The organism is Terrimonas ferruginea DSM 30193, from assembly GCF_000425585.1.
In the GTDB taxonomy this organism is placed as follows: domain Bacteria; phylum Bacteroidota; class Bacteroidia; order Chitinophagales; family Chitinophagaceae; genus Terrimonas; species Terrimonas ferruginea.
In genome coordinates, this window is record NZ_AUDS01000009.1 from 27,708 (window position 1) to 143,050 (window position 115,343).

Consider the following 115,343-nt stretch of genomic DNA (forward strand, 5'->3'; position numbering starts at 1 on the left):
AGTAGTAAGTAGTAAGTAGTAAGTAGTAAGTAATAAGTAATAAGTATCTGGTGATAACTGCCTTATTGACTATTGACTATTGACCATTCACTATTGACCATTCACTATTGACCATTCACCATTGACCATTGACGATTGACCATTCACCCCTACCTTTGTACGAAATTCTTGTTATGCCATCTTTCGATATTGTCAGCAAAGTAGATGCCCAGGCGCTGGATAACGCCGTTAACGTGGTAACCAAGGAAATCGGTAACCGCTTTGACTTTAAGGGGTCACACGTGGTGATCGACCTGGATAAGAAAACATACGTGATCAAACTGGAAACAGATGACGACATGAAAATGCGTCAACTGCTGGACGTGCTTGTAAGCCGTTCCCACAAGCAGGGAATTGCACCCGAAGCTTTCGATCTGTCGAAAGAAGGCGGCGTAAGCGGCAAGGTTTGGAAAAAAGAAGTAACCGTGCGCAACGGCCTGAAACAGGAAGATGCCAAAAAAGTAGTAAAACTGATCAAGGACAGCGGCCTGAAAGTGCAGGCATCCATCAATGATGATTTGGTACGTGTTACCGGCAAAAAAATCGACGACCTGCAGGAAGTGATCCAGGCCTCCAAAGGGTGGGACCTCGGGGTGCCGCTGCAATACGAGAATATGCGTTCATAACATGTGCGAAACCCCCTGTTTTCGGGCCTTTCCGGTGGATAACGAGGTGCAGAACAGGTGCAAAACGGGAGGGGTGAAAATTTGGAAAACGCAAATAGAACAACGTATCTTAGAAGTAATATTTGCAGAGATAATGATAAGGAAAAATGAGATCTTCGGCTGATACGGAAACGGGTAAGCAGAAATCTCAGGAAAAACCATCAGAATGCTGCAAGCAGGAGAACCGCTCAGGCGGTAATCCAAAAAGCATCGGGTTAAATGTCTACGGAGACTTATGTCAACGAAAACAATAACTTGGTGCTTTTTTGTTTATAATCCAGTGTGTTATAAAAGGTTTAATGGAAAACAGACCAATAAACGCCACTTCTTCCCTATATTTTCCTACCTTTGCCCTCCAAATTAAATCATCAATACGGCAAAATCCGTATTGCCTTAAAAATCATAGAATTATGAAAAAAGGACTCCACCCGGAACAATACCGGTTAGTTATTTTCAAAGACATGAGTAACAACACCGCGTTCCTGAGCCGGTCTACTGCTTACTCCAAAGAAACCCAGAAGTGGGAAGATGGTAACGAATACCCGGTTATTAAACTGGAGATTTCCAACACGTCTCACCCTTTCTTCACTGGTAAGAACGTATTGGTTGACACCGCAGGACGTATCGACAAGTACAAGAAGAAATACGCCAAAAAAGCATAATATTACTGATGGATTCAGCTTTTTGCTTAGGCAAAGAGTTTGTTTTTCATGGCTATACTTTAACCCCGGAGATTCCTCTTCGGGGTTTTTCTTTTCCTGCATTCTTACACCGAACATCCGTTCCGTGATCATTTGTTATCTTCCGCTCTCAATTAGTTCCCATGGACAAAATACTGTTTACGGAAGAATTTTGCCGGCCGGAGAATCTCTATCCCTTTACACTCACGCGCCAATTACAGGATATCCGCGTCGGGATATTGACGATCCGTGAAAAATGGGAAAAGGCTTTGGGATTGCCATCCTTCGATAAAAAAGAAGACGATTACAAAGACCTTGTATTGGCCCGCGATCTGGCAGAAGCTACCGCCGACGGTCCCTGTTACCTGGTCCACGGCAACATCTTGCCAACACCTGCACTCATCGCCGCCGTTAAGGTGTTACAGGAAGGCGAATGCCTCATGAGCCGCGAAAATGAATCACTCGTATTCCGCATTTCCGCCGGACAAATAACCGGCACACACAAAGTGCAGGTTGATAAAGTGACCTATTTCAAAGAAGCCCTGCTCGTTATCCGTTATCCCTGGGATATTTTTCAATTGAACGATCAGGCCATCCGCCTCGATATCGATACACTTACCGGCGAGCGGACTTCACAGCCCTTACCCGATAATTGCCGGCATAGCGGAAATGAAAAATTATTCATTGAAAAAGGCGCGCGCATCAGTCATGCTATTTTCAATACAGCCACAGGGCCCATCTATATCGGCGAAGATGCCGAGATCATGGAAGGTGCCATTATCCGCGGACCCTTTGCCGCAGGTAAATCTTCCTGCGTAAAGATGGGTGCAAAAATTTACGGCGCCACCAGCATCGGTCCCTATTGTATTGCCGCGGGTGAGATCAAGAACAGTGTGCTCATGGGTTATTCCAACAAAGCGCATGACGGTTACCTCGGTGATTCGGTGATCGGGGAGTGGTGCAATTTAGGCGCCGGTACCACCAACAGTAATCTCAAGAATACCGCCGGTATCGTAAAAGTATGGACACTGGCCGGGCTTGCGGCAGCAGGACGCAAATGCGGCGTGCTGATGGGCGACTATTCACGCACGGCCATCAACACCAGTATCAATACCGGTACGGTGATCGGTACCGCGTGCAATGTATTTGGCGCGGGACTCACACCGCGTTATGTACCTTCCTTCTCGTGGGGAAGCGACGGAGTGGAACGCTGTGATTTTGAAAAAGCTCTCTTGGCCATCGACAACTGGAAACAACTGAAAGGCGCATCGCTGCAGGACACCGAACAGGTGGTGTTGCAGTATGTGTACAATCATTTATATTAACCCGTCCCGCCGTAGTGGCGGAGACTTAATGTTATCTGAAAAATGAGAAAGCAAATTGCCGCTGCTAACTGGAAGATGAACCTCAGCTATGCGGAAGGAGAAAAACTGATCGATGAATTATTGGCCGCCGGTATCAGCCTGGCTGATCATCAGCAGGTAGTGCTGGCCGTTCCATTTCCCTACCTCACCATGGCCCGCGACCGCGTAGCCGGACAAAAAAATTACAGCGTTGCTGCGCAAAACTGTTCACAACATGAGTCAGGTGCTTATACCGGTGATACTTCAGCCGCCATGCTGGCTTCTATCCGGGTGCCATACTGCGTGATCGGTCATAGCGAACGCCGCGAATATTTTCATGAATCAAATGAAGAACTTGCCCGTAAAACAGACCGCAGCTTTGCCCACAGCATCACGCCAATCTTCTGTTGCGGCGAACCGCTTGAGATCCGTGAAGCCGGCACACAGAATGATTATGTAGCGCAACAGCTCAGTGAATCGCTGTTTCATTTGTCGGCCGAACAACTGACGCAACTGGTGATCGCTTACGAACCTATCTGGGCAATCGGTACCGGCAAAACCGCTTCCACGGAGCAGGCACAGGAGATGCATGCGCACCTGCGTGCTGTACTGGCAAAGCAATACGGTGCGGCGATCGCTGATCAGGTGCCCATCCTGTATGGCGGAAGTGTAAAAGCCGGCAATGCAGCCGAACTCTTCGCTTCGCCCGATGTGGATGGCGGACTGGTAGGTGGTGCTTCGCTGGTAGCGGCAGACTTTGCAGCTATCATCCGTGCGTTGAAATAATCATCACGCCCAATTAACATATGCGTGGAACAGGAACCGTATTATATCGTGATCACGCGCAAGAACCAGGTGCTGCTCAGCTTCCTGAAGATTCGCGTGGTGATCGATAAAAAACAGATCTGGCCACTGGCCGACTGTAACCCGGTGGTCATCACGCTGGCAGAGAATGACCTGCAATTATCGGCTACCGACGGATTTCATTTTTCACGGCCGCTTACCTTACACTATCCAAAGGAGGGAACTTATTTCCGGTTGAAAATCGTTTGCGCGATCGATGACCGCTCTTTACTGACCGGCGCATCGATATTGGTAGTAAGTTACCTCCTTGGCTTTTATACGGGCTTTCTTTTACTGAAGATCATCAGCTTCCTGCCGCTTATTTATTTCCTGCTTTACTACTACGTAAACCGCCGTGATTTTATCCAGGTAAAACAAGACCGGCCGAGAGCCGGGTTATTGAAAAAGTGAGGGAACGCGCGCGCGGATGTTTTCAATCGTATAGTATTGTGCGCCGGCTAATGCAGCGGCATTGTGTTGTGCCAGATCTGCCGTTGATAATTTTTCCAATAAATCCTGCGGACTGCGGTAACGGATGGCAGCTTGTTCCAGCGCCCGGTCCACATGGATGTTGGCGGGTAACAAAAATGGTTTTGCATGCCGGATCACGTCGCCGATATTACCGGAACAAATCGTTTCCCCGTAAGTTTCCTGTACGCCATCATGGATGATGGTGTCGTGTTGCAATGGCAGCCACAACAGATGTGATTGCTGCAGGTATTTATCAAAAAGCGGCTGATCGATCAGGGACTCGCCAAAATAACGTAACCGGCCATTGTCCGGGTAGGCTTCACACCACGCTTTCACCTGCCGCCCATGTTCCGGATGAAATCTTCCCAGCAACATGACCGCAATATCAACTTTCTGGTCATCCGCCAGGCGAAGCAATTCAAACACCTGCCGGTAGTCGCGGCGTCTTTCATCTACCGAACCGGGCACAACTATTCTTATCGATTCGTTTGCGGGTAAAGGAAGTGGCTGATAATTTTCTTTTTCGAAAAATCCTCCCGGTACATGATATACTTCCTTTGATCCGGATAATTTGCTGCGAAGATTTTCAGCCAGTCGTTCGCCCAGTACAATGAACGAATCTGCCTGCCTGATCAACGAATGTTTGCCAAGATACCGTACCATGCGACGCAGGCTGGGCGCAGGTTTCCAGGTGAAATAGCTGTTGAGGTCATGCACGATCATCGTCGTTTTTGTATTCAGTTTTTTAATGCCATTGGCATAAAGAATGAAATTGTCGTTGATGGTACTGAAGCAAACGAGATCGAATGGTTGAGATTGGAGATGATCAAAAATGCGGGAGATGAATGCACGGTTACTCTCTGTTTCCGGACGCACAACCCAGGTAAGTTGGTTGGTCTTTTCCCCGGCTAAAAATTGCAATTGCCGTAAAGAAGACGCGTCGATAAAAACAGTGAGGTGGTGATGCCCGTTGTCGAACAGCCGCAGCAGCGTATAAGTGACCTCAAAGTGCCCTGATTCGATGATCGCGATTCGCTTCATTAGTTAAAAAGTCAAAAGGTGAGTGGTCAATAGTCAATAAGGCAATCAGTCACCACATACTTACCGCCGGCAGCGGCGGGTTTTCACGCAAAGCTGCATAAGTAGCAAAGGTGCCAAGCTTTTACCGGCTGTTTTAACCTTACACCTTCCGCCTTTTTCCGGTAATATTGAAACCAAAGATATTACTTGTGGTAACGCGGGTGTGGTAAAAGTTTTGCTGGTCAAACCAGCTCATTGCTTCTTCGTGCGTGTGTTCCCAGCGGAATTCGGGTGTGAACTGGTCGAGAATATCAATCATCAGTTCGCGTGCCGGTTGCTTATTGCCTTTGATACGTTTGACTACAAAAGCAAAAGGGAACAAGATCCACCTGCAGATCCAATACAAGAGCGGAAGCGGTAGCCTGGTTAATATTTTTCTCAACAACAAAATGAAACGATGGCCGGCGTTATTACGCGGATGGTAGAGCCAAACGCTGAGTTTCCCGTCTTCTTTTACACAGGGTACGAGACAATTGAATGAATGTTTTGTGTTGTTGGTATGAATGAGCACACCGCTGCAATGAACGATATCGAAGGCTTCGGATGCCACGGGTGGAAACTGTACGTCACCCTGTATGAACAAAGCATTTGCTTCGGTATTTTCGTTAAAAGCCTGCTCCACGCTGCGGCTGAAATCCATTCCCAATACCGTAGCGCCATTTGCCGCGATCAGTTGGTTCAATTGTCCGTTTCCACAGCCGGCATCGAAGATCAGCTTGCCGTTGATTGATGTAGCCGTTTCATCCGTTTCGGTCAGGAACCGTTCGAACATCTGCGGCTTATCGGCTTCCCAGGTCCGGTCCTGCTGGTAGTCGAACTGTTTCCATTCGTAGGCAAAACTCTTTTTGGTGCGGTCGTTCTTCTGCTGAACGGACGCCAGTAACAAGCTATTTTTGGTTACCAGTACATCGCGTCGTTGCGAAAAATCGGGGAGATGGGTTGACAAAAAATCATTGTAATCGATCACTGCTTCCACGATGAGCCGCGGTATACCGTCGATAACCGGATAGAACCATTCCGAATCGCTGAAGAGAATACCATCTTTGATGATGGTTGTTTCCGCACCGTTATAAACTTTTTTCCCATACCGGATAACCTCCAGCCGCAAGGGACTGCGGCTTACCGGACAACGCAACAAAGGGATCAGCAATTCGGTCATCGGACGAATATAGGGTTGTTTTGATCAAATATAGTAAGTTTGTAAAGCCCGCTAACTCACTATTTTGTAAGCCTTTGGCAACGATCAAACGAAATCTTCTTTACAACTTCCTGCTTTCCGTCAGCCAGGTATTATTCCCGCTGCTGTCGATCCCGTATGTGGCAAGGGTATTGGATCCCGAAGGTGTGGGGCGTGTGGCCTTCATCGATTCGTTCAGTTATTATTTTGTAGTGATGGCCGAACTCGGCATTACCGTATACGGCATCCGTGAAGTAGTGAAGCTGCGCGACGAACCCGAACGGCTTAAACGATTGGTAAAAGAGTTGATGGGACTACGGGTAATCTCTTCCTCCCTGGTGATGCTATTGTATGCAATCATGATGTGGTTGCTATGGGATCGTATTGCCGACTGGCGGCTGCTCGGATTTTCAGTGACTTTTTTGCTGATCAACTTCCTGGCCTGCGACTGGTATTTTATGGGAATGGAGCGGTTCGGGTTCATTACCATTCGTTCGATATCGGTGCGGATACTCGGTTTGATCGCTTTGTTTGTGTTGGTAAAAAATACGGATGATTTTGCTACGTATTATGCTGTGATGGTTTTATCTGCGGTGGCGATCGGTATATGGAACTATGGCGTGATGGTCAGAGAGCAGGGTGGAGGATTTCTGTTTACGGGATTAAAAGCACACCTGAAAAAGCTCTGGGTCATTTACCTGATCGGCTTATTGTATAGTATCCCCTTGATGCTGGACAATGTATTGCTGCGGCTGGCCAGTGTGGCGGCAGCTGTGGGATTTTATACTTTTCCTGCACGGCTCGTGCGCATCAGCAGCAATTTGCTGACGGATTCCTTCCTGGTGTTTCTGCCGCGCGTAACTTATCACGATCACCGGCAGGAAGCGGTAGCAGTGCAGGAACGGTTGTTGCAGAACAGCCGCCTGGTGGTATTGCTTTCGGTACCGATGGGCGCGGGCATTTATTTGTTGTCGGATCAACTGGCCGCTGCGTATCTCGGTGATAAATTTCTTCCTGTTGCCGCTAATCTTCGCTGGCTGGCCGTATTTCCTTTTCTCAAAGGCATGGCCTTGTTTCTCAGTAATCCTGTATTGATGGCACGCCACCAGGAAAAATCCTACCTGCGCAACCTGGCGGTGAGCAGCACCTGTTATATTCCGCTGGCGTTGTTGTTGTCGGTTTATTATGCTGATGCCGGCGCCTGTATGGCTTTGGTAGCTGCTGAATTGATCTTGCTGTTACTAAACCTGCTATCCGTACGCAGGCTTTTCCCGGGGCTGCGGATTTTCGACTGGCGTTTGTTTGCCGAAGCGTTGTTCCTTTCGGCTTTGTTTATTTTAATCGTTTTTGGGATTAAGAATATAGTCCATGATGCTATACCGGTATTATTGACAACGATACCGGTATGCATAGCCGTTTATTTTTTATTATTTATCTATGTATTGAAAAATCCATTTGCACAGCAGTTGTGGGCTGGCATAAACGGATTATTGAAACGCCGCAGGCATACCAATGAAGCATAAGCAGGCCTATTATATCCGTCAGTACAGTTTCGAAGACTACCGTCATGGTGGAGTAGGCTATGCCGATGCCGAAACGATCCTCTCGCAGGAAGGTTATCGACCGCTGGAGCTGCCGGGTCGTACATCGGGTGGCTTTTTTTCTTTTTTCAAAAGATTAATATATATCATCATGGCGGCGTTGCGCGTCAGACGCGATGAGAAAGTAGTGTTTATGTTTCCCGTATACGCCAGGATGAATCAATGGCTGATTGCGTTGCTGCGTATGCGTGGAGCAAAACTGATCTGCTATATTGGCGATATCGATGGGCTGAAAGACAACGATAAAAATGTATTGGAAAAAGAGATTGCTTTTTTTCGCAAGTTTCACTATTTCATTGTGCACAATGCTGCGATGGCTGAATGGTTCAGACAGCAGGTCGGGGAGCGGACGATTAGCAAAATTGATTTTTTCGATTTTCTCGTTCCGCCGGTTTTCACGCCACGAAAGCCTGCGCGGGAAGTGGTTTTTGCGGGCAATCTTGCTATCCGAAAATTTTATTGGCAACTGGGAAAAGTGAACGATGTTGTTTTTCATGTGATGGGTGCGGAAGAGCAGGGCAAAATAAAAGTGCCCGGCGTGCAGTGGCATCCGCTGGTGTTTCCGCAGGAGTTGCCGGCGCGGCTGCCTGGTTCATTCGGTCTGTTGTGGGACGGCGATGCGGTGGAGGAATTAAAAGGCCCGCTGGGTAATTACTTCCGGTATATCACTTCGCATAAATTATCGCTTTATATACTTGCGGGTATGCCGGTGATTGTGGCAGAAGAGGCCGCCACAGCGGCATTGGTAAAAGAATATAATATCGGCATTGCAGTGCCGGGTCTTGTTGATCTTGCCGCACACATCGATGCCATAACGCCCGAGCAGTATCAGATGATGCAGGAAAATTTAAAACCCCTTGCGGAACGGATCAGCAAGGGGTGGTGTTTGAAAGATGCGTTGGGGCAGGTGTGAATCGTCAATCGTCAATGGTGAATGGAACAGTCAAACGAGTAGCACCGGATTTTCACGCGAAGCTGCATAAGGAGCAAAGGCGCAAAGCTTTTATCGGACCGTTTAACTTACTACTCATGTCCGAAGTACCGGGCGTATTACGGCTGCTTCACTTAATACTTATAACTTAATACTTTTCATATACTCCGCATTTGCAGCTACTGCCTTCAATGGCGTAGTGCCTTCATATTTTTCCTGCTCCACGATAAAATACTCCATGCCGTGTTCTTTGGCTTTTTTCAGCAAGGACGGATAGTCGATGCTGCCCTGCCCGAGTATGCACGATGCATTACCACCAGAGGCATTTTTTTCGCGGTCTTTGATATGACAGAGACGGAAACGGTTGTTATATTTTTTAAACCAGGCTGAGGCATCTTCACCAGCCGTCACTACCCAATAAATATCCATTTCAAAGTCCACCAGCTTCGGATCTGTTTCTTCCATCATCACATCTTGTGGTAAGCGACCTTCGAGCAGTTTGAATGAGTAATCATGATTGTGATAAGCGAAGCGAATGCCGTTTTTACGGCAGATTTCACCTTTCACATTGAAGTCTGCAGCAAATCGCTTGAAGTCGCTGAGTGATTTTTGTGGTCCCTTCCAGGGGCAGATCAGATATTTCATGCCGATGGAAGCAGCGTCGGCGGCTTTGCGTTCGAAGTCTTTGTCGATCTCGCAATGACTGGCCACCAATGTTGTGCCGATATCGTCGAGGTATTTTTTCATACCGGCGGCGCCCATTCCCCAAAACATGCCGAGTTCTTTCGGTTCGTAGCTCTCGAGTTGTTTATAACCCATGGCCGCTACTTGTTTCAGCACACCCCGCGGATCGCGCGGCATGTCTTCGCGGAGCGTATAGAGTTGCAACCCGAAGGTTGGAATGGAAGCGGTTTGTGCAGAGGCCGGTGTTTTACAGGCCCATGAGCCAAGTGTTACGGCGGCTAATGAACCTCCGGTCAGTTTTAAAAAGTTTCGACGCGATTGTTGCATGATCGTTTGGTTTTAAAGGATCAGCCCCAGGCACGATCCCCTTTTTTGTAATCAAGACAGCCATCATATTTTCCGGGTACCGCTACGTGCCGCAATACCTGTGTAGCACCGGGTTCCGATGTAAAGAAGCCAAGTATGGTAAGCTGTTTCATCATCGTAAAATAATGTGCCGGCATTTTCTTGTCTTTCGACTCTTTGTCGGCTTTCGACTTTTTCTCGTTATATTCTGTGGCTTCTTTATTCAGTTTGTTCAACAGCTCATGCCGTTGCTCCGGCGTGATATCGAGGAACGCTTTTTTGTATTGTTCCTTCGACGCGTCGTTGAGTTTACCGATGCCTTCGTGGAAGATCTTTTGATCATCCTTTGTGTACGTATCGTTCACCATTACCGTCATAAACTGACCAACGGCAGCGTCTTTTGCGCCGGGCGTTTTTGTTTTGGGTAAAATGGTTTCCGCCACTTCATCGAGGAAGCGGATATCGTCGGTGCTGAAAGTAGTGCCACCAATGGTTGGTGATTGACCACAACCCGAGAGCAGCAGGTCGCCTCCGATCATGGCGGTGCCTGTGAGCACAGCGATCATTTTCAGTAGTTCTCTTCTTTCCATATCAGAGGTTTCCTTTTTTAAGTTCATTAAATGCGAAGTCTGCTGCGCGTGCAGTCATCGCCATATAGGTGAGTGAGGGATTCACGCAGGAGGCGGACGTCATGGCGGCGCCGTCTGTTACGAATACATTCGGGGCATCCCATACCTGGTTGTGCCCGTTGAGCACGGATGTTTTGGGATCGCGGCCCATGCGCGCGGTACCCATTTCATGAATACCCATGCCTACTTCGTACGGATTATCCCAGGTGCGCACATCTTTCACGCCGGCTGCTTCGAGCATTTCTTTGGCATCATTGATCATGTCCTGCCGCATTTTCTTTTCATTGTCTTTGATCTCGGCGTCCATGTCGAGGACGGGTAATCCCCATTTATCTTTTTTATTCTTGTTGAGTGTGATTTTGTTTTCGTGGTAGGGGAGCATTTCACCAAAACCCGTAATACCGATGGTCCAGGCACCGGGCTCTGCCAAAGCTTCTTTCAGATCGGCACCGATGCCGAGTTCTGCCACATCTCTTTTCCAGTTGCCGCGGCTGGCTGATCCCTGGTAGCCGAATCCCCGCAGGTAATCGCGTTTGTCGCCATGAATATTGCGGAAGCGTGGGATATAAATACCGGTGGGGCGGCGGCCATAAAAATATTTGTCTTCGTAGCCTTCGACGGTACCCGATGCGCCGCAACGGAAATGGTGGTCCATCAGGTTGTGGCCGAGTTCGCCGCTGCTGCTGCCCAATCCGTCAGGCCAGATATCGGTAGCAGAATTCATGAGCACCCAGGTGGAATTGAGTGCCGACGCATTCAGGAAAATCACTTTTGCTTTATAAACATGCGTCTTGTTTGTTTCGGCATCGAGTATTTCCACACCTGTGGCGCGTTTGGTGTCTTTATCGTAAAGAATGCGTGTAACGATAGAGAAGGGGCGAAGCGTGAGGTTTCCCGTTGCCATGGCTGCAGGAAGTGTGGCGGATTGTGTACTGAAGTAAGCGCCAAAGGGACAACCTCTCCAGCAACGGTCGCGGTACTGGCAGTTGGTGCGTTTTTGTTCGGGTCTTACTTCGGTGATGTTGGCACTTCGTCCGATGATCATATGACGGGAGCCTTTGTAAATGTCCTGGAGACGTTTGGCCACATCTTTCTCCACGCAGTTCATCTCCATGGCTTTTACATAATCGCCGTCAGGCAATACATCCAGTCCGTCGCGGTTGCCTTGTATGCCGGCAAATTTTTCTGCGTAGCTGTACCACGGCGCCATGTCTTCATACCGGATAGGCCAGTCTACGGCAATGTTTTCTTTTCCATTGGCTTCAAAGTCCCATTTGTTGAAGCGGTAACTCTGGCGTCCCCAGGTGAGTGAACGACCACCAACGTGATAACCTCTGAACCAGGAGAAGGGCTTGGTTTCGGTATAAGGGCACTCTTTATCTTTTACCCAAAAGTCCAGCACGGTTTCATTAAGCGGGTAGTCGCGTTTAAGCACCGGATAATCTTCAATCATTTGTTGGGTACGGCCGCCGCGGTGCGGGAACTCCCAGCTTTCTTTGTTGGCATTCACGTAATCCTTTACATGCACAACGTCTCTCCCGCGTTCGAGCATGATGGTCTTCAGGCCTTTTTCGCAAAGTTCCTTTGCGGCCCAGCCACCGCTGATACCGGATCCTACGACAATGGCGTCAAATTCGTTTTCTGGCATAGTATATACAATTTGTCCGGAAGGCTCTGCACGAGACCTCAGGAGTTGAAAATGTGGATCACAGGTTTGAAGGTTTATACATCACATATTTGTATGGCCTTTTTCAAGGCGGCTATTTTTTCTTCAGGCGTTTTACCGGTGGGGCGGAATTCCTGCGCTACATATCCTTTGAATCCCGTTTCGGCAATGGCTTTCATCACGGCAGGATAAAAAATTTCCTGGCTTTCATCGATCTCGTTTCGTCCCGGCACACCTGCTGTGTGATAGTGGCCGAAGTATTCATGGTTATCGCGGATCGTATGAATGATATCGCCTTCATTGATTTGCATGTGATAAATATCGTACAGCAATTTGAAGTTAGGCGAACCGAGTCTTTTACACAACTCCACGCCCCATGCACTTTTATCGGCCATATAATCTTTGTGATCGACTTTGCTGTTGAACAGTTCCATCTGGATCACTACTTCTTTCTTCTCCGCGAGCGCCATGATTCTTTTTAATCCCTTCACACAATTATTCAACCCTGTTTCGTCATCCATGCCATTCCTGTTGCCGCTGAAGCAAATGAGATTGGCATAACCGGCAGCCGCTACCAGGTCGATATGTTTTGTATAATTATCGACGAGTGTATTGTGGTATTGCGGATCGTTCCAGCCTTTTACCAGACTGATTTCTGCGCCATTGCACATGGAAGAGTCGACGCCGTTTTTTTTCAAGATGTGCCAATCTTTTGGACCAACAAGATCGATAGCGGCAAAGCCGATGTCTTTCACTACATGGCAGAGTTCATCGAGCGAAAGAAAATTATAGGTCCATGAACATACAGAGTGAAGGATATTCCCTTTCAAAGCGGGTGTGTTTGTGCTGCCGGAAAAAGCACTCAGCGTAGTGCCGGCGCCCGCGGCCAGCGCGGCAGTGGTAACGGATTGCAGCCATGATCTGCGCGATTGTGTTCCTGCCATAAAAATATTATAAAGCGATTTTCTTCGTTTCTTTTTTAAATAACAAAGCAAACAACAGGAATACCACAGCTGCGATACCTGCGGGAATTAACCAGATCATTTTGTAATCGAAACTGCCTTCGCCGGTTTTGTAATGATCGGTGATCAAACCTGCTATTTTGAATCCGATAAGCATACCTACACCATAAGTAGCCAGTGTGATCAAGCCTTGTGCAGCGCTTTTGTATTGTTCGCCCGCGCGTGCATCGGTATAGATTTGTCCGGATACAAAAAAGAAATCGTAACACACACCGTGCAGTACGATGCCGAGTATTAGCATAAAGAAAAGATCGTCTGCATTACCGTAGGCAAATAGCAGGTAACGTACGACCCAGGCCAGCATGCCTACGAGTATTGTTTTCTTGAAACCATAACGTGTAAAGAATACAGGCAGTAACAACATGAATAAAACTTCAGATACCTGCCCGAGTGACATCAGGCCTGTTGCGTTTTCCACACCTGAATGCACCAGGAATGTATTGGTTACCTGGTAGTAGAACGCAAGCGGAATACAAATGGCGACCGACGCGAGAAAGAAGACGGCAAAATTGCGATCCTTTAATAGTTTCAATGCATCTACTCCCAGTATTTTACCAATGGAAATTTTTTCACCTTTGGCACGCGGAGGCGTGGCGGGCAGGGTAAAGCTGAAAAGTCCGAGGAGTAAAGAACTGCCACCCGCCAGCAGGAAAGTGTTTTTCAATTGACCGGCTGCTGAGGCTTCTGAATTATCCCAACGGAATGCATAACTGATCAGCAGTCCCGCAACGATCCAGCCAATAGTGCCGAATACACGGATGGAAGAAAATTGTTTTTCCGGGTTACTCATTTGATTGAACGATACAGAAGCAACCAATGCCAGGGTAGGCATAAACAAGATCATATAACCAAGCACATAAGGATAAAATTCACCGACTGTTTCTGCATTGTACATCTGGTACATCAATACTGCACCAACAAGATGTAAGAAACCAAGGATGCGTTCAGCCCGGATGAAGCGATCGGCGATGAGGCCGATAATAAACGGAGCAATGATGGCTCCCCATGACTGCGTGGAGAACACGTCTCCTGTTTGCGCTCCATCAGCTTTAAGGTTGATGGAAAGAAATGTTCCAAGGGAAACAAACCATGCTCCCCATGTGAAAAATTCAAGAAACATCATGGCCGATAAACGGACACGGATCATTGGATTCATACGCAGCTCATTAAATTTATTTGTCAATAAAAACTGATTAAATGTACTATTTTTAGCCATACAATTTTTTATTCTTCAACCTCTTTTTAAGAAAGCAAAAACGATTGAGCATGGCCAAACGCAAACTCAAAATGGGAATGGCAGGCGGCGGACCCGGATCATTCATAGGCGCTGTACACCGCATGGCTGCTGCATTAGACGGCGAGATCGAAATCGTTTGCGGAGCGTTCAGCGCGGATCCTGAGAAGTCGGCACAGACCGGCGCCGCACTTGGATTACCGGTTGAAAGAGTGTACGGATCGTATCGCGAAATGTTCCGCGCAGAGGCTGAGTTGCCACCCCATGAACGCATGGAATTTGTTTCAATAGTTACCCCCAACCACGTGCATGCCGAGCCCGCAATGCTGGCTTTGGAGCACGGATTCCATGTGGTGCTCGATAAACCGATGACCCTGAACCTGGCCGAAGCCATCGAATTGCAACAGGCAGTCGAACGTTCAGGATTGCTGTTTTGCCTTACCCATACTTACACCGGTTATCCGATGATCAAGGAAGCAAGACAATTGGTGGCCTCGGGAAAATTCGGCACTATACGAAAAGTATATGTAGAATATCCGCAGGGATGGCTCAGCACTTACGCCGAAGGTGGTGACAATAAACAAGCTGCCTGGCGTACCGATCCCGCGCGCAGCGGCATTGCCGGTGCAATGGGAGACATCGGAACACATGCCTTCAACCTGGCAGAATATGTAAGCGGGCTCGAAGTGGAATCCCTGTGTGCCGATATACAAACCGTTGTACCCGGAAGAAAACTCGATGATGATGGTTCGGTGTTGCTGCGTTTTCAAAACGGTGCCAGTGGTGTATTGATAGCCACACAGGTGGCAGCCGGTGAAGAAAACAATGTGCGCATAAGAGTATATGGTGAGAAAGGCGGATTGGAGTGGCAACAGCAGGACGCTAACACTTTATTGGTGAAATGGTCTGACCGGCCGGCTGAAGTATGGCGCACAGGCGGAAGTTATGTTTCGGAATATGCGGCACATAACACGCGCGTGCCGGCAGGGCATCCCGAAGGATATCTCGAAGCCTTTGCCAATCTTTACCGGAACTTCGCGCTGACTTTACGTGCACGTCTCGATGGTACGGAAGCCACGGCGGTAATGCTCGATTTTCCGGGAATCCGCGAGGGCGTGAGAGGAATGATGTTTATCGATCGTGTAATAGCGAGCGGACAGGCCACACAGAAATGGACAGCGCTGAATGCAGGCGCATGATTGTTTATCTTATTTTCACCTGATATGAAAACAGTAAAAGGACCCGGTATATTTCTCGCGCAGTTTCTGGGCGACAAAGCGCCGTTTAATAATCTGCGCTCCCTTTGTTTGTGGGCGGAGTCGCTTGGTTTCAAAGGCGTGCAGATTCCTACATGGGATAGCCGCTGCATCGACTTGCAGCAGGCAGCAGAAAGCAAGACCTATGCGGATGAAGTAAGGGGCATCGTGGAAGAATGCGGATTGGTGATAACGGAATTGTCTACCCATCTGCAAGGCCAGTTGGTGGCAGTGCATCCGGCTTACAATGAATTGTTTGATGGCTTTGCACCCGAAGCATTACGCGGTAATCCCGCGGCGCGCACCGAATGGGCTGTGCAGCAATTGAAATATGGCGCGCAGGCGTCGCGCAACCTCGGGCTTACCGCCCATCCGACTTTCAGTGGCGCATTGATCTGGCATACCTTCCATCCCTGGCCGCAGCGCCCTGCGGGATTGGTAGACGAAGCGTTCACCGAGCTGGCAAAACGCTGGCGCCCGATCCTCGATTATTTCGATGAACACGGTGTGGATCTGTGTTATGAAATTCATCCGGGTGAAGACCTGTTCGATGGTATCACCTATGAAATGTTCCTGGAAAAAGTAAACAATCATCCGCGTGCCTGCCTGTTGTATGACCCGTCGCATTTTGTATTGCAGCAACTGGACTATGTACAATACATCGATTTTTATCATGAACGTATCAAAGCGTTTCATGTAAAAGATGCGGAGTTCAATGCCACGGGCAAACAAGGTACATTTGGTGGTTACCAGAGCTGGCTCAACCGTGCGGGCCGTTATCGTTCGCCGGGAGACGGACAAGTAGATTTTAAAAGAATTTTCAGCAAACTGGCCGAGTATGATTTCGATGGATGGGCGGTGATGGAGTGGGAGTGTTGCATCAAACATCCGGAGGATGGAGCCAGGGAAGGAGCAAAGTTCATCCAGGATCATATCATCCGTGTGACGGATAAGGCCTTTGATGATTTTGCCGGAGTGGAAACGGATAAAGGACTGTTGAGAAGGATTATTGGTTTGGATAAGTGAATGGTGAATGGTGAATGGTCAATGGTGAATAGTCACTGGTGAATAGTCAATAGTCAATGGTGAATAGGTCATGAGGGTTATCTCACTTAACACTTATTACTTAACACTTATTACTTAACACTTATTACTTAACACTTATTACTTAACACTTATTACTTAACACTTATTACTTAACACTTATTACTTAATACTTATTACTCAATACTTATTACTTAGAACTTATAACTTTGATACAAAACAAGAAATCGACATGAAGAAAATTATGGTGGCGGCTCTGGCAATAGTCGCTTTGGCAGCCTGTAACAATGAGTCAGGGGAAAAGAAACCGGAAGCTGGCGGCACAGACCTTTCGTCTAACCCGGTGTACAAAGAAGGACTGGCACTGGTGGGAAAAAACAATTGCATCAGTTGTCACAAAGTGGATGCAGCCGTAACCGGGCCGAGTTATCGTGACGTGGCGGAAAAATATGCCGGCGCAGGCCCGGAAACGGTGACGGCACTGGCTAAAAAAGTAATTGAAGGCGGCGCCGGTGTATGGGGCAGTGTTCCGATGACGCCCAACTCCTGGGTATCGCAGGAAGATGCTGAAAAAATGGTACGTTATATCTTACTCTTAAAAAAATAAGTATGATCCGGAAAACATCGGCAGCTCTTTTGCTGGGATTATCCCTGATGGCTTGTAATAATCAAAACAACAAGAAAAGCGCACCGGCTTCTGAAACTTCTTCCGTTGCCAAAGGCGAATGGCAATCCCTGTTTGATGGCAAAACCACCAAAGGATGGCATCGCTATGGTGCGGGTGCTATCGATTCTGTATGGCAGGCAAAAGATGGCCTGTTGTATCTCGATGTGGCCAAAAAGAAAGCGGCTGGCATCCGTGGTGACTGGGATATTGTCACCGACCAGGAGTACGAAGATTTTGAGCTCGAACTCGAATGGAAGATCAGCAAGAACGGGAACAGCGGCATCATCTTTTATATTCACGAAGACAAGAAGTACAGATGGCCCTGGGAAACCGGTATGGAAATGCAGGTGCTCGATGATGCCGGTCACCCCGATGGCAAAATCATCAAACACCGCGCAGGTGATCTTTACGACCTGATCTCCGCATCCAAAGAAGCGGCCAAGCCTGTTGGTGAATGGAATAAAGTGCGTGTCCGCAGCGAGAAAGCCCAACTCGATATGTACCTCAACGACGTAAAAGTTGTAAGCACTACACTTTGGGATGATCAATGGAAGGCACTCGTAGCCGGCAGCAAATTCAAAAACATGCCCGACTTCGGTACAAACCGCCGCGGCCGCATCGGTCTGCAGGATCACGGTAACGATGTATGGTACAGGAATATCCGTATTAAATCGCTTTGAGCGATTTAATACGGAATGTGTAAATGTGTAAATGTGAAAATGTTTTCAATACAAATAAGGAAAAAGCGGCAACCTAACGGTGAGCCGCTTTTTTTTAAACAATCATTTTCACATTTACACATCACCCTTACGAAGTAAGGGCACATTTACACATTATTCCACCTTGGTAATCTTCAACACGTTCGTCGGCAGGTGCAGGTGAACAGGCGTGCTGCCGGTGCTCACTACGATGTTGCCTGTTTTTACAAAACCTCTTTCTTTTAATATTTCGATCTGGTCGGCGAAGATGTCGTCGAGGCTGTCTTCTTCGTCATAATAGAAGGCTCTCACGCCCCAGCTAAGGCAAAGCTGGTTAACCAGTGAGCGTTCTTTGGTGAAAATATATAAAGGTGATTTAGGACGATAGCTGCTCAGCATGAAACCGGTGTAACCGCTTTGCGTCATACCCACCAGCGCTTCTGCGTTACTGTCATTGGCAAGACTACACGCGTTATAGCAAATAGCGTCGCTGAGGAAAGAAGGGGAGTGGGCCTGCGGTTGCAGTACTTCCTCCAGGTTATAACGGTAATCGGTTTTCTCTACTTCCATGATGATCTTGCGCATGGTCTGCACCACCAATGTAGGATGTTTGCCGGTAGCCGTTTCGCCACTCAGCATTACGGCATCGGCGCCTTCGAGTACGGCGTTAGCCACGTCGGTAATTTCACTGCGATTGGGTTTGATGCGATCGATCATGCTCTCCATCATTTGCGTTGCCACGATCACGGGCTTGGCACGGTGAAGACATTTGCGGATAAGATCTTTCTGGATCAGCGGTACTTTCTCTACCGGCAATTCCACGCCGAGGTCACCACGTGCTACCATTACACCATCTGATTCCACAATGATGTCGCGGATATTGGTGAGGGCTTCGGGCATTTCGATCTTGGCAATAATCTTCGATTTGCTTTGATGATCATTCAGGATCTGACGGAGTCCGCGGATGTCTTCCACGCGGCGAACAAACGAAAGCGCTACCCAATCGAGTTGTTGCTCGATGATGAATTGCAGGTCGATCAGATCTTTCTCTGTCAATGCCGGAAGGGAAATACGCGTATCGGGAAGGTTCACACCTTTCTTGGAGGAAATTACACCACCCATGGTTACTTCCACCTGCACATCGTTGTTGGGCAGGATGGCCGTTACCACCACTTCGAGTTTGCCATCATCGATCATGATCTTGTTGCCCACCTGCACATCTGAGTGAAGATTGGGATAAGATACATAAATGCGCTCCTTGTTGCCTACCAGTTTTTCATTGGTAAACGTAAGAATGTCGCCCGCTACTACGGGGAGGGCATTGTTCTCTATTTCTCCAACACGCAGTTTAGGTCCCTGCAGGTCGCCAAGGATTGCAATATTGTAGGGCTCGTTTTTAATGATTTCACGGATATGACCGATGATGCGGGCTTTATCCTCATGGCTACCGTGAGAGAAATTGAGGCGGAAGACATTGACACCAGCTTTTACAAGGTCGAGAAGCTGTTCGTAAGTGTCGCAGGCCGGACCAACTGTTGCTACGATCTTTGTACGATGGTAGCTGTGGTCGATACCCGCGTTTATGTCCATTTGTTTGTAGTAATACTTTTCCGCATGTCTGGTCATAGAAGTATCAGCATTTCTGGTTGCAGGCTGCTGGCTGCTTGAACCGGTGATAAAAATTCTGTAAGCCGCTCACCGGATCAGCCAGCGACCCGGTTTCAGCTGATTAGTTTATTAGCTGGCCAGGATCTTAACAATCTTCATCCATTCCTGACCGATCTTGTGTTTTTCTTTGACTGCTTTATCCAACGGTGTGTAATGGATTTTGTTATTGATCACACCTACCATTACATTTTTGCGTCCGAGCAGCAGGCTTTCCACGGCATAATACCCCATGTGACTTGCTACCAGGCGATCTTCGCAACTGGGCGTACCGCCGCGCTGGATGTGGCCCAATACCGTTACACGCACATCGGCATTCGGCATTCTTTCACGAATCACTTTCGCTACTTCGTTGGCACCTCCAAATTCTTCACCTTCGGCCACCACGATCAGGTTTACCAGCTTCTTGCGCTTTTCTTTTTCGGTCAAACTTTCGATGATGGCTTCGATATCCGTCTTTGTTTCGGGGATCAGGATGTTTTCTGCACCTGTAGCAATGCCGCTGTGCAGTGCGATGTAACCGGCATCACGTCCCATTACCTCCACGATGAATACACGGTCGTGTGCATCCATGGTATCGCGGATTTTATCGATGGCTTGTACGGCTGTGTTCACGGCAGTATCAAAACCTATCGTTACTTCGGTACCTGCCATATCGCGGTCGATGGTACCGGGTACGCCCACGCAGGGGATATCGTATTCGTTACTGAATTTCTGTGCACCGCGGAAGCTGCCATCCCCACCGATGATCACCAACCCGTCGATGCCTCTTTTCCGCAGGTTCTCGTATGCTTTTCTGCGTCCTTCGGGTTCAAAGAATTCTTTGCACCGCGCAGTTTTTAAAATAGTTCCGCCACGCTGAATGATGTTAGCCACCGAGCGCGACTCCATTCTGAAAATATCATCTTCCACCATGCCCTGGTACCCGCGCATGATACCGAAAACCTCCAGTTCATGATACAGCCCCGTTCGCACTACCGCGCGAATGGCAGCATTCATGCCTGGTGAATCTCCTCCTGATGTTAAAACGCCGATCCTGGTGACTTTCTTACTCATATTATCGTAGTAAACAATGTAAAAAAACGCGGAATTTCGAAGCTCCAAAAGTAAGGCATTGTCATGATTATGTAGTGCGTACACATGAATATAATATGAACTTGTACTAATGAGTGTTAGTGCAAAAGAAGTGCATGATCAGATTAGAAGAAGATGAGAATCACAGGCTTGTCTCAACAGGGGTTTCGAAAAATTTCGTCTTGATTGCGTTTCCTTATCTTTAAGCCCGGTAAAAGTTAACCAAGATGAAAAAAATATTTTTTATACTGTTTATGACAAGTGCCATTTCCGCAACAGCACAATGGAAATATCCTGTGAGCAGGAAGGAAAATGTGACCGATGACTATCACGGAACCAAAGTGGAAGACCCTTATCGCTGGCTGGAAGACGACAATAGCAGCGAAACCAAAAAATGGGTAGTAGATCAAAACGTTGTGACGGCTGATTATCTCGCTAAAATTCCCTTTCGCAAACAAGTATACAACCGTCTGGAGAAATTGTGGAACTATCCCAAGTATTCTTCTCCCTTCAAAAAAGGCGATTATTATTATTTCTTCAAGAATGATGGTTTGCAGAACCAGGCGGTGCTTTATCGCCAGAAAGGCCTTGATGGGGAAGCAGAAGAATTCCTCAACCCCAATACGCTTAACAAAGATGGTATTGCCGCACTCGGTGGCATCTATTTCAGCAAATCAGGAAAATATCTCGCCTACAGCCTGGCCGTTGCCGGCAGCGACTGGCAGGAAATTTTTGTGATGGAAACGGCTACGCGTAAACGTATAGCTGACAAGATCGAATGGGTGAAGTTCAGCGCAGCAAGCTGGAACGGCGATGAGGGGTTCTATTACTCAGGTTATGATAAACCTGATTCAGCTTCCCGGCTCAGCAAGAAAAATGAATATCATAAAGTATTCTATCATCAAATAGGTCATACGCAGAGTAAAGATCAACTGGTGTATGAAGACCGCAAAAATCCATTGCGTTACCATAGCGCAGGTCTTACGGAAGACAAGCGTTTCCTGATCCTGAACGTATCGCAGGGAACAAGCGGTGGTGAGATCTGGTATCGCGACCTGAAAGACCCGCAACAAAAAGCATTCAAACTGCTGATTGCGGGTTTCAATACCGATCCGGATGTGATCGATAATGCCGGAGATAAATTACTCGTACGTACCAATGATGGCGCGCTCAACTATCGCATCGTACTCATCGATCCGAAGAATCCCAGGAAAGAAAATTGGAAAGTGATCGTAGCCGAAAAGCCCGAAGTATTGCAAAGTGCAGGTACCGGCGGCGGCTCGCTTTTCCTTACCTATCTTAAAGATGCGGCAACCAAAGTGTACCAATATACTTATGATGGCAAGCAGATCAGGGAGATCGTGCTTCCGGGTGTGGGCTCCGCGAGTGGGTTCAGTGGTGAGAAAACAGATAAAGAATTTTTCTATAACTATTCATCTTTTGCCACGCCTCCCACCATTTATCGTTACAATATCGCTACCGGTAAGTCAGACCGTTTCCGTTCCGCTGAAGTGAATTTTAATCCGGATATGTTTGTAACAGAACAGGTGTTTTTTACCAGTAAGGACGGCACACGTGTACCGATGTTCCTGACCTATCGCAAAGGCATGGTGAGAAACGGAAACAATCCCGTATTGATCTATGGTTACGGCGGGTTTAATGTGCCGATGACACCGGGTTTCAGCGTAAGTAATGCCTTCTTCATTGAGCAGGGTGGTATCTATGCAGTGGTGAACCTGCGTGGAGGGAGCGAGTATGGTGAGAAATGGCATAAGGACGGCATGCTGGATAAAAAACAAAATGTATTCGACGACTGCATAGCCGCCGCTAATTATCTTATCAAGAACAACTACACCAACAATCAGAAGCTGGCTTTGCGTGGTGGCAGCAATGGCGGACTGCTGGTAGGTGCTGTCATTACACAGGAACCGGAACTCTTCAAAGTGGCGCTGCCCGCGGTTGGTGTACTGGATATGCTGCGTTATCACAAATTTACCGTAGGGTGGGGCTGGGCCGTGGAATATGGCAGTGCCGACTCTGCGCAGCAGTTTGGTTACCTGTATAAATATTCTCCTTATCACAACCTGAAAAAAGGCGTAAACTATCCGGCTACACTGATCACTACAGCGGATCATGATGACCGCGTGGTGCCGGCGCATTCATTCAAATTTGCTGCACGTATGCAGGAATACTATACAGGACCTAATCCCGCATTGATCCGCATAGAAACCAACGCTGGGCATGGTGCCGGTAAGCCAACGGGCAAGATGATCGAAGAAGCGACCGATATCTGGAGCTTTGTGATGTATAACCTGGGCATGGAGTTCGACAACAATCCTGCTGAATCGGCACGTAAATCTGCACAATTGCTGAATGTTGACGGAAGCATGCCAACGCCTGAAGAATTGAAAAAACGGGAAGAAAAGCAACGTATCGAAGCAGCCTCCGGCCGCGGATATGTTGATCCGAAAACACAGGAAGGCGTGAAATCAAACCAGCCTGCCAAACTCGCGGAAGCAACGCCGGCAGCACCACCGCCCAGTAAGAAAACACCGGAGAAGAAATAATAGGTAATATACAGGTGCGTAAATGTGCCAATGGACAATGAGTGAACCGTCCATAAACAGCCATGGTTTGTATATACACGAACCATGGCTGTTTAACTTATCACTTACTACTTACAACTTATAACTTTTCGACCTGTCAAACATGAAAGTACTCGTAACCGGCGCAACAGGCTCCGTTGGTCACTACCTGATTCCTGCACTAGCGAACGATGGGTTTGACGTTGTGGCGACAGGACGAGCTGACTTCGGAAGCCTCAACCAACGACATCCATGGACATCTTTGCCCAATGTAGTATACAAACGTCTCGACTTCACCGATCCTTATGCAGTGGATTCAATGGTAGAAGAGGGAAAGCCGGACGTTATCATTCATGCGGGAGCAATGAGCAAACCCGATGAGTGCGAGCAACATCAATGGGAAGCCTACTTCACTAACGTGGAAGCCACCATGCAACTGGCCATGAACGCCGAAGAGAACGGAAGTTTCTTCATTTTTCTTTCCACCGATTTTGTATTCGACGGCAAGAAAGGATTGTATACCGAAACGGATGAGCCTTCACCTATCAATTTCTATGGTCGGACGAAACTTGAAGCGGAACAGGCAGTTTCCGAATTCGCGGGCGATTGGGCAATCGTGCGCACGGTTGCTGTATTTGGAGAACCGGTAGAAGGTAAGCAGCAATTTCTGTCGCAGGTAAAAGATCACCTCGAACGCGGCGAGGTTTATCATGCTGTAACAGATCAGGTCCGTACGCCGACTTATGCCGGTGATCTGGCAAAGGCGTTGGCCATTATTGCCCGTAACAAATACCAGGGGATTATTCATGTAGCCGGAGGGGAAGTGGCCACGCCATTTGAACTCGCCACCAAACTGGCGGCACACCTGGAGCTCGATAGCACATTGCTGAAACCGCTATCAAACGAACAGTTGCCATCTGCGGCACAACGTCCGCTGCGTACAGGACTTGACATTACCAAAGCCCGCGCGCTTTTTAATTATCAACCGTTGACGATCGATGAAGCGCTAGCGATCAGTTACCCGAAGCAATAGGTTTGGAAAACTTCTTTTCACCGGCTGTAATGGCCATTGGAATAAAATTTTCCGAAGGAGGAATAGGACAGTTGAAACGTCCTTCAATATAAGCGCAATAAGGATTATAGGCTTTGTTGAAATCGAGTACGACTTCACCGTTATGAATATCGGTAAAACGCAGATCGATATACCGGCCTATTTCATACGAACCTTCGCCATTGGTGTGATCGGTAAAAGGAAGAAACAGGTAGTCGCGGTATTCGTCCAATTCCATCAGCCGCTGCGACTGGTAGACATTTAATTTCACCAATGTATCGTGTAAGCGGAAAGTTAATTTGCCATAAGTGCGGTAAATCTGTTTTTGCATTCCGGAAGTTTCCATGGTGAACCATTGCGGTTGCCGGATATATTCGAAGCGGGCATGTACGCGGAAATTGCTGTCGATCGGGTAAAATTGCAACCACTGATGGTCTTCGTCTTTTACCACTTCATGGTCGTCGACATATTGCTCACGGTATTGGTTGAGGGAGTCTGTGTAGTCCAGCGATTGGGAAAAGACGGACAGGCCGGACAGTAATAAGATTAGCAGGAAAAAGTTCTTCATTTCAGGGTGTATCATTCAGGATTCGCGGTAAATATATAAGTTCCGGTGCAATAACAAAGCGAAAAAAAAGCAGGAACGTTTTTTTTGCGAAAAATTGATCTGAAACAAGGCAGGAGTGAATCGTCAATCGTCAATCGTGAATGGTGAATAGTGAATAGTGAATGGTGAATGGTGAATGGTCAATCGTGAATAGAGGCCGTTGCGCCCGAAGCCATTCTTTGCGTCTCAATTCCTTTGCGCCTCTGCGTGAAAAAATGCAGCGGTCTCACGCAAAGCTGCATAAGGAGCCCCCAAGAAGCCTACAACTTAAAACTTACTACTTACAACTTATTACCTAACACCTTATCCCTTCCCTGGCAAATGAATCTCTGCCATCATACAACGCGCGCTGCCACCGCCATTTTTCTCAATCACATCCAGGGGCGCATGTACAATGGGGTTGAAGGAGGAGAGTTCTGTTATCTGTCCCGGCGTAAGCGAACTGAAGGCTTGTGTAGACATTACCAGTAATTTTCTTCCGCGCAGGCTTTGCACCTGTAACATATTTCCGGCAAAATGATTCATCTGATCAAGCGTGATCGCGATGACCGTTTTGCGCGACCCTTTCAATTTTTCTTCAACATACTTGCGCTCCTCTTTGGAAGGAATGGCGTCGAGGCAGATCACCGCATAGTCATCACCGATACACATCAATACGTTGGTGTGATAGATGGCCACGCCCTGCGCATCGGCTGCATGGAATTCAACCGTTTCATAGCCGGTGGCATCGGCAAAGGCCTTCAATACTTCAGGATGCGTGCGCGGTGAAAGACAGGCATAAGCCACTTTATGTGTTCTGTCCAGCACCATGCTGCCGGTGCCTTCCAGATAAAGATTTTTTGCTTCAAAATCAGATAGGTCCGTGGTGCGCCCGATGCGGAATTGCTCCGCTATTTTTCCGATGATATGTGGTTTGCGTTCCAGTCGCCGGTTTTCGGCAAACATCGGATAGAGTATCACACTGCCGTCATGATGAAAGGATATCCAGTTGTTGGGAAAAATAGAATCGGGTGTATGTGGTTGCGGTGTATCATCGATCACGGTTACGTCCACGCCATGTCCGCGCAGCAGGGCCACGAACCGGTCAAATTCCTGTTGCGCTTTTTCCTGCACCCCGGTTTCATTGTTCACCTGTTGAAAGGCATTGTTCACCGCAGTTTGTGCATTGAAGCCAAACTGTACCGGACGAATCATCAATATATGCGATGTGGTCTGCATAAGTATCGTTTAAATGTCTTCCCGCCAGAGCGGCATGCTCATGCAATGGAATCCGCCGCGTGCTCTCGATAGTTCGGCAGAAGGCATGGTGATGAGCGTATCTTCCAATGTTTCTGTTGTCCATTCTCCTGATTCGAGTTTGTCGATCATTTCGCGTGCGGGCACTATCTTGAATCCTGCCGCTTCAAAGGCTTCGAGCGTTTTATCGTTGCGGTCGTAACCCAATACCACACCCTCTTTCAAGGCAAGCAGGTTGCAGGAATCGGTCCATTGTTCACGTGCATCGAAGGGGAACTGGTTGTTGCCGGAGTAGATGAATTTTACTTTCTCTTCGCATTTCAGGTCGTGTTTGCTGATGTCGGCCAGCAGCTCTTCGAGGTTGTCGAAGTGAACAGGATTTTCCTGGTCTTTCTTCCGGAACTGAATAATGCGAATCTTGTCTTCTTTTTTCCGTTCGTCCAATACGCGTTCGATGGGGTCGGCGTCTTCCATTTTTATGGTCTTTTTGGAGAAGGCTCCCAGCATGACCCACATGTTTTTCTTCACCTGCGTAAAAACGGTGTCGATATGCATGTAGTCGCGCTTCTTCGGAATTTTTACCACCGTTATTTTCTTGACCACATTTTTTTCAAAAAGAATGCGGATGGCCTGGTGTGCTGCTTCCATCGTGGTGCGTTCGCTGATGCCGATCAGCAAATGCTCTTTGGTCACTACCATGATGTCGCCGCCTTCGAGGGTTACTTTTTTATCGTCACCGTCGCGGGGCAGCAGGAAATGGTGTGAAGTGTCGGGCAACTCGATGATGTTCTCGCGGCAATGCGCAAACAACGGATGGTTATAGAAAATATATTTTATCAATAATGCTTCACGCGTGCGTGCTTTTTTCGCGGGTTTGTTGAGCAGGATATGATCGTTGATTACAATGCCGATGTCGCGCGTAAAAATAAAGTTAGGCACGGGAGGAAAAAGCATTTCCTTTTCATTATTGGTACCGCTGATAAAGAGTTTGGCGAGTTGCGCCGGTGTCAGGTTTACCAATGATTCCTGCATTTCATAACTGCAATTCTCGAGTGCGCAAACGGAAGCGATCAGTTTCAGTTTGATCTCCCGGTCTTCCAATACATCGGCCAGCAGCCATTGCAGTTCCACCACGTTTTCTGAGCGGTAGAAATCGGCGTGATCAGGTTTATAAAAATTGAAACGGTTAGCGGGATCGTCGATCTCGTGAAGGCGTCCACGGATCTTGCCCGGATCGAGAAAGTATAAAAGGATTTTGGTGTAATAGTCGTACTCTTTGCGACGGATGGTTTCGAGGTGCACGATGTCTTCAAAAAGCCAGTCCTGCGCTTTGGAGGGGACCACTTTTCCCAAACCACTGTCGGGGCTGTGGACCAATAATCGTTTAAGCGTGCCTATTTCTGAACTTACATGGACTTTAGCCAGGTCATTTTTTGCCATCTTTCTCAGGTTTGGTAAAAGAAAAGGCAGGGAATCCCTGCGGAGCGATTGCGCTAGTCCGGAATGGCCGGCAACTGGCCGGAAGCTGGTTCCGGTAATATGGTCAGAAATGAATAACGCATAGAGGCAATCGCGGCACAAAAATACGGTTAAGTTGGAGTATTAAGTAATAAGTTTTAAGGTTAAAACAGCCGTTATAAGTAATAAGTTGTAAGTTTTAAGTAAACAGCCATTCACGATTGACCATTCACCATTCACTATTCACGATTGACCATTCACGATTGACGATTCACCATTCACTCCGCACTTTTGAATTTTGACTTTTGCCCTTTGAATTTCTATCTTGCGTGCCGAAATGAAAAAAGCCTTCCTTCAATTGCATATAGCGGTTTTCCTTGCCGGATTTACCGGGTTACTGGGCAAACTCATTACCCTGAATGAAGGTTTGCTGGTCTGGTATCGCCTGCTGATCACAGCCGTAACCATGTGGATACTCTGGGGCTATCAACGCAAGATCGTTCCGTTGCCGGCAAAGGATAAGCTGCGCATCACCGGAATCGGTTTTATTGCCGCCCTGCACTGGGTCAGCTTTTACGGAGCCATCAAATACGGCAACATCTCCATTGCATTGGTATGCCTCTCTGCCATGAGTTTTTTCAGCGCTATTTTAGAACCGCTGCTTACCCGGCAGCCGTTCAAGCTGATGGAACTACTATTGGGATTGATGGCCATTGCCGGCATCTATATCATTTTTCATTTCGATGCGCGTTTCAAAACAGGCATTATCATCGGGCTTGTTTCTGCCTTCCTCGCGGCTTTGTTCCCGATCTTTTTACGCAAAGAAGTACAGCGTATCAATGTGGAAACCGTACTTACCTGGCAGATGACCGGCGGCTGGCTCACCTTGTCACTGGTGATGCCGTTTTACCTGTATTATTTTCCCACCGATCAGTTATTCCCCGACCTGTCTAATTGGTTCTGGTTATTGGTACTCGCGTGGTTGTGTACCGTGCTGGCGATGCGGCTATCCACCAATGCGCTGCGGAAATTATCGGCCTTCACAGTTAACCTTTCGTACAACCTGGAACCGGTTTACGGCGTAACGCTGGCTTTTTTGGTAGCGGGAGAAAACGAACAGGTCAGTCAATGGTTTTACCTGGGTTTTGCCGTCATCATTTTTGCGGTGGTGGTGCATACCTCGCTGTTGCGTGTGGCCTCGCGTCGTCAGTTGGCCGGGCGGGAAACGAACTGATCAGGCAGCGTCGGAAATAAATTTCACCAGGCTTCTTTTTACCACCGGCAACAAGGTTTCCTCTACCGGGAATTTCAACTCCGTTTCTATGGCATATACGGCGGGGTTGGGCAGTTCCTGTTTGCTGCGGATCAGTTCCGCTTTTATTTGCTCGTAGGTAGTGCTGATGCCGCGGTAACGCATGTCCACATACGAGGTACGCATACTGCGATAACGCGCGTCGCGTTTTTCAAAAATAGATAAACGATAGTGGTAAATGCGTGTACGCCGCGCGTTGCCATTGCTCAGGAAAAAATACCCTTCCTGTGTATCGAGTGGCATGAGGCCAATAGGGGAAATGTTCAGTTTTTCTTCTACAAATTCATAGATTTCCGTACCGCTGTGGATGGTTGAGCGCATGCGTTCTGCGGCGTAATGGATAATCTGTTCGAGTTCCGTCATCACTTCATCATCTGCCATCATTTGCTCATATAACAGTTGCAGTTTTTCCAGTTGAATGCCTGTCAGTTTTTTGGGAAATTGTTCCTGCAGGTATTTTTTGTTTTCGCGGAAAGCGATGATGTTATTGTAATGGAAAATAAGATCGGCCAGTTGCGGATAGAGTTTGTTTTGGGTGAAATGGCCATTGATCTGCTGCAGGTAGGCGAGCAGGGTGTATTTCTTTAATTCAAAGTCGATATAGCCTTCGGCAAACCATGTTTCGGATAACTGTTTCATATGCCCGGTTTTTCGTGAACTGTTATCCTAATTTAAAGTAAAAATTAAAAAGTCAAAAGTTAAAAATGGAATAGGTAGGGGGAATAGCTGTGTTAAATGCCTTATTGGTCTTCATAGTAATATGGAAGTGATGTGCGAACTCAATCATCAAATTTTCAAATTATCAAATCATCAAATTAATCAACGTTCCCCGGAATCCGTTCATTCGGATTCTTGTCGCCGTCGATGTCGATCATGAGGGTGAGCTGGAAGAAATGTTTGCCGGCACCGACTTCATTGCGATAGTCGTATTGATACACATAACCGGGCTGTACACTGAAGTAGGAGGAAATTTGGTAACCGATCCCCGCAAAGAAACGGTTGCGTTCAAAATAAGGCGCTTTGTTGGTCAGAAAGACTTCGTTGAATGCGCCGAGGTAAAATGTTTTAGGCTCTATTTTCTTTTTGGCAATCGGCATGGCCGCATTCAGCCTGTAACGGAAGCGGTTGCGGTAGCCGGTTTTGAACCAGCGTTGTTCCACGCGGTAACGATGTTCAAATTTGAGTAAATCGAGATAGTTGTTCATCGTCAGCTGCTGCCAGAAACGTGTTTCGTTGGCGGTAACAGGTTTGGTGAAGTTGCCCGGATCAGAGTAGGTGGTGTATTTGCCTACGCCCATCAGCAGTGAGAAGTTTTTATTGAGGAAATACGACACGCCGCCTTTTACCTCATGATAAAAATGGTCATTGTAAAATGACTGCGAACGGAGTTGCAGCTCATTGAAAGCTTCCCACTTCGGAGCGAGTGTTATACGTGTATTGATCACGTTCCAGGAACCGAAATTCTTCTTCTGGCCGTGCGACAAGACAGCGACAGACAGCAAGAGCAGCAAAAAGCCTGTTCTCATTTTGAGTGTTTAATTGATCATCCGGGATCAGATCTCGCGATCGGGGCTGAAGTTCTCCAGCTCTTTTGCTACGGCTGTGAGGAAGGTAGCGCCGAGGCTTCCATCCACAATGCGGTGGTCATAGCTCATGCTGAGATACATCATGTGACGTATGGCAATGCTATCGCCCATGGGTGTTTCCACTACCACAGGTCTTTTCTTGATGGCACCAACTGCCAGTATGGCCACCTGCGGCTGGTTGATAATGGGCGTGCCCATCAGGCTGCCGAATGTGCCTACGTTGGTGAGGGTAAAAGTGCCGCCCTGAGTATCGTCAGCTTTCAGTTTGCCATTGCGGGCACTGTCGGCCAGGCCGTTTACTTGTTTGGCAAGACCTACCAGGTTGAGCTGGTCGGCATTTTTGATCACCGGCACGATCAGGTTGCCGCTGGGAAGCGCCGTTGCCATGCCGATATTGATATCTTTTTTAATAATGATCTTGTCACCGTCGAGTGAACAGTTGATCAGGGGGAATTTTTTGATGCATTTTACAATCGCTTCTACAAACAGCGGCGTGAAAGTGATCTTGGTTCCCTCGCGGCGTTCGAATTCTTTTTTCGCTTTGTCGCGCCACATTACCAGGTTGGTAACGTCGGCTTCGGTGAAGCTGGTTACGTGCGGGCTGGTATGTTTGCTGCGTACCATGTGATCGGCTATCAGTTTCCGCATGCGGTCCATTTCGATGATCTCCACGTTACCGGAGTAAGTGGTCATCGCCCGGGTTTCGCGGGGAGCGATGGTCGCCGGGGCAGACTGCTGCTGTGGCTGTGCCTGTACTGCAGGTTGCTGCGCCGCCGGAACCTGTCCGGATTTGCGCTGGCTGAGGTATTGCAGGATATCTTTTTTGGTCACGCGGCCTTCGTTGCCGGTGCCGGGAATTTGTTCCAGTTCGCTCATGCTGATGCCTTCGCTGGCGGCGATGTTCAGCACCAAAGGAGAGTAGAAACGTGCGCCACCGGCAGATGCCGCTGGTGCAGCCGCCTGCGTCGATACAACAGCGGCCTGTATGGCAGGAGCAGCGGGTTGTTCGGGCGCGGATACTGTTTGCGCCGGCGCGGAGGCAGTCGCTTCGCCACCCTGGCGGATGCGGGCGATGACCGTACCGATAGGTACTACATCGTTGACCTTGAAGAGAATTTCTTCGATGACGCCTTCTGCTGTGCTGGGCACTTCGCTGTCCACTTTATCGGTTGCGATTTCGAGTACAGTTTCGTCCATTTTTACGGAATCACCCGGTTGCTTGAACCATTTCAGGATGGTGGCTTCCATAATACTTTCTCCGAGCTTAGGCATTATCAGGTCTACTGTCGCCATATTATTGATTGAGCGGTTAATATTTAAAAATTCCGGCAACGGGATTACTACCTGGCGGTTAACAGGGCAATGAATACCAGGTTGTACTCACTGGCAACAGGCAAGCAATTCCATCGTCGCCGCAAAAATAACGATTTGGAAGTAAACACGATTATTCGTGAGCAAGAATGAATTTTCGTAAAAAGTTGAGCGCCTGCGCCGCCGTTTGGGCAATATTTCGCATACGATCAAACCGCAGGTTGAGCAGGAGTGTGGCCGTATGTTCTGCACCAGCTACGGCAATCCACACGGTTCCCACCGGTTTTTCTTCACTGCCGCCGTCCGGACCCATAATACCGGAAGTGGCCAGCGCGTAGTCGGTTCCCAGCAATTTACGGGCATTCTGCGCCATGGCGATCACGGTTTCTTCGCTCACGGCTCCGTGTGCCAGCAACGTTTCGTGCGGCACATCCAGTACTTTTTCCTTTATCTGGTTGGCATAGCTGATTACACTGCCCTGGTAATAAGCCGAAGAGCCCGGAATGCTCGTGATCAGGTGGGCGATATAACCGCCGGTGCAGCTTTCGGCGGTGGCCACCGTTTTTCCTTTTCCTTTCAGTATGCTGCCGACGACAATTTCCAATCCTTCATCGGTATCGGTAACCAGCACATCCTGGATGAATGTCTTGAGCTGATCAAAGAAGGGCAGGAGCTCGTTTTCCACGGTTTCGCGGTCCGGCCCCTGCGAGGTCAGCCGCAGCCGCACCATGCCGTAACTTGGCAGGTAAGCGAGTTTAATATGAGGAGGCAACGAAGCTTCAAAGTCTACCAACCGCTCGGCAATCATCGATTCTCCCATACCGGCCGTAAAAGCCGTGCGGTGAACGATGGCCGGCAGCGGAAACCTGGTCAGCAGCCGGGGAATCACCTGGTCTTGTATCAGCCCTTTCATTTCATGCGGCACGCCGGGCAGGGAAATAAAAACGCGGTTATCTTCTGCCTCAAACCACATGCCTGGTGCGGAGCCTCTGGCATTGTGCAATACCGTACATACGTCCGGCACATCGGCCTGACGGAGATTGCGCTCGAGTATGGGGCCGGGACGGCGATAGATTTTTTCAAACAAATATTTTACATGTTCCAATACACCGGGATCGGTCACCATTTTTCCACCAAAATAGTTACACAGCAGCGGCTTGGTGATATCGTCGGCAGTAGGGCCGAGGCCACCGGTGATAATGATCAGTGAAGATTGTTTGCGCTCTTCGTCGAGTGCTTCCCAGATGTCTTTGTATACATCACCGACAGCCACACGGCGGCGTACCCAGATGCCGATGCGGTTCAACTCCTGCGCAATGAAAGCGCTGTTGGTGTCGATGGTCTGGCCGATCAGCAGTTCGTCGCCGATGGTAATGATGGAAGCGTTGAGCATGTGTGCGTATTTATCTGCAAATATCCGTAACACGCACGTGCCAAATAAGTTTGGCTGCGTAAAAACTTTTGCAGCGCCTGGCGTATCTTTCCCGTCCTGTTTTTTATAAATAACATTTCATGAAACGAATCGCCGGATTTATAACTCTTTTGTTGCTGTCGGGACTACTGCATGCGCAGGACATTTCGAAAAAACTCAGTGAGGCTTTTGCCGTTTTTGAGGCGGATAGCCAGTTGAAACATGCCATCAGTTCGTTGTATGTAACCGATGCGGCATCCGGCAAAGTAATATTTGCAAAAAATGAAGAAACAGGATTGGCGCCGGCTTCCACGCAAAAGATCATCACGAGTGTGACAGCCTTTGAAGTGCTGGGAGCAGATTACCGGTTTACCACGACAGTTCGTGTGGTCAACAACGAATTGGTAATTACTGCCAGCGGTGATCCGGCTTTAGGCAGTTGGAGATGGACATCGACAAAACCGGACGAATTCATCAATAGCATCGTGACATCCCTGAAGACAAATAAAATAACATCAGTAGCAAGTATCCGTATCGAAGCACCTGGTTTCACGCGCTCCGCCATTCCGGGCGGATGGATATGGCAGGACATTGGCAATTATTACGGAGCCGGCGCACACGCCCTAAACTGGAAAGAAAACCAATTTGATCTTCTCTTAAAATCGGGTGATAAGATTGGAGATAAAGTAGACATACTGGATGAAGGATATGCCGCGCTTTATAACAACGATTTGAAAACAGCCGCACGCGGTACAGGCGATAATGCTTACATCTATTATGATAACCTGGTCGACGGCACCATTCCTGCCGGAGAAAAGTCATTTCGTATTTCCGGTGCGGAAAAAGATCCGGGCGGACAGTTTATTGCCGAATTGACCAGCGCGCTTCGCAAAGCAGGTATTTCCATAGCCGGCAAATCCGGCAATGGCGACGCTGTTGCGTTGGTAGACTATACCTCCCCATCGCTGGACTCGCTGGTCTACTGGTTCAATAAAAAAAGTATCAACCTTTATGGCGAAGCGTTAATAAAGGCCATGGGTAAGGAAAAAGGAAAAGAAGCCGGTACCGATGCAGGCATCGATGTTCTCAAGGATTTCTGGAAAGAGAAAGGCCTGGACGTAACGGCGCTGAACATGAGTGATGGTTCAGGATTATCGCCGCAAAACCGGGTGACCACTCATGCGCAGGCAGATATACTGCGTTATGCACGCCAGCGTCCGTGGTTCGCGAAATTCTATGATGCCCTGCCCGATTATAACAATATGCGGATGAAAAGCGGCACCATCAACCGTGTAAAAGGTTTCTGCGGCTACCACACATCCGGCGGCAGGACCTATGTATTTTCTTTTTTGGTAAATAACTATAGTGGTGCAGCTTCTTCGCTGGTGCAGAAAATGTATAAAGTGCTTGATGTATTGAAATAAGATCAGCGGAAACGTTCGAAGAAGCGAAGGTCCAGTTCAAGCAGCCACGGTGCGGCGAAAGCGCCGATCCAGATCAGGAGCAATAGTATTTTTCCGGGAAGAGAAACATCCTGTATCAGGTTGCGTTGCAGGGAGCCTTGTACCTGCAACATCATTTTGTCTTCGCGGTCGCTGTAGGAATAGGGAGGTCCCGGTTGCAGATCGCGGAAGGCAGGTTGTGTTTCGATGAGTACGTCGCGTATTTTCCAATAATCCTCATCCGGCATCTCCTCGTAGGAGGTATCGAGGTTGATGCCCGCTGCTTCCAGCTTTTTTTCGACTGCCGTGTACCGCGCATCGGTGCGTAAACGCAGCAGCAGCATTACGGGGAAAGCAATCAATGCGAGGTAAAAAGCATTCCCGGAGCGGCTGTACATATGCCAGGCAAACCACGCCATTGCCGCCACAGAAACGAAAATAAAAATGCGGCTCACCAGGCTTTCTTCGTCTAAAAAAACACGGTTCAGCAATTGTCCACCATCGAGGGGATAGATCGGCAGCAGGTTGAGGAGGTTCAGTAATATCAGCAACAGGCTGGTCGTGTACAGGGATATATCGCCCCAATATATGCCACCGAGGTGCCGGTCGAGGAAATACAAGCCGATGCCGAGGAATACGCCAGGCAAGGGACCCGCCAATAGAATAATAGCTGATTGCCGTTGCGATACTTCGCGTTTGGTCCCCGACACATAAGCCCCCAATAAGGGAATGAAAAAAATGCCGAGATCATTGTACCGGAAATATTTCATGGCCAGAAAATGTCCCAGTTCATGAAACATCACGATACCCGTGATCAGCAGCAGCATTTCATAACTCGGAAAAATATAATAACCCAGCAGGAGATAGAGGGCAAGACTCGTGAGAGAGCGGAGCCATACGTTGTCAGAAGCCGGCGCAGTCTGGTATTTCGGTGGATAGTCAATGGTTTGAGCACCGGATTCTTCTGGCCGCTCATCCGGTACCTGGATATCTTGCATGCGTCTAAGTTACGTTGTAAGTGTTAAGTTTTAAGTATTAAGTAATAAGTATTGAGATCTTTGAGCAAATTCAATCATTCACGATTGACGATTCACGATTGACGATTCACGATTGACGATTCACGATTGACGATTCACCATTCACCATTCACCACTCACGAAAAATGCGGTTCCAGTTTCGCGTGAAGCTCCGGCGGCATCACCGTTCTGCGCATCGTACTTTTTTCCATAAAATACAACGTTACCATACCGGTTGCCAGCAGCTCGCCTTGTTCATTGGCAATTTCCTGTTCAAACACGATGCGGTGCCCGGCAGGTAATTCGCGGAGGATCACTCTTACCGTCAGCAGATCATCATACAAGGCCGGGCGCAGATAACGGCACTGCACTTCTATCACGGGCATGATCACGCCTATTTTTTCCATATCGGCATACGTAAAACCGAGATGACGGATGGATTCGGCGCGTGCAACTTCGAAATATTGAAAGTAATGCCCATGATAAACGACACCCATCTGGTCTGTTTCTGCATAGCGTACGCGAAGGGTAGTTTCTGTGATATACATAATTGAACGGCTAAAAAAAAGCTGCAGCCCGCAAGCTGCAGCTTCCTGTTTGATAAAACAATTTCCTTATTTGCCGAGCAGACGGTCGACACTGATTTTGCCGGGGCCCACAAACAACAACACGACAAAGATCGTCAGGTAAAGGCCTGCCAGTTCGCCTTCACCGATGCGGGCGTGGTGCATCATGAAAAAGGCTACAGACATGGCAATGATCAGCGGAATGGTAGCCAGTCGCGTCAATAATCCGACCGCAATAAAGATGGCGCAGAAAAATTCCGCAAAGATGGTCAGTGAAAGCGACATGGATTGACCTATTCCGAATGGATCGGCAAAACCCTTGGCGAGGATTTGCTTGAATCCGGTAAGCTTGCCATATCCGTGGTTAACTGCCATCGAAATACCGGCAAATAAACGAAGCAGGAGGATGGCAAAATTGAATGCATTATCCGAATAACGGGTGCTGAACAGTTTCTTCATTGGTCTTGATTTTGTATGCAATATTAATAAATATCGTTTTCTGTAACACCTGCGGACGCAAAATGTTAAACAATCCATATATCTGGACTTATCCACACCTGTTTGGAACGTTCTTTGGTCATGGCTGAAATAATTTGAATATTCGCGACGTTATCCTACACGGTTTAAACGGACACTCCGCATGAAGCAACAACTTTTATTGGTACTCGCCACTGGTGGCAGTATCGCTGGAATGGCGCAACAAACGCGCTATTATAATGACCCGCAGGAAAAATTCAAAGAAGCGAAGGAGTATTTTCAGAAAGAACAATACAGTCTGGCTTATCCGCTGCTGAAGGAACTGCACGCCGGTTCACGGGAAACCGACCGCGTTAATTATCCCGTAACAACCCAGGAACTCAATTATTACACCATCGTGTGTGGGCTCAAACAGAACGAAGAGGTGGCCGAAACCAAGGCCATCGACTACATCGATCTGGAGCGCAATAACGCACGGGTGCAGATGATGAGCTATCATCTCGGAGAATACTATTTCCGGGTTCGCAAATACCCTGAATCCGTCCGCTACTACGAACAGGCCAATATTGCCAACCTCAGCAATGCCGAAATAGCCCGGATGAAATTCAACCAGGGTTACGCTTATTTCACCCTTCAGCAATTTGCCAAGGCCAAGCCGCTCTTCAATACTGTGCGCAGTATGAAGGATAATGAGCATTACCTTGATGCCAATTACTATTACGGCGTGCTCGCCTTCCGCGACGCACAATACGAAGAAGCGCTCGGCAGCTTCCGTATCGTGGAAAATGAAAAAGAATATGCGACCGTAGTGCCTTATTACATCGCACAGATCTATTATATCCAGGGAAAAAAGGACGAAGCCCTCGCATACGCCGAAAACAAACTCAAAACAGGTTCTTCCCAGTATTATGACCTGGAGTTGAAACAAATGATCGGCCATGCCTACTTCGAGCGGAAAGAATACGCCAAAGCGCTTCCCTTCCTCGAAGATTATGTGGCCCGCTCCGAGAAAGTAAAACGCGAAGACCTGTATGAGTTGTCGTATTGCTATTACCAGACCGGCAACCTCAACAAGGCAATCGAAGGCTTCAAACAACTCAGCGGCAAAGAAGATGCCCTCAGCCAGCACGCCATGTACCTCCTCGGCGATGCCTACCTCAAAACCGGACAAAAGACCAATGCGCGTAACGCCTTTCTTTTTTGCGCCTCCAACAGCAGCAATGCCGAGCAGAAAGAAATTTCCCGTTACCAGTATGCCAAGCTTTCTTATGAGCTCGGCTACCAGGACGAAGCACTGAACGGCCTCCGTTCCTTCCTCACCGACTATCCCAATTCAACTTATACCGCCGAAGCACGCGAACTGCTGGTAGCCGTTTTGGCCAATACCAACAACTACCGTGACGCACTTACTTTACTCGAAGGTGTAAAAAATCCTTCGGAAAATGCCAAACGTCTTTATCCGCGCATTCTTTACGGGCGTTCGACAGAACTGATCAACGACGGCCGCCTGGCAGAAGCAAACACGTTGCTGGATCGGGCTTTGAAAGATCCGAATGCAGGCGGTGTATTGCCGCTCGTGAATTTCTGGAAAGGCGAACTGGCTTATCGTACCAACAAAGTGGATGATGCCATTAAGTTTTACCACGCCTACCTCGATGGCGGCGCTCCTGCAAGCGGAGAAGCCAGCGCGGTCAATGCGCGTTATAACCTTGGTTACTGTTATCTCCGCAAAGAGAACTATCCCGTAGCGCTTACGTTTTTTGAACCTATCGGTAAAAATGCTTCGCTGAAATCAGACGAACTCACGCAGGACGCGTATCTCCGCACCGCAGACTGTTATTTCATGGAAAAAAATTATGCACGCGCCAAAAGCATGTATGATAATGTAGTGAAATACTCCTGGCCGTCGGAAGATTATGCCACTTTCCAGAACGCGATGATTGCGGGTATCAAGAGTCCGAAAGATAAGATCTCGCTGATGTCGACCATGACGCGTAAATTCCCGCAGTCTTCACTGGTGACAGATGCCAATATGGAGATCGCCAATTCTTATATCAGTGATGAACGTTTCAACGAAGCGATCCCTTTCCTGAAAAATGTGATCGGCGGTTCGGGCAATGCGAGCCTGAAACCGCAGGCCTACCTGAAACTCGGTCTGGCTTATTATAATATGAATAATAACACGGAGGCGTTGAAGCAATACCAGACGCTGGTGTCGCAATATCCCAATTCTCCGGAAGCAGAAGATGCGCTGAATAATATCCGCACTGTTTATCTCGACGATAACAAAACCGATGAATACGCCGCCTACATGCGTCAGGCGGGCAAACCCCTTAGCGTAAGCGCGGAAGATTCATTGAGCTATTCCGTTGCGGAAAGCCATTACCAGGCTAACAATATCAACGCTGCGCTAACAGCTTATAACAATTACCTGCAGAAATTCCCTACCGGTGTGTATGCCGTCGACGCGCAATTCAATCGTGCAGAGATCTACAACGACAAAAAGGATTGGAACAATGCGCTGAAAAGTTATGAGTTTGTGGCAGGCAAAGCACCCAACGTATATGCCGAGCGCGCTATACTGGAAGCGGCGCGTATCAATTTCTTTGAGAAAAAAGATTATGCAAAAGCAGAACTGTATTATGGTCAGCTGAACCAGGAAGCCTCCAGCCAGGAAAATAAACTGGAAGCCATGCGCGGTTTGCTGAGAAGCCAGTACCAACAGGAGAAATGGACTGAAGCTGTCGGGAATGCAAAAGAACTGGCGATTGCGAAAGGCAGCAGCTCAGATGACAAGGCACTTGCCAACATGGCCATTGCCAAATCTTACGAAGTAGAGCGCAAATATGACCTGGCTATTGGTACTTTCCGCACCGTGGTGAGCCAGAACAAAGCGGCCCTCGCAGCGGAAGCACGTTATGAAATAGCAAACTGTCTGCTGGCACAGGGCAAACTGGCCGAAGCAGAGAAAGCTGCTTTCGAAACCGTCAATAAATCCGGTTCTTACGATTTCTGGGTTGTGAAATCCTACATCCTGCTTGGTGATATTTATTTCCGTCAGAAAGATTATTTCAATGCCAAGGCCACTTTCCAGAGCATCGTAGACAATGCCGCCAATCCTGATCTGAAGAGCGAAGCGCAAGCCAAACTCGACCTGGTAACCGAGGAGGAAAAAAAGGATAGCAAAATCGGTAAATAATAATTTCCTCTTCGCCTAATAATAAACTCGAAAGATGAAAAGAATAGTTTGTCTCGTGGTAATCGGCACGCTGCTCGCCTTCACCGCCTCTGCGCAGGATACCACCCGCAAAAGATCTGTTGATATTACGTCTTCCTTTAAACCGATCTTACGCGATGCGGCCAAGATCAATTTCAATGCAAGTCCGCCCGCCGCTGATACCAGCAAGCCACGGCTGCAATACAGCGTGCCCAATCAACACCTGTTATTTCCCTATCAACCCGGATCATTAAAGCCGCTGGCTTTGCAAACGGATACCGTAGGTAAATGGGACAACAGCAACTATGTGAAAGCCGGTTTCGGTAGCCTGAAAACGCCGTTTGTGCAGGCTGGTTTTTCGTTTGGTGACGGACAGACCGCGGGTGTTGATATCTATGCCAAACACGTATCCTCACAAGGCAAACGCGAGTACCAGGATTTTTCCAACACACAAGCCAGCATCAAAGGTTTTTATAAAACGGCAGGGGGACTGGAATGGAATGCAGGTCTTGGTATGAAAGCGGAACGTACTTACAAATACGGTTACGAACCCGAAACATTATCATTCGACAAAGATTCGATCCGTCAGCGCTTTCAGACCATATCCGGACGTTTTGCCATGCGCAACATCCGCAAAACCGAATACGAATTGAGTTATGCTCCGGAGTTGCGGATCGATGTGTTTGGCGATCACCTGAAAAACAACGAGAGCAATACTGTATTGACATTGCCGTTGGAAAAAGCTATTGGCAAAGATTTTACTGCCGGTATTAAAGTGGGATTTGATCTGACACGACTTTCTCCCGATGAAAAAAATGCGGTCAACAACACCGTATGGTATGTAGCACCGGGTGTGCAATACAAAAGTGCGCAATTCAATATCCAGGCGGGCATTCGTCCGAGCTGGGACAACGGCGAGTTCAAAATGTTTCCGAATGTGCTGGCCGAAGCCGGTACACGCGATCAGCGTCTCGTAGTGCAGGCCGGCTGGACGGGTTATGTGCGCAAAACCACCTATCAATACCTTGCTTCGCAAAATCCCTGGCTGTGGGCGCCTGAACGTTTGAACAACACCTGGGTACAGGAAATCTATGGTGGTATTAAAGGGGCGCTCGGCGATCACTTCACCTACAATGCACGATTTGGTGTAACGGCACTCAACAACCAGCCATTGTTCATCAATGACACCAGCGCTGCGGGCGATGGCAAATCGTTTGCCGTGGTATATGAAGATAAAATGAGCATCATCACCATGGGTGGTGAAGTTGGCTACAATGTGCAGGAAAAATTCTCCGTAACAGCGGGTATCAAACTGAATCAATTCAGCGGCCTGCGCGAATCAAATGCGAAGGCATGGGGTCTGCTGCCGATGGAATTCAATGCGGCCCTGCGATTGCTGATCATGAAAGACCTCTGGTTCAAAACGGATATTTTTGCCTGGGATGGTCCGCATTACTTGAAGAAGGATGCAACGGTAGGCAAGCTTAGCGGCGCATTCGACCTCAATGCAGGACTTGAATTCAAGATCACGCGTAATCTTAATCTGTGGGCACAATTCAATAATATCACCAACAAAGAATACCAGCGCTGGAACCAGTATCCGGTATATGGCTTCAACTTTGTGGGCGGTATCGTATATTCGTTCGCACAAAAGAACTGATATGTACAAGGCATTGTATGCGTATCTCGTCCGTTATGGACGCCTGACGATTCCGGGAGTAGGGATATTAGTGGTAGAGCGGCAGGCTGCTGTCATGGACTTTACGACGCGTACAGCCGAACCGGCGTCTTACCGTATTGCTTTGCAGCATAGCGGTGAAACCGGCTCCGAAACCGCCAGCCATCGCTTATTCGGCTGGTTGGCCGGCGCGCTGAATATTCACCAGCGCGAAGCGGTTATCCGTTTCAACGATTTTGTATTTGACCTGAAAAAGAAACTGCGCGACGGCGCGAAAATCCGCTGGGCCGACGTGGGCACTTTGAGCACGGGACTGGCCGGCGAAATACGTTTTGAATCTGCGGTGCGCGCATTCCAACCTGAAACGGCCGTACCGGCCGAACGCATCATCCGCGAACAATCCGAACATACCGTGCGCGTGGGAGAGGAGGAGAAAACTTCCACCGAAATGAAGGAGCTGCTGGCGCCCGCGATCGTACAACGCAGTCCCTGGCTGCTGATCGCAGGTATTCTGCTGCTGCTTACCTTATTGTTTACCGGCTGGCATTTGTCGCAACACGGACTAACCCCCTCTGCGGTGGGAGACCAATCTGCGGCGCCATTAAAAATAACTCCCGTTACTTACGAGGCAATTCCTGCTCGGTAATAGCCACGATCAGTTTTTTCTCACCCACGATCCATACCACATCACCTTCTTCGAAGATGGTCGTGGATTCGGGATTGAGGATACGTTTGCCATTGCGTTCGATACCTACTACCAGGCCGTTGGCTGTACCGCGGATACCCGAATCGCGGACAGACAGGTTAAGGAAAGGTGAGTCGTGTTCGATGGTGAATTTATCCAGTTCCACTTCGGTATCTTTCTGGCTTTCCATCAGTTTTTTATCAGGGCGGAGAATGGCATTCATTTTCTTCTCCTGCGCATCGGTACAGATGATGTACAGTTTATCGCAGGGAAAAATGCGGTCATGCTTTTGAGGTGTGGCGATTGTAATCTGTCCGCGCCGTATCATGGCAATGTTCACACCGATGTATTCGCGCCATTGCAATTCTTCCAGCGTTTTACCGATGATCGACGGACTTACTTCGGGTTCCACGTCGAAGGTGGTCATGTGTGCGTCCCAGGGCGCGAGATCTACATTGCGGCGGCTGGCCTGTTGTTCTACCAGCCGTATTTCCTCCTGCAGATCGCGGTCGTTGAGGTTGCGGATAAAGCGGTTTTCGATGCGGTCATACAGCGCCTGTATCTTTTTGCGGAACACCACAAAGAAGATGATCATGATTACCGCACTGTACAAGGCAATATTGATCGAGAAGAAACGGTTCAGCAGGAAAATGATGGAGAACAAGGCCAGCACCAGCTTGATGGCGCGCATCAGCAGGATAGGACCTCTATAGCGTTGTTGCGCGTAAATGATCACGAAGGATTCATTCCGTTCATTTCTTACCACCAATGCCCAGATAAACGGAGCCATGATGGCCAGTGTAATCACTGCGGCGGTTATGCCACCGAATGCATAATCGGTATGGGTGGCTACCCACGGCAATACATACGTAGATGACAGGTACACAATGGCACCAATGATCACCGAAAAGATGATCACGTTCATCATGAATGATTTTAATACCTGCTGGAAATCGCTGGCAGCCGTGATGGTGGTAGCTTCCGAACTATAACGGTTAAGGGATTTGCGCCATTTCTCGGGGAGACGTTTGTCTATCCATTCGTAAAAAGGTGTGCTGGCGCGGATCAGGTAAGGCGTGGTGAAGGTGGTAACGCCCGATACCGCAACAATAATAGGGTACAGCGAATCGCTGGTGGCTTTGAGGCTGGTGCCCAACGCGGCGATGATGAAAGAAAATTCACCTATCTGCGCAAGGCTCATACCTGTCTGCATCGATACTTTCAGTGAGTTGCCGGACAAATAAGCTCCCAAACCGGTGGTGATCACTTTACCAACAATACAGGCAATGGTAATGACAATGATCGGTATGGCAAATTCCCCCATCATTTTCAAATCGATGAGCATACCGACGGATACAAAGAAGATGGCGCCAAACAAGTCTTTTACCGGTTTCACCAGATGTTCGATACGTTCGGCCTTGGTCGTTTCGGCGAGCAGAGAACCCATGATGAAGGCGCCCAATGCATAGGAGAATCCTGCCTGTGCTGCGAGGAATACCATCATCAGACACATGGCAATGGATACTACCAGCAGTGTCTCGTCGTTCATCAGGTGCTTTGCCTTCTTCAAAATGGAAGGGATGAAGAAGATGCCGGTGATAAACCAGAGTATCAGGAAGAAGATCAATTTAAGAATAGAGAGCACCATTTCGGTACCCATGAACTGCTGGCTGACCGAGATGGTGGTAAGCAATACGAGGATGGCGATGGTGATCAGGTCTTCTACGATGAGAATGCCGAATACCAGGGTAGCGAATTTCTTTTTCTTTAATCCGAGTTCTTCCACCGCTTTGATGATGATGGTGGTGGAAGAAACAGCGAGCGCTGCGCCCAGGTAAATGCTGTCCATCGTGGACCAGCCTAATAGTTTGCCAATGCCGTATCCGAGGGCGGACATACCCGCAGCTTCCACAAAAGCGGAAACGGAGGCCGAGCCGCCGACGGTTGCCAGTTTGCGGAAGCTGAATTCGAGACCAAGGCTAAAGAGAAGAAAAACAATACCGATTTCGGCCCATACTTCCACGTTCTCTTTTTCCTGGATGTTAGGAAACCAGGAAAAGTGGGAGCTGATAAGGATGCCGGCAATGATATAACCCAATACAAGTGGCTGTTTCAGCCATTTAAATAGAAGGGTCATCAGCGCGGCGGCGCCAAGTATCAATGCCAAATCGGTGATCAAATGTGGTAGATGATGCATGCAAGCGGCGTTTCAAGCTAATAATTCTGTTCCAGTCTGTGTTTTGCGTAAAATCGCCGGTCCGCCGTAGACAGACCGGATAAAGAGTATGACCAGGCAGGGCGTGCCCTGCAAAAGATACCGGTCGGCACATCACCAACACCGAAGGAGCTGGTTTGTTCAAATATAACGGATTTAGGGCAAAAAGAGCGCCGTCGGCGCAATGTGCACAAAGGCGTAAGGTATAAGGTGTGAGGTGTAGGGGGAGTTTTTAAATTATTGGTAACAGCGGTTTTCACAAAAGCGAACAGGGTCCCAACAATTCGTTTCATTTCCACATCCCCGGGGGGCGAAGCCCGGACACATTTTCACATTAAAAAAGCCCCGCGCTGGCGGGGCTTTTTATTATATCAGGCTTTTTTAAACCGTTTTGTTTTTCTCAGCGGCTTCTTTCTTCTTCCGTTTGCCGGCACCCAGGTCCACCAGGATCGGAGCGGCTACAAAGATAGAAGAGTAGATACCGGTTATTACACCGATCAGCATCGCGAAAGCGAAACCTTTGGTTACCTCACCACCAAACAGGAACAAGATGAGGATGGTCAGGAACACCGTGAGTGATGTCATGATCGTACGGCTCAGCGTTTCGTTGATCGCTGTATTGATCACCTGCTTCAGCTCCATGTTCGGATACTTCTTCCGGTCTTCACGGATGCGGTCGAATACGATTACCGTATCGTTCATCGAGAAGCCGATCACCGTCAGAATCGCTGCAATGAAGTGCTGGTCGATCTCCAGCGGGAAGGGTACGATCTCACGGGCAAACGAGAACACGATCAGCGTTACGAGTACGTCGTGAAGGAGAGAGACAATCGTACCGAGTGAGAATCTCCAGTCGCGGAAACGGATGAAGATGTACAGGAAGATCACGAAGATCGCGAAGAGGGTTGCTTTTACAGCGCCTCTCTTCAGGTCGTCGGAGATCGTCGGCAGTACTTTCTTAAAACCGAGTTTATAGCTGGCGTCGAATTGCTCGTATGTAGGCGTTTTGTCGTAATGCTTCTTCAGCCCTTCGTAGAGTTTGTGTTCTACCACTGAGTCGGCATAATCGGCACGTGGTTCTTTGATCAGGTAAGCCGTGGTGATGTCAAGCGTTTTTTCGTCACCTACGGTTTTGATCACCGGGTTGTCGCCTTCAAAAACAGCTTTCAACTCATCACGTACCTGTTCAACATTTACTTTTTTATCGAATCCGATTTTGTAGCTACGGCCACCATCGAACTCCACACCGTAATCGAATCCGTTGAAGAACGAAGCGATACCCAGACCCAGCACCACGAAGGAGATAATATAGGCAGTCTTACGGAATTCAATGAATTTATAAGCGGCATGTTTGAAGATGCGGCGGCTTACACCGGTGAAATATTCGAGGTGTTTGTTGCGGTTGGTAAACCAGTCGGTCACCCAGCGGCTAACAAGAATACCGCAGAAGAGAGACAGCAACAGACCGAGGATCTGTGTGGTAGCGAAACCTTTTACCGGACCAAGCCCGAAGTAGAACAGGATCACCGCTGTGAGCAACGTGGTTACGTGCCCGTCGAGTACCGGCGGCAGCGAACGCTTATAACCTTCGTTGATTGCGGGGATATACCCTTTACCGCGGTTAAGTTCCTCCTTGATACGTTCGTAGATGATTACGTTCGTATCCACGGCCATACCGATGGTCAGTACCAGACCGGCAATACCGGGAGCGGTGAGTGTGGCACCCAGACCGGCCAGTACACCTACGGTGAACAGCAGGTTGAGAATAAGCGCGATGTTGGCTACCCAGCCTGCGGTGTTATAGTACACCAGCATGAGTACGAAGATCACGAGGAAGGAAATACCGAATGACATCAGACCGCCTCTCACGGCTTCTTCACCGAGGGTTGGGCCTACAGTTTGTTCCTGTACGATCTTGGCGGGAGCCACGAGTTTACCGGAACGCAGGATGTTGGCCAGGTCTTTTGCCTCCTGTACGGAGAAGTTACCTGTGATCTGTGAATTACCATATAATTCGCCGCTGGCGATGGGGGCAGAGTAAACGATGCCGTCCATTACGATAGCGATAGGAATTTGTCCTTTTGCACTTTCACCGGTCAGTACGCTCCACTTCTTGGCGCCTGCGTCATTCATTTCCATGGAAACGATAGGACGGCTGCCGCCTTGTTGTTCGAAGTCCTGCTTGGCGTCCTTGATCGCGTCACCTTCTACCGGCGCTTTTTCGCTGCCATAGGTTTTCAGGGCGTAGAGTGGGAATTTGCCTGCAAGAGGTCCGGCGTTTTTACCACTTTTGATTTCAGTACCGAAAGCAAATACGGCATCGCGGGGGAAATATCTGCGGAGAGCTTCAGAAGTCAGGTAGGAACGTACAGCTACGGTGTCGCTTACATAACCGAGAATACCACCGTCTTCCTGGTTGAACATGATGAACTCCTGCAGTGAGCGCTTGTTGTTTTCAGCGCCGGCAGTTTGTTGTTGACCTTTGCTGCCGGTATCATTACCGAGGTCAGCGAAAATATTGGTGTCTTTCTTGACAGCCGTGTCAGGTTTAACAGCCGCTTGTCCGGTGGTGTCCGGCGTAGCAGTTGTAACGGCCGTATCGGGAGCAGGAGCCTGACCTTTCATGAAAGCATCGAAAGCGGCATCTGCCTGCTGAATAGCGGGAGCCAGTTCGCTGAGTTTGTAGGTCTTCCAGAACTGCAGGTTGGCAGAAGCCTGGAGGAAACGGCGTACGCGCTCTTTATCTTTCACGCCCGGCAGTTCCACGGTGATAATACCTCTGGAAGGGTCGGGGCTGATATTCGGCTGCGCAACACCAAACTGGTCGATACGGTTGGTGAGCACCTTGAACGTGCTTTCGAATGCTTCTTTCGCCTGGCCTTCGAGGATGCTTACAACTTTGTCATCCGAGTCGTTAACCTGGATCAGTCCTTTGTTGGCAGAGGCAAAGATGGAAGCGAGACGACCACCGGGAACCAGTTTCTTGTATTCCTGCGCAAACAGACGTACGAAGTTGGCATCACTGTTGGCGCGGAGTTTATCTGCGTTTTCCAGTGCTTTCAGAAAGTTAGGATCGCGGGGATTGTTGGACAAACCTTTCAGCAGACCGTTCATTTCCACTTCCAGCGTAACGTTCATACCACCTTTCAGGTCGAGACCGAGACTCAGTTCCTGTTCTTTCGCCTTCTGGTAGCTGATAGCACCAGTGATACCGTAGGTAACGGTCACATTTTTGGTGCTGTCTTCCAGGCGGGTGATTCTGGCTTCAATGAGTTTGTCCAGTTGTTCCCGGTATACTACCTGGGAGTCGGTGTTATTGGGGAATTTTACTTCGGGTGCCGGATACTGTGCGCCAATTTCTCTCTTCGCCTGCGCTTCCAGTTTATCCTCATGATTACGCACTACCCAGGTAAAGGAAAGCTGGTAAAGCGAGTAAATAATAAGCAGGATCGTAAAAAATCGAACCAAACCTTTCAGTTGCATACGTTGTTACAGTTTACGTTTTAGTGGCCTTTCCTTTTTGCAGTCGCATCCGGGCAAGACTTGTCGGAATTTTTAAAGAGGTGCAAAGATAATGTTTTACCATATAAGTTAGAATGGGTGTTATTATCTATTTAATTTATTGATTATTAATAAATTAAATCGTTTGTCCAGCGCCAATCAGGCGATTGCGCCGTTTTCGTTTTTCAACCCCGTTGTTTCTGATTATTTTCCCCAAATGAAATACCTGCTGCCAGTTTGCGGAATTGTCCTGCTCTTTTACGCCTGTTCCGCACCCAAACCTACCGGGCAATCTGCACCTTACACGGAAACATCAAAGATTCCTGCCACCGATACGTTTCTGCACAACATCATGGCGGCGCATCCGCAACTGTTCGATTCCGTGCTTCAACGGGCCGATACACTCGACGTGCAGGTGATCTATACACAGATCGACCGCGATGAAAAAGGTGGCGCACATTTCACCAATCATTTTTTTCATGTGCGCGAAGACCGTTATTTCTATCCGGCATCAACGGTAAAATTACCTATAGCTGCGCTGGCATTGCAACGCCTGCACGAACTCAACATCGATCCTGAAACGGCCATGATCACCGAAGCGGCCGGCGAAGGACAGACCGCCGTTTACAACGATCCTTCCACCCCCGACGGAAGACCGACTGTTGCGCATTATATCCGGAAGATATTACTGGTGAGCGACAACGATGCCTATAACCGCTTGTATGAATTTTTAGGACCGGATTATATCAATGCTCAACTGCATGCGAGAGGTTATTCTTTCGCCCGTATACTGCATCGCCTTGAATCTTCCATACGGCAGGATTATACGAATCCCGTTGCCTTTGCCGATACCGGCGGAAGGTTGTTATACCAGCAACCCGCACGTTATGCGGCACACTGGCAGGCCGGTCCTTCCATTTACCGGGGAAATGGTTTTATCAAAGAGGGGAAGCTCGTATCATCACCATTTGATTTCGGTGCGAAGAACAGGATCACACTTCCGGAGTTGCACGACATCATGCGGAGTATTATGTTCCCGGAAGATGTGCCCGCGAAGCAACGTTTCAATCTCCGGCAGGAAGACTACACATTTCTGCGTAATTACATGTCCATGGCGCCGCGTCAGGCGGGTTATCCGCCCTACAACAACAGTGTTTATACAGATACCTATGTGAAGAACTGGTTGTATGGCACCGAAGGCAACCCCTTTCCCGGTGTACGCGTGTTTAACAAAACCGGAGGAGCCTACGGTTATCTGCTTGATATCGCCTATATCAAAGAGGAAGAAACGAGTGTGGAGTTTATGCTGAGCGGTGTTATTTATTGCAACAGCGACGGTATTCTCAACGACAATAAATACGATTACAAAACGGTGGGTTATCCGTTTTTCCGCGAGCTGGGCAAACTCATTTATGCGTATGAAAAACAACGCAGGCACAAACGATGATGTAGTGCATGAGCTGTTGAAACGTTGATGAATAAAGCATTCAAACGTTAGTTACGAATCGTAAAAAGTATTCGGAAAACGACACAACATCGCCGCAACACGTTGTGCAAATCGTTACATTTGTAACCGCTTGCTCATTCATAACCCCTTAAAATTTTCAACCTATCTCCATCATGCAGTTATCTTCTCTTTTGCAGCGCTTCAATGAGCCGGAAACTTTGAAAATGGCCAAACTCGGCCGCGAACTGAGAGCCCAGGGTATCGATGTTATTGATCTGAGCCTGGGTGAACCTGACTTTGATACACCGCAGCACATCAAAGATGCTGCTGTAAAAGCCATCCAGGACAACTGGAGCCATTACACGCCGGTGCCTGGTTTTCTCGATCTGCGCGAAGCCATCTGTACCAAGCTTAAACGCGATAACAATCTTGACTATAAACCGGAAAACATTGTGGTATCAACAGGTGCGAAACAAAGCCTGGCTAATGTGATCCTGTCGCTGGTAGATGAAAATGATGAGGTGATCATTCCCACTCCTTACTGGGTTACGTACAGCGAACTCGTGAAGATCGCACGTGGCCGTGTGGTGGAGATCAAAACTTCTGCAAAGGAAGGTTTCAAGATCACACCTGCGCAACTCGAAGCATCGATCACGCCGCATTCCAACGTATTCCTGTTTTCTTCACCCTGTAACCCCAGCGGCGCCGTTTATACACGCGCAGAACTGGAAGGGCTGGTGAATGTGTTCCGTAAATACCCCAATATCACCATCATCTCCGACGAGATATACGAATACATCAACTTCGTAGGCGCACATGAAAGCATCGCGCAATTCGAGGACATCAAAGACCGCGTGGTGATCGTGAACGGCTTGAGTAAGGGATTTGCCATGACGGGCTGGCGCCTCGGCTATACAGCATCGAGCGTAGAGATCGCCAAAGCATGTGAAAAGATCCAGGGACAGTTTACAAGTGGTACCAACTCCATCACACAGAAAGCTGCAGTGACCGCCTTGACAACCGATCTCAAGCCAACCATGGAAATGGTGGAGGAGTTCACACGCCGCAAAAAAAGAGTATTGGAGCTGGTAAAAGAAGTGCCGGGTATCGAATGCCCCGAGCCGGATGGCGCCTTCTATATTTTCCCGGATGTAAGTTCTTACTATGGAAAATCAGATGGTAATACAACAATCCATACATCCGGTGATTTCTGTATGTACCTGTTGAATACGGCACACGTGTCATCGGTAATGGGCGAAGCATTCGGTGACCCTGAGTGCGTACGTTTCTCTTTTGCCAACAGCCTTGAGAAAATTGAAGAAGCCTGGGCGCGTATCAAGAAAGCGCTGGCCAACCTGAAATAAAATAACAGTGTTGAAATTATTTCAAACGTCTTCCTTAACGGAGGACGTTTGTTTTTTCAGGATGATGCGATAGCGGCTGCTTTCTCCAGGAGCTGCTGGTGCAATTGCAGCACTTGTGGAATGAGCAATGTTTGTTCATCATTGTGCAACACGGCATGGCAGCGTTTCATTTTTTCTTCCTCCGGCATCTGCCGTTGCATACGGTGGCGCACCTGTTCGGCTGATACGCCGTCTCTTTTCATTACTCTTTCAATGCGGACATTTTCCGGTGCGGTAACACCGATGAGGAAGTCGAGGTATTGATCGGCGCCTGCTTCGACGAGCAGCGCTGCTTCTTTGATAGCGTAGGGCGTGGATTGACGATGCATCCATTTGTCGCTGTCGGCGATGGTTACGGGATGGGTGATGGCATTGAGCCGCGCCAGTTTCTGCGGATCAGGAAATACCAGCGAAGCAAGATGTGCCCGGTTGAGCAGCCCTTGCGCTGTGTAAACATCGTTCCCGAATTCTTCGGTGAGTAGCCGCCGTATCTCCGGATCGGTGTTCATCAATTGTTTTGCGGCATCGTCGGAGTAGTACACAGGAATGCCCAGCATTTCAAAAATGTGTGCAACGGTCGTTTTGCCGCTGCCAATGCCGCCTGTAAGTCCTACGCGTAGCAAGTTATAAGTAGTAAGTATTAAGTATTAAGTTATAAGTAAGCTTAATCATTCACCATTCACTATTGACTATTCACAAAAGCACAAAAAAATCCGAAATCTGCCGGAGCGAATTTCGGATTTTCAATGCGGAAAATATGATTATTTTTTATCAGCGGGAGCAGTGCCGGCAGCTTTGTTTACCTGTGCAGTCCAGTCCATGCTGATAGCAGATTTTTCGATGCGGATGTAAGAACCGGGGCTGGTTTCGATATTCAGCGTGGTGTCTTCATTTACTTTTGCAATCGTGCCATGAATACCTGCGATGGTAACGATACGGTCACCTTTCTGCAGGTCGGAAATGAATTTCTTCTGGTTTTTTGCACGCTTGGCTTGCGGGCGGATGAAAAACAACCAGAAAACAACGATCATAAGTCCCATTACGACAAGCATCTCGTTACCACCCAGGGGACCAGAGGGTTTGGCTTGCAAAAAGAAAATGTTCATTCTTTATTGTGTTTTAGCGTTAAAACGATTTATTCAGTTACTTCTACCTGGAAGTCCAGGTCTTGTGAGTTCTCCGGCAATGTGTTGGCTTTTACCGTTACATGTTTGCGGTGAGGGCCGACTGTCTGGTTCTTGCTGTCGAAGTTGGCTTTGATCACACCTTCCTGGCCCGGGGCAAATGGTTCTTTCGGTGTATCGGCCACCGTGCAGCCACAACCGGGTGTTACCGATTCGATCACCAGGTTTTTGGTGCCGCTGTTGCGGAAACGGAAGGCTACTTCCACTACCTGTCCCTGTTTCACCTTGCCCATATCTACAAATGTAGAATCGAGCCATTGAATGGAGGTAAAGTTGGCGCTGTCTTTCAGCATCTGCTCTTTTTGCTCCAGGGAGGTTTTCTTATCGGTTTCGCCGCAAGCGATCAAAAGGGTAGCGGCAAATCCCGCCAGTAGTAATTTCTTCATATTCCTTTTTCAATTGTGCGTTGCAAAGTTAGGGGTATCGCGGAAATAGGTCAGGATATCTTGCGGTGGTCAACCTTCCGCATTTTTCCCTGTGCCACCAGGTCTTTGTGAATATTATCCAGGATGCCGTTCACAAATTGTCCGCTTTGTTGCGTGCTGTATTCTTTTGCCAGATCGATGTATTCGTTGATCGTCACTTTCGGAGGAATAGTTTCGAAGTAGAGAAATTCGCTCACGCCCATTTCCATCAGGATCATGTCGAGCAGTGCGATCCGTTCGGGATCCCAGTTTTTGAGTTTGGGAACGATGAGTTCCTGCAGGTATTCCCTTTTATCGATCACGGTCTGCAGCAGGCTCTTGGCAAACTGTTCTTTATCGGGGCTCAGCATCTGGTTGAACAGCAACTGACCGGGTTTCTGAAGATAACCAACGAGCAATTGGATCACCATTTCTCCATCATCATCCCAATTGGAGAAGAGTTCTTCGATATGGCTGGTGAAGTTTTCCGAACCGAGCAGGAGATCATTGAAAATAAATTCAAGAATTTTTCGCTCGTCGCCTTTCTCACGTGTGGCATCTGCGATATAAGCGCGGTATTCAGGTGTGTCTTTGAGTTGCAGGTATACTTTGCGGATCAGTTCGAGGTCTGTGCGTTGTACGGGTTTGTCTTTGCCCACCTGTGCAATGAACTGTGGATCTTCGAGGATTTTCCAGAGCAGTTCGTTGCCCGCCAGCTTGGTGTTGACATTGAGATCTTCCGCAGAGGGCAAATGTTTGCTTGCACGCTGATGAGCATCTTTTTCCGCGTAGCGGGCTACTTCTGTCAGGAACCAGATCAGGTAAACAAACAGGGAACGGGTCTGATCAAAATGTTGTTGTAAGATTTTCCGGGGCTCGCCGGGTTTCGCTTCGGTCTCCAGGGTCGATACAGTATAGAGTGATTGCATCACTTTTACCCGTATGTTTCTTCTACTGATCATGTAAGAACTTTTGAAGCCGCAAATATAGGGCAAACAAGCCGTTTACCGAAGGGTCACGCAATAATAAAGGGTATCTTTTCAGATACCCTTTAAATCGAAGGTTGGTTTGGGTTTACGCAGGTGTTACCTGCCTGGTTTACTTTCTTCTATATTATAATTTGGTGATCTTAAGTGTAAGTACTTCACTTCCATCGCGCAGTTGTACATAGTATACACCTGCTGCGAGTCCTTTGAGGCTGATATTTTCCACATTCACACCCCGCTGCCAGCGCAGTGCGGTACGGCGAACCACGGCCCCTGCGCCATTGACCATGATCAGGTCACCATGGCCGGTTTTATCGGCTACGATTTCCAGCGTTCCCTGTTCCCTGGCCGGGTTGGGGTATACAGACCAGCGCAGTCTGCCGCTTTGCTGCGGTGTTACTGTGGCAACATTGGTATAACTGAATTTGCCATCGATATCTACCGCTTTGATCCGGTAATAAGCTGTTGTGGACAGCGGACTGGCGTCGGTAGACGTATAGTTGATCCGTGCATTGCTTACAAATGCTGCAGGTACCGTGTGCAGGGTGGTAAAGCTGATACCATCAACCGAACGCTCGATCTCAAAATGACTGCTGTTGGATTCTGTTGCAGTAGACCAATACAATTTAACAGCATTGGCAGATTCCCATACAGCCGTCAGCGGCAGCAGTTGCACCGGCAATGGTACAAAAACATTTACCGATACGGCATTCTTGCTGAGGTTTCCGCAACGTGTGGCCGGATTGTTTTGCAGATCGTTGGTCAATGCAGACAGCGGACCGCCTACATAAGCGTTAAGTGTTGCGGTGTTGAAATTAGTGGCAAGATAGGAGAACCCGTATACGGTATAAGTACCGGAAGGGAACGTGCCCGCATTGGTCAGGTTCGGTGTGGTAAGAATAGCCACGATGTTACCCGTAGCGTTATTAACCACTACGTAGCGGTAATTGTATTCAAGACCTGGCTGGAGGTAGCCGGATACAATATCACCGCCTGAAGGTGCAGATACCAATGAAATGGTATAGTTCAGCGGCAGGGTAGGTTGCGTTGAAGAGAACGTACCGATCACCAGGGAGTAGCGCACGCCCGCCAGCAGGTTGGCAGAGATCGTGTTACTGATATTAACATTGGAACCATTAAAGGTACCGTTGGAAGCAACCATGTTGAAGCAGGGAGCACCCGGGTTGAATTCTCCGCTGTAAACATTCATCATGAATGTGCCGGTATTTTTCTGGAAGCCGTATGCACCGCTGACGGGTACCTGGAAACTATAGGTATCGTAGCGCATCTGGTTGCCATTGTAATTGGTACAGCCACCGGTCACGGAATTGTTCACCGCAACAGTACTGTTGAGATCGCTCGTTGTCAGTGTGCCGGAAATAGGCATGATCGGATCGCCATAGTTCGGCGCGATCGACAGGTTGAGTGCTGCATTACCTGGTCCTGCACTCACTGTTGCGGCAGGAGTAAGAGTGGCACCTTCAGCAGCGCAGGCTGAAGTGATCGTAACATTGGCAGTATTGATGTTGTAGAAGATATTCTCTGCCGAACGCACCATGATGCGACCTGATGTAGTGGGAATATTGGGAACAACTACCGTTGCTGATCCGTTGTTGGGAACCGAAGCGGCCAATACATAACTGAAATTATTGCCACCATCGGGTGAGAAAAGAATACGGACGTTGGGACTGTTGAATGGCGCCGAAGCGGTAATGCCGTTTGTCCAGGTGATGTTCATGGTGTTGGTACCATTGGCAACGTAGGTGGTGGGTGTATTCTGTGATGTAACGACGAAAGCACCACTGGTCGTGTTAACATTTACTGCAATATCGGCTTGGGAGTTACAACCACCTCCGGATGCATTGTCGCGTACATTCACACGGAAGTTAAGGGTGCGGTCCACACTGGAAAGCACTTCATACGTTGGTGTAAAGCCTGCAACGACACTCGCAATATTGGGAAGATAGCGGGTAGGAGAGCTCGTGGGAGGGAAAGAACGGAAGTTAGCACCCGTTGTTGAAAATGCAGAAGGCGCCGCAGATGACGTGCCCACGTCCATTTGTTCCCACGTATAGCTCAGGTTATTACCATTTGCATCCGATGTCTGACAAGTAAGTATAAACGGTGTGCTCGGCGGAATAGTGTAAGAAGAAGCGGCCACGGTTACCACCGGGGCTACGTTCTGCAAGACCGTGCGTACCGCGCAGCTATTGCCGGTGCCGGTGGTTGCATAGGTTGCTATCTGCTGTACGTTGCCAACATGGAAATAGAGATCGGAGCCTTGCTGGTAGGAGTTGTTGGTACAAACGCCTGCATAAGCCATGAGCGTAGAACCTCCACCGGGTTCCCAGGATGTGCCGGCTGAAACGTTGCTACCGCATGATCCATTGGTCGCAGAAAAGCTGTGGGTGGCGCTGAACTCATGCGCCAGTTCGTGGGCAACCGTTCCATCGAATGCAGGACCTTGCGGACCCTGCAGGGGGTTGGCGCCAAAGCCAAAACTCAGGCCTGCGCCGCCGCGGCCTTTGCCGGTATTACAAACGGCGTTCAATTGCGCGAGACCGCCATTCCATCCGTTGTGGAAAACGATACCGAGATCATAACCGTTTACCGTGTATACACTGTTGAGCGCAGCATTGTTGGCATCCAATACGCCCGAATTAAGTGTGGTGGTAGTATAAGGATCCGATGTGGCATCGGTAAAAATCACAGGAGTGATATCCACCAGGTTAAACCGGATGGTGGCATCTCTTTCATAAATGGCATTGACCGTATTAACAGTGGTGGTAATATAAGTAAGCGCATTGCTCACCGATCCTGCCCACGCGGTATATTCGCCGGTGGCGGCTACGGCCAGGCGATAGGTTCGCAATTGACAATCTCCTGCATTCACGCGGGCACCCGTGGTTGCCGCATCGTGTTGCGGCTCGTCATTTACGCCACAGGCAAGCGGAACCGGCGGTACCACATCCCTGGTATAGTAAACGGCGTGCAGGCGGTTATTTTCCTCGTCAACCGGGTTGAAATAAACGGTCTGGTCTTTTGTAAACAGGATACCGGTGATGCCGTTACCGGCTATGGTGATACGGCCCAGGCTGCTGCCGGTGGCGGGGTCAACAAGCTGGTACGTCTTAACGCCGGGAATACGCGCCTGCAGCGAAGGAGCAAGAATGGAAGATTCTACCAGTTCGGCCGAAACCTGCGAGCCATCGGGCAGGGGAAAGCTCATGATCGGGCCTTTGGCGCCGCGACCGGCTTCAGCGGCCTGCTGGCTGCCCTGAAGCAGGCTGGTATTTAACCGCAGCAAGCGGAATTTATCGGGTAACGTACCCCGATTGGTGCCGACAGCCTGGCGCTGGTTAGCGACAGATTCTTCCTGCCAGAGTGACTGGGAGTGAAGTGGCAGGGTAAATAAAAACGAGAAAAAAAGGGCCAGTAGCCCGGGTGTGTAGCGTTGTCTCATACAGGGGTATTAAATAGTAGCAGAATTTGGAGGAAAATTACCGTAATCCGGTCAGAGTACGTGAAAAATTGTCCGGTAAATTTTGCCACCGGGCTGACGGTTTCTGCCAAAAAATGAAAAAATGACCGTTAAAAATCAACTGGCATACAATTAGACTACCTTTGCCGTCCCGCAAAAATGGCGGGTATTCTCATTAAAAATTCAAAAATCAATACAACTATGGCTAAAAAAGTCAATGTTACCCCGCTTCACGACAGGGTAATTGTAAAAGCCGCCGCTGCTGAGGAAAAGACTTCAGGTGGCATCATCATCCCCGATACTGCTAAAGAAAAACCCCAGCGTGGTACTGTGATAGCAGCAGGTCCTGGTAAAAAAGACGAGCCTGTGACCGTTAAATCCGGCGATACTGTATTGTATGGCAAATATGCAGGCACCGAAATCCAGATCGACGGCGAAGAATACCTGATCATGCGCGAGTCAGACATCCTTGCTATCGTATAACAAAAGACGTATGCGAGCGAATGTTGCAATGAATGCAATTTTCAAATCTTCAAATTATCAAATTTTCAAATTAAGTATATGGCAAAGCAAATCTTCTTCGATATTGAAGCAAGAAATAAGATGAAAAAAGGTGTTGACATACTTGCCAACGCCGTAAAAGTTACCCTCGGTCCTAAAGGCCGCAACGTGGTAATCGAGAAAAAATTCGGCGCACCTGCTGTTACTAAAGATGGTGTTACCGTAGCAAAAGAAATTGAATTGGAAGATCCCATCGAGAACATGGGTGCCCAGATGGTAAAAGAAGTAGCCTCTAAAACTGCCGACATTGCAGGTGATGGTACAACTACCGCTACCGTACTGGCTCAGTCTATCATCGCCGAAGGCCTGAAAATGGTTGCCGCCGGTGCTAACCCGATGGACCTGAAAAGAGGTATCGACAAAGCTGTTTCACTGATCGTTGAAAACCTGAAAGGTCAAAGCCAGACTGTGGGCAGCGACAGCAAAAAAATCCAGCAGGTTGCTACCATCTCTGCCAACAACGACGAAACGATCGGTAAACTGATCGCTGAAGCGTTTGCTAAAGTAGGCAAAGAAGGTGTGATCACTGTTGAAGAAGCGAAAGGCACCGATACTACTGTAGACGTAGTAGAAGGTATGCAATTCGATCGCGGTTACATTTCCCCTTATTTCGTTACCAACAGCGAAAAAATGGAAGCGGAACTGCAGAACCCTTATATCCTGATCTACGACAAGAAAATCTCCACCATGAAGGATATCCTGCATATCCTGGAGAAAGTAGCTCAAAGCGGCCGTCCGCTCCTGATCATCGCTGAAGATCTGGAAGGCGAAGCGCTGGCTACACTCGTGGTAAACAAACTGCGTGGCACCATTAAAGTGGCTGCTGTTAAAGCTCCCGGCTTTGGCGACCGCCGCAAGGAAATGCTCACTGATATTGCGATCCTCACTTCAGGTACCGTTATCAGCGAAGAGCTGGGTCACAAACTGGAAGGCGCTGATCTGACTTCTCTTGGTCAGGCTGCTTCTGTAACCATCGACAAAGACAACACAACTATCGTTGGTGGCAAAGGCAAAAAAGCGGACATCGTTGCCCGCGTTAACCAGATCAAAGCACAAATCGAGAACACTACTTCCGACTACGATAAAGAAAAGCTGCAGGAACGCCTGGCTAAACTGGCCGGTGGTGTAGCTGTACTGTATGTAGGTGCGGCCACTGAAGTGGAAATGAAAGAGAAAAAAGACCGCGTTGACGACGCCCTGCACGCTACCCGCGCTGCCGTGGAAGAAGGTATCGTACCGGGTGGTGGTGTAGCCTACATCCGCGCAATCGAAAGCCTGGAAGCCAAAGTAAAAGGCCAGATCGCTGACGAGCAGACAGGTATGGCTATCGTACGCCGTGCACTGGAAGAGCCTATCCGCACCCTCACTGCCAACGCTGGTATCGACGGTTCTATCGTGGTGCAGAGAATCAAGGAAGGCAAAGGCGACTTTGGCTTCAATGCCCGCACTGAAACCTACGAAAACCTGTTTAAAGCAGGTGTAATCGACCCTACAAAAGTTAGCCGCGTGGCCCTGGAAAATGCCGCTTCTATCGCGGGCATGTTGCTCACCACAGAATGTGTGGTAGCCGACAAACCCAAGAAAGAGGAAGCTCCGCATGCTCACGGTGCACCTGACATGGGTGGTATGGGTTATTAATTCAGCCAGGAACACCGGCGCAGCCGGTTACATATTAGAGGAACCCCGCATGTATGGTGGGGTTCCTTCGTTTTATCCCCGACCGGGGATAAATTTCGTTGGCGACTTTCCGGATTAGTAATACATTTATCCCTTAGCTAATGCCAAGAAATTAATCGCTTATGAGAAAAATTTACACACTTTTTTTATGTGCCATACTGTGTGCGAGCATCACCGGTGTCAACGCACAAAACAACTTCTTCAGAAAGGCCGATCCGGCCACACTTTCCAAAAGTAAAGGCGTACGCGCTATCATCCCTTCTAAGTACGAAGCGGTATCGGTAGATATTTTTGCGATGCGCAATTTCCTCTGGTCCCTTCCGGAAGAGAAATCAGTCAATGCCAACCGCGCGGCGGCTCCAGTGATCACCCTGCCCATGCCCGACGGTTCCAATGCCCGTTTCCATGTATGGGAGAGCAGCATCCAGGCACCCGGGCTGGCTGCCAAATTTCCCGAGATCAAAACCTTCGCCGGTCAGGGGATCGATGATCCTGCTGCAACGATCCGTTTTGATTACAGCCCTTACTTCGGTTTCCGGGCACAGATCCTTTCTCCCAATGGCCGGATCTATATCGATCCTTACGCAAAAGGAGAAACGGATAATGTTATTACCTATTACCAGCGCGACAACCTCCGCGGGCGTTCGTTTAAATGCGGTACCGAGGATATTCCGGTTCCGGAAAACACCGCCAACCGCGTGATGGCTGGTCCCTGTCGTGGTACGGAACTGAAAACCTACCGGCTGGCCATTGCCTGTACCGCAGAGTATGCAGCGGCAGTAGGTGGCGGTCTGGCTGGCCCTACCCATGCGGCTATCGTTACTTCTGCCAACCGTGTGAACGGTGTGTATGAAACCGAACTGGCCGTACGCATGGTATTGATCGCCAATAACGATCAGATCGAGTACCTGACCAACCCCGATCCCTACAACAACGTCATCAGTTCGGCAGAACTGACCAATAACCAGAACAACCTGAACGCGACAATCGGTGTAAATAACTATGACATCGGTCACCTGTTTACTTCGGATGATAATGGCCTGGCCTCTGTCGGGAGTGTTTGCGTTTCGAACAGAAAGGCAAGCGGTGCAACAGGTAGCCCAAGTCTGATCGGCGATGGCTTCGATATCGACTACGTTGCACACGAAATAGGACACCAGTTCGGAGCAGGTCACAGCTACAACTCCAGTCAGTGTGCCAGCCCCGGCGGTTCTTATGAAGTAGGTGGTGGCACCACGATCATGGCTTATGCCGGTATCTGTGCTGCTTCAGAAAATATTCAGCCTAACAGTGATCCCATTTTCCATGCGATCAGCTTCGACCAGATCAGCAACTTCCTGTCAAGTGGTGCCGGCACCACCTGCGGTGTGGCTACGCCAACCAATAACACGTTGCCGGTGATCACTTCCATGTCTGCCAACAACCTCAACATTCCGATCAATACGCCATTTACATTGGACGCCACAGCTACCGATGCAAACGGTGATGCGCTTACGTATAACTGGGAAGGGTGGGACATTGGCGCTGCCGGTCCATCCTGGATTGCTGCGGCCACTACTACCACCCGACCCTTGTTCCGCACACGTGTTTCCAAAACAACCGGTTCACGCACCTTCCCTGATCCGCGCGTAATTGCGGCCAACTACCCCAACAACGGAGCACCTTCCGCAATGGACGGTCTGCGCGGTGAAATATTGCCCCAGGTGGCACGCGCCATGAAGTTCCGTGTTACCGTGCGTGATAACCGCGCAGCAGGTGGTGGCGTGGTTTCCGGTGGTGATGGTTGCCAGAATACAACCGTATTCACAGTAAATGCAGTTGGTTCAACACCATTCACGGTTACTTCTCCAAACGGTGGCGAAAGCTATCCCGGCGGTTCTACTCAAACCGTAACGTGGAACGTGGCCAACACCAATACTGCACCGATCAGCGTTACCAATGTTAAGATATCGCTGTCTACAGACGGCGGCCTTACGTTCCCGACCGTACTGCTGGCAAGCACCGCCAATGACGGTTCTGAAGCAGTAACATTCCCTGCCGTAACCAGTACTACTGCCCGTGTGAAAGTAGAAGCGATCGACAATATTTTCTTTGATATTTCCAACGCTAACTTCACGCTCACTACACCTGTAACAGGTTTTGATTTTGGTGCGGCTACGCCCGCAACACTTAGTTGCCCCGCTCCGGCAAGCACCGCGTTTACCTTCACCACTTCCGGTGTAAGCGGATTCAGCACACCGATCAATCTTACCGCAACCAACGTGCCCGCAGGTGCCAGCGTATCTTATGCTGCCAATCCTGTAACACCTGGTACATCGGTGACGGCCACAGTGAGCGGACTCGCTTCATTGGCTGCAGGAACATACACAATCACCATTACCGGCACCGCAGGTGCTGTGGTAAGAACACGTGATTTGCAGATTACCATCAATCCTGGTGCAGCTCCAACAATCGGCACACAACCTTCTGCAGTTACCTCCTGCGCAGGTTCCAATGTGAGCTTTACCGTTGCCGCAACCGGCGCTACCGGCTACCAATGGCAGGTAAGCACGGATGGTGGCACCAACTACACCAATGTTTCCGGTGCAACAACCGCAACACTTTCACTCAATGCCATTGCAGCTACACTTAATAATAACCGCTATCGCGTAGTGGTAGCCGGTCAGTGCGGAAGTGCTGTTTCCAATCCTGCTCAACTGACTGTGCAGACGGCTCCTGCTATTTCTGCGCAACCACAGAATGCAACATTGTGTCTCGGCAGCAACGCTACCTTCTCTGTAACGGCTTCCGGTACCGGGATCAGCTACCAGTGGCAGCTCAGCACTGATGCAGGTGCTAACTTCAACAACATCGCTGGAGCCACCAATGCATCCTTAACGGTTAACTCTATCACTACCGCGATGAACAACAACCGTTACCGTGTGATCGTGAGCGGTACCTGTCCTTCACCGGCAACCTCTTCTGCGGCTACATTGGCCGTGGTGAGTCCGCCTACGGTAGGTACCAACCCGACCAGCACGGCTATTTGTGCTACCGGCAACGTAACCTTTACAGCGTCTTCCACATCGCCGGGTGTACTGTATCAATGGCAGGTAAGCACCGACGGTGGTGCCAACTACAACAGTATTGCCGGCGCAACAGCGGCAACCTTGCAGGTAAACAACGTCACTACCGCAATGAACAACAACCGTTACCGCGTAGCGTTGACCAACGCAACCTGTACCGCTCCTGTGTTCTCTACAGCAGCCGTATTAACGGTAAATGCCCGGCCGACTGTTGATCTTACTGCCACACCGTTTACCAACCTGCTGCCTGGTCAGCAGACCACACTCAATGCGAACATCGTTCCGAGTGCGGCCGGCTTCAACATTACCTGGTACTTCAACGGTAATGTATTGCCCGGTGTAACAGGCACCAGTTTCCTCGTTGACTCCGTAAAAGTTGGCGATTATAAAGTAGCTATTGTGAATACGACTACCGGCTGTAACAATGAATCGAGCGTACTGAGCATCGGAGCTACATCCAGCTCAAGACTGTTCATTTATCCCAGCCCGAACAATGGCCGCTTTACGGTTTCTTACTTTAACTCAAATGGTCAGAACACGAGCCGCCTGATCACTGTATTCGACTCCAAAGGAGCCAAAGTGTATCAGCGTCAGTTTACCATTACCGGTCCTTACCAATTACTCGATGTTGACATCCGTCCGTTGATGGGTGGCATCTATCACGTAGTGGTAGGCGATGCATCAGGTAAAAAACTGGTAGAAGGTAAAGTGCTGGTTGTAAACTAATCAGGCTTTTTTCTAAAAAATAATGAATAGCCACGTCCTCAAAGACGTGGCTATTCTCTTTGAAATAATGTACACTAGCGCATTTTAGCTTACCTTTGCACCTTCCAAAAAAGACCCGGCTATTCCGGGAAACGCAGACTTAATAATTTACGAAACATGATCAGTGTTAAGGACCTTAAGCTGGCTTACGGCAAAAGGGTATTGTTTGAAGAGGTTAATCTCAATTTCACCAAAGGCAATTGTTACGGCGTAATCGGCGCAAACGGAGCAGGAAAGAGTACTTTTCTGAAAATCCTCAGCGGAGAGATAGAGCCTAACAAAGGCGTCGTATCCATTACGCCCGGAGAACGCATGGCCGTACTCAAACAAAACCAGTTTCAGTTTGACGAAGAAACAGTCCTCAATACCGTAATGATCGGCCATACCAAACTGTGGGCGGTGATGAAAGAGCGTGAGGCGATTTATGCCCTCGCCGACTTTACTGAAGAAGACGGCATGAAAGCCGCCGAACTCGAAGGCGAGTTTGGAGAAATGGATGGCTACATGGCCGAGAGCAATGCCGGCACCCTGCTCGGAGAACTGGGCGTGGGAGAGGAGTATCACCAGGCATTGATGAAAGACATTCCTTCTACCCTTAAAGTACGTGTGCTCCTGGCACAGGCGCTGTTTGGTAACCCCGACATCCTGCTGCTCGATGAACCTACCAACGGTCTGGACATCGAAACCATCGGTTGGCTGGAAAACTTCCTGGCCGACTATGAAAACATCGTCCTCGTAGTGAGCCATGACCGTCACTTCCTCGATGCCGTGTGTACACATATCGCCGACGTAGACCGTCAGAAAATCAAGATATTTACCGGTAACTATACCTTCTGGTATGAAAGCTCGCAACTGATGGCCCGCCAGTTGAGCGATAAGAATAAAAAAACAGAGGAAAAACGCCAGGCACTTATCGACTTCATCGCACGATTCAGTGCCAACGCGTCAAAGAGCAAGCAGGCAACCAGCCGGAAAAAAGCCCTGGAAAAATTGTCTATTGAAGAAATTGAACCAAGCTACCGCAAATACCCGGGCATCATTTTCCAACCGCTGCGGGAAGTAGGCAACCAGATTCTGAACGTAGAAAAACTGACAAGCTCAGTCGATGGACGTATCCTCTTCAAGGATGCTACTTTTTCTGTCAACAAAGGGGATAAAATCGCTTTCCTGAGCCGCGATCCGCTGGCGGTAACAAGCTTCTTTAATATTATCAATAACGAAGGCTCTGCCGATTCCGGCACCTTCGAATGGGGCACAACCGTTACTACGGCTTACCTGCCGCAGGAAAACAGCAAATACTTCAATGAGCCGCTGAACCTGATGGATTGGTTGCGTCAATACGTACCACCGCATGTAACGGATGTAGATGAACCGTTCCTGCGCGGCTTCCTGGGCAAAATGTTGTTCAGTGGTGATGACGTAACGAAAATGACCAATGTACTCAGCGGAGGTGAAAAAGTGCGTTGCATGCTCAGTCGCATGATGCTGCAAAACCCCAACTGTATCGTACTCGATCAGCCGACCAACCACCTCGACCTGGAAAGCATCCAAAGTTTCAACGAACAGTGTATGGAATATAAAGGCATTATCCTGCTTACGAGCCATGACCATACGTTTATGCAAACGGTGGCCAACCGCATCATCGAGCTGACGCCTAAAGGCATTATCGATCGTCTGATGACCTTCGATGAATACCTGGACGATAGCCGCGTGAAAACGCTTCGCGAGGAAATGTATGCCTGAGAATAGGTAATAAGTTTAGGTATAAGGCATAAGCATAAGGTGTAGGGTATAAGGTTTAAGGTTTATGGATTAGAATCGTGGCGACCTTATTCACGATTGACTTTTGAATTTTTCCACAGGGTGTCAATAATTTTTGGGTTGGGGTATTTGAATAAGATAAAGAACGATATATCTTAGGGTCAGCAACCACAGTTCTTTACACCCTTTTCTGGGATCCAAATTCCTCCTTTCACCTGTTAATCCGCGCGGGAAAGACCTCATATCCGGCCGTCGGTATGTCAGTGAAACTGATATTCGGGTTGAAGCCAGAAACAAATTGATTGCCCTCCAATTAATATTGGGGGGCTTTTTTTATTTAGTAAAGTGATAAGAATAATAAAACAAGGTTGAACAATCATTTAACAAAGCCACATTCCGAAGTGCCGGATCAAATTTTCAAATTGAATTTGCACTTGCTGCCGTCCCTGTCTTATCTTTAATACATGGAGCAGAACCGTCGCCGCAATATCATTGTTACCGGGGCATCCGGAAATCTCGGAGAAGCTGTAGCCCGTCGTTTCTTTGACGAAGGGTACAATGTGACCGGCACATTCGGGCACGGAGATGCTACGGCTATCGCACGCAACGGCGTTCTTTGGGAAAACAATGTAGTGGACCTGAAAAACGAAAAGGCCGCGGGTGAATTTGTAGCCGGTTGTACAAGAAAATTCAGGCCGTTGGATGTGGCCGTACTTACAGCGGGAGGCTATGCGCCGGGCGATCTCGAACACACGGTTGTGGAGAATATTACACAACAGATGGAGATCAACTTCCTTACTGCTTACAACATCATCCGGCCTTTATTTCCACATATGTTAAAATACGGGCGTGGAAAAATATATTTAATCGGTTCGCTGCCCGGAGAACATGCACCGAAAAGCGCCTCATCGCTTGCTTACGGCTTTTCTAAATCCTTACTCTTTCGCCTTGCAGAAGCTTTACAACCTGAAGCTGCCGGAAAAGGCGTGGCCTTTACTGTTATCGTTCCCTCTACTATCGATACACCGCAGAACCGGAAAGCGATGCCGGATGCGGATTTTTCCAAATGGACATCTCCTGATGTTATCGCGTCTGTTATCTACGACGATGCGCAATCTGCTACCCAGCCGGGTAAAGAACCGGCAGTGATTCATGTATAGTATGCCCCTTCCACACCGCAAAGTGTGGAGATAACGCTTCACCAATCAAGTCATTACACGCCTGAAAAAGTCTGGCAAGCCCTTTGCAAAAGTTAGGTCGATAACGGCCAACTGCATCATTCTCTACCGGTTGGACTGATAGTACAGATCAATGCTGTCAGACAAAGATGCGGTTGGTTATGCACTCTAAAAAACGAATAAAGTTTGTTAACCTAAAAAGCAAAAAAATGAAGCGTATCGTTTTATCCGTTCTCTCACTGTTTACCCTTGCCGCCGCAGTGAAAGCACAAAGCACCACAAGCCCCATGTCATCCCCAGGCTCGTCCGTAATTATCAAAGGAGGTGTAAACTTTGCCAACATCTCTAACAAAGACGATGGAGGCTATGATGACTCCCGCATGCTCACAACCTGGCAGGCAGGTATCGTTGGTGATTTCAACATTACCGAATTCCTCGCCATTCAACCCGGTATCTTTTATTCAAGTAAGGGTGTAAAACTTCAGAACGGTAACCCCGGTGACCTGGATTATGTGAAAACAACATTCAATCCCCAGTACATTGAAGTACCAGTAAACCTGGTATTCAAAACACCGACTGGTGCAGCTAAACTGTTCTTCGGTGCTGGTCCTTATGTAGCCATGGGTGTAGGCGGTAAATTCAAAACAGACACCGAACTCTTCGGTAGTTCAGAATCAGACATCGAATTCAACGATGACGATCCGCTGACAGAAGAGCAGGAAGATGCAGGTGTATTCCGTGTACGTCGCTTCGACTTTGGTCTGAATGGTCTGGCAGGTTTTGAAGCTGGTGCTTTCGTATTCACTGCCAACTACGGTCTGGGTCTTGCTAAAATTGCTTCTACAGGTGATAACAGCGAAGACCGCAACAACAAACACCGTGTGTTCAGCCTGACAGTAGGTTTCAAATTCTAAGCATAACGAATTGTGTTTTTCAGCAAAGACGGCGCCCCTCAAAAGGTGCCGTTCTTTTTTTGGGTGAATCGTGAATCGTCAATGGTCAATCGTGAATCGTAAATCGATCTCCGTTGTTCTTTACACGAGCCAGGGAAATTTTATTCAATACTTAGCGAGCGCTCTTGTTGGTCTCCGACCAACAAGCAAGTGTGAGGTTCCCTTGCGCCCTCGCTGGTCTCGGACCAACAGGTAAGCGTGAGGTTTCTTTTCGCCCTCGCTGGTCTCCGCCAACAAGCAAGCCTCAGATTTCTTTTAGCCCTTGTTGGTCTCCGACCAACAAGCAAGCGTGAGATTTCCTTGATAGGCTAAGGATGACCAGTTCCGTTGGTTTGCAGACCAAAGGCGGCATGATGCCGGATTGAAAAGTTTTAAAAATCTTCCGAACAGTTGTGGTGAAGACACGAACCACCAGGCGGCTACCGCTTGCGCAGGTCAAACGTTCAGTGTTCAGTACATTGCCGGTCCCTTTTCCCGTGCTCAGGTATTACGACGCCTGAATACCCAATTGGCATACCGCTCTTTTCCCTACATTTTATATCTTGCACGCCCATACGTCCGTAAAAGAAAAAATATGTTTGGAAAAACTACTTGGATTGGCCTGCTGGCTACTTTATTACTGATTGCCGGATGTTTTATGAACTGGATCATTATTCCGGGACATGATATCGTAATCAGCGGCGTGGCGGCGGAGGGCACACGTTACGGCCGGCCGGGTTATTTCCATTTCCTTACTGCCTTTTTTTTCCTGGTGTTTCTTTTTACCCCGCGCATCTGGGCCAAAAGACTTAACCTGCTGGTCGCAGCACTCAATATGTCCTGGGCAATCCGCAACTTCATCGTGCTGGGAAGCTGCGAGGCAGGAGAGTGCCCCGAACGCGAAGCCGGGTTTTATGTTGTATTGGTTGCTTCAGCCATCATGCTTGTCGTTTCCCTGCTGCCCGATTACAAGACGCCGAAACCCGCCACAGGAGACACTCCCGGCGAATAAAAATTTCCTGGAATGTTAAATCCTGGTTATATTCGGTGTCCGGCGTCCGAATCGTATTACCATTCCCTTAGAAAACACATTCCCGTCATGTGTTGCAGTGAAAGGAGCTGAGTCTTCAGTACCTGGCATCTCCCCACATGCATTTCGTCTTTTTAGACCATAGCACTACTGTTAAGCAGCTCCGGTAAGTGAGACTAACTTTCTCCTATGGGTCAGTTATTTGCGCGCGATCCTTAACAGCAGTGATATCAACAAAAGATTTTAAACGGCTTAAAGCTGAGTTTACAGAAACTTAACACAGAATTTTTACCGGCACAGAAAGCTTTCTGTTCATAGGTAAAATTATTGTGTCAGGGTAAAAACCTGGTCGGGCAGGGGAAAAATCCATTGTCCGGAATTTGGCTGAATACTTAGTAATACAATAGTTTCGCTGTTCGCATAGAAATCGAATTGCCATCTTTCGAAAATTCAACTTTCCAATTTCCTCCTGAAGCCACTCACCTGGAAAACATCTTCTTTTCATTAAAAAAAGGATCTATGAGGAAAATTTACTTATTTCTTTCTTCGATGTTCGTTGCCGGCGCGGCATCTGCGCAAATCAGTCTCACCAATTTAGCGCCTGCCTATTCGCAGGACTTCGACGGGATGGCGGCAACGTTGAACCTTCCGGCCAACTGGCGTATGGGGGCTCAAACAGCAGCACCAACATGGACAGGCGGTGCCACTGTTGTTACGCAACAGGCAAGTTCGGGTTCGCCTTCTGCGGGAGGAACTTATAACTTTGGATCTTCTGCCTCCGAAAGAGCTATCGGTGCCATGACTTCGGGAAGCTTTAATAGTCCCAACAACCCAATGGCATTCTTCGTTAACGACGGTACTACCAACATTACCGAACTGACCGTAGGCTATGATGCCGAACGCTACCGTGTTAACTCCGCAGCAGCATCTATTCAGTTTTTCTACTCCACTAATGGCACCAGCTGGACTTCGGTTGCTGCAGGCGATATTGCAACAACTTCATTCCCGACTGGCGGCAGCTCCTATACGTTGGCGTCTCCATTGACGATACCCAAAACCGGTATTGCAATCAGCAGCTTAAGCATTGCGCCCGGCAGCAATTTCTACCTGCGCTGGCTCATCAATACCACAGGCTCCAGTTCGCAAGGCATTGCCATTGATAATGTATCTGTAACGGCTACTTATGCTGCCACGGCTTCCGGTCTTTCAACTATTGTTGCAGGACCAGTGACAGCGCCGGCAAGCATTTCATCCCTGGTAAATAATTCAGGTGCGGCTTCAACCAATTTCAGTTTCAGTGTGGTGGATGATGGCAGCACGAACGACGCCGATCCTACACTGATCAACCAGATCATTATCGGTCAGGGGGCCAACAACGACGCATTATTGTCCAACTGGACACAGGCAATCGCCGGTGCAGAATTGTCTGACGGTACGAATACCGTTGCCGGTACCATCAGCGCAACCGGTATTACCTTCGCTTCACTGCCAACTACAACGGGAGCGATCGGTTATGTAGCGGACAACGCAACTAAAAACTATACGGTGAAAATATGGCTCAATACAGCCCTCGGTGGTACACTGCCATTGACCATCGATGGAAAGCCGTTTGAATTCCAGGTGCAGACTTCTTCTGTAAGCACTGCAGGGGCGGGTAGCTCAGGTATTGCTGCCAGCCAGTCTGTAAGTTCAGGGGCCGGCACCAACGTAGTTACCGTTGCCGCTTCACAGTTGTCTTTTGTACAAAATACAACCTCACCCACCGGATTGAATACCGCAATGACGCCTGCCATAACCGTCAGTGCCAATGATGCAAACGGCAACCGCGACCTCGATTTCACCGGTAGCCTGCGTGTAACCTCTACCGGTACACTCAGCGGCACGCCTGTGGTAACAGCGGCAGTAGCAGGTCTTACTACCTTTGCTTCGCTGACGCACACCGCAACCGGTACAGGCCTCATGCTTAACATTGAAAGAGATGGAACCCTCGACTGGGATATTACCAGCGCAGCTTTCGATATCCAACTTGCTTCTGCTCCCAGCGACTATTTCCGTTCTGCTGCAAGCGGTAACTGGAATAGTGCCACTACCTGGGAAACTTCACCCGATGGATTAACCTGGACCGCTGCCACTATCACTCCAACAGCGGCGGCCAATACCATTACCATCCGCAACGGTCATACGGTAACCGTTACCACTTCCGCTACGGCTGATCAGATCGAGATCGCCACTGGTGGTGTATTGGAAAATGCTTCCACAACTGGCAACCGTCTTACGATAGCCGACGGAGCAGGAGATGACCTTATCATCCATGGTGGTGGTGTATACCACGTAACGTCCGGTCTTGGTTATACCAACTATCAAACAATCAGCGCCGGTGCAACCGTACTGATCCAGACCAACGGTATCATCCGCCTGGGTACAGGGGGCTCTATCGGCGGCGGCGGTCAGAATGGTTTCCTCGTAACGGCCACTACCTATATCTGGGAGAACGGCGCGATCTTCGATTGGAATACAACCGCAGTACCCGGCACTACCGGTGTTACTTTCTTCCCTGATGCAGTACTGACAACGCCTATTCTCCGCATCTCTGCTGCACTTGCGTCAGTAGGAGGTGGTACAGCACTTACGGTTAACGGTATACTGGAAGCAAATGCCAATGTCGGTTTCACCGGAACAAGCGATAAGATCTTCCGTAATGGCATTACCGGTACGGGCAATGTTACCATTGCCAATGGAGTGGGTGCATTGGTGATTGACGGAACAACCGCCACACTGGGTGGTACAGGTACCATCAACCCGAACGCCAACGGACTGGAAATTGGCGTGACCACCACTGTTACCCTGCAATCCGCCAAAACAGTAAACGGCGACATCAACCTGCAGGGCAGCGGTTTCATTGTGCTGGGCAACAACAACCTGATTGTTGGAGGCAATATCAACAACGTTTCTCCCACAGCTTATGTCCGCACGAATGGTACAGGTGTACTGCAACTCAATACAGTGGCCGGAACCCTGCGTTCATTCCCCGTTGGCAACAGCACCTACAACCCTGTAAACATCAACAACGGCAGCAGCCTCAACTGGAGCGTACGTGTTGAAGATGCCGTCAATAATGTTGTATCTCCGTTTAATACCAGCAAAGCGGTTAACCGCACCTGGCATATACAGCCTTCGGCTACCGTATCGACCGCTCCCGATATCACGCTCTATTTCGACGATGCAGACAATAGTCAGCTTGTGAATGATGTTGCTTATAACGGTGATCCGGTAAGAACGGTACGCGTGTGGCATTATAATGGAAGCGACTGGGTTGCTGCAGGTGGTATCGAGCCGCTGACTCCCGGCAATGGTTTACAAGCTGTAGCTCTCACAGGCCAGCTCGATTTCTCACCTTTCGCCATCAGCAAAACCACTGCTGCACTGCCGGTTAGTTTCGGTAATGTAAAAGCCGTACAACAAGGTACAGGCATCCGCATCGACTGGTCAAATCTGACGGAGCGTAACGTGCTCAACTATTCTGTTGAACGTTCGGTCGACGGACGCAGCTTTACCGCCATCGGCGATGTAAACGCACGTCTCAACAATGGCGAGAAAGCGGAATATTCCTTCCTCGATGCAACTCCGGTGCGTGGAATCAACTACTACCGCATCAAGTCTGCAGAGAGCGATGGCCGCAACAAATTCAGCATTGTTGTGAAGGTTGATATCAGCGAAGGACAAACTACCGTAGTAGTGTTGTATCCCAACCCGATCGTTAAAGGTCAGCAGCTTTCCCTCCAGGCGACAAGCCTCGCCAAAGGCACTTACACCATCCGTGTAGTGAACATGCAGGGACAGCAGATCGTTAACCAGGTGTTTGTACACCAGGGTGGCGCTATCACAGAAGCTGTACAACTGCCGGCGAATGCACAGGCAGGCACGTATCAGCTTATCATCGCTGGTGCCGAACAACAAATGGTTCGACCTTTCGTGATTCAGTAAGCTTAACCGATTTTCTTATAGCAGACCGCTTCGTTTTCCGCGAAGCGGTCTTTTTTTATACAGTGGTTTTTGCCTGGTAAAAAAACGAGGGAGGAAGTCAATTACCTGCTGCTGCTCTTTTAGGGGAGGTAAATTCTGCCAATCATTTAAAAAAACTTTGCGTTAACAACGGGGGAAAAACACGCGGAAATACCCGTAATGCATTATGGTTTTTAGGTGTTAATGCTTAAATATAAAAGCGGAAAATTCCGCGGCATGAATATCACGTATAAGTACGTTCTATGAAGAAAATCTTTGATCTAACTTCGTAAGACTGACAATCAGATCAGATCGAATTCCTATTGAAATGAACCAATTTTTATCCCGGATAAACCGGGTGTTGTCATGTATGTTGTTCGTCTTCTTCATACACAACAACACCAATGCCCAGCTGCACGCCGATTTCTCAGCCTCCGTTACCGAAGGCTGTTCTCCGCTTGTGGTACGCTTCACAGATTTGTCCACAGGTAACCCCACCTCGTGGAGATGGGATCTGGGCAACGGTACTATTTCCACCCTGCAGCATCCCACCGCTTCTTATTTCAATCCAGGTACTTACAGCGTAAAACTTGTTGTGCGCAATGGTGCCAATGCAGATTCCGTTGTACGCCAGCAATTGATTACCATTTTCCCTAAACCCGTTGCTTCATTCACCGGCACCGGCACGGCGGGCTGCTTTCCGCATACCGTACAATTCACGGATGCCAGTTTGCCCGTAAGCGGCACATTGAGCAGCTGGCTATGGGACTTTGGCGACGGTACTACTTCCACTCAGCAAAACCCCTCACATACTTATACCATCGCCGGTAACTTTACCGTTACATTGCGCGTAACCAACAGCCACGGCTGTACTGAAGTTTTTTCTATTCCTTCCTACGTTTCCATCACGCAAGGCGTAAAGGCGGACTTCACCAATACCACGGCGCAAACCTGTGAAGCAAATCCTACCATTCAATTTACCAATACGTCTACAGGCCCGGGTAACCTGAGCTTTGAGTGGCAATTTGGTGATGGTGGTGTTTCGGCAGAACAAAATCCTTCACACACTTATACGGCGCTGGGTTCCTACACGGTTATGCTGGTGGTCATTAGCCCGCAGGGTTGCCGCGATACCATCCGTAAACCTAATCTTATTTCCGTAGGTACAATCAATTCAACGTTTACATCACCCGATAGCGTGTGCGTAGGTAGTCCTGCATCTTTTGTGAATACCACGAGTCCTGTACCGGGTGTATCTGTCTGGCACCTCGGCGATGGCACAATGGCTACGGGTTTAACGGCAACGCATGCGTATACAACAGCTGGTACTTACACTGTAAAACTGGTAAATGATTTCGGCGCATGTAAGGATTCCATTACGCGTGAGATCAAAGTAAATCCAAAACCGCCCACAGGTTTTACGGCAAGTGCCACGCAATCCTGCCAGGCGCCATTCAACGTTTCCTTTACACCAGCCGCATCCGGCAATTATACTTACGAATGGAGCTTTGGTGATGGTGGCACATCCTCCGCTTCCAATCCTTCGCACACTTATACCGCGCCGGGTGTGTATACGGTGCAACTGGTCGTAACCAATGCGTCCGGTTGCCGCGATACATTGACCCGCACGGATTATATCAATATCGAGTTGCCCGAAATAGTAATCGAAGGCTTTCCGGTTACCGGTTGTGTGCCGGCTACCGTTCATCCTACGGCCACCGTTACGGTTAACGAACCGGTGGCGTCTTATCTCTGGAATTTTGGAGACGGAACTACTTCCTCATCGGCCACACCCGCCCATACCTACACGCGCGCCGGAACATACGATGTAGCATTGACCATCACAACAGTTGGCGGTTGTACACGTACTGTTACCATTAACCGTGCAGTAAGGGTAGGTGTGAAGCCCAATGCCGATTTCAGTGCATTGCCTCCGGATGTATGCGCGTCCGATCCTGTCCAGTTTACCGACAACAGCACAGGGGATGACATTGATGAATGGTTCTGGGATTTCGGCGATGGTGGTACTTCCAACCTGCAGCATCCTTCACATCTTTACAGCGATACCGGTTATTTCAGTGTAACGCTGATTGTAATGAGCAATACCTGCGCCGATACGGTCCGTTACACCAACATCGTCCACATTAAACCGCCGATCGCTTTGTTCGATGTGGCAAATAATTGTACTGACAAATATTCAAAGCAGTTCACCGATCGTTCGATCGGGCCTGAAACATGGTTCTGGGAATTTGGTGACGGACAAACTTCTACGCAGCAGCATCCTTTGCATACCTATGCTTCACCAGGTACGTATACGGTTATGCTGACAGTGACCAATGGCAGTTGCTCGCACCGGACAACAAGAACGGTAAGGGTGATAGATGAAAAAGCAGCGTTCACACCGGCGAGCCCCGAAGTGTGCCGCAACACAGCATTGGTCTTTACCGCAAATGGGATCAATAGTGCGAACATCCAATCATGGCAATGGACTTTTGGTGATGGCACGGCTGTATCGAACAATCAGCAGTCCGTATCGCATACTTATACAAATGCCGGTACTTATACCGTTAAACTCGTTATCGTCGATGCGCTCGGATGCGTAGACAGCATTAAGCACACGATCAATGTATACGGCGCAACGGCAGCCTTCCTTCCTTCTGCACCGGCCGCCTGTATTTATAATCCTCACATCATGTTCAACGACCAGTCTGTGACAGACGGACAACATCCGATCACGAGTTGGGAATGGGATTATGGAAATGGTATAACGGAAGTAAATACGGCTCCTCCTTTTGGGCATACTTATGCTACGGCCGGTACTTATACCGTGTCGCTGACCGTTACGGACAGCTATGGTTGTAAGGATAAAGTAAGCCGCACGGCAGCGGTCATAATCTCAAAACCGGTGGCAGATTTTTATTCGCCGGACACTGCATCCTGTATCGGCAAACCGGTCAGCTTTATCAATAACTCATGGGGGGTGCTGCTGAACTACACCTGGGACTTTGGTGACGGACAAGGCGCAACAGCCATTAATCCGGTTCATAATTATTCCAATACAGGTTTGTATCCCGTGAAATTGGTGGTAGTCGATCTTTATGGTTGCCGCGATTCCATTACCAAACCTGACTATATCAATATCAGCATGCCGCAGGCCGGCTTCACGGTATCCGATTCGGTAGGCACCTGCCCGCCGCTTGAAGTACGTTTCACCAATACTGCAGTGAATGCACGCAGTATTACCTGGGATTTTGGTGATGGCAATACTTCTGTGCTGACAGATCCTGTGCATACCTATACGTTGCCCGGTATTTATTTCGCGAAGCAGATTATAACCGGTCCGGGTGGTTGCCAGGATTCGGCGATTCAACGCATCGAGTTAAAAGGGCCTTCCGGTACGTTCAGTTACACACCGCTCGTTGGTTGTAACCCTTTGACTGTAACTTTTACCGCCACCGCTTCCAACGCCGCTACTTTTCTGTGGGACTTTACCGATGGTACGACAGAATTGACTTCGGAGCCGACCATTACCCATACTTATGCCACAGCCGGTGAGTATATACCACGTATCATCCTGCGTGACGCGGCAGGATGTGCCGTGCCTGTCCAGGGGTTGGACACGATCAAAGTGACCGGTGTGGTAGTCGACTTTTTTGCGGATCGTCCCGCTGCCTGCGATCAGCTTACGGTGAACTTCTCCAATACAACCGTGAGCAACGATTATATCACGGGATGGTTGTGGAGTTTTGGCGACGGCACTACCAGCACCGATGCTGCGCCGCAACATTTCTACGCCGCTCCTGGCGATTATGATGTTAAACTTGTTGCCCAAACACAAACAGGCTGTTCCGATTCGCTTACGCTTCCGGCCGCGGTGCGCGTATATCCACGACCACTGGTTGCCGTTCAGGGCGCTACTGAATCCTGCGTACCTGCGGAGATTCAATTTGGAGGTTTAGTGAACCGCGGTGATGCAGCTTCGCTGCAATGGGACTGGCAATTGGGAAATGGCAATACGGCCAGCGTGCAGCAACCACCGCTGCAAACCTATGCTACCGCAGCTACGTATAATATCCGGCTTATAGCAACCGATACAAACAATTGTCATGATACCACAACGCATACATTGATCGTACATCCGTTGCCGGTTGTAAGCGCCGGACCTGATCTTGTGGCCTGCCTGGGTACGCCTTTACCATTGCGGGCAACCGGTGCGAGCACTTATCTGTGGCAACCTGCCGCCACATTGAGTTGTGATGACTGTGCGGCTCCACTCGCTATTCCGCAGGATGATATTCAATACATCGTCGAAGGAGTGAGCGCTGCGGGTTGTCGCAACAAAGACACGGTAGCCGTGCGGGTGCGCAAACCTTTTGTAATGGAAACAGGCCCAGGTGATACCTTGTGTGTGGGTCAGAGTACGCGGTTGTCTGCTTCAGGTGCCGACAGCTATACCTGGTCGCCGTCGGCAGGATTAAGCAGTACGTCTTCACCAAGACCACAAGCCAATCCGACCACTACTACAACTTACCGCGTCATCGGACGTGACAACGATAATTGTTTTGCAGATACGGCAGACATACTGGTTAAAGTACATCCTATTCCGCAGGTGGAGGCCGGGCCTGATCAGACGCTGGCTGTTGGTTCGGCTGTACAATTGCGCGCCACGGGTTCTGCCGACGTCACGGCCTGGAGATGGTCGCCGGCTTACAACCTCACCTGTATCGATTGTCCTGCTCCATCGGCTTCTCCGCGGCAGACGACAAAGTATGTAATCGATGTGACCAACGAAGGAGGCTGTTCCGCCCGTGATGAGTTGACGGTTTATGTGGTGTGCAACAATGGCAACCTGTTTGTACCGAATACATTTTCTCCTAACGGAAATGGCATGAACGAAGTGTTTTATCCGAGAGGCAAAGGACTGCAGAAAATCCGTTCCTTCCGGGTGTTCAACCGTTGGGGGGAGCTGGTGTTTGAAGCGCAGAATTTCAATGCCAACGATGTTGCTGCAGGATGGGATGGCACCTATCGCGGCAAGAAGCTGGCTCCCGATGTTTTTGTATACAGCATCGAAGTGGTTTGTGAGAATAACGAAATATTATCCTATAAAGGTGACGTGACTTTGTTGCGGTAGGCCTTTGAAATTCGAATACCTATTGAACGACTATGAAAAAACTATTTTACTTCATTCAGACAGCAATGGTTTGTGCGTGCGGGCTAACGGCGGCTGCGCAGGATATCCATTTTTCTCAATTTCATGAAACACCGCTGTACCGCAACCCGGCGCTGGCAGGTATCATGAAAGGCGATATACGTGTGCAGGCCGTTTACCGCTCGCAGTGGAACAGTGTGGCCAACGCTTATAAAACCGGTTCTTTCAACGTGGAATATAAATCAAAACCCGGCCAGGGCGATGATTATATGACACTGGGATTACAGGCTTATTATGACCGTGCGGGAACCACTAATCTGACTACGACCATCGTAATGCCTGCCATCAACTATCACAAATCATTGAGCGATTACCGCAACAGTTATCTGTCTGCCGCTTTCATGGGTGGCATGGTACAACGTCGTTTCGATCGTTCCAAGATCACGACCAATAATCAATATGATAATGGTTTTGACGGGGAAGATCTGGTGGCCAGCGGCTTTACTTACTGGGATGGGAGTGCCGGTCTTAGCTACAATACAAGTTTGGGTGAAAATGAAAACAACAACCTGGTGATCGGGTTTGCCTATCATCACTTCAACCGTCCGCGTAATTCATTCTTCAACGCTTCTTCTGTAGTGCTCGATCCCAAGATGGTATTGTCTGCAGATTTCAAAGCCGATGTAAACGACTATTCAACCATTACTTTTTATTCCGATTTCATGAAGCAGGGCAGTTATACCGAATTTATCGGCGGTCTGTTGTACGGATTGAAGATAGGTCCGCTGATCGACGAGCCGGATTATGTATTGCACGGCGGTGCGTTCCTGCGTTGGGGCGATGCCATCATTCCGACTATTAAACTCGATTACCGCCCGTTTGCCGTGGCTTTCAGTTACGATGTAAACATCTCCAAACTGGCTACGCGTTCGGTAGGCCGGGGTGGTTTTGAGCTGTCGGTTACCTACAGAGGATTCCTCGATAAATTCAATACTTCCCTTGACGCAACACGCTGTCCGCGATTCTAAAACACTACCAGATGTTCGGGTGCCGTAATTTTTCCTAAATTTGCGCCATGACAATCGAAAAATTACAGGATATGCGGTCCCGCATTGTCGGGATAAGGAGGTTTCTTTGACGTCGAGAACCGCCTCTTAAAGATTGAAGACGATAAACAACTTTCGCTGAGTCCCGGTTTCTGGGACGACAACAAAAGGGCTACCGAGATTCTCAAGAACATGAAGGTCAATGAGTACTGGGTAAAACTCTACGAAGCCACCGAAACGGCCGTAGAGGACTTTGCCGTGCTCTTCGAGTTCTGGAAAGCCGGTGACGCTACCGAGGAAGAAACCCAGCAGGCATACGATGCCGCGCTGTCCGCCCTCGAAGACGCCGAATTTAAAGCCACCCTCAACGAGCCGGAAGACGAACTGCCTGCCGTACTGCAGATCAATGCAGGCGCCGGCGGTACCGAAAGCCAGGACTGGGCCGAAATGCTCGCCCGCATGTATCGCATGTACGGTGAAAAGCAAGGCTGGAAAGTAACGGAAATGGACTGGCAGGAAGGAGATGGCGCAGGTATCAAAACCGCCACCCTGCAGTTTGAAGGGCCTTTTGCCTTTGGCTTTTTAAAAGCCGAAAATGGCGTACACCGCCTGGTGCGTATTTCTCCTTTTGATAGCAATGCCCGGCGACACACTTCCTTTGTGAGCGTATATGCCTACCCGCTGGTGGATGATACGATTAACATCGAAATCAATCCTTCCGATGTAAAAATGGAAACTTCGCGAAGCGGAGGTGCCGGCGGACAGAACGTAAACAAGGTGGAAACCAAGGTGCAATTAACGCACATCCCAACCGGAATCGTGGTAGTTTGCCAGCAGGACAGAAGCCAGCTTGGTAACCGCGAGCTCGCGATGCAGATGCTGAAGAGCCGGTTGTATGAGATGGAACTGCAGAAACGCAATGCACTGAAGGATGCCACCAACGCGAAAAAGAAAAAAATCGAATGGGGAAGCCAGATCCGGTCTTACGTATTCCACCCTTACAAAATGATCAAAGATCACCGAACAGACTACGAAACCGGCAACATTCAGCCGGTAATGGACGGCGAGCTCGACGGCTTTATCAAAGCCTACCTCATGAGTGAGAAAGAAAACGAAACATCTAACTGATTACTATAACTCCCGCAACTGCGGAATTAATTGTAAAATATGAGCATCGGAACTTTTTCTTATCCGCTTCCCGCCAACGAACCTGTACTCAATTACGGTCCCGGTTCGGCAGAAAAAAAACGTCTGAAAGAAGTGTTGGCTGAACTCAAAAATGAGCAGGCTGATATTCCCATGTACATCGGGGGCCGGGAAGTGCGCACGGAGAAAAAAGTAGCCATTCACCCGCCACATGAAAACAAACACGTGCTGGGTCATTTTCATGCGGGTGATGCCACGCACGTGCAACAGGCCATCGATGCGGCCCTTGGTGCGCGCGAAAGCTGGGCGGCCATGAGTTGGGAAAGCCGCGCAGGTATTTTCCTGAAAGCCGCCGATCTGATCGCCGGTAAATACCGTCCCTATATGAACGGTACTACCATGCTTGGTCAAAGCAAAAACGCTTACCAGGCAGAGATCGATGCCGCCTGCGAGCTGATCGATTTTCTTCGCTTCAATGTTCATTTTCTCGGCGAGATTTATAAACAACAACCCGTGAGCGGCCCCGGCATGCACAACCGCATGGAGTACCGCCCGCTCGAAGGATTTGTATTGGCCGTAACGCCGTTCAACTTCACCGCCATCGGTGGCAACCTGCCCACATCGGCCGCACTTTGCGGAAACGTGGTAGTATGGAAACCTGCCAACACACAGGTCTACTCGGCGCAGATGTTCATGCGCATTCTGAGAGAAGCGGGTCTGCCCGACGGTGTGATCAACCTGGTGTATGTAGATGGCCCGACACTCGGTGAAGTATGTTTCAATCACCGGGATTTCGCCGGCGTACATTTTACCGGGTCAACAGGTGTGTTCAATAAAATGTGGGAGACGATTGGTAAGAATATGTCCAGCTACCGCACCTATCCACGCATAGTGGGAGAAACCGGTGGCAAAGACTTTGTACTGGTGCATAAAAGCGCCAACGCCGATGTGGTGGCTACTGCTTTGCTGCGCGGTGCATTTGAATTCCAGGGACAAAAATGTTCTGCGGCATCACGCGCCTATATTCCCTCCAACATTGCAGAAGACGTAAAAGCGAAACTGGTGGAAGGAGTAAAAAGTTTCAAAGTAGGTACGGTAGAAGACTTCACCAATTTTGTGAATGCGGTGATCGATGAAAAGAGCTTTGACAAGATCAGGCAATACATCGACGATGCGGCAAAAGATCCCAACGCAACGATCCTCGTTGGTGGCGATGCCGACAAGAGCAAAGGGTATTTTATTCAGCCTACCGTTATCGAAACAAAAAATCCGCAGTCGGTTACGATGTGCGAGGAAATCTTCGGGCCGGTGCTGACTATTTATGTATACGATGAAAATGAATTTGAGCAGGCATTGGAGCTGGTAGATACTACTTCTCCTTATGCGCTCACCGGTTCCATCATTTCCACCGACCGCGCTGCTATCGAGCGGGCAACGGTGAAACTGAAGCAGGCCGCCGGTAATTTTTACATCAATGATAAACCTACCGGTGCAGTGGTAGGGCAACAACCATTTGGTGGCGCACGTGCGAGCGGAACCAATGATAAAGCCGGAAGCATTCTTAATCTTTATCGCTGGTTGAGCGCACGTACTATTAAGGAAACGTTTCAACCACCGGTTGATTACCGGTATGCATTTTTGCAGGAGCAATGAGCAGAGGTATAAGGTGTAAGGTGTAAGGTGTAAGGTGTAAGGTGTAAGGTATAAGAGTCACTATAGGTAATGCCTGTAAGTATTCACGATTGACCATTCACCATTCACGATTGACGATTCACCATTCACGCTCTCGCGTAATCCCCTTTTTCCGGATAGAAGAAATACCACATACGTGGTATTTTTTGTTTTTAGTGGTGTCCTGATTTTGATTGTGACGTTATCTGGCCTTAATTTTGCTTAATCGTTCAACCATTAACCACTAAGCATGAAACTATTCCTCACTCAAGCACTGTCGTGTCCGGAAAGGTGCATTACAGTCAACTCTTTCCCTAATTATCCATTGCGCTGTTACAAAGTCTAAACCTGATGCGTGCCTTCGTCACGCGAATGGGAAGATATCTGGCGCACCTGTTACAAACTTGTCAGACGGTAATAAGCCGGTTGCTGCTTATACCACCGTGTGCATAGTTGCTGTTTGTACGTAATGATCAAGTCTCTTTTCACAACCATATATATTAACCAACCATTTTATCATGAAAAAAATGCTCGTTGCAGCTATTATCTGTCTTGCTGCACAAACTGTCTCTGCACAAACGTCTTTCGGTGTCAAGGCCGGTCCCAACATGAGTTTCCTCCGATATAAAATTGAAGCGGGTAGCGAGAATCAAACATGGGATGGCTCACGCCTGGGGTTCCAGGTAGGTGGTGTTGCGCAAATTGGCATTGCTGAAAATTTTGCTCTTCAACCCGAACTGTTATTTGTAATGAAAGGTGCTAACGGCGTTCGTCCTGCAATGTCGACTAACGACATCGATTTCACGCTGATGACAATTGATATGCCGATCAATTTCATTTATCGCAATAAAGGATTCTTTGGCGGTTTTGGTCCTAATCTGCAGTTTGGTGTATCCTCCAAAGCAAAATCAGATGGGGATACCTATGACATGTACGATGAAGACGAAGCCTCTTTCTTCATTCAGAAACGCTTTGAAGTAGGTGCTAACGTTGTGGCTGGCTACAAACTGGCAAGCGGTCTGGCATTCAGTCTGAACTTTGCAAAAGGTCTTACCAATAGTTCCAAATATAACGATGATCTCGACGAAGCGACGATCAAACATAATTCTTCCTATATCGGATTGTCGATCGGTTATTTCTTCGGCAAATAATTTTTTAACCTGCTAATTAATTATCAAATGAGAATTTTTCTTGCAACTGTTATGCTTTCTTTCGCGGCGGCTACTGCGTCGGCGCAAACCTCTTTCGGTGTAAAGGCCGGAGGCAATATGAGCTTCCTCAATTATAAAATTGAAGAAGGAAGTCAAAATGTAAAATGGAACGGTTCCCGCGTGGGTTTCCAGGTGGGAGGTGTAGCGCAGATCGGCATTGCCGAAAACTTCGCTATCCAGCCCGAACTGTTGTTTATGATGAAAGGTGTAAACAAAATGGATGTTGAAGAACTGGGTGATGTTAAACTTAACATCAAAACCTTTACCATCGATATGCCTATTACGTTTATTTATCGTACCAACGGATTTTTTGGTGGCATTGGTCCCAACCTGTCTTTTGGCCTTTCATCTAAAATGAAAGTAGATGGCAACGATGACGTAGAGTACGATCTCTATGACAAAGATGCTGATGGCGAAGTGTCGATCTTCAGCCAGAAGCGTTTTGAAGCCGGCGCCAATATTCTTGCGGGCTATAAATTAAAAAACGGCTTGTCATTCAGCCTGAATTTTGTTAAAGGGCTTACCAATCTTTCCGAATACAACGACGACCTGGAAGATGCTTCTATCAAAACAAAATCTTCCTATATCGGCTTGTCCGTGGGGGATTTTTTCGGCAAATAATAGTTTAGTTTCCGCTTAGTTCAACGGGGGATGGCTCAGGCCGTCCCCTTTGTATTACAGGCACATAGATGAGCCAAAACGTGATTGGCATGATTTTTTAAAAGAAGGGGACGTTGAAACCGGTAGACGGTTCTGATTAATAAAATAAATCTGCTAGTTTATGAAAAAGGTACTTTTTAGTAGCATCGTTCTGTTCCTGTGCATCTCCGTAACAAAAGCTCAACATGTTGAGTTTGGCTTGAAAGGAGGGCTTAATTTATCGCGTGTGGCTATCAATGATGGACGTGACTTTGATACAAAAGCCGGCGCACATTTCGGCGGTCTTGCACATATTCACCTGACAAGAATGTTTGCGCTGCAGCCAGAGATTGTCTATTCAACCCAAGGCGGCAAAGACGGCAGAAATGAGCTTAAGCTGAATTATGTGAACATGCCCGTGCTCGGACAGTTTATGTTTGGCAACGGTTTCCGTCTGCAAACAGGTCCTCAGCTCGGCATCCTGACCGTGGCCAAAAGCAAGGTGGGTGATGTGGAAGTGGACGTAAAAGATGATTTAAAAGCGATCGACTTCTCCTGGGTATTCGGTGCCAGCTACATTTTCCCTGCCGGTGTGGGTTTTGATGCCCGTTTTAATGCCGGTATTGCCAATGTCAGCGATAACCGTGCATACGACGCACGCAATGGAGTGTTTCAACTGGGCGTGTTCTACCAGTTCAAGCACCATTGAGTTGTAGGTAATAAGTTTTAAGTAATAAGTTTTCGCCCTGGTTCGTGTATACACGAACCAGGGCGTTTTAATTGTCAATAACCAGTAACCTGCCATTTAAAACTTACAACTTAATACTTAAAACTTATTACTTCTAAGTAAATTCGCCAAAACAACAGGCTTGAAATCGATACTTACGGCTTCGCAACTGGCTATTACCATCCGCAGACTGAGTCACCAGATATTGGAAAATCATGTTGACCTTGAAAATACCGTAGTCATTGGCCTTCAGCCGCGCGGGATCTATTTGTCTGACCAGGTTGTAGGGCAGGTCCGGCAATTGCTGCCGGCGGACCGGACGGTAGACTACGGCAAGCTCGACATCACCTTCTACCGCGATGATGTGCGTAAGGAATTGCATATGCCCAACCAGACCGATATCTCTTTTTCCATTGAAGGAAAAAATGTGGTATTGATCGATGACGTGCTGTATACCGGCCGTACCATCCGCGCCGCATTGGACGCGCTGCTTGCTTTCGGCCGCCCGGAAAAGGTAGAACTCTGCGTATTGATCGACCGCCGCTTCAGCCGGCAATTCCCCATACAACCCGATTACGTGGGCAAATCAATCGACTCCCTCATTTCCCAAAAAGTAAAAGTATACTGGCAGGAGAAGGATGGCACGGAAGAGGTGGTAATCCTGGATTAATCAGGCAATTTGAAAATTTGATGATTTGAAAGTGAATTGTCTAATTTTCAAATTATCAAATCTTCAAATTATGCCCGATAAGTGGATGATAAACAAGTGATTATGCCGGGTATATTTTTTCCACAACCGTGTATAACTCAATATTCCGGCGGGGTCGCCTGTTTTGTTATATTTGCCGGATTGCATAAACGGCGAGCCGTTACAAGACTATTATTTCAGCATCGTTAGAACCGTACTTAAGAAGCAATGGCCAAAGAGAAAGACACAAACATGTTTGAATATACCGACGACAGTATTAAAACGCTAGACTGGAAAGAACATATCCGCCTGCGTCCCGGTATGTATATCGGTAAACTCGGCGATGGTTCCTCTCCGGACGATGGTATTTACGTACTCGTCAAGGAAGTAATGGACAACTGTATCGATGAGTTTACCATGGGTTATGGCAAAACAGTCGAACTCTCCATCGAAAACCGGCAGGTGACCGTGCGCGACTACGGCCGCGGTATTCCGCTCGGCAAACTCGTGGACGTGGTCAGCAAGATCAATACCGGCGCCAAATACGACAGCAAAGCATTCCAGAAATCTGTTGGCCTGAACGGTGTGGGTACCAAGGCTGTAAACGCCCTCAGTAATTATTTCAAAGTAACCGCCATCCGCGACGGCAAAGAGAAAAGCGCAGAGTTTGAACGCGGTGAATTGATCAAAGAACACAAGGAAACAAAAAGCACGGAACAAAACGGTACCGCCGTTGTGTTTATACCCGACGAAACGGTTTTCAAAAACTTCAAATTCCAATACGAGTTTTTGGAAAATCTCCTTTGGAATTATTGCTTCCTGAATGCCGGTCTCAAAATCGTTTTCAACGGAAAAACATATACCAGTAAAAACGGTCTGCTCGATCTCCTGCATCGCAAGACCAATGTAGACGAGATCCGCTATCCCATTATTCACCTGAAAGGTGAGGATATTGAAGTAGCTATTACGCACAACAACGACTATGGTGAAGACCTCTACAGTTTTGTAAACGGTCAGCATACCACACAAGGCGGTACACACCAGCAGGCATTCCGCGAAGCGTTTGTAAAAACGGTCCGCGAATTTTTCAAAAAAGATTACGACGCATCTGACATACGTACCGGTATCGTAGCCGCCGTTTCCGTAAGGGTAGTGGAGCCGGTTTTCGAATCGCAGACAAAAACCAAACTCGGTTCACTCAACGTAGACGTGAATGGCCCGAGCATGCGCCAGTTCGTGAATGATTTTTTTGCAAAAGAACTGGATAATTTCCTGCATAAAAATCCTGCGGTGGCCGAGGCCATGAAAAAGCGCATCGAGCAAAGCGAACGCGAACGCAAGGAAATGGCCGGCATCAAAAAACTGGCAAACGAACGCGCCAAGAAAGCCAACCTGCACAACCGCAAACTCCGCGATTGTCGTTACCATTATAACGATGAACCGCCGGCAAAGAACCGTGAAGAGTTCATCGCGAAGCAAAATGAAACCACCATCTTCATTACGGAAGGGGACAGTGCCAGTGGTTCCATTACCAAATCACGCAATGTGGAAACCCAGGCCGTCTTCAGTCTGCGTGGTAAGCCGCTTAACAGCTTTGGGCTTACCAAAAAAGTAGTATATGAAAACGAAGAGTTCAACCTGCTGCAGCATGCGCTGAATATCGAAGAAGGCATGGAAGGACTGCGTTTCAACAATATCATTATCGCCACCGATGCCGACGTGGATGGCATGCACATCCGTCTGCTGCTGATGACTTTCTTCCTGCAATTCTTCCCCGACCTGGTAAAACACGGAAAAGTGTATGTGCTGGAAACACCGTTGTTCCGCGTGCGCAACAAACAGGAAACTATCTATTGTTTCGACGAAGCGGAGAAACAAAAAGCCATGAAGAAACTCGGCAACCGTCCTGAAGTAACGCGATTCAAAGGACTTGGCGAGATCAGTCCCGATGAGTTTGCACAATTCATCGGTGCCGATATGCGCAAGCAATTGATGCGGGTGGAAGAAGGTGATCATATTCATCACCTGCTCGAATATTACATGGGTAAGAATACTTCCGACCGCCAGGAATTTATTATCAATAACCTCAAAGTAGAGTTGGATGCACCGGTAGAAACCGAGTGATCTGCTCCCTTGAAATAATTTATGTTACACATCGTATTCAATGAAAGTGAAGTAGCGCTGATGCAACAGGTGCTCGAACTCGAGGAGGACCTTGCAGGCGAAGTATGGCAGATCAAAGATGATTTTGCCGTAGGGCCCATCCAGGCGATTTATGAGCCGGAAGGTTACCAGCAACGCCGCGACTGGTGGAAAACATTGCTGGAAAACTCTCCGTACGCCGAACAGGCCGACCTCGTCGATGATAAGCTCACCGTGCACAACCTGAAAAAGAAACTGGAAGAAGAACCGGAGCTGGAAGTGTGGATCTGGATGGGACAAAACCAGCACGATGTATCGGGCTATTACTGGCTGATGCCGCAGTTGCGCGAATTCCAGGGCCGCATCATGGTGTTGTACATGAACAACCTTCCTTTCATCAATGAGAAAGGAAATATTTTCTATCCATCCTGGTTGCACGAAATACGCCCTTCTGAATTCCGTAAGGCACGCAAGCTGGCCCGTCCCATCACACTCAGCGAGTTTGAAGTAGACCCGGATGAATGGAAAAAACTGTGTGATGAAAATGCCCTGGTGCGTATACTCGAGGGAGGAAAGAAAATCGTGAGCAGGGATGAAACATTCTTTGATGACGAACTGCTGAAAAATGTTACCGGTGAATGGCAGAAGTCATGGCGCGTTTTGTCCAATACGCTCAACCGCATGAAGATCAAAACCGGTGACGTGTTTATCATGTGGCGCATGAAACAACTTGTGCAGGAAGGAAAGATCGAAGTGCTCGGCGATATCAATAAAGGATGGAAAGAATTTGATGTAAGACGTCCGGGGGCACCAAAAACGGAGACAGCCAACGCAGCAGAAGAGCAGGCTGGTTAAACATGAAACGACTAGTACAGATAGAGGAATTGTGTATGCTGGCGCTTGCGGTGGCGGCACTGGTATACCTGAACGGCGATTGGTGGATGTATCTGTTACTAGTGTTGGGGCCGGATATCAGCATGCTCGGTTATCTCGGTGGCAATAAAACAGGCGCATTTTGTTACAACCTGTTTCATCACAAAGGCGTGGCTATTGTATTGATCGCGCTGGGAGGGTATCTGAAAGACAATACCCTGATGATCGCAGGTATCATCTTGTTTGGTCATTCATCGATGGACAGGATGTTTGGTTATGGACTCAAGACAAATCAAGGTTTTAAATTTACCCATCTGGGAACAATAGGAAATAAGAACAAGTAAGACGATGAGTGCAGCAAAAAACAAGCTGGCGGAAGTTACCAATAATGATTCCGGTTTATACGGCCAGTATAAAAACTGGTTCCTGGATTATGCTTCCTATGTAATTCTTGAACGGGCGGTTCCCGCCGTTGAGGACGGGCTCAAGCCAGTGCAACGCCGTATCCTTCATGCCATGAAGGAAATGGATGACGGACGATTCAACAAAGTGGCCAATATCATCGGACAGGCGATGCAGTATCACCCGCATGGTGATGCGAGTATCGGTGATGCCCTCGTTAACCTGGGACAAAAAGATCTGCTGATCGAAACGCAGGGTAACTGGGGCGATGTGCGTACCGGTGATGATGCCGCTGCTCCGCGATACATTGAAGCACGCCTGAGCAAATTTGCGCTCGATGTGGCTTTTAATGCGAAGACTACTGATTGGCAATTGAGCTACGATGGCCGTAAAAACGAGCCGGTGGCATTGCCGATGAAATTCCCGCTCCTGCTGGCGCAGGGTGCCGATGGTATTGCGGTTGGCCTTTCCACCAAATTATTACCACACAACTTTTGCGAACTGATCGACGCGTCGGTGAAATACCTGCGTGGTAAAAAGTTTGAATTATACCCCGACTTCCAGACCGGTGGTATGGTGGATGTGCAGGATTACAACCAGGGTAAACGCGGTGGCAAAGTAAAAGTGCGGGCACACATCGAGGAAGTAGATAAGAAAACACTGGCGATTCGTACTGTGCCGTATGGTGTTACCACTACCCAACTGATGGAGTCGATCGTAAAAGCGAATGACAACGGAAAGATCAAGATCAAAAAGGTAACGGATACCACTGCGGCGAACGTGGAGATCCTGATCGATCTGGCACCCGGCATTTCTCCCGACATCACGATCGACGCTTTGTATAAATTCACCGATTGTGAAGTTTCCATTTCTCCGAATGCCTGTGTGATCGTCAACATGCGCCCCGAATTCCTGAGCGTACATGATCTGTTGCGCTTGTCGACCGACCGCACCAAAGACTTGCTGCAGCAGGAGCTGGAGATCAGGAAAAAAGAGTTGGAAGAGAAATGGCATTATACATCGCTGGAAAAAATATTCTTCGAAGAAAAAATCTATAAGGAACTCGAGAAGAAACACGATACCTGGGACAAAGTGATCGACGCAATCGACAAAGCATTTGTTCCGTTCAAAAAGCAACTTAAGAGGGATATTACCCGCGAAGACATTCTCAAACTCACTGAGAAGCCTGTGCGGCGTATCTATCGTTTGGATATCGATGAACTCAATGCACAGATCAAAGGTCTCGAAGCGGATATCAAACAGGTAAAACATGATCTCGCCAATCTCGTGGATTTTGCGGTGGCCTATTATGAAAACCTGTTGAAGAAATATGGTAAAGGCCGCGAGCGTAAGACGGAGATCAAGCAATTTGAAGTAATCGAAGCGAAGCACGTTGCAATAGCCAACACCAAACTCTTCGTCAACCGCGAAGAAGGATTCATTGGTACGAGCCTGAAGAAAGATGAATTGTTATTCGAATGTTCCGATCTCGACGACATCATTGTGTTTACCCGGCGCGGCATCATGAAAGTGGTGCGTGTGCAGGATAAAGTATTTATCGGAAAAGATATCCTGCATGCGGCGGTGTTCCAGAAGAACGACGAGCGTACGACGTATAATATGATCTACTCCGATGGTAAGGGGGGCGTGAGTTATGCCAAACGTTTCAATGTAACGGGCATAACACGCGACAAAGAATATGACCTTACCCGTGGTGATGAAAAAAGTAAAGTGAACTATTTCTCCGTGAATCCGAACGGAGAAGCGGAAGTGGTGCGTATACTACTGACGCCGGGATCTTCTGCACGGATCAAGGAATTCGATTTTTACTTTGAAGAACAGGCAATCAAAGGCCGCAGCAGCCAGGGTAACCAGGTAACGAAATATCCGATCAAATCGGTGAAATTCAAAGAAGCGGGACGTGCCACACTCAGCGGCAAGAAGTTGTGGTTTGACGAGAAATTTGGCCGCCTGAACACGGACGAGAAAGGCAGTTTCCTGGGTAAATTTGAAGCAGAGGACCGCATACTTGTGGTGTTTAATGACGGCAACTACCTGATTACGGATCAGGAAATGACGCAGCGTTTTGATGCGGAGAATATTTTGCTGATCGAAAAATTTGATGCGGATAAAATTGTAACGGCTGTTTATCTCGATAAAAAAAATCTCCAGTACAATGTGAAGCGTTTCCGTATCGAGACCAGCACATTGAAGAATAAATTCTTCTTCATCAAAGAAGGCGATGGCAACTATGTGGAAGCGGTGACAACGGATGAAGAGCCGGTGCTGGCGGTGCAGACAGGAAGAGGAGAGCAGGTGCGCAAGGCTAAATTCAAGATCGGCAAAATGGCGGAGGTGATGGGCTGGAAGGCTGTGGGGGCGAAGCTGATCGATTTCAATAAAAGTGTGCAGATGGAGTGGATCCGCGATAAGACCGACCCTAACCAGACGGAGCTTTTTTAACGCAGGGGAGTAGTAAGTAATAAGTAGTAAGTAATAAGTAGTAAGTAAAACAGCCGGCCGATACTTCGGGAAACGGCTCCTCCATTGACTTATTCACCTATTGACGATTGACGACTCACGATTGACGATTCATATCTTTTAAAGCCTCCCGGCAGGCTTTTTGACTTTTGAATTTTGAATTTCCATGATGGATCATTGGGAAATATTAGATCTCTACAAAGCCCTGTCGGCCGTGGCGGCCGGCATAATCCTCGGGCTTGAGCGCGAACTGAAGGACAAAGCGGCGGGTTTAAAGACCATCACCGTGATCTGCCTTGGCTCGGCACTGTTTGCTATTATTTCCTATAAAGTGGGCGGTGCGGACGGCGAGAGCACGCGGATTGCCTCTTATATCGTGAGCGGTGTCGGTTTTCTCGGTGCCGGCGTGATTTTTAAAGACGGGGTAAATGTGTCGGGGCTCACCACGGCGGGTATTATCTGGCTGGCGGCGGCGGTGGGCACGGCTATCGGATTTGGTGAATTCTTCCTCGCTATCACGTTTGTGGCCGCCGCATTGATCATCATGTACGCGAGTCCGCATCTCAACCGGATTTTCCGCCCGCGGAAGCAGACGCGGAGCCTTAGTTTTTCCCTTCATTCCCGCGATTATGGCCAGCGGGCCGCTATTCTGGCCTCTATCCGTGAGCAGGGCGTGCGCCTGGACGAAAAAAAGGTGGAATTCAAAGGCGATGTGATCACCATTTCCATGGAGGCGGTGGTGCGCATCAAAAGCCTGCCCCAACTTGAGGCCTACCTGGTTAATAACCCGGCCATTCTCTCTTTTTCCCTCTGATATCTCCCCAATTTATACACTGGTACCTCTATATCGTAAAGATTTCTTAATATTGGCTTTGGCTCTGACTGTTTTCCTGACCGTAGTTTTGCCGGTCGAATCCTTCCTTGTTAAAACCGTTCGTTTTAGAATCCGGTAGCCTGTAGCATTTTTCAACTGAATACAATCTGCATGAAGCAAACTTTTACCCGTCTGAGAAGAGGAGTGATGCTGCTATTCTCTACCCTTTTAATCCAACAGACCTTAGTAGCCCAAACCACCTACACCCAGGGTTTTGATGTTAACGGTAACTGGGGTGGAACGCTACCGTTAACCGGCTATCAAACCGACAGAACATACGCCGAACCCGGCCAGCCCGTTGTTTTTGCTTGTAGTAACGGCGCATTGCGCGAAACCGCCGGAAACACAAACGGCGCAACAAATACTTATGCCGGTTCAACATACGCCTGGCGTATTCAGAATGGTGCTGGAACCGGTAGCTGGACCGCGACAGTTGGTGCCGGCGGTGTGGGAACTTTTTCCTTCTGGGTTCGTCCATGGAGTACAGCAGCACTTTCTTACGAGGCTGAATACAGCACCAACAACGGCGGTTCGTGGACAGCCGTTCAATCAATCAACCAGACTTTTTTCAGCAATACGGTTCAATGGTTGCAAATCAGCGGCACCATCAATACCGGAAACGGTCCCGGTGCAGCCGATGATATCATCATTCGTGTAAGACGTGTAAACGGCGAGCGGATGATGATCGATCAGTTTCAGATGACCGATTACAACACTTCTACCAATACCATCACGGCCGGTGCGGTGTCAGGAGCTCCTTTCAACCTGGCCACCTGCGCAGCTACGGCAACGGGAACTGTCGCCTACACGTCAACCGGTACTTTCACCGCCGGCAACGTATTTACCGTACAGCTTTCTGACGCTTCCGGCAGTTTCGCGGGAGCAATCAATGTGGGCACACTTGCTTCTTCAGCTAATAGTGGTACCATCAATTTTACTTTACCCGCAGGGCTTCCTGCCGGTACCGGATATCGTTTGCAGATCGTATCGAATGGTCCTTATACCGTTAGTTCGGCTTCTGCCACCTTCTCCGTTACCAGTGGTTGTAACGCATTTGCAGGCACGCGTCTTAATCCCGGTGACCTGATGATCATTGGTTATGATACTTATGTGGGAAGCGCCACAGACCGCTTTTCCGTTGTGTTGTTAGTGCCTGTACTGCCCGGTACTTCTTTCAGTGTAGCCAATGCCATTTACGAAGATGGTGCACCTGCCAATACACGGACGAATACCTGGAAAAATTGTGACTACGCGCCCACAGGTGCTGTAGCATCCAATCTCATTACCTACAATGGCGCAGCCACGCTGCCTGCGGGAACCGTTGTTTGTTTTGATCTGCCGAGTATTGCCGCAGTTCCTATCAATAACTTCACGATCGGCGGAGTGGCTACCACCGATTTTTCAGCAACTAATAACGGTGCTTCCGGCGCCGGCGCTATTAATATTTCCGGATCAGATCCGGATGCCATTTTCATTATGCAGGGAACCTGGACTTTTGGCAGCGCATCTTCCACCTTCACAGGCAATGTACTGGCCGGTATTCAGACTGGTGCCACCTGGGTTGGTTTCAATGAAAGCATCACAGGCCAGCGTCGTTCACGTGTACATCCGCAGATCGAATGTTTCAGCATTCAGGGATCCACCTCTTCGGGCGGCGGCAATGGTGAGTTTGGTTATTATAATGCCGCTGCAGGTACTACAGGCAGCCAGCCTGTCCTGATCGGCCTGATCAAGAACTACAGTACCAACTGGACTACAGCCCGCAACAATAACAGTGGCGACGACATTTCTGCTGCCGTTTGCGGCTTGCTCTTTAACGTTACCGCTACTGCGCTTTCCAACCGCTGGAACGGCAGTTTCAATACCGATTGGTTCAATTGCTCCAACTGGGACAACCTCACGATTCCATCCAGCACAACAGACGTAATCATCCCGCCTGTAGTGAACAACCCCGTGATTGGTGCGTCGCCGCTGAACTATCCCGATGGCGCGGAATCGCATCACATCGATCATACGGGTACACTCACGATCAACAACCCATCGAGCCGATTTAATATCTACGGCAATTTTGCCAACAACGGTACACTCAACCATACCAATGGTGATGTGATCTTCACCGGTGGTGAAATGCAAACCATCAGCGGGACGGGTACTACTTCGTTCTATCGCGCAAGTATTACCAAGCTTTCTAATAATGTGGTGTTGAACCGCCAGGTAGATATTCAATCGAGCCTCACATTCGCCAGCGGATTAATCGAAACCAGCAATACCAACCTGCTGCATTTCCTCGCGGGTTCTGCAGTAGCCGGTACGCCCTCAGGTATCAGCTATGTGAGCGGTCCCGTACAGAAGATCGGTAACACGCCTTTTATATTCCCGATTGGCAAAGCCGGTTATTATGCACCTGCTGCCATTTCAGCCCCTGTAGTGATTACTGATGCCTTTACAGCCGAGTATGTAAATGCCGCAGGTCCTAATCGTCACCTTAAACCCCCAAGCCTCGATCATATCAGTGCCTGCGAGTACTGGAACATTGAGCGTACTACCGGTACTTCCGATGTGCGCGTCACACTCAGTTGGGATACCCCGCGTAGCTGTGGTATCGGCAATCTCAGTGATCTGCGTGTAGCGCATTACCTGCCCACACCTATCTGGGAAGACCTGACGCAGGGTGATTTTGCCGGCAACACAACAGGTACAACGGTGGCAGGTACTATCATCACGCCATATCCTGTTACTAATTTCAATACGACGATCTTTACACTGGCCACTTCGACCATTGCCAACCCGCTGCCCGTACGTTTGCTTACTTTCCGCGCACGTTACAATGGCCGCACGGTAGACCTGAACTGGTCAACTGCTACTGAACTCAACAGCGATTACTTCTCCATTGAAAGAAGCAGCGATGGTATCAACTTCTCGGCTATCGGCCGCGTACAGGCAGCCGGCAACGGCAGCAGCACGCTCCACTATATCAGTGAAGACCGCCAGCCATTGAAAGGAGTAAGTTATTATCGTTTGAAAATGTACGACCGCAACGGAGCCTTCGAATATTCTTCGATCGAGCGTATAATCATCCAGGGTGATCTGTTGACAGTAGCTCCAACAGTTACTTCCAATGGCCGCGTTACAGTACAACTGGCTGCATTGCCCAATGGCAACCCTTCCCTGCAACTGTTCGACATGACAGGCCGCCTGGTATGGAAAGCCAATGTGACCAATACGGTTATCCCGGTTGATCTTACACCTTATGCCAAAGGCATGTATGTCCTTCGCCTGGTGACCAACGATGGCCAGTGGGCTGAGAAAGTGCTGAGCAAATAAACATCTCAACGCTGCTTTATACCGAAAAAATCCCCTGCTACAAGCAGGGGATTTTTTGTGAATAGGTGAATGGTGAATGGTGAATCGTCAATAGTCAATAGTTAGCAGGCATTAAAATATCAGCCATTGCCTTGGTTCGTGTACACACAAACCAAGGCAATGGCTAAAACTTATTACTTAAAACTTATTACTTATTACGGCTGTTTCACCCTCCGTCTTATCTTCAAGACCGCATTCTTCTCCAGGTTACTGGTCATCCTTACTTCGTGGCGCTTTTTGCCATCGGAGACGATCATTAACGCGGTGTTGGGAGGGATGGAGCCGAGGTTGTCGGCAAACATGCTGATCTCGTTCACGTCTTTGGTGCTGTCGAGTACGAGATCGAAATGAATAGCCTTCGTGCTGAGACGCTGGTAGAAGGCGAGGAGCTGACTATTGAAGAATACCGAAATAGAATCGCCGTCCACTTCGCCATTGTCATAAAAATCAACGGTAAGTGAATCGGAGTCTACTTCAATTTCATTGTTGACAATGTTTTCACGTTGCTTGTATTGTCCTTCCACTACAAGGTTGGACACTTTACGCTGAATGATCGTTACCTGTCGGACGGTATCTTTTTCACCGGGAGTCCAAACCTGGTAGGTTTCTTTGTATTCACGGATCGCTTTGAGCACGGAGTCTTTTACACTAACATCATCATTAAGCGTTAGCGTGAAGTTGATATCCGGGCAGGTATACTGGTAGTCGGGCTGGCCTTTGAAGGAACCCTGCAACACGGAGCCGGCCTGCGCCACGCGCAAGGTTGCCAGCATGTTCATCATGCAATCCACTTCCATCTGGCTGGTGGAACCGAAATAGGTAACCGGGATGTCGTATAAATTAAGCTGACGCGTGGTATTGTTGTAATTGCCTTTGACCTGCAGGCTGCGATACGTGTTTTTGAAATAATAGTTGAGAATGCCTTTCACATATCCCTTTTCGGGCTGAAGGATCAACTCGACGAGATAATTGCTGGCCGCAGCTTTTGTTTTTACATTGGCGTATCCATACCAGTAACCGAATACAGTCTGCGACTGGCCCTGGATGCTTAAGAAAAGGCCAATGGCCAAAAGGATTTTCTTCATGTTGCGCATGTTCGTCAAAAATCGTGCTTGTCCGTGAAAGAGATTATTTCAGGTAACGTTTCATGTCCCGTTCTACGTCTTTCTGTTTGATCGACTCGCGTTTGTCGTACAGCTTTTTGCCTTTGCCTAATCCGATCTCGATCTTCACCAGGTCTTTGTCCGAGAAAAAGATGCGTAACGGCACAACAGTATAACCGCGTTCTTTCTTCAGTTTTTCTTCAATGCGGCGGATCTCGCGTTTTTGTAAAAGCAGTTTGCGGTCGCGCACGGGGTCGTGATTATTGACGGTGCCATGTGAATATTGGGCGATGTGCAGATTCTTGATCCACATTTCACCCTGATGCACCTGGCAAAAACTATCGTTGAAACTGGCCTTTCCTGCCCGCAGCGACTTTACCTCGGTTCCGAGCAGCACAATGCCTGCCTGATATTTAGCATCGATAAAGTATTCGTGATACGCCGCTCTGTTTTTCATGTCCGCCATGCAGGGAAGTAATAAGTTGTAAGTAATAAGTAGTAAGTATTAAGTAATAGGGAACTACTGACCTATTGCGATTCACCATTCACTATTCACTATTGACCATTGACGATTCACGTATTTAGACAAAAATACCGTTTTACCCGTCATTCCAACGGATAGAACGGTATACAAGCCAAGGGCTTTGTTAATTTTTAAACAGGGATAAAACTGTTGAAAGCTTTTCTTTCAGTTCCGGACGCGGTACAATGAAGTCCAAAAATCCATGTTCCAGTAAAAATTCGCTGCGTTGGAATCCTGCAGGAAGATCTTTTTTGATCGTTTCCTTGATTACACGTGGTCCGGCAAAACCGATCAGCGCGCCAGGTTCTGCAATATTCAGATCGCCCAGCATACCGAATGAGGCAGAGATGCCACCAAACGTCGGATCTGTCAATAAGGAAATATAAGGCAGTTTGGCATCGCTCAGCAATGAAAGGCTGCCGCTCGTTTTCGCCAGTTGCATCAGCGAGAAGGCGCTTTCCATCATCCGTGCACCACCGCTTTTGCTGATGACCATATACGGAAAACGATGCTCGATGCAATAGGTAACCGCTCTCGCAAATTTTTCTCCCATCACACTTCCCAATGAACCACCGATAAACTCGAAGTCCATACAGGCGATCACCAGGTCCTGGCCATTTACTTTACCTACCGCCACACGCATCGAATCTTTCAGATCGGTTTTGCTCCAGATATCTTCCAGACGTTTGTGATAAGGCTTAAGGTCGGTGAATCCGAGAAAGTCTTTGCTGCGGATATCACCAAAGAGTTCGGCGTATTGACCGTCATCAAAAATGATGTCGTAATATTCTTCGCTGCCGATGCGGTGATGATAACCGTCTTTGGGACAAACAAAGAGATGTTCTCTCAGTTCGGTCATCGTGCAGATATAGTTACATTGGGGACATTTGGCCCAGAGTCCTTCGGGCGTTTCCTTCTTTTCAGAAGTCTTTGTATTAATGCCTTTCTTTATGCGTTTAAACCAGCTTGACTTCGTTTCTTCCGTTTTTCCTTCTTCACCAGCCAGGTTGGCGTCAAAATCTTCGATTTTTTGCGACATACTCATGTTGTTGAGCTACAAATATAGGGTGAAATGGTTAAGCGATCAGGCCGGGCTTCCCTGCTCATGATCGAGTGGCAGGCGGGAGGCCAGCCAGCTTTGTTTTACCGGGATAATCCATTCTTTTTCAAGTTGTTCCTTTGTCTGAACCGTATTGTTGAAATACAAAGTATCGCCCGTGATAAAGCCTTTTTCCACGGCATAGTTCAGTTGGTTCATCGGCAGCCGCTCTACCTTGTCTTTTACCACAAAAGCCAGTGTGGTACGGTCGAAAAGGTTGATGTTGAAGCGGGATTCCAGGTCTTTGATCACGCGAACGGAACTGTCGGTGCTGCAACCGCTTACGCCGGTGGCGGTTTCGTCGGCCATCAGAATGATGAATTGGCCGAAAAACAGGTAGGCTGCGCCTTTGACCGGTGTACCGTGGCTTTTCCAGTTGGTGGCAAAATCCTGCAATATTTCTTCCGCTTCCAGGGCTTCTCCCATGCTCAGCAGGCGGCTTGCCTGGTAGATCCAGACGCGGGAGCCGGGGTGAAAATTACCGTCCAGAAGGTATAGATAGTCGAGTTTCATAATGCAAATTTACGGGATAAAATCAGCGGAATGAAACCAATCCATGACGAACAAACAGTGTTGGCCAGATGGATCTGTACAAAGGAGGAGTGGCGGGCTTTCGATAGATGGCGCCGCAAACGGCAAAGCCGCTGGCGTTATTTCTGGCACCGGCTGCTGGGCAGGAACCTGACAAAAGGCGCTGAGATCACCATTACCCGCGACGATGTACGTATCAATAATAATGATGCAGAGCCTTTCAGCACCGCGCACCGCGAATTGCGCCGCATCGATATCCGCGATGCCGGTTACCTGAATGTCCTGGAAATCTCTTATTCGGATAAAAGCGGGGCTGCACTCAATGAAATAAGAGTGCCTGTGCCCAGGGGAAAACTGCGCGAAGCAATTGCCCTGCAACTGTTGCTGACGCCGGCGGAAAGGGAAGGATGATTTACTCCATGGAAAGGGCCACGAGTTCGGCCACATCGAGCACTTTGACGCCTTCTTCTTTTTCGGCCAGCTTCACGCCGTCGGTGAGCATGGTGTTGCAGAAAGGGCAGGCGGCTGCGATCACTTCAGCGCCGGTGCCGATGGCTTCGTCGCTGCGGTCGATGTTGATGCGGGTGGTGCCTTTTTCTTCTTCCTTGAACATCTGGGCACCTCCGGCGCCACAGCACAGACCTTTGCTGCGGCAGCGTTTCATTTCCACCAATTCCGCTTCCAGTGCTTCGAGCACTTTGCGCGGAGCTTCGTAAATGTCGTTGGCGCGGCCCAGGTAGCAACTGTCGTGGTAAGTAATACGGCGTCCTTTATAGCTGCCGCCTTCTTTCAGGCGGATCTTTCCTTCGTCGATCAGTTGCTGAAGAAAAGTAGTGTGGTGGATCACCTCGTAGGAACCACCCAGCTCGGGATATTCGTTTTTGATCGTATTAAAACAGTGGGGGCAGGCGGTGACGATTTTTTTAATACCGTAATTATTGAGGACCTGTATATTCTGGTAGGCCATCATCTGGAACATGAATTCGTTGCCCGCGCGGCGTACAGGATCGCCGGTACACATTTCTTCCTTGCCGAGAATGGCGTAGTTGACGCCCACTTTGTCAAGGATGGTTACAAAGGCTTTGGTGATCTTTTGTGCCCGCTGATCGAAGCTGCCGGCACAACCCACCCAGAACAATACTTCGGGGGTCTGTCCGCTGGCAAACATTTCAGCAACTGTAGGTACAAGCATGCCTGTAAAATTTGCTCAAATCTAAACTAAAATGACCATTCATGTACAGGAAGATAACGTTTCCTTTATTTTTGCCGCTTACATGGCGATGAAGAAATTTTTCCAGCGACTGTTCAATTGGGAATTGTGGAACTTTTATGTTCTCTATGCGCCCATCAGCCCGGTGTGGTTCTGGTACTGCCTGCGCAGCAGATCCTTCTGGTATTTCAGTTCTTCCAATCCCACGATCACCTTTGGTGGTTTTGAAGGCGAAGGAAAAAAAGAAATGTACGATCAACTGCCGTCACACCTCGTTCCCCGTACGATCTACATTATGCACGACTGGACTTTCGATGAGGTGAGAAAGCGGGTGGCCGAAGCAGGATTTGCTTATCCGTTTATTGTAAAACCGGATGTGGGCATGAAAGGCATTCTCTTTCGCCGTATCGACAACGAGGAGCAGCTTATCCGTTATCACGAACGTATTCCTGTTGAATACATCGTGCAGGACCTGATCGAACTGCCGGTTGAAGTGAGCGTGTTTTATTACCGGCAGCCTGATGAAGCCAAAGGCCGTGTCAGCGGTTTTATCCATAAAGAATTGCTGCAGGTGGTGGGCGATGGTGAGGCAGATCTGCGTACGCTGGTGGAACGTCATCCGCGTGCGCGTTTCCGTATGGAAGAAATGGAACACCGGCATGGCCACCGTTTCGACCGTGTGATTCCGGAAGGAGAAATATTTTATCTTTCCTACGCGGGTAATCATAACCGCGGGGCGCATTTTACCAATCTGCACAACGAGATCAATGAACGCATGCACGAGGTATTCGATGAGCTCAGCCACCATACCAGTTTTTATTACGGTCGTTACGATATCAAAACATCTTCCATTGAAGATCTCAAAGAAGGAAAAAACTTCCAGATCATCGAGTTCAATGGATGTGGGGCGGAGCCGAATCATATTTATGATTGCGGCATGAGTCTCTGGAAAGCCTACGGCGTGATCCTGGAACATTGGAAGGCCCTGTTTCGCATCAGCCGTTACAATCACCGCAATGGCGTACCTTACTGGTCGTTTCGAAGGGGAAAGGATTTCCTCCGCGAATCACAACGGCATTTTAAGATGCTGGAGAAATTTGATTGAGCGACAAAAATGTGAAAATGTGTAAGTGTGTAAATGTGAAAATGAAAAAAACACATTTTTCACATGGTCCCTGGCGAAGCCTGGGCACATTTACATATTCGGAAACACAACTATAACAATAATCTAGGCCTCAATGCGTCACCCGTTAATCCGCATATTTTTCACCGGCATGTTGGTTAGTTTCCTCGGGTCTTTGCCACTGGGAACGCTGAACATTGCGGCCATGCAGTTGGCTATTTCCGATGGCGTATTGGCGGCCATGTTGTTTTCAACCGGGTCATTGCTGGTGGAAATAATATACGTGCGACTGTCGCTGGTGGCTATGGACTGGGTAAGAAAACAAGAGAAATTATTCAAGATATTGGAATGGGCAACGTTCGTGATTGTGGTAGCGCTTGCCGCTTCCAGTTTTTATGCGGCATTGCATCCTTCGGTCGAAAAAAATATTATTCTCAGCAGTTCGCTGCCGCCACTTGTGCTGGGGATGATGATGTGCGCCATCAATCCGGTACAGATACCTTTCTGGTTTGGCTGGAGCACCGTATTGTTTACCAAAAAAATTCTGTTACCGCGGAAGGATCATTACAACACCTACATTTTTGGTATCGGTCTCGGCACCTTCCTCGGAAACTGTGTATTCGTTTTTGGCGGATTGCTGATTGCCCGTAAGATCAACGATAACCAACACGTACTAAATTGGGTGATCGGCGGCATCTTTTCGTTGACAGCACTCATCCAACTCTGGAAAATCCTCAAGAAAAAAGATGCTGTGCATGATATCGCCAACCCCGAGGAAATGCAGCATCGGATAGAAGGCCAGGCGGATAGGATTGTGAATCGTGAGTCGTGAATCGTCAATAAGTCAATAGGTGAATAAGTCAATGCCCTGGTTCGTGTATACACGAACCAGGGATGTTGGAAGTCCTTATCCCTTCCGCAGATGAAATCGAATAGCTTATCCGAATTTTACGGAAGTCATATTAAGTGAGCCTGCTACCAACTGGTCGTTGAAGAAGATGGGCTCTTCTTTTTTATCCTGCAGTCCGAGAATATACATCAACGGATAATAATGATCAGGTGTAGGTACGGCGAGTTTCGCAGACTTGCTTAGTTGCTGATAGTTGATCAGCGCCTGGTGATCGCCCTCGGTAATTTTTTTGCGGAATAGTTCATGCATTTCAATTGCCCAGTCGTATCCGTAATTTGGTACGTTCATTTTATCCCAGGCAATCAATCGCAGGTTGTGCACCATGTTGCCACTGCCAATAATCAACACGCCTTTTTTGCGGAGGGCTGCCAGTTCTTTCGCCAGTTCATAATGATACGATGCAGGTTTGCTGTAATCGATGCTGAGTTGCAACACGGGTATGTTCGCATCTGGATACATCCTGCGCACCACCGACCAGGTGCCATGGTCGAGTCCCCAGTCGTGATCAGGCATTACATCGGTTGTCTTCACCAGTTTCCTGGTTTCTTCTGCCAATGCTGGATTGCCCGGTGCGGGATATTGTACTTCAAATAATTCACGGGGAAAACCTCCGAAATCGTGAATGGTTTTCGGATGGTCCATGGCCGTGATGCGCGTGCCATCCGTAAGCCAGTGTGCGGAGATAACCAGCACAGCTTTAGGCTTGGGCAGATCTTGTCCTGCCTGGATCCAGGCGCGGCTGAACGAATTGTCTTCTATTCCGTTCATCGGGGAACCGTGGCCGATAAACAAGACCGGACTTCTCAGGTCCTGTTCGCTCAGCTCATCAGTAAAACGTTTAAAGGCACTTAGACTATTCATACCTGCTGCTCCAATTGCCAGTGTGGTTAAAAATTGTTTTCGTTTCAAGATGGGTGTTTTAATAAGCGGCAGTGAAACGCTGACGGATATGCCGTCCCTGTTCCACTTCATCTGCGGTTGCAACGGCCAGATCTTCCACGGAAATAATGCTGCGGTTGTTTTCATCAAATACCGGGTTTTCCAATGCTGTACGGTATTCGCCCTTGCGCGTGCCGGAGGTACCGGGATGCATTTCTATTGCAGGACTGATGAATGTCCATTCCAGTACTTCTTCCTTGCGCAAAGTATCGAGGTAATCGCGGGCAGCAGAGGCGCCGGGTTTGTATTCTTCCGGAAATTGGGGTGTGTCGATCAGTTGTAAGCCGGGGGCCACAAACAAACTACCCGCGCCGCCGATCACGATCAATCGTTTTACACCGGCTTCCCGGGTGGCCTGCTGAATGCTGTTGGCTCCGCGGATAAATTCATTGTAAATATCCGGGTTGGTCCATCCGGGATTGTAGGCGCTGATGACAGCATCTTGCCCTTTCAGCGCAATGGTCAGGGCAGCGGTGTCGAGAATGTCGACGTGCTCACCATGTACCAGGTCATTTTTCAAGGCAATTTTTTCCGGGTGACGGCTGATGGCTTTTACTGTATGACCGCGGTCGGTCAGTTCTTTTAACAGCGCTGTGCCAACGAAGCCGGTAGCGCCTATGAGTGTTATTTTCATATAATTCAAAATTTAAAAGTCAAAATTCAAAAAAGTGAATAGGATAGTAAGATAATAAGTCAATAAGTGAATTGGGCAACAGGCCAATGGCTCAAAGCGCCTTAGCTCCTTACGCCACTTTGCGTGAAAGACAGCCCTGTGATCTCTTCGGGTTTCAACGTTTCAATGATGGAGTGGGGAAGGGCTTTCTGCAAAATATCCGACGGCCTGCCGGTTTCGTTTATATGAATCACTATTTTTCCTGTCACCACTTCTTTGATTAATTGTGCCACCATTTCTTCTTCCGCTTCCGGTACGGTTAACAAAATAATATCCGCTTCCCACGACGCATCACGCGTGCAGGTCATGGCCTCTATTTCAGCACCGGGAAATGTAGCGTGCAAAGTATGTGTGAGTGATGCAAGTGCCGTGGTATCCGGCGAGAGCAACAGGAAACGAACACCGGGATGCGATGCCAGTTGCATCGTTGCCGCTTTTCCGGTTGGCTCTGTTGCGCCGATGATTGCTATTGTTTTCTTCATGACCATCTCCTCTTTGTTGACAGCACAAAGTTACAGGCATCTCCGCCGCTCTTCCATTGATGAATCGCAAGGATTTTGCTTGATAAAAGTCAAGGCTTATTTGCCGGTCATCTGCCGGCGTACGCGGCTGAGTGTTTCGGGCGCAATGCCCAGGAAAGAAGCGATCATGTGCTGGGGAACACGTTGAAGGATCGTGTTGTTGCCTGCAATGAGCTGCTTGTAATTTTCTTCGGCAGTCAAACTGATATTACCGGATAAACGCCTTTGCGTGGCAACAAGACTGTTTTGTGTAAGAATACGGAAATAACGTTCCATTTTCGGAACGGCCTCCATCATCGCTTCGTAAGAGGAGCCGTTGATGAGCAGCAATTCAGTGTCTTCCAGCGCATCGATATTATAACCGGAAGGTTCGCCCGTCAGAAAGCTGTAAAGATCTGCGATCCACCAGTCTTCAACGGCAAACTGCAATACATGTTCATGCCCTTTCTCATCAACATTGTAGGAGCGTAGTAATCCTTTTTCAACGAAAGCAGTATACTGGCATACTTCTCCCTCCTGCAAAAGGAATTGTTTCCGGCGAAGTTTTTTGGGGATGAAAAATGTCTTCACCAGTTCCTGTTCCTTTTCAGTCAGGCTTATTTTCTTATTGATATTGCCGAGTAATACTTCGAACATATAAAGTGTTGTCAGCGTTCACTATCCTTCTGCGGCCAGTTCTTCGGCCCATTTGTCGCGCTCATCGGGACTGAATTTCCAGGGGGCGAAGTTGTTTTCCACGTTACCGAACATCGCGTTCCATTCCTGCGGTGCATTGCTGTCTTCCATAATAAGACTGCGGCGCAGTTCGTAAATAATATCGAGCGGGGAAATAGATACAGGGCATTCCTGCACGCAGGCGTTGCAGGTGGTACAGGCTCTCAGTTCTTCAATGGTGATATAACTGAATAAGTTCTTGCCATCGTCCTGGAAGGTTTTATTGGCGTCGATGTTGCGGCCGACTTCTTCAAGGCGATCGCGGGTATCCATCATGATCTTGCGTGGTGATAACAACTTGCCGGTCTGGTTGGCAGGACAAGCCGCCGTACAGCGGCCGCACTCTGTGCATGCATAAGCGTCGAGGAGATTCTTCCAACTGAGATCGAATACGTCTTTCGCGCCAAATTTAGCGGGCGGCGCAGCATCCGCCGGGGTGAGTTCGGGTTGCATCGCATACAATACTTCGTTCTGTACGGATTGCATGTTATCCATTTTGCCCATCGGCTCCAGCCTGGCATAATACGCGTTGGGAAACGCCAGCAGGATATGCAAATGTTTGGAATAGGGCAGGTAGTTAAGGAAGGCAAAGATGCCTGCAATGTGCAACCACCAGCATGTACGCTCGATGGCGACCAGCCCTTCGTTGCTGATGCCTGAAAGAAGCGGCTGGAGATATTGCGAGATGACGAAGTTACCGGTGACGTGCTGGGAATAATGTTCTGCTCCGCGCGTTTGCAGCAGGGTGTCGCTCGCATTCAGGAAGAGGAACAAGGTCATTAATACGATCTCGGTGATCAGAATGAGGTTGGCGTCTGTGCGCGGCCAGCCATCGAGTTCGTTCTGGCGGAAACGGCGGATATAGACAATGTTTCTTCTTACAAGGAAAATGGCACAGGCTACCAATACGGTCAGTGCCAGTACTTCAAATGCATTGATCAGGAAGGTATAAAAAACGCCGAGCGGCGCTGCAAACAAACGGTGGGTACCCAACACGCCGTCGAGGACGATCTCGAGAACTTCAATGTTGATGATGACAAAACCGGCATAAACGAAGAAGTGCAAAACGCCGACCAGCGGATTACGGAACATTTTTTTCTGACCGAATGCCAGCAACAACAGGTTGCGCCACCGTCTTGACGGCTGGTCATTCAGCTTTTCATCCAGCCCGAGAAAGATATTCCGGTAAATAAAACGGGACTTTTTGGCAAACAGGTAAATGGCCGCCGCACTCAGCAGTATGAATAAAATTTGTTGGACAATTTGCATAAGCATCTGATTCTAATCGCTAATTTACGGCTTGTTAGCATAAGAGCTTAAAAAGATTAAGACCGAATACCATGGGTGGAAAGAAATATATCCTTGATCAGGCGGTTGCTGCCAGGAAAATGCGGCGGATGGCGCTTGAAATCCTTGAGCAAAACACGGAAGAAGCAGGTATTATCCTTGTCGGTATTGAAGGAAGCGGCGCCGTGGTGGCGCGTAATATCCTTCAGATGATCGAACAGGAAGGCACATTGCCCGTGCAATTCATTTCCCTATCCCTCGACAAACGCCGGCCGGCAGAAGTTACACTCAGCGAAACGCCGGATTTTACGGACAAGGTGATCATAGTGGTCGACGATGTGGCCAACAGCGGCAAAACCTTGCTGTACGCGCTTAAGCCATTTCTTAATTATTATCCGCGCAAAATACAGACGCTGGTGCTGGTTGGCCGCCGTCATAATTCATTTCCCGTTTACCCGGATTATGTAGGCCTGGAACTTGCCACTACTTTGCAAGAGCATATTTATGTGGAGGTGGATGGAGCGGAGGTGAAGGGCGCTTATATGGAGTGAGGCAATGGTGAATCGTGAATCGTCAATCGTGAATGAAACAGCCATATCACCTCGCTGGGTGGGCTGTTTACTTACAACTTACTACTTACTACTTATAACTGCCGCTTCCTCAAAAATACACCGCATACGCTTTCACCTTCCCTTTATTATCTATCATCAGCGACGGCGCGGGAAATTTGAATGAATTGAATACCGAGAAAGCCGTTTTCAGGAAACGGCTCTTTGTAGGAATTTTGGTAAGGTCGATATCGGGTGCAAGATAAAACTGGCGCTTGCGCGGAATATCGCTGCGGTCATAGTCGATGCCGGTTGATTTATCCGTCCATTTATTCGAATATCCTCCAAACATACCATCGGCCCCATAACCTACGGCTATGTTCAGCCAGGCGGGCCAATTACTGTCGGGAAAAAATGACTTTACATTTGCGCTTAACCAATAGGCCTGGGCGTTGTAATCTTTCAGCATCCGCTCGTACCATGCTTTTCCATACAGATCATCGGCTCTTTCCTCCAGCATGCCGGCAGGATATTTTTTTCGGTGAAAAGAGAATTTGTATTGAATGCGCTGCTCTCCCCACAACAATTCCTGCGACATGAAAGCCGCCGATCCCAATACGTTAGCCCCCATGTCGCTCCAACTCCATCCCCATTTGGCAGAACGTGAATCGAGGAATTCGATAGCCGTGAGATAACCTGCTCCGCTCAACCCACCGATCCATACCGCTTTTTTATGTGGCACGCCGGCCCATTCCCACAAAGCCGTTGACGCACGCCCCGTATTGTAGGCCGTCCAGGCATGACCGATCTTGTCCATTTGCAACCACTCGCGGCTGTCGTCGTAAGAATGAATAGGGGAACGGGTTTCATTGGAATACCAGGCGGCATTCAGCACCACGAGTGATCCGCCATATGCCGCCACATTGAGGCCGCCGATCAGCCATTGGCGTTTCGCTTTTTGCGCTGGTGTCAACGCACTCACCGCCGTACTGTCAACAGCCTGGGCATTGATATAACCGGCAGGCAATAAAAGCACGCTGAGCGACAGGAGCAGGGATAAACGTAGCAACATGGTTACAAAAATACGTTGCCGCAGCCGAACAGGTTTTAAAAACCATTAAAACAGCCTGATAAATAGCTTTAAAAAAATCAATAACTTCAGCCCTTTAAATAATAATGGAAAACGATTGACTTATGGATACAGCTATTCAGGCAAAAATCAATACCTGGCTGACAGGAAGTTTTGACGAAGACACCCGGCAGGAAATCAAAAAACTGCAACAGGAAAACGAAACAGATCTGGCTGATGCTTTCTATCGCAACCTGGAGTTTGGTACCGGCGGTCTAAGAGGTATCATGGGCGTGGGCACCAACCGTATGAACAAATACACCGTGGGCATGGCCACACAGGGATATGCCAATTACCTCAAACAAAGTTTTCCCGGTGAGGTGAAGGTGGCTATTGCACATGACAGCCGCAACAACAGCCGTTTTTTTGCTGAAACAACTGCCGGCGTATTCGCTGCCAATGGCATCAAAGTTTACCTTTTCGAAAGTCTGCGTCCTACTCCGGAACTTTCCTTTGCCATCCGTCACCTTGGCTGCCAGGGAGGCGTTGTGTGCACGGCATCGCACAACCCGAAAGAATACAACGGTTATAAAGCTTATTGGAATGATGGTGCGCAACTGGTGCCACCGCATGATAAAAATGTAATCAAAGAAGTAGAGAAAATTTCATCGGTAGACGAAGTGAAGTTTACCGGGGGAGAAGAAAATATTACGCTCATCGGCCGGGAAATCGATGAAGCCTATATGGACATGGTAAAAGGGTTGAGCGTATATCCCGATGTGATCGCGCGTCAGCACGACCTGAAGATCGTGTATACGCCCATTCACGGAACGGGCATCAAACTCGTTCCCGAGGTATTACAACGTTTTGGTTTTACCAACGTAACGATTGTAGAGGAACAAGCGGAACCCAATGGCAATTTCCCGACCGTGGCTTATCCGAATCCGGAGGAAAAAGAAACCATGAGCATCGGGCTTAAAAAAGCCGAGTCACTCGATGCGGATATTCTGCTTGGTACCGATCCCGATGCAGACCGCGTAGGTATTGGCATTCGTGATAATCACGGCAAATGGGTGCTGATGAATGGTAACCAAACAGCCGTGCTCGCATTCAACTACCTGATCGAAGCGCGCCGCACCAAAGGCATTGCGCAGCCGAATGATATGGTGATCACCACCATCGTAACCACCGGGATGATCGATGAAATAGCCGCCGCCAATAAAGTGGCCTGTTATCGTGTGCTGACCGGTTTCAAATGGATCGCCGAAATGATCCGTGAGAAAGAAGGAAAAGAAAATTATATCGTAGGCGGCGAAGAGAGTTTTGGTCTGATGATCGGTGACAAAATCCGTGACAAAGATGCCGTAAGTGCAGTTGCATTACTTTGTGAAATGGCGGCTTATGAAAAAGAAAAAGGGCGTTCACTATTCGATAAGCTGATCGAACTGTATATCCAGCACGGTTTCTATAAAGAAGACCTTATTTCCATTACAAAAAAAGGAATGGATGGTCAGCAGCAGATAGCCGCGATGATGGAAGCTTTCCGCGCACAGCCTCCACAGACGATCAACGGATCACCTGTGGTGAAGCTGCTCGACTATGAATTGCAGCAAGGTAAAAATCTGCAGACCGGCGAAACATGGCCGATCACTTTACCCAAATCAAACGTATTGCAGTTCATCCTGGAAGACGGCAGCATCATCTCTGCACGCCCGAGCGGCACCGAACCCAAGATCAAATTCTATTTCAGTATTAAAGAAAAACTGGAAAATGCGGCTGATTTTGATAAGGTAAATGCACAGCTTGATGAAAAGATCAAGGCGATAGTGAAGGATATGAAGCTGGGGTAAGGAGTATAAGTTTAAACAGCCGTAATAAGTTATAAGTAAAAAGCGCAAGCCGTTGGCTATGCGCTTTTTTATTGACAACTTGGAATTCACATCGTCAAATCATCAAATTTTCAAATTATCAAATTAACTTCGCGTTCTGCTATGAGACCTACAGAAGATGGATATCGCCACAAAGGATTACGTAAGAAACTTGTTGACATAATTGCAGCGAAGGGTATAACCGATGAAAATGTTTTAGCTGCCATAGGCCGTGTACCACGGCACTTTTTCCTCGACTCGGCTTTTGATGAACTGGCATACGACGACCGTGCATTTCCGATAGGAGAAGGGCAGACCATTTCGCAGCCCTACACGGTAGCTTATCAAAGTCAGTTGCTGGCGTTAAAACCATTGATGAAAGTGCTGGAGATTGGTACCGGCAGCGCTTATCAGGCCGTTATCCTGGCAGAACTCGGCGCTAAAGTATTTACCATCGAACGGCAAAAAGCCCTGTTTGACTCCAACAAACAATTTGCGTTGCTCCGCAAATATCCTGCGATTAAATTCTTTTACGGCGACGGCTATCAGGGACTTCCTACTTACGGACCTTTTGATCGCGTGATCATCACGGCTGCTGCGCCTGACATTCCTCAAAAACTTTTACAACAACTTCGTCCGGGTGGCATGATGGTGATTCCCGTTGGAGAAGGAGAGGTGCAACAGATGCGCCGCCTCACCAAGAAAGAAGACGGATCGTATACCGAAGAACGATTTGCCGATTTTTCTTTTGTACCGATGCTGAGTGGTACTAATAAGTGAAATCGTGAATCGTGAATGGTCAATCGTGAATGGTCAATCGTCAATAGGCGAATATCTTCGCCTTAATCCGTTTGCATCTTTGCGTGAAAAGCAGCAGGGTTCACGCAAAGGGGTACCAGGAGCAAGGACGCAAAGAAGCGATTACTTGCCGATTTTCTTTTGTACCGATGCTGAGTGGTACTAATAAGTGAAATCGTGAATCGTGAATGGTCAATCGTGAATGGTCAATCGTCAATAGGCGAATATCTTCGCCTTAATCCGTTTGCATCTTTGCGTGAAAAGCAGCAGGGTTCACGCAAAGGCACATAAGGAGCAAGGACGCAAAGAAGCGATTACTTGCCGATTTTCTTTTGTACCGATGCTGAGTGGTACTAATAAGTGAAATCGTGAATCGTGAATGGTCAATCGTCAATAGGCGAATATCTTTGCGGCTTAATCCCTTTGCATCTTTGCGTGAAAAGCGGCAGGGTTCACGCAAAGGCACTTAAGGAGCCAGGACGCAAAGAAGCGAATACTCGCCGATTTTCTTTTGTACCGATGCTGAATGCCTTTACGACCTTGTTACTTAATACTTATCACTTAATACTTATTACTTAATACGGCTGTTTGACTTAAAACCAGAAAAAAAGGCGTAAAGCAAAATGCCTTACGCCTTAAACCTTTTATCTTATACCTTCCTTACAGGTGAATTGCTTCACCGTATGCCACTTCAATGGCGTCTTTCACGCTTTCGCTGATAGTGGGGTGCGGATGAATGCTGTTAAGCACTTCGTGGTAGGTTGTCTCCAACTTGCGCGCAGTTACCGTTTGTGCAATGATCTCGGTTACGTTGTAGCCGATGGCATGTGTACCCAGCCATTCGCCGTATTTGGCATCGAAGATCACTTTGATAAATCCTTCTGCGTGACCTGCCGCAGATGCTTTACCGGATGCACTCAGCGGGAACTTGCCCACTTTGATTTCATAACCGGCATCGCGGGCCTGCTTCTCTGTGAACCCAACTGAAGCAATCTCGGGATAGCAATATGTACAACCCGGAACGTTGCCGTAATCGAGCGGCTCGGGCTGGTGATTGTATTTTTTCTCTGCATGCGCAATAGCTTCAACGCAGATGATGCCTTCTTTAGAAGCAACGTGCGCCAACGCCTGGCCAGGAACACAGTCACCGATCGCATAGATGCCGGGTACGCTTGTCTGATAGTATTTATCCACGGTGATTCGGCCTTTGTCCGTTTTCACGCCGGTTTCTTCCAGACCAATGCCTTCGATGTTGGCAGATACGCCTACTGCACTCAGCAATATGTCGGCTTCCAGCACCACTTCTCCGTCGGCAGTTTTCACTTTTGCTTTTACACCCTCACCGGATGTATCAACAGAAGTTACTTCGCTGTTGGTGAGAATATCGATGCCTTGTTTTTTGAAATTCTTTTCGAGTTCTTTTGATACGTCCTCATCTTCCACCGGCACTACGCGCGGGAGGAATTCAACTACGGTCACTTTGGTGCCGATGCTGTTGTAGAAATATCCGAACTCAACACCGATGGCGCCCGAGCCCACCACGATGATGCTCTTGGGCTGTACAGGCAGCGACATGGCTTCACGGTAACCGATCACTTTCTTACCGTCCTGTTTGAGGGCTGGCAATTCGCGGCTTCTGCCGCCGGTAGCGATGATGATATATTTACCTTCAACGATCTGCTTCTGACCGTCTTTTTCTACTTCCAATTTTCCTTTGCCAACCAGTTTGCCGAAGCCCATGATCACGTCGATCTTGTTCTTCTTCATCAGGAACTGCACACCTTTGCTCATTTTGTCGGCCACACCACGGCTGCGCTTGATGATGGCGTCGAAACGCGGGGTACCGGTAGCTTCTATACCGAAAGCTTCCGCATGACGGATATCATTGGCTACCTGGGCACTTTTCAGCAGGGCCTTGGTAGGGATACAGCCCCAGTTCAGGCAAATGCCTCCCAGGCTCTCTTTTTCGATAATAGCTGTTTTAAAGCCTAACTGTGAAGCACGGATAGCTGCCACATAACCTCCGGGACCGCTGCCGAGCACTACTACATCGTATGCCATATTATCTTGATTGATTTTTAAATGAATGAAGCTGATCAGTATGCGCAGCGAAGTTATTTTAAAACAACCAATTGGGCAAAAAAGGCGTCCCGCAGCCACGGAAGCCAGTCCCAATGCGGAAATTCCCGGTTTTTACTACCGGTTTTTTCCGTTTATAGACATACAACCACGAAAAAAAGGAACAGATTGCATGATATTGAATATCTTGTAGCCTCTTTCTGCATGCGTAACGTCCTTTTTCTAATAGCACTGTTCCTCACAGGCATGGGAGAATTGTCTGCCCAGGATGAGCGAACAATCCGTATTCAGGTCCGGTTATCAGGACAAACGGCTATGGCTGACGTTACCGTTGCATTACTGAAAAAAGATTCTTCCCTTTTCCGCACCGCAATCACCCCCGCCGATGGCAAAGTTGCCTTCGTCGTTCCGCACGGCCATGATTACCTCGTGCAGGTCAGCCGCGTAGGTTTTATTACCCGCGTGCAGCCCGTTCCGTCACGGGAAGACGAGGATGAGCATGTTATCGTGCACCTCGATACCGCCGCTACACTGCTAGACGGTGTTACTGTGCGCGCACCCATACGCCCTTTTGTACAGGTATTGCCCGATAAAACAATCGTAAACGTGGAAGCCGGAGTGACCAACGCGGGCGCCTCCGCACTCGAAGTGCTCGAACGCTCACCCGGCGTAACCATCGATCGCAACGGACAGATCAGCCTCAAAGGACGACCGCAGGTATTGATATTGATCGATGGTAAACAAACCCAATTGGCCGGCACCGATCTGCAAAACCTCCTGGCGGGTATGAATGCCTCGCAGATCGCAGAAATCGAACTGATGGACATGCCGCCTGCGCGCTACGATGCCGCCGGCAATGCCGGCATCATCAATATCAAAACGAAAAAGAACCGGCAAAAAGGCTTCAATGGTTCACTCAACGCAGGTGTTGCGCAGGGACGTTATCCCAAATACAACAAGAGCCTGATGCTGAATTATTACCGGGGAAAAGTGAACACCTTCTTTAATTACAGTTTCAATACCGCAGAATATATCACGGACCTCTACGCTTTACGTACCTATTACCGGCCCGACGGCTCCGTGTCTTCCTACCTGGAACAGCCTTATTTTACCAAAGGTTTTGGCAATACCCATACCATTCGCACCGGTATGGATTATACCGTCAATACGCGTACGTCAATGGGTGTGACACTGACGGGCACTTCGCTGAAACGCGACGCGCGCGGCCGCGCCACAGCTTTTTGGATGAATGACATGTTCCAGGCCGATTCAACCATCGTTACCGAAAGCCACAATACGCACAGGCTGAAGCAGGGTGGCGTGAGCGCCAATTTTCGTCATGCTTTCAGCGCCAGCCGCGAACTGACCGCTGATGTGGAATGGGTAGGCTATTCGATCCGCGGGCGGCAGAATTTTGAAAACCGCAAGATCATGCCCGCCGGCAACATCGATGCCTCAACCGGCGACATCCCCTCATCGATCGGCATCTTCTCCGCCCGCACCGACTACAAACAGACCACCCGGCATTGGGTATGGGAGACGGGCCTGAAAACTTCGCGCGTTAATACCGATAATGAGGCTTCTTACCTGATGCTGCAGGGCGGCAATTGGGTGCCCGATTTCGGAAAGAGCAATCACTTTCTATACCGGGAAAACATTCATGCCGCATACTCAAGCCTTGCCTATAATAAAAACAAGTGGAATGTACAGGGAGGACTTCGTTATGAATACACCACTTACCGGGCAAAACAACTGGGCAACCAGGTAAATCCGGATTCAACATTTGACCGTACTTACCACAGTCTTTTCCCTACAGTGTTTGCTTCATACCGGGCCGATTCACTGCATCAGTTCAGCATCAGCGGCGGCCGGCGTATAGACCGGCCGGTATTTCAGAAACTCAATCCGTTTGTATTCATTATTAATAAGTACACCTATCAGCAGGGCAATCCGTTTTTACTGCCGCAATACACCTGGAACATTGAATTATCGCACACGTATCGCGGGATGCTGACAACGGGTGTTAATTATAGTTTCTCCAACGATTATTTTTCGCAGATTTTCCTGACGGATCCGGCTACCGGCACTATTTCCTACACCGATGGCAATGTGGGACGGATGCAGAACCTCGGCGTTTCCGTTGGTTTGCAGGTATCGCCTGTACGCTGGTGGAGTTTGTCAACGCAGGCGGATTATAATCACAAGCGCATCGCCGGTTATGTCGGAGCTGATTACTATGCACGGTCCATCAACCAACTCAGCATAAGCATGAATAACCAACTGCAGTTCGCAGACGGTTGGACGGGGGAGTTGAGCGGCTTTTACATTACCCGTAATCAGAACGACCTGCAGGAAGTGTTAAACCCTACAGGGCAGCTATCTGCGGGCATTGCCCGGCAGTTATGGGGAAAAAGAGCGGTAGTACGCCTGACGGCCCGTGATATTTTCTATACCCAGATCATGGCGGGGCAGAGCTATTTCAGCCGCAGCGAAGAATACTTCAAACTCAAGCGCGATACCCGCGTATTCACCCTTTCCTTCACCTGGCGTTTCGGCCAGTCTGTGCAATCACAGCGCGAGTCCTCCGGCGCGGCAAGCGACGAGATCAACCGCGTTGGTTCAGGTAATTAGACCCTTTTTTTTGTAGTGTAACGACTACATAATCGCCCGCAAAGCGACGACAAGCGATTGTGGCAATCCTCTATTTTTTCCGGCTCCTCCGCGACGTTACTTTGTATTCATAACTAAGGAAAACAAGCCACCATTTTTCGAACACCCTCGTTGTAAAAACCAAGTTTGTCCCTGGCTAACCTATGAACTTAAAGCACAGACAAGCCACCATCCACCGTTAGGCTTTTTGCAGTCAGACTGTCTTCCAAAACGCAGTCTGACGAAGCAAGAAGCTTTTTTTATTGGATCATTAAAATGTTCGTCGTATGGAAACCCTCTTTCAGCTTGCAGACCAGCTTGCCGGCAGTTTCCGCCCGGCAGCCCAGCGGTCGCACAGTTTATTCATCAATGAAATTCCGGCCGATCTTGATCTCGGGGCTAATCGCGAATGCCTGGCTCATGTGATCAGCGGCATGTTACAGACCGTCCTCAACCACAGTTCCCATGCTACCATCCGCATGAGAGCCCACCGCCAGAACGATGTTACCATCTTTTGTATGAAGGGCGTTTCCCCGTTCGCTCTTTCAGGTCCCGAACTGGCGCAAACCAGCCAGTTGGCGGGCTGCCTTGGCGGCAATCTCTACCTTTCCGGCTCCCCGGGCGACAATCTGCATTTCTCCTTCTGTTACCCGAATGCAGGTAACTGGCCGGGTTAAACTTCTTGTCGCCGATCAAAAATCCGTGTATGTTGTAGATTATCTTCTACAAAACTGTCGTTCCCATAGTTACAACATTCTCACACAGCCTTCTATTTCACAGGATAAAAAATGGCGTTTTTTTTGCGTATATGTTCACGAAACGAAAAACACCATGACCTACCCTAATTCTGCGAAACCGGAAACAGTTAACCTGTATGACTATGCTAATCGCATTCTCGATGAATGCTGGCCGGGCGAAAGTCCCGAAAAAGCTTTGCTCCGGAACGAGATTCCCCGCGATCTGTGGATCGAACAACACACCGATACCGTTTGTCAGTGGATACAAACCCTGATTCAAAGTGTGGCTTCAGGGCCACTGCCCGGGGTTACCCGGCTGAGCGGTTCCCGACAGGGTGCTGATACCGTATTACGTGTGGAGCATCCGGGTGATAATCCGCCCTGCACCCGGCATTTCGACTGGCTGCGTCTCAATACCATCGCAGAACGGACAGGCGCCAAACTATACCTGGCATTTGAAGAGCCGGGACTTAACGTGATTTCATTTCGCATTCCCTCGGCTA

General features: G+C 48.6%; 89 protein-coding genes (1 of these 89 only partly in view). 51 read left to right on the top strand and 38 right to left on the bottom strand.

What is annotated here, in order from left to right:
* Positions 1-173 precede the first annotated feature (173 nt).
* The 5 genes from H608_RS0101700 to H608_RS0101725 all read left to right on the top strand — a co-directional run bounded on the left by H608_RS0101700 (position 174) and on the right by H608_RS0101725 (position 3,981).
* Entirely contained in the window at positions 174-665 is a 492-nt protein-coding gene (locus H608_RS0101700) for a YajQ family cyclic di-GMP-binding protein (RefSeq protein WP_028786152.1), read from the top strand.
* 449 nt (positions 666-1,114) lie between these two features.
* Entirely contained in the window at positions 1,115-1,366 is a 252-nt protein-coding gene (locus H608_RS0101710; RefSeq protein ID WP_028786153.1) for a type B 50S ribosomal protein L31, read from the top strand.
* 161 nt (positions 1,367-1,527) lie between these two features.
* Positions 1,528-2,709, top strand: a complete 1,182-nt coding sequence (locus H608_RS0101715) for a putative sugar nucleotidyl transferase (protein ID WP_028786154.1) — start codon at positions 1,528-1,530, stop codon at positions 2,707-2,709.
* A gap of 42 nt (positions 2,710-2,751) precedes the next feature.
* Positions 2,752-3,513, top strand: a complete 762-nt coding sequence (tpiA, locus tag H608_RS0101720; RefSeq protein ID WP_028786155.1) for a triose-phosphate isomerase — start codon at positions 2,752-2,754, stop codon at positions 3,511-3,513.
* 24 nt (positions 3,514-3,537) lie between these two features.
* Entirely contained in the window at positions 3,538-3,981 is a 444-nt protein-coding gene (locus tag H608_RS0101725; RefSeq protein ID WP_028786156.1) for a hypothetical protein, read from the top strand.
* Here the strand turns inward: H608_RS0101725 and H608_RS0101730 are convergent.
* The gene (locus tag H608_RS0101730) at positions 3,967-5,082 is read right to left on the bottom strand and encodes a glycosyltransferase (RefSeq protein ID WP_028786157.1); all 1,116 of its coding nucleotides are present in this window, start codon (positions 5,080-5,082) and stop codon (positions 3,967-3,969) included. The two genes, H608_RS0101725 and H608_RS0101730, sit on opposite strands and share 15 nt — an antisense overlap.
* Positions 5,083-5,221: 139 nt before the next feature.
* Positions 5,222-6,280 carry a methyltransferase domain-containing protein gene (locus H608_RS0101735; protein WP_028786158.1) on the bottom strand — a complete coding sequence of 353 codons (1,059 nt, stop codon included), beginning with the start codon at positions 6,278-6,280 and terminating at the stop codon, positions 5,222-5,224.
* A 74-nt stretch (positions 6,281-6,354) separates the two neighbouring features.
* Between H608_RS0101735 and H608_RS0101740 the strand changes: the two genes are divergently transcribed.
* Positions 6,355-7,821: an oligosaccharide flippase family protein gene (locus H608_RS0101740; RefSeq protein WP_028786159.1), complete on the top strand. Its 1,467-nt coding sequence runs from the start codon at positions 6,355-6,357 to the stop codon at positions 7,819-7,821.
* On the top strand, positions 7,811-8,812 hold the full coding sequence (locus tag H608_RS0101745) for a glycosyltransferase (protein ID WP_028786160.1): 1,002 nt from the start codon (positions 7,811-7,813) through the stop codon (positions 8,810-8,812). The genes H608_RS0101740 and H608_RS0101745 overlap by 11 nt, the downstream gene beginning before the upstream one ends.
* Positions 8,813-8,971: 159 nt before the next feature.
* On the opposite strand, the gene H608_RS0101750 is transcribed toward H608_RS0101745, so the two are convergent.
* The 5 genes from H608_RS0101750 to H608_RS0101770 all read right to left on the bottom strand — a co-directional run bounded on the left by H608_RS0101750 (position 8,972) and on the right by H608_RS0101770 (position 14,332).
* Positions 8,972-9,841, bottom strand: coding sequence for a TIM barrel protein (locus H608_RS0101750; RefSeq protein WP_028786161.1), 870 nt, complete (start codon positions 9,839-9,841; stop codon positions 8,972-8,974).
* A 20-nt stretch (positions 9,842-9,861) separates the two neighbouring features.
* On the bottom strand, positions 9,862-10,449 hold the full coding sequence (locus H608_RS0101755; RefSeq protein ID WP_028786162.1) for a gluconate 2-dehydrogenase subunit 3 family protein: 588 nt from the start codon (positions 10,447-10,449) through the stop codon (positions 9,862-9,864).
* Between the two features lies 1 nt (position 10,450).
* Positions 10,451-12,136: a GMC oxidoreductase gene (locus H608_RS0101760; protein ID WP_028786163.1), complete on the bottom strand. Its 1,686-nt coding sequence runs from the start codon at positions 12,134-12,136 to the stop codon at positions 10,451-10,453.
* Between the two features lie 74 nt (positions 12,137-12,210).
* Complete coding sequence (locus tag H608_RS0101765) at positions 12,211-13,098, bottom strand: hydroxypyruvate isomerase family protein (protein WP_028786164.1); 888 nt, start codon at positions 13,096-13,098, stop codon at positions 12,211-12,213.
* Between the two features lie 7 nt (positions 13,099-13,105).
* Entirely contained in the window at positions 13,106-14,332 is a 1,227-nt protein-coding gene (locus H608_RS0101770; protein WP_028786165.1) for a nucleoside permease, read from the bottom strand.
* 110 nt (positions 14,333-14,442) lie between these two features.
* Here H608_RS0101770 and H608_RS0101775 point away from each other — a divergent pair, with 110 nt between their 5' ends.
* From H608_RS0101775 to H608_RS0101790, 4 genes are all read left to right on the top strand, one after another.
* The gene (locus tag H608_RS0101775; protein WP_028786166.1) at positions 14,443-15,609 is read left to right on the top strand and encodes a Gfo/Idh/MocA family protein; all 1,167 of its coding nucleotides are present in this window, start codon (positions 14,443-14,445) and stop codon (positions 15,607-15,609) included.
* 24 nt (positions 15,610-15,633) lie between these two features.
* Positions 15,634-16,692: a sugar phosphate isomerase/epimerase family protein gene (locus H608_RS0101780; RefSeq protein ID WP_028786167.1), complete on the top strand. Its 1,059-nt coding sequence runs from the start codon at positions 15,634-15,636 to the stop codon at positions 16,690-16,692.
* 250 nt (positions 16,693-16,942) lie between these two features.
* Positions 16,943-17,317 carry a c-type cytochrome gene (locus H608_RS0101785; RefSeq protein WP_028786168.1) on the top strand — a complete coding sequence of 125 codons (375 nt, stop codon included), beginning with the start codon at positions 16,943-16,945 and terminating at the stop codon, positions 17,315-17,317.
* A 2-nt stretch (positions 17,318-17,319) separates the two neighbouring features.
* On the top strand, positions 17,320-18,057 hold the full coding sequence (locus H608_RS0101790) for a 3-keto-disaccharide hydrolase (protein WP_028786169.1): 738 nt from the start codon (positions 17,320-17,322) through the stop codon (positions 18,055-18,057).
* Positions 18,058-18,210: 153 nt separating this feature from the next.
* On the opposite strand, the gene pyk is transcribed toward H608_RS0101790, so the two are convergent.
* Together pyk and pfkA are read right to left on the bottom strand one after the other, a co-directional pair.
* Positions 18,211-19,701, bottom strand: a complete 1,491-nt coding sequence (gene pyk / locus H608_RS0101795; RefSeq protein ID WP_211227017.1) for a pyruvate kinase — start codon at positions 19,699-19,701, stop codon at positions 18,211-18,213.
* A gap of 111 nt (positions 19,702-19,812) precedes the next feature.
* Entirely contained in the window at positions 19,813-20,796 is a 984-nt protein-coding gene (gene pfkA, locus H608_RS0101800) for a 6-phosphofructokinase (RefSeq protein WP_028786171.1), read from the bottom strand.
* Between the two features lie 245 nt (positions 20,797-21,041).
* Between pfkA and H608_RS20885 the strand changes: the two genes are divergently transcribed.
* Both H608_RS20885 and H608_RS0101810 read left to right on the top strand, forming a co-directional pair.
* Complete coding sequence (locus H608_RS20885) at positions 21,042-23,381, top strand: prolyl oligopeptidase family serine peptidase (RefSeq protein WP_071836902.1); 2,340 nt, start codon at positions 21,042-21,044, stop codon at positions 23,379-23,381.
* 142 nt (positions 23,382-23,523) lie between these two features.
* On the top strand, positions 23,524-24,432 hold the full coding sequence (locus H608_RS0101810) for an SDR family oxidoreductase (RefSeq protein ID WP_028786172.1): 909 nt from the start codon (positions 23,524-23,526) through the stop codon (positions 24,430-24,432).
* Here the strand turns inward: H608_RS0101810 and H608_RS0101815 are convergent.
* From H608_RS0101815 to H608_RS0101825, 3 genes are all read right to left on the bottom strand, one after another.
* Positions 24,413-25,018, bottom strand: a complete 606-nt coding sequence (locus H608_RS0101815) for a DUF1684 domain-containing protein (protein WP_038006790.1) — start codon at positions 25,016-25,018, stop codon at positions 24,413-24,415. The genes H608_RS0101810 and H608_RS0101815 overlap by 20 nt on opposite strands.
* 342 nt (positions 25,019-25,360) lie before the next feature.
* Positions 25,361-26,275 carry a citrulline utilization hydrolase CtlX gene (gene ctlX, locus H608_RS0101820; RefSeq protein WP_028786174.1) on the bottom strand — a complete coding sequence of 305 codons (915 nt, stop codon included), beginning with the start codon at positions 26,273-26,275 and terminating at the stop codon, positions 25,361-25,363.
* A gap of 9 nt (positions 26,276-26,284) precedes the next feature.
* Positions 26,285-27,733 carry an arginine deiminase family protein gene (locus H608_RS0101825; protein ID WP_038006793.1) on the bottom strand — a complete coding sequence of 483 codons (1,449 nt, stop codon included), beginning with the start codon at positions 27,731-27,733 and terminating at the stop codon, positions 26,285-26,287.
* Between the two features lie 355 nt (positions 27,734-28,088).
* Here H608_RS0101825 and H608_RS0101830 point away from each other — a divergent pair, with 355 nt between their 5' ends.
* Positions 28,089-28,985 (top strand): DMT family transporter, encoded by an 897-nt coding sequence (locus tag H608_RS0101830; protein ID WP_038006796.1) that lies wholly within the window; start codon positions 28,089-28,091, stop codon positions 28,983-28,985.
* Here the strand turns inward: H608_RS0101830 and H608_RS0101835 are convergent, their stop codons facing one another.
* The 4 genes from H608_RS0101835 to H608_RS0101850 all read right to left on the bottom strand — a co-directional run bounded on the left by H608_RS0101835 (position 28,986) and on the right by H608_RS0101850 (position 33,353).
* Positions 28,986-29,702 (bottom strand): hypothetical protein, encoded by a 717-nt coding sequence (locus H608_RS0101835; RefSeq protein ID WP_028786177.1) that lies wholly within the window; start codon positions 29,700-29,702, stop codon positions 28,986-28,988.
* A gap of 176 nt (positions 29,703-29,878) precedes the next feature.
* On the bottom strand, positions 29,879-30,589 hold the full coding sequence (locus H608_RS20890; RefSeq protein ID WP_081658757.1) for a DUF2490 domain-containing protein: 711 nt from the start codon (positions 30,587-30,589) through the stop codon (positions 29,879-29,881).
* Between the two features lie 27 nt (positions 30,590-30,616).
* A complete protein-coding gene (locus H608_RS0101845; protein ID WP_028786178.1) occupies positions 30,617-31,942 on the bottom strand; it encodes a dihydrolipoamide acetyltransferase family protein in 1,326 nt (441 codons plus the stop codon).
* A 151-nt stretch (positions 31,943-32,093) separates the two neighbouring features.
* Complete coding sequence (locus tag H608_RS0101850; RefSeq protein WP_028786179.1) at positions 32,094-33,353, bottom strand: CinA family nicotinamide mononucleotide deamidase-related protein; 1,260 nt, start codon at positions 33,351-33,353, stop codon at positions 32,094-32,096.
* A 119-nt stretch (positions 33,354-33,472) separates the two neighbouring features.
* Here H608_RS0101850 and dacB point away from each other — a divergent pair, with 119 nt between their 5' ends.
* Positions 33,473-34,795 (top strand): D-alanyl-D-alanine carboxypeptidase/D-alanyl-D-alanine endopeptidase, encoded by a 1,323-nt coding sequence (gene dacB, locus H608_RS0101855; RefSeq protein WP_028786180.1) that lies wholly within the window; start codon positions 33,473-33,475, stop codon positions 34,793-34,795.
* 2 nt (positions 34,796-34,797) lie between these two features.
* On the opposite strand, the gene H608_RS0101860 is transcribed toward dacB, so the two are convergent.
* The 3 genes from H608_RS0101860 to H608_RS0101870 form a co-directional block, all read right to left on the bottom strand.
* On the bottom strand, positions 34,798-35,811 hold the full coding sequence (locus H608_RS0101860; protein WP_028786181.1) for a site-2 protease family protein: 1,014 nt from the start codon (positions 35,809-35,811) through the stop codon (positions 34,798-34,800).
* A gap of 155 nt (positions 35,812-35,966) precedes the next feature.
* Positions 35,967-36,377, bottom strand: a complete 411-nt coding sequence (locus H608_RS0101865; RefSeq protein WP_028786182.1) for an acyl-CoA thioesterase — start codon at positions 36,375-36,377, stop codon at positions 35,967-35,969.
* A gap of 66 nt (positions 36,378-36,443) precedes the next feature.
* Positions 36,444-36,854 (bottom strand): DoxX family protein, encoded by a 411-nt coding sequence (locus H608_RS0101870; protein WP_028786183.1) that lies wholly within the window; start codon positions 36,852-36,854, stop codon positions 36,444-36,446.
* 181 nt (positions 36,855-37,035) lie between these two features.
* On the opposite strand from H608_RS0101870, the gene H608_RS0101875 reads away from it, so the two are divergent.
* From H608_RS0101875 to H608_RS0101885, 3 genes are read left to right on the top strand one after another with little or no spacing between them, the layout of a single operon-like run.
* Positions 37,036-40,071: a tetratricopeptide repeat protein gene (locus H608_RS0101875; RefSeq protein ID WP_028786184.1), complete on the top strand. Its 3,036-nt coding sequence runs from the start codon at positions 37,036-37,038 to the stop codon at positions 40,069-40,071.
* Between the two features lie 34 nt (positions 40,072-40,105).
* Positions 40,106-41,749 carry a TonB-dependent receptor gene (locus H608_RS0101880; protein WP_155990013.1) on the top strand — a complete coding sequence of 548 codons (1,644 nt, stop codon included), beginning with the start codon at positions 40,106-40,108 and terminating at the stop codon, positions 41,747-41,749.
* A gap of 1 nt (position 41,750) precedes the next feature.
* Entirely contained in the window at positions 41,751-42,413 is a 663-nt protein-coding gene (locus H608_RS0101885; protein ID WP_028786186.1) for a hypothetical protein, read from the top strand.
* Here the strand turns inward: H608_RS0101885 and H608_RS0101890 are convergent.
* On the bottom strand, positions 42,385-44,649 hold the full coding sequence (locus tag H608_RS0101890) for a monovalent cation:proton antiporter family protein (RefSeq protein ID WP_028786187.1): 2,265 nt from the start codon (positions 44,647-44,649) through the stop codon (positions 42,385-42,387). The two genes, H608_RS0101885 and H608_RS0101890, sit on opposite strands and share 29 nt — an antisense overlap.
* 399 nt (positions 44,650-45,048) lie before the next feature.
* Entirely contained in the window at positions 45,049-48,150 is a 3,102-nt protein-coding gene (gene secDF / locus H608_RS0101895) for a protein translocase subunit SecDF (protein WP_028786188.1), read from the bottom strand.
* Positions 48,151-48,313: 163 nt separating this feature from the next.
* Between secDF and H608_RS0101900 the strand changes: the two genes are divergently transcribed.
* Together H608_RS0101900 and H608_RS0101905 are read left to right on the top strand one after the other, a co-directional pair.
* Entirely contained in the window at positions 48,314-49,615 is a 1,302-nt protein-coding gene (locus H608_RS0101900) for a serine hydrolase (RefSeq protein ID WP_051267922.1), read from the top strand.
* Between the two features lie 173 nt (positions 49,616-49,788).
* Positions 49,789-50,979, top strand: coding sequence for a pyridoxal phosphate-dependent aminotransferase (locus H608_RS0101905; protein WP_028786190.1), 1,191 nt, complete (start codon positions 49,789-49,791; stop codon positions 50,977-50,979).
* A 56-nt stretch (positions 50,980-51,035) separates the two neighbouring features.
* On the opposite strand, the gene coaE is transcribed toward H608_RS0101905, so the two are convergent.
* The 5 genes from coaE to H608_RS23310 all read right to left on the bottom strand — a co-directional run bounded on the left by coaE (position 51,036) and on the right by H608_RS23310 (position 57,055).
* The gene (gene coaE, locus H608_RS0101910) at positions 51,036-51,641 is read right to left on the bottom strand and encodes a dephospho-CoA kinase (protein ID WP_028786191.1); all 606 of its coding nucleotides are present in this window, start codon (positions 51,639-51,641) and stop codon (positions 51,036-51,038) included.
* Positions 51,642-51,779: 138 nt separating this feature from the next.
* Positions 51,780-52,124 (bottom strand): preprotein translocase subunit YajC, encoded by a 345-nt coding sequence (gene yajC, locus H608_RS0101915; RefSeq protein ID WP_028786192.1) that lies wholly within the window; start codon positions 52,122-52,124, stop codon positions 51,780-51,782.
* 29 nt (positions 52,125-52,153) lie between these two features.
* On the bottom strand, positions 52,154-52,588 hold the full coding sequence (locus H608_RS0101920) for a DUF1573 domain-containing protein (RefSeq protein ID WP_028786193.1): 435 nt from the start codon (positions 52,586-52,588) through the stop codon (positions 52,154-52,156).
* Positions 52,589-52,638: 50 nt separating this feature from the next.
* Entirely contained in the window at positions 52,639-53,568 is a 930-nt protein-coding gene (nusB, locus tag H608_RS0101925) for a transcription antitermination factor NusB (protein ID WP_028786194.1), read from the bottom strand.
* Between the two features lie 151 nt (positions 53,569-53,719).
* Positions 53,720-57,055: a zinc-dependent metalloprotease gene (locus H608_RS23310; protein WP_051267924.1), complete on the bottom strand. Its 3,336-nt coding sequence runs from the start codon at positions 57,053-57,055 to the stop codon at positions 53,720-53,722.
* Positions 57,056-57,274: 219 nt separating this feature from the next.
* Here H608_RS23310 and H608_RS0101935 point away from each other — a divergent pair, with 219 nt between their 5' ends.
* The 22 genes from H608_RS0101935 (at position 57,275) to H608_RS0102040 (ending at position 94,420) form a co-directional block, all read left to right on the top strand.
* On the top strand, positions 57,275-57,556 hold the full coding sequence (locus H608_RS0101935) for a co-chaperone GroES (protein ID WP_028786195.1): 282 nt from the start codon (positions 57,275-57,277) through the stop codon (positions 57,554-57,556).
* 78 nt (positions 57,557-57,634) lie between these two features.
* On the top strand, positions 57,635-59,272 hold the full coding sequence (gene groL, locus H608_RS0101940; protein WP_028786196.1) for a chaperonin GroEL: 1,638 nt from the start codon (positions 57,635-57,637) through the stop codon (positions 59,270-59,272).
* A gap of 161 nt (positions 59,273-59,433) precedes the next feature.
* Positions 59,434-63,102 carry a reprolysin-like metallopeptidase gene (locus H608_RS20900; RefSeq protein WP_038006802.1) on the top strand — a complete coding sequence of 1,223 codons (3,669 nt, stop codon included), beginning with the start codon at positions 59,434-59,436 and terminating at the stop codon, positions 63,100-63,102.
* Between the two features lie 156 nt (positions 63,103-63,258).
* Positions 63,259-64,884, top strand: a complete 1,626-nt coding sequence (locus H608_RS0101950) for an ABC-F family ATP-binding cassette domain-containing protein (protein ID WP_028786197.1) — start codon at positions 63,259-63,261, stop codon at positions 64,882-64,884.
* Positions 64,885-65,366: 482 nt separating this feature from the next.
* The gene (locus tag H608_RS0101955; protein ID WP_028786198.1) at positions 65,367-66,062 is read left to right on the top strand and encodes an SDR family NAD(P)-dependent oxidoreductase; all 696 of its coding nucleotides are present in this window, start codon (positions 65,367-65,369) and stop codon (positions 66,060-66,062) included.
* A gap of 227 nt (positions 66,063-66,289) precedes the next feature.
* On the top strand, positions 66,290-66,994 hold the full coding sequence (locus tag H608_RS0101960; protein ID WP_028786199.1) for a porin family protein: 705 nt from the start codon (positions 66,290-66,292) through the stop codon (positions 66,992-66,994).
* A gap of 613 nt (positions 66,995-67,607) precedes the next feature.
* A complete protein-coding gene (locus H608_RS20905) occupies positions 67,608-68,024 on the top strand; it encodes a hypothetical protein (protein WP_211227019.1) in 417 nt (138 codons plus the stop codon).
* A gap of 537 nt (positions 68,025-68,561) precedes the next feature.
* Positions 68,562-72,026 carry a T9SS type A sorting domain-containing protein gene (locus H608_RS0101970; RefSeq protein WP_081658759.1) on the top strand — a complete coding sequence of 1,155 codons (3,465 nt, stop codon included), beginning with the start codon at positions 68,562-68,564 and terminating at the stop codon, positions 72,024-72,026.
* A gap of 388 nt (positions 72,027-72,414) precedes the next feature.
* Positions 72,415-77,178 (top strand): T9SS C-terminal target domain-containing protein, encoded by a 4,764-nt coding sequence (locus H608_RS0101975; protein ID WP_028786201.1) that lies wholly within the window; start codon positions 72,415-72,417, stop codon positions 77,176-77,178.
* A gap of 32 nt (positions 77,179-77,210) precedes the next feature.
* Positions 77,211-78,224 (top strand): PorP/SprF family type IX secretion system membrane protein, encoded by a 1,014-nt coding sequence (locus H608_RS0101980; RefSeq protein WP_028786202.1) that lies wholly within the window; start codon positions 77,211-77,213, stop codon positions 78,222-78,224.
* Between the two features lie 47 nt (positions 78,225-78,271).
* Positions 78,272-79,370 (top strand): peptide chain release factor 2 gene (gene prfB / locus H608_RS0101985; protein WP_155990014.1). Its coding sequence is split into 2 segments (ribosomal slippage): positions 78,272-78,331 and positions 78,333-79,370, totalling 1,098 coding nucleotides; the frame shifts between segments, so codons are not numbered across the junction.
* A gap of 39 nt (positions 79,371-79,409) precedes the next feature.
* Positions 79,410-81,041 carry an L-glutamate gamma-semialdehyde dehydrogenase gene (gene pruA / locus H608_RS0101990; RefSeq protein ID WP_028786204.1) on the top strand — a complete coding sequence of 544 codons (1,632 nt, stop codon included), beginning with the start codon at positions 79,410-79,412 and terminating at the stop codon, positions 81,039-81,041.
* A 536-nt stretch (positions 81,042-81,577) separates the two neighbouring features.
* Positions 81,578-82,210, top strand: coding sequence for a porin family protein (locus H608_RS23315; RefSeq protein ID WP_028786205.1), 633 nt, complete (start codon positions 81,578-81,580; stop codon positions 82,208-82,210).
* A 27-nt stretch (positions 82,211-82,237) separates the two neighbouring features.
* On the top strand, positions 82,238-82,891 hold the full coding sequence (locus H608_RS0102000; RefSeq protein WP_071836903.1) for a porin family protein: 654 nt from the start codon (positions 82,238-82,240) through the stop codon (positions 82,889-82,891).
* A 160-nt stretch (positions 82,892-83,051) separates the two neighbouring features.
* The gene (locus H608_RS20915; protein WP_051267928.1) at positions 83,052-83,618 is read left to right on the top strand and encodes a porin family protein; all 567 of its coding nucleotides are present in this window, start codon (positions 83,052-83,054) and stop codon (positions 83,616-83,618) included.
* Between the two features lie 160 nt (positions 83,619-83,778).
* Positions 83,779-84,306 (top strand): bifunctional pyr operon transcriptional regulator/uracil phosphoribosyltransferase PyrR, encoded by a 528-nt coding sequence (gene pyrR, locus H608_RS0102010; protein ID WP_028786207.1) that lies wholly within the window; start codon positions 83,779-83,781, stop codon positions 84,304-84,306.
* 246 nt (positions 84,307-84,552) lie between these two features.
* On the top strand, positions 84,553-86,448 hold the full coding sequence (locus H608_RS0102015) for a DNA topoisomerase IV subunit B (RefSeq protein ID WP_028786208.1): 1,896 nt from the start codon (positions 84,553-84,555) through the stop codon (positions 86,446-86,448).
* A gap of 21 nt (positions 86,449-86,469) precedes the next feature.
* Positions 86,470-87,321 (top strand): DUF1835 domain-containing protein, encoded by an 852-nt coding sequence (locus H608_RS0102020; protein ID WP_028786209.1) that lies wholly within the window; start codon positions 86,470-86,472, stop codon positions 87,319-87,321.
* 2 nt (positions 87,322-87,323) lie between these two features.
* Positions 87,324-87,683, top strand: a complete 360-nt coding sequence (locus H608_RS0102025) for a DUF4260 domain-containing protein (protein WP_028786210.1) — start codon at positions 87,324-87,326, stop codon at positions 87,681-87,683.
* 4 nt (positions 87,684-87,687) lie between these two features.
* Positions 87,688-90,204, top strand: a complete 2,517-nt coding sequence (locus H608_RS0102030) for a DNA gyrase/topoisomerase IV subunit A (RefSeq protein ID WP_028786211.1) — start codon at positions 87,688-87,690, stop codon at positions 90,202-90,204.
* Positions 90,205-90,388: 184 nt separating this feature from the next.
* Entirely contained in the window at positions 90,389-91,036 is a 648-nt protein-coding gene (locus H608_RS23320; RefSeq protein WP_051267930.1) for an MgtC/SapB family protein, read from the top strand.
* 171 nt (positions 91,037-91,207) lie between these two features.
* On the top strand, positions 91,208-94,420 hold the full coding sequence (locus tag H608_RS0102040; RefSeq protein ID WP_081658761.1) for a T9SS type A sorting domain-containing protein: 3,213 nt from the start codon (positions 91,208-91,210) through the stop codon (positions 94,418-94,420).
* A gap of 194 nt (positions 94,421-94,614) precedes the next feature.
* On the opposite strand, the gene H608_RS0102045 is transcribed toward H608_RS0102040, so the two are convergent.
* The 4 genes from H608_RS0102045 to H608_RS0102060 form a co-directional block, all read right to left on the bottom strand.
* On the bottom strand, positions 94,615-95,544 hold the full coding sequence (locus H608_RS0102045; RefSeq protein WP_155990015.1) for a hypothetical protein: 930 nt from the start codon (positions 95,542-95,544) through the stop codon (positions 94,615-94,617).
* A 43-nt stretch (positions 95,545-95,587) separates the two neighbouring features.
* Complete coding sequence (gene smpB, locus H608_RS0102050) at positions 95,588-96,028, bottom strand: SsrA-binding protein SmpB (RefSeq protein WP_028786214.1); 441 nt, start codon at positions 96,026-96,028, stop codon at positions 95,588-95,590.
* Positions 96,029-96,209: 181 nt separating this feature from the next.
* Positions 96,210-97,124, bottom strand: coding sequence for an acetyl-CoA carboxylase, carboxyltransferase subunit beta (gene accD, locus H608_RS0102055; RefSeq protein ID WP_081658762.1), 915 nt, complete (start codon positions 97,122-97,124; stop codon positions 96,210-96,212).
* 45 nt (positions 97,125-97,169) lie between these two features.
* A complete protein-coding gene (locus H608_RS0102060; RefSeq protein ID WP_028786216.1) occupies positions 97,170-97,697 on the bottom strand; it encodes a hypothetical protein in 528 nt (175 codons plus the stop codon).
* 30 nt (positions 97,698-97,727) lie between these two features.
* Here H608_RS0102060 and H608_RS0102065 point away from each other — a divergent pair, with 30 nt between their 5' ends.
* Entirely contained in the window at positions 97,728-98,126 is a 399-nt protein-coding gene (locus H608_RS0102065) for a hypothetical protein (RefSeq protein WP_028786217.1), read from the top strand.
* Position 98,127: 1 nt separating this feature from the next.
* On the opposite strand, the gene H608_RS0102070 is transcribed toward H608_RS0102065, so the two are convergent.
* On the bottom strand, positions 98,128-98,907 hold the full coding sequence (locus H608_RS0102070; RefSeq protein ID WP_028786218.1) for a (Fe-S)-binding protein: 780 nt from the start codon (positions 98,905-98,907) through the stop codon (positions 98,128-98,130).
* Positions 98,908-98,938: 31 nt separating this feature from the next.
* Between H608_RS0102070 and H608_RS0102075 the strand changes: the two genes are divergently transcribed.
* Together H608_RS0102075 and H608_RS0102080 are read left to right on the top strand one after the other, a co-directional pair.
* A complete protein-coding gene (locus H608_RS0102075) occupies positions 98,939-100,030 on the top strand; it encodes an ATP-grasp domain-containing protein (protein ID WP_245565704.1) in 1,092 nt (363 codons plus the stop codon).
* A 133-nt stretch (positions 100,031-100,163) separates the two neighbouring features.
* A complete protein-coding gene (locus tag H608_RS0102080) occupies positions 100,164-100,880 on the top strand; it encodes a LysE family translocator (protein WP_028786220.1) in 717 nt (238 codons plus the stop codon).
* A gap of 105 nt (positions 100,881-100,985) precedes the next feature.
* Here H608_RS0102080 and ygiD read toward each other — a convergent pair whose 3' ends face one another.
* The 5 genes from ygiD to H608_RS0102105 all read right to left on the bottom strand — a co-directional run bounded on the left by ygiD (position 100,986) and on the right by H608_RS0102105 (position 105,074).
* Positions 100,986-101,867 carry a 4,5-DOPA-extradiol-dioxygenase gene (ygiD, locus tag H608_RS0102085; protein ID WP_245565705.1) on the bottom strand — a complete coding sequence of 294 codons (882 nt, stop codon included), beginning with the start codon at positions 101,865-101,867 and terminating at the stop codon, positions 100,986-100,988.
* A gap of 10 nt (positions 101,868-101,877) precedes the next feature.
* A complete protein-coding gene (locus tag H608_RS0102090) occupies positions 101,878-102,531 on the bottom strand; it encodes an NAD(P)-dependent oxidoreductase (RefSeq protein WP_028786222.1) in 654 nt (217 codons plus the stop codon).
* A 101-nt stretch (positions 102,532-102,632) separates the two neighbouring features.
* Complete coding sequence (locus H608_RS20925; protein WP_051267932.1) at positions 102,633-103,052, bottom strand: NAD(P)-binding domain-containing protein; 420 nt, start codon at positions 103,050-103,052, stop codon at positions 102,633-102,635.
* Between the two features lie 96 nt (positions 103,053-103,148).
* Positions 103,149-103,727 carry a Crp/Fnr family transcriptional regulator gene (locus H608_RS0102100; RefSeq protein ID WP_028786223.1) on the bottom strand — a complete coding sequence of 193 codons (579 nt, stop codon included), beginning with the start codon at positions 103,725-103,727 and terminating at the stop codon, positions 103,149-103,151.
* A gap of 21 nt (positions 103,728-103,748) precedes the next feature.
* Entirely contained in the window at positions 103,749-105,074 is a 1,326-nt protein-coding gene (locus H608_RS0102105; RefSeq protein ID WP_028786224.1) for a 4Fe-4S dicluster domain-containing protein, read from the bottom strand.
* 71 nt (positions 105,075-105,145) lie between these two features.
* Between H608_RS0102105 and H608_RS0102110 the strand changes: the two genes are divergently transcribed.
* Positions 105,146-105,643 (top strand): phosphoribosyltransferase family protein, encoded by a 498-nt coding sequence (locus H608_RS0102110; RefSeq protein WP_028786225.1) that lies wholly within the window; start codon positions 105,146-105,148, stop codon positions 105,641-105,643.
* A 109-nt stretch (positions 105,644-105,752) separates the two neighbouring features.
* On the opposite strand, the gene H608_RS0102115 is transcribed toward H608_RS0102110, so the two are convergent.
* The gene (locus tag H608_RS0102115; RefSeq protein ID WP_028786226.1) at positions 105,753-106,712 is read right to left on the bottom strand and encodes a DUF2279 domain-containing protein; all 960 of its coding nucleotides are present in this window, start codon (positions 106,710-106,712) and stop codon (positions 105,753-105,755) included.
* A gap of 122 nt (positions 106,713-106,834) precedes the next feature.
* Here H608_RS0102115 and H608_RS0102120 point away from each other — a divergent pair, with 122 nt between their 5' ends.
* Complete coding sequence (locus tag H608_RS0102120; RefSeq protein ID WP_028786227.1) at positions 106,835-108,559, top strand: phospho-sugar mutase; 1,725 nt, start codon at positions 106,835-106,837, stop codon at positions 108,557-108,559.
* 141 nt (positions 108,560-108,700) lie between these two features.
* Entirely contained in the window at positions 108,701-109,357 is a 657-nt protein-coding gene (locus H608_RS0102125) for a protein-L-isoaspartate(D-aspartate) O-methyltransferase (protein ID WP_028786228.1), read from the top strand.
* 678 nt (positions 109,358-110,035) lie between these two features.
* Here H608_RS0102125 and lpdA read toward each other — a convergent pair.
* Complete coding sequence (gene lpdA, locus H608_RS0102130; RefSeq protein WP_028786229.1) at positions 110,036-111,436, bottom strand: dihydrolipoyl dehydrogenase; 1,401 nt, start codon at positions 111,434-111,436, stop codon at positions 110,036-110,038.
* A gap of 222 nt (positions 111,437-111,658) precedes the next feature.
* On the opposite strand from lpdA, the gene H608_RS0102140 reads away from it, so the two are divergent.
* The 3 genes from H608_RS0102140 to H608_RS0102150 form a co-directional block, all read left to right on the top strand.
* Positions 111,659-114,085, top strand: coding sequence for an outer membrane beta-barrel family protein (locus tag H608_RS0102140; RefSeq protein WP_162142833.1), 2,427 nt, complete (start codon positions 111,659-111,661; stop codon positions 114,083-114,085).
* Between the two features lie 305 nt (positions 114,086-114,390).
* Positions 114,391-114,780 (top strand): hypothetical protein, encoded by a 390-nt coding sequence (locus tag H608_RS0102145; RefSeq protein ID WP_028786232.1) that lies wholly within the window; start codon positions 114,391-114,393, stop codon positions 114,778-114,780.
* 154 nt (positions 114,781-114,934) lie between these two features.
* Positions 114,935-115,343: the 5' portion of a hypothetical protein gene (locus H608_RS0102150; RefSeq protein WP_028786233.1), read on the top strand. The gene runs 5 nt beyond the window's last position; the window shows 409 of its 414 coding nt (coding positions 1-409); it begins with the start codon at positions 114,935-114,937; its stop codon lies off the right edge, out of view.

Coding starts and splice junctions, on each gene's coding strand:
- H608_RS0101865 (WP_028786182.1), bottom strand. CDS start 36,377: ATGTATATCACAGAAACTACCCTTCGCGTACGCTATGCAGAAACAGAC.
- H608_RS0102100 (WP_028786223.1), bottom strand. CDS start 103,727: ATGTTCGAAGTATTACTCGGCAATATCAATAAGAAAATAAGCCTGACT.
- yajC (WP_028786192.1), bottom strand. CDS start 52,124: ATGAACATTTTCTTTTTGCAAGCCAAACCCTCTGGTCCCCTGGGTGGT.
- H608_RS0101815 (WP_038006790.1), bottom strand. CDS start 25,018: ATGAAGAACTTTTTCCTGCTAATCTTATTACTGTCCGGCCTGTCCGTC.
- H608_RS0101715 (WP_028786154.1), top strand. CDS start 1,528: ATGGACAAAATACTGTTTACGGAAGAATTTTGCCGGCCGGAGAATCTC.
- pfkA (WP_028786171.1), bottom strand. CDS start 20,796: ATGAGTAAGAAAGTCACCAGGATCGGCGTTTTAACATCAGGAGGAGAT.
- H608_RS0102045 (WP_155990015.1), bottom strand. CDS start 95,544: ATGAAGAAAATCCTTTTGGCCATTGGCCTTTTCTTAAGCATCCAGGGC.
- H608_RS0101770 (WP_028786165.1), bottom strand. CDS start 14,332: ATGAATCCAATGATCCGTGTCCGTTTATCGGCCATGATGTTTCTTGAA.
- H608_RS0102065 (WP_028786217.1), top strand. CDS start 97,728: ATGAAACCAATCCATGACGAACAAACAGTGTTGGCCAGATGGATCTGT.
- H608_RS0101850 (WP_028786179.1), bottom strand. CDS start 33,353: ATGCTCAACGCTTCCATCATTACCATCGGCGACGAACTGCTGATCGGC.
- H608_RS0101955 (WP_028786198.1), top strand. CDS start 65,367: ATGGAGCAGAACCGTCGCCGCAATATCATTGTTACCGGGGCATCCGGA.
- H608_RS0101970 (WP_081658759.1), top strand. CDS start 68,562: ATGAGGAAAATTTACTTATTTCTTTCTTCGATGTTCGTTGCCGGCGCG.
- smpB (WP_028786214.1), bottom strand. CDS start 96,028: ATGGCGGACATGAAAAACAGAGCGGCGTATCACGAATACTTTATCGAT.
- H608_RS0101825 (WP_038006793.1), bottom strand. CDS start 27,733: ATGGCAAAAAATGACCTGGCTAAAGTCCATGTAAGTTCAGAAATAGGC.
- H608_RS0102080 (WP_028786220.1), top strand. CDS start 100,164: ATGCGTCACCCGTTAATCCGCATATTTTTCACCGGCATGTTGGTTAGT.
- H608_RS0101730 (WP_028786157.1), bottom strand. CDS start 5,082: ATGAAGCGAATCGCGATCATCGAATCAGGGCACTTTGAGGTCACTTAT.
- H608_RS23310 (WP_051267924.1), bottom strand. CDS start 57,055: ATGAGACAACGCTACACACCCGGGCTACTGGCCCTTTTTTTCTCGTTT.
- H608_RS20885 (WP_071836902.1), top strand. CDS start 21,042: ATGAAAAAAATATTTTTTATACTGTTTATGACAAGTGCCATTTCCGCA.
- H608_RS0101710 (WP_028786153.1), top strand. CDS start 1,115: ATGAAAAAAGGACTCCACCCGGAACAATACCGGTTAGTTATTTTCAAA.
- H608_RS0101745 (WP_028786160.1), top strand. CDS start 7,811: ATGAAGCATAAGCAGGCCTATTATATCCGTCAGTACAGTTTCGAAGAC.
- pruA (WP_028786204.1), top strand. CDS start 79,410: ATGAGCATCGGAACTTTTTCTTATCCGCTTCCCGCCAACGAACCTGTA.
- H608_RS0102110 (WP_028786225.1), top strand. CDS start 105,146: ATGGGTGGAAAGAAATATATCCTTGATCAGGCGGTTGCTGCCAGGAAA.
- H608_RS20925 (WP_051267932.1), bottom strand. CDS start 103,052: ATGAAGAAAACAATAGCAATCATCGGCGCAACAGAGCCAACCGGAAAA.
- H608_RS0101755 (WP_028786162.1), bottom strand. CDS start 10,449: ATGGAAAGAAGAGAACTACTGAAAATGATCGCTGTGCTCACAGGCACC.
- H608_RS0102030 (WP_028786211.1), top strand. CDS start 87,688: ATGAGTGCAGCAAAAAACAAGCTGGCGGAAGTTACCAATAATGATTCC.
- H608_RS0101875 (WP_028786184.1), top strand. CDS start 37,036: ATGAAGCAACAACTTTTATTGGTACTCGCCACTGGTGGCAGTATCGCT.
- H608_RS0101780 (WP_028786167.1), top strand. CDS start 15,634: ATGAAAACAGTAAAAGGACCCGGTATATTTCTCGCGCAGTTTCTGGGC.
- H608_RS0101735 (WP_028786158.1), bottom strand. CDS start 6,280: ATGACCGAATTGCTGATCCCTTTGTTGCGTTGTCCGGTAAGCCGCAGT.
- H608_RS0102145 (WP_028786232.1), top strand. CDS start 114,391: ATGGAAACCCTCTTTCAGCTTGCAGACCAGCTTGCCGGCAGTTTCCGC.
- H608_RS0101835 (WP_028786177.1), bottom strand. CDS start 29,702: ATGAAACAGTTATCCGAAACATGGTTTGCCGAAGGCTATATCGACTTT.
- accD (WP_081658762.1), bottom strand. CDS start 97,124: ATGTCGCAAAAAATCGAAGATTTTGACGCCAACCTGGCTGGTGAAGAA.
- H608_RS0101975 (WP_028786201.1), top strand. CDS start 72,415: ATGTTGTTCGTCTTCTTCATACACAACAACACCAATGCCCAGCTGCAC.
- H608_RS0101885 (WP_028786186.1), top strand. CDS start 41,751: ATGTACAAGGCATTGTATGCGTATCTCGTCCGTTATGGACGCCTGACG.
- H608_RS0101750 (WP_028786161.1), bottom strand. CDS start 9,841: ATGCAACAATCGCGTCGAAACTTTTTAAAACTGACCGGAGGTTCATTA.
- H608_RS0101860 (WP_028786181.1), bottom strand. CDS start 35,811: ATGCAAGATATCCAGGTACCGGATGAGCGGCCAGAAGAATCCGGTGCT.
- H608_RS0102015 (WP_028786208.1), top strand. CDS start 84,553: ATGGCCAAAGAGAAAGACACAAACATGTTTGAATATACCGACGACAGT.
- H608_RS0101700 (WP_028786152.1), top strand. CDS start 174: ATGCCATCTTTCGATATTGTCAGCAAAGTAGATGCCCAGGCGCTGGAT.
- lpdA (WP_028786229.1), bottom strand. CDS start 111,436: ATGGCATACGATGTAGTAGTGCTCGGCAGCGGTCCCGGAGGTTATGTG.
- H608_RS0102025 (WP_028786210.1), top strand. CDS start 87,324: ATGAAACGACTAGTACAGATAGAGGAATTGTGTATGCTGGCGCTTGCG.
- H608_RS0101905 (WP_028786190.1), top strand. CDS start 49,789: ATGCAGTTATCTTCTCTTTTGCAGCGCTTCAATGAGCCGGAAACTTTG.
- H608_RS0101845 (WP_028786178.1), bottom strand. CDS start 31,942: ATGGCGACAGTAGACCTGATAATGCCTAAGCTCGGAGAAAGTATTATG.
- H608_RS0102090 (WP_028786222.1), bottom strand. CDS start 102,531: ATGAAAATAACACTCATAGGCGCTACCGGCTTCGTTGGCACAGCGCTG.
- H608_RS0102140 (WP_162142833.1), top strand. CDS start 111,659: ATGCGTAACGTCCTTTTTCTAATAGCACTGTTCCTCACAGGCATGGGA.
- tpiA (WP_028786155.1), top strand. CDS start 2,752: ATGAGAAAGCAAATTGCCGCTGCTAACTGGAAGATGAACCTCAGCTAT.
- H608_RS0101980 (WP_028786202.1), top strand. CDS start 77,211: ATGAAAAAACTATTTTACTTCATTCAGACAGCAATGGTTTGTGCGTGC.
- H608_RS20905 (WP_211227019.1), top strand. CDS start 67,608: ATGTTTGGAAAAACTACTTGGATTGGCCTGCTGGCTACTTTATTACTG.
- pyk (WP_211227017.1), bottom strand. CDS start 19,701: ATGACCAGACATGCGGAAAAGTATTACTACAAACAAATGGACATAAAC.
- H608_RS0101765 (WP_028786164.1), bottom strand. CDS start 13,098: ATGGCAGGAACACAATCGCGCAGATCATGGCTGCAATCCGTTACCACT.
- H608_RS0101810 (WP_028786172.1), top strand. CDS start 23,524: ATGAAAGTACTCGTAACCGGCGCAACAGGCTCCGTTGGTCACTACCTG.
- H608_RS0102040 (WP_081658761.1), top strand. CDS start 91,208: ATGAAGCAAACTTTTACCCGTCTGAGAAGAGGAGTGATGCTGCTATTC.
- dacB (WP_028786180.1), top strand. CDS start 33,473: ATGAAACGAATCGCCGGATTTATAACTCTTTTGTTGCTGTCGGGACTA.
- H608_RS0102115 (WP_028786226.1), bottom strand. CDS start 106,712: ATGTTGCTACGTTTATCCCTGCTCCTGTCGCTCAGCGTGCTTTTATTG.
- H608_RS0102060 (WP_028786216.1), bottom strand. CDS start 97,697: ATGAAACTCGACTATCTATACCTTCTGGACGGTAATTTTCACCCCGGC.
- H608_RS0101880 (WP_155990013.1), top strand. CDS start 40,106: ATGAAAAGAATAGTTTGTCTCGTGGTAATCGGCACGCTGCTCGCCTTC.
- H608_RS23320 (WP_051267930.1), top strand. CDS start 90,389: ATGATGGATCATTGGGAAATATTAGATCTCTACAAAGCCCTGTCGGCC.
- H608_RS0101760 (WP_028786163.1), bottom strand. CDS start 12,136: ATGCCAGAAAACGAATTTGACGCCATTGTCGTAGGATCCGGTATCAGC.
- H608_RS0101870 (WP_028786183.1), bottom strand. CDS start 36,854: ATGAAGAAACTGTTCAGCACCCGTTATTCGGATAATGCATTCAATTTT.
- ctlX (WP_028786174.1), bottom strand. CDS start 26,275: ATGCAGACCACATCGCATATATTGATGATTCGTCCGGTACAGTTTGGC.
- H608_RS23315 (WP_028786205.1), top strand. CDS start 81,578: ATGAAAAAAATGCTCGTTGCAGCTATTATCTGTCTTGCTGCACAAACT.
- H608_RS0101790 (WP_028786169.1), top strand. CDS start 17,320: ATGATCCGGAAAACATCGGCAGCTCTTTTGCTGGGATTATCCCTGATG.
- secDF (WP_028786188.1), bottom strand. CDS start 48,150: ATGCAACTGAAAGGTTTGGTTCGATTTTTTACGATCCTGCTTATTATT.
- H608_RS0102125 (WP_028786228.1), top strand. CDS start 108,701: ATGAGACCTACAGAAGATGGATATCGCCACAAAGGATTACGTAAGAAA.
- H608_RS0101775 (WP_028786166.1), top strand. CDS start 14,443: ATGGCCAAACGCAAACTCAAAATGGGAATGGCAGGCGGCGGACCCGGA.
- H608_RS0102075 (WP_245565704.1), top strand. CDS start 98,939: ATGACCATTCATGTACAGGAAGATAACGTTTCCTTTATTTTTGCCGCT.
- H608_RS0102120 (WP_028786227.1), top strand. CDS start 106,835: ATGGATACAGCTATTCAGGCAAAAATCAATACCTGGCTGACAGGAAGT.
- H608_RS20890 (WP_081658757.1), bottom strand. CDS start 30,589: ATGAGAACAGGCTTTTTGCTGCTCTTGCTGTCTGTCGCTGTCTTGTCG.
- H608_RS0102000 (WP_071836903.1), top strand. CDS start 82,238: ATGAGAATTTTTCTTGCAACTGTTATGCTTTCTTTCGCGGCGGCTACT.
- H608_RS20900 (WP_038006802.1), top strand. CDS start 59,434: ATGAGAAAAATTTACACACTTTTTTTATGTGCCATACTGTGTGCGAGC.
- H608_RS0102020 (WP_028786209.1), top strand. CDS start 86,470: ATGTTACACATCGTATTCAATGAAAGTGAAGTAGCGCTGATGCAACAG.
- H608_RS0101960 (WP_028786199.1), top strand. CDS start 66,290: ATGAAGCGTATCGTTTTATCCGTTCTCTCACTGTTTACCCTTGCCGCC.
- H608_RS0101935 (WP_028786195.1), top strand. CDS start 57,275: ATGGCTAAAAAAGTCAATGTTACCCCGCTTCACGACAGGGTAATTGTA.
- H608_RS0102105 (WP_028786224.1), bottom strand. CDS start 105,074: ATGCAAATTGTCCAACAAATTTTATTCATACTGCTGAGTGCGGCGGCC.
- H608_RS0101950 (WP_028786197.1), top strand. CDS start 63,259: ATGATCAGTGTTAAGGACCTTAAGCTGGCTTACGGCAAAAGGGTATTG.
- H608_RS0102070 (WP_028786218.1), bottom strand. CDS start 98,907: ATGCTTGTACCTACAGTTGCTGAAATGTTTGCCAGCGGACAGACCCCC.
- groL (WP_028786196.1), top strand. CDS start 57,635: ATGGCAAAGCAAATCTTCTTCGATATTGAAGCAAGAAATAAGATGAAA.
- H608_RS0101785 (WP_028786168.1), top strand. CDS start 16,943: ATGAAGAAAATTATGGTGGCGGCTCTGGCAATAGTCGCTTTGGCAGCC.
- H608_RS20915 (WP_051267928.1), top strand. CDS start 83,052: ATGAAAAAGGTACTTTTTAGTAGCATCGTTCTGTTCCTGTGCATCTCC.
- nusB (WP_028786194.1), bottom strand. CDS start 53,568: ATGATCAGTAGAAGAAACATACGGGTAAAAGTGATGCAATCACTCTAT.
- H608_RS0101920 (WP_028786193.1), bottom strand. CDS start 52,588: ATGAAGAAATTACTACTGGCGGGATTTGCCGCTACCCTTTTGATCGCT.
- H608_RS0101890 (WP_028786187.1), bottom strand. CDS start 44,649: ATGCATCATCTACCACATTTGATCACCGATTTGGCATTGATACTTGGC.
- H608_RS0101830 (WP_038006796.1), top strand. CDS start 28,089: ATGAAAAAAGCCTTCCTTCAATTGCATATAGCGGTTTTCCTTGCCGGA.